This is a genomic window from Streptomyces sp. AHU1 (genome assembly GCF_045343905.1).
Classification (GTDB): domain Bacteria; phylum Actinomycetota; class Actinomycetes; order Streptomycetales; family Streptomycetaceae; genus Streptomyces; species Streptomyces triticiradicis.
The window spans coordinates 6,680,089-6,795,431 of the sequence record NZ_CP174283.1; the positions used below are offsets into that span (position 1 = coordinate 6,680,089).

A 115,343-nucleotide genomic window follows, 5' to 3' on the forward strand; every position below is an offset into this window, starting at 1 on the left:
CGGAACACGGGCTTCACCGGCCGTCCGACGAGCCAGGGGGTGGGATCGGCGGCGTCGAGCGCCTTGCGGTACTCCGCGCACGCCTGGGCCACCACGTCGACGGTGTGATCGATGTCGGCCTCGTCGAGCGCGCTGCTCACCACGAACGACGGGGCCAGCACCCCGCCCGCGAGGAGTCGGCGCAGGAACAGGGTGCGGTACTCCTGCGACGGCTGCCCGTTCTCGTCGAGGGTGGCGAAGACCAGGTTGCTGGCCCGGCCCCGGACGACGACGTGGTCGCCGACGCCCGCGTCGGCCGCGGCCGCGCGGACACCGGCGGCGAGCCGCTCGCCGAGGGCGTGCAGCCGCGCGGTGATGCCCTCCTCCGTATAGGTGGTGAGCACGGCCATCGCGGCCGCCAGCGAGTGCGTCTCCGCACCGTGCGTGGTGGACAGCAGGAACACCCGGTCGCCGGAGTGGCGCAGCCCGCCCAGCTCCATCAGCTCCCGGCGCCCGGCCAGCGCGGAGACGGCGAACCCGTTGCCCAGCGCCTTGCCGAAGGTGGAGAGGTCGGGGACGACGCCGTACAGGCCCTGGGCGCCCGCCTCGGACCAGCGCAGTCCGGTGATCATCTCGTCGAAGACCAGGACGCAGCCGTGCCGGTCGGCCAGCTCGCGCAGACCGGCGAGGTACCCGGGCGGCGGCTCGGTGTGGGTGGCGGGTTCGAGGATCAGACAGGCGATCTCGTCCTGGTACCGGGTGAGCAGTTCCTCCGTGGCGGCCAGGTCCCCGTAGGGGAACGTCACGGTGAGGTCGTTGGTCTCCGCCGGAATGCCCGCGGACATCGGTGTGGTGCCGATGAACCAGTCGTCGACGGAGAAGAACGGGTGGTCGGCGCAGAGGGCCACCCGCGGGCGCCCGGTGGCGGCGCGGGCCAGGCGCACCGCGGCGGTGGTGGCGTCGGAGCCGTTCTTCGCGAACTTGACCATCTCGGCGGTCGGCACCGTGGCCAGGAAGCGTTCCGCGGCCTCCACCTCCACGATGGAGGGCCGGACGAAGTTGCTGCCGCGGTCGAGTTCGCGCCGCACCGCCTCGACCACGCGCGGGTGGGCGTGGCCGAGGCTGACCGACCGCAGGCCGGATCCGTACTCGACGTAGCGGTTGCCGTCGACGTCCCACACGTGGGCACCGTTGCCGTGGCTGATGACCGGGGCCAGGTCCTCGGGGTACTGGTCGTCGCCCTTGGCGTAGGTGTGCGCACCCCCGGGGATCAACGCGTGCAGCCGCTCGTTGGCGGTGCGCGACAGGGGCAGGTGGAGCTCTTCGGTGTCCACGGGTACCTCAACTTTCTCTGTGCTTCAGGACCTCGGCGAGGCTCGGTGCCTCCCGGTCCCGTGGGGACATCGATGTGACCGGCAGCGGCCAGGGAACGGCGAGTTCCGGGTCGTCGAAGGCGATCGTCACGTCCTCGGCCGGATCGTGCGGGCGGTCGATCCGGTACGAGGTGTCGGCGGTCTCGGTCAGCGCCTGGAAGCCGTGCGCGCACCCCGCGGGGATGTACAGGGTCACCTGCGTGTCGCCGGACAGCTCGAAGGAGGCCACGTTGCGGTACGTCGGCGAGTCCGCCCGCAGGTCGACGACGACGTCGAAGATCTTTCCGTACGAGCACCGCACGAGCTTGGCCTCACCCGCGCCGGACCGCAGGTGCAGCCCGCGCAGCACGCCCCGGACCGAACGGGACACGCTGTCCTGGATGAAGGCGTCCGGGTCGAGGCCCACCGAGCGGACCACGTCGGCGTCGAAGGTGCGGCAGAAGAAGCCGCGCTCGTCGGCGTACGGCGTCGGCTCGAACAGGTACGCGCCGGCGATCGTCGGGACTTCGGTCGCTCTCATGGGGTCTCCCGGGGTGCGTGGGTGCGGTCGGTCGCCGGGAACAGGGCCGCGGTCAACTTGTCGAACTGGTCGTCCAGTTGCCGGACGGCGTCCTGATTGCGCTCGGCGAGGGTCAGCCGCAGCTCCGCCGACCGCTCCTCCAGCTCCCGGAACTGTCGGAGCAGCCGGTCGGCGTCGACCTCGCGGGCCGGGTGGCAGTAGGCGCCCAGCCCCATTTGCGCCATGAGCGCGTCGCTCTTCGCGGCGTAGCTGAGCGCGAGCGTCGGCGTGCCGGCCTTCAGCGCGCAGATCAGGTTGTGGTACCGGGTCGCCACCACACTGTCGGCGGCCGCCGTCTCCTTCATCACGTCGGCCAGCGAGGCCGGTTCGGCGACGGTGACCAGCGGTGAGTCCACCGCGTCGAGGATCGCGGAGACCACCGTCGCGTCGACGTCGTCACCGGTGATCAGCCGGACCGGCCTGCCCTCCTCGACCAGGGTCCGGACGAACCGGGTCGTGCCGTCGAGGTAGCGCCGGTGGATCTCCTCGGCCCGGGCGCGGTCGTCGTCGCTGCCGTGGAAGGCCATGACACCGACGACGACCGGGCCCGGCGGGTCCGAGGGCGCGCCCGCGGGCGGCGCCGGCAGGGAGAACGCGAGGTCCGGGTGGACCTCGTCGCGCGTGGTGTCCACGCCCATCGCCCGCATCGCGTCGCGGGACGGGGCGTCCCGGTACGACCGGTACGCGGCCAGCCGCGCCGACCAGCGCACCAGCGTCCGGGTGGCCCGGTTGCCGATCGGGGCGGCGCCGACACCGACCAGCGCGACCTTGGCGCCGGACAGCCGGCCGGCCGCGCAGAGCAGGAACAGCGCGTACGGGAAGCCCCACGGCCGCAGCGGCAGCGTGGCCTCCAGGACGCCCATGCCCGGGACGATCACCACGTCGTGCCGGCGCACCCAGCCGGCGGTGCGGAAGACGTCGACGAGTTTGCCCAGGCCCTTCCCCGCGACCGCGCCCGCGCGCGACGCGGTCCGGTACTCCCCGCGGTACCAGTGCAGCCGTGTCGCGGGGATCCCGTACCGGGCCGTCACGGCCTCGGGTCCGCCGCACAGCGCGTCCACGGCCGCCTCCGGGTGCCGGTCCCGCAGGTATCCGAGCACGGCCTCGAGCGATCCGTCGTTGCCGAGGTTGCCGGAGCCGAGCAGCCCGAACACCCCGACCCGCGCCGGGGTCCCCTTCGCGGGCGTCATGTCCGCCTCCCCTCGCGGCCCGCGACCAGGGCGTCGACGGAGACGTCGAGCCGGTCGGGGTCGACCGGGGCGCGGTCCTCGACCCGCTCGCCGGCGCCCGGCCGGACCCGGCTGGTCATCCACGCGGCCAGGTGCCGGAAGCAGGCGCGCCGGTCGGCCGCGGACAGCGGCGCCCGCCGGATCGCCGACGCGAAGCCCCAGACGTACTCGGCGAGCAGCCGGGGCGTCGGGTGCAGCGGGCCCGCCCGGCGCGGGTCCAGGTTGACGCACCGGGCGCGCTTGGACGGGTTGGCCCGCTCGGCGCGGGTGGGGTGGTCGCGGCGGAAGTACAGCAGCTCCGGCACCTGGTGGAAGGGGCCGTGCAGGGTGATCTCGGCGACGTACGTGCGGTCCGCGTGGTGGTAGCTGTCCATCGGCTTCACCCGGCGCAGCATGTCGGTCCGCATCACCCCGTAGAAGTCGTCGCCGCCCGGCTCGAACAGCAGGCTGCGGAAGCGCTCCGGGGCGTGCGGCGAGTCGGTGGCGAGCGTGTACTCGTAGGGGACCTTCACCTTGCCGTCGCCGTCGATGACCGCCTGGCCGGTGTGCGCGAGGATCAGCTCCGGCCGCTCGTCCAGCGCCTCCACGCAGACGCGCAGCAGGTCCCGGCCGTACAGGTCGTCGTGCGAGGCCCACTTGAACAGTTCGCCGCGGGACTCGGCGAGCACGTGGTTGTGGTTCGGCGTGGCGCCGATGTTCCGGGACAGCCGCAGGTACCGGATGCGCGAGTCCTTCGCCGCGTACCGGCGGCAGATGTCCTCGGTCCCGTCGGTCGAGGCGTTGTCGGAGACGACCAGCTCGAAGTCCTCGTAGGTCTGGCCGAGCAGGGCGTCGAGCGACTCGGCCAGGTACTCCTCGCCGTTGTACACGGGCAGGCCGATGCTCAGCCTGGGTTGCGCGGTCATGACGTCCTCACTTCGCGGATCGGTTCTTGAGCGTGCTCGCGCAGGGCGGAGCGCAGTTGCAGCCACCACACGGCCGAGCCGCTGACGGTCGCGGCGGCGACGCCCCAGGCCGAGCCGACCGCGCCGCCGGCGGCCGCGCCGCCGAGCCCGCCGCCGACGTAGCAGGCCGAGGCGAACAACTGGCAGCGCAGGCTGCGCCGGGCCGCGCCGAGCGCGCGCAGCCCGGCCGCCGCGCCGGTGCCGAGGCCCGCGCCGGCGACGCCGAGGCTGATCGCCACGATGAGCGGGGAGGCGGAGTGCCAGACGTCGCCGAGCACCGTCTCGCCGAGCCCGCCGGGTATCAGCAGCAGCGCCGCGCCCCAGAGCAGCGCGCCGACGGCCTGCCCCCCGCCGAGGAGCAGGCAGAATCTGCCCAGTCGGTGCGGGGCCTCCCGCAGTACCCGTGCCGCCTCCGGGACGGTGACGAGCGAGAGCCCCATCAGTACGGCGAGGAAGGGGCCCATGAGGAGCTCGGCGCCCCGCACGGCCCCCACCGCGCCCACCCCGACGATCACGCCGACCCCGTACGCCCGCAATTGGCTCGCGCCGCTGAGGCTGACGTTCTCGACCAGGTACCGGTAACCGAGGTCGCGCTGCTCGCGCAGCCACCCGCGCGCCTCGGTCATCCGGGGCCGGATGCCGGACTGCACGCAGCCGTACCCCGCCGCCACCGTGGCGGACGCGCCCCAGGCGAGCACGAAGGCGGCCACGGTGCCGACGCGGGCGGCCACCACCATGGCCGGGACCAGCGCGACACCCCAGGCGACGTCGTTGAGGAACGCCTTCCGCCCGGTGCCCGCGGCGAAGAACGAGTACCTCCAAGCGTCCTGGAGCAGCAGTCCCGGCAGCATGACACCGAGGGCGGCGAACGCGGGCCCCACGCGGCCGCCGAGGCCGAGGCCGGCGGCCAGGGAGACCACGCCGAGGACGGCGCCGACACCGAGCGCGGTACCCGTCGAGCGGGCCACCGCCCCGCGCCAGGCCGCGCCGGGCGGGCCGCTGAAGCGCACCGTGAGCGGATCGGTGGCCAGCCCGCGGGAGACGTTGAGCACCACGCCGTACGTCACCCAGGCGAGGCTGAACACGCCGAACGCGGTCACCCCCAGCGAGCGGGCCACGTAGATGCCCACCGCGAAGTTGCTCACGCTGGAGGCCGCCTGGTCGGCCAGCCCCCAGGACAGCCGGCCGACGAGGGCCCGCTTGGCGGACCCGGCCGGTGCCCTCGTCTTCTCCCCCTCGGTGGTCATCGGCGTCACGCCTTGATCAGTTCGGCGTCGCGCAGGGCGTCGGCCGCGGCGGCGACGGTGTCGAACGGCAGCCCGGAGCGCTCGGCGACGTCCAGCAGCGTGTGCCCGCCGTCGGCGAGGCTGAGCACCCACAGCATGGCCATCTGCGCCTGCTTCGCGTCGCTGCGGCCGCCGAGCGAGTCGTACAGTCCGCGCCGGCCCAACTGCGGTTCGCCGTAGGGGCTGAGGTTGACGTACCGCCGGTTGCGGTCCAGGACGGCGAACGCCTCGCGGCAGACGGCGAGGGTGTCCTCCATCGCCTCCGGGGAGACGAAGTCCGGGTCGTCCGCCGAGGTGTGGTACTCGGGGTAGCCCGCGTACGGGGTCCGGCTGAGCGAGCCCACGCCGAGATCGAACCCGGGGGAGCAGTACTGCCGCTCGTCGTAGCCGTACGGGGTGAACTCCCTGATCTCGTGCGGGCGTTCGGAGGCGGTCAGTACGTGCCGCAGCACCCGGTCGATCTCCGCGTCACCGCGCCTGCTCTGCTTGTACGTCAGGCTGCCCGAGTCGCCCGCGCAGGCCAGCACCAGCCCGTGCTTGACCCGGTCGATCCGCTCCGTGTTGCGGGCGAGCCAGGTGATCGCCCCGATGGTGCCGGGCGCGAAGACGAACCGGTAGGTGTAGTACGGGTTCTGCTCCGCCAGCGCCCGTGCCAGGTGGACCGCCACCGCGACGCCGGCCAGGTTGTCGTTGGCCAGCGACGGGTGACAGACGTGGCAGGAGACGATCACCTCATCGGCGACCTGCCCCGGGACCACGTGCTCGGCGTAGGTGAGGTGGCCGTCGGCGAGCGTGGAGTCGATGCGCACCTCGTACTCGCCGTCCGGCATCGCGTCCAGGGTCTCCTGGGCCAGGCAGAACCCCCACTCCGGCTTGTAGTAACTGGTGCGGTACGGCACCCAGGACGGGTGGTCCGGCAGGGTGTGCAGGTGTCCGCGCAGCTCGGACAGCGGCATGGTCGCCGACACCGGCACGCTGTAGCCGAGCACGTGCAGGCTGGACGCGGCGAAGTCGACGACCCGCCTGCCCGTGCCGTCGGCCACGTAGGCGTCCCTGATGTTCCACTCCTGGGGCACCGTCCAGTCGAGCACCTGGGTGCCGGTCGGCACCTCGTGCACCGTGAGCGGGACGTACTCGCCGACGATGTCCAGGGTGGCGCGCACCCCGTCGCCGGTGATGCTCCGGCACAGCGGGTACATCCGCCGCACCAGTTCGTGCATCTCCTCGCCGGCACCTCTTTTTGCGCCCGTGGTCACCGGCGCCACCGCAGGGTGTCGTCGACGGTGCCGGCGTCGGAGGCGGCGCGCAGCACGGCGAGCCGGGTGAAGCGCCGCTCGAAGTTCTCCCGGGTCAGACCGTGCTCGCGGTAGGCGTCGGCGAGTTCGAGCGCGCCGCGCTTGACGGTCCACTCGCAGTCGAAGCCGGGGATCGCCGTGCGGAACCGGGAGAAGTCCACCCGGTAGGACCGCGGATCGGCACCGTTCTCCCCGGTGATCACCACCTTCGCGCCGGACACCGCCTCGGCGACCTGCTCGGCGATCTCGGCGACGGTGACGTTGTTGAACTCGCTGCCGATGTTGAACGCCCGGTCGTGCACCGCCTCGCGCGGCGCGTCCAGCGCGGCCGTGAAGGCCCGCGCGATGTCGGCGGCGTGCACCAGCGGGCGCCAGGGGGTGCCGTCGGACAGGACGAGCACCTCGCCGGACAGCAGGGCGTGCCCCACCAGGTTGTTCAGCACGATGTCGGCGCGCAGTCGCGGCGAGAAGCCGAAGGCGGTGGCGTTGCGCATGTACACCGGGCTGAAGTCGCCGTCGGCCAGCTCGTGCAGGTCGTCCTCCACCCGCACCTTGGACTCCGCGTACGGCGTCACCGGCCGCAACGGCGCGTCCTCGGCCACGAGTTCGTCGCCGCCCGCGGCGCCGTAGACCGAGCACGTCGACGCGTACAGGAAGCGCCGCACCCCGGCCTCGCGGGCGAGCTTCGCCAGCTTCACGGACGCGTGGTGGTTGATGTCGTAGGTGAGTTCCGGCGCCAGCGACCCCAGCGGGTCGTTGGACAGCGCGGCCAGGTGGATCACGGCGTCCACCCCGGCCACGTGCTCGGCCGTGACGTCACGCAGGTCGACCTTCGTCCCCGGCGGGTCTGCGGGCGTCGGGCCGAGCACGCAGTCGGCGAACAGGCCGGAGTCCAGTCCGACGACCTCGTGTCCGGCGGCCGTGAGGACCGGGGCCATGACGGTGCCCAGGTAGCCCTGGTGCCCGGTCAGCAGTACGCGCAAGGTTCATTCCCCCAGGTCGAGAGTGAGTTTGGTGACCGCGAACGCCTCGGCGTAGCGCGTGTTGCTTTCGATGCCGCGGATCCGGGCGAGCCCGAGGAAGGCCTCCCGGTCGTACCAGGGCCGGTGCCGCTGCGAGGGGTAGTGCTCCGCCAGCAGCCGCACCTTCTCCTCGGCGGTCTCCGGCGACAGCGGCTGGTACGCCGAGGGACGGCCGAGGTCGCCGTCCCACTTGACGATCTCGTAGCCGAGCACGAGGTGGTCGCGGAACGCGGTGGTCATGAGCTTCGCCAGGCCGCGGTGGTCCTGGTGCGCGTCGTCGGTGCGCGGGGCGAGCACGAGGTCCGGCTCCGTCCGCGCGCGCAGTTCCTCGACCGCGCCCTTGGCCTCGTCCCAGTGCGCGGGCAGCCGGCCGTCGGGCAGCTTGTGCACGGTCAGGTCGAGGTCGGCGCCCGGGCAGAAGGCGGCGAGCGCGGCCCGCTCCTCCTGTTCCCGCTCGCCGCCACCGCCGGAGAGCACCAGCGCGTCGACGCGGACGCCCGGATGCGCGCGGCACAGCGCCAGCAGCGTGCCGCCCGCGCCGATGGCGATGTCGTCGCAGTGCGCGCCCACCGCGACGATGCCGTTCAGGCGCCCGGCCCCCAGCCGGATCACGCGGCGCCGGCCCGGCTCGCGGGCACCCGTGCCACGGTGCCGCCGTGCTCCCACACGGCCCACGGACGGTCGCCCCGGGTGTAGGCCTCGTCGAGCGCGGCCCGTTCCTTCACGGTGTCGGTCGGCTTCCAGAAGCCGCGGTGCTGGTGCGCCACCAGCCTTCCCTGCTTGGCCAGTTGGGCACAGCCGTCGGCCACCAGGTCGCCGTTCTCCGGTATGTGGTCGAAGACCTCCTGGCGGAGCACGAAGTAGCCGCCGTTCTCCCACAGCGGCATGTCGCTCACCGCGGTGATGCCGCCCACCAGTCCGTCCTCGCCCAACTCCACGCAGTGGAACGAGGACTGCGGCGGGACCACCATCATCGAGGCGCCCGCGTCGCGCCGGGCGAAGTTGTCGATCATCTGAGGCAGCGGGGCGTCGGTGAGCACGTCGGCGTAGTTGGCGAGGAACATCTCGTCGCCGTCCAGGTGGTGGCGCACCCGGCGCAGCCGCTCACCGATGGGCGACTCGATGCCGGTCTGCGCGAACGTGATCGTCCAGTCGGCGATGTCGGTCGACAGCAGCTCGGTCCTCCCGCCGCGCAGCACGAAGTCGTTGGACGTCGTCTCCTCGTAGTTGAGGAAGAAGTCCTTGATGTGGTGGGCCCCGTACCCGAGGCACAGGATGAACTCCTTGTGCCCGAAGTGCGCGTAGTAGCGCATGACGTGCCAGATCAGCGGGCGCGGGCCGACCATCGCCATCGGCTTGGGCACGTCGTCGGACGTGCCGTTGCGCATCCGCATCCCGTAACCGCCGCAGAACAGGACGACCTTCATCGCTTGACCTCGACAATGCTCAGTTCCGGAATGGGGAAGACCAGCCGGCCGCCCCAGTCGTGCACGAAGGACAGCTGCTCGGTCAGCTCGGCCCGCAGGTTCCACGGCAGGACGAGGACGTAGTCCGGCTTGTCGGCGGCGATCCGCTCGGGCGACAGGATCGGGATACGGGTGCCCGGGGTGAACCTGCCGTGCTTGTAGGGGTTGCGGTCGACCGTGTACGCGAGCAGGTCGGGCCGGATGCCGCAGTGGTTGAGCAGGGTGTTGCCCTTGCCGGGAGCGCCGTAGCCGACGACGCTCTCGCCGCGCTCGGCCGCGTCGATGAGGAACCGCAGCAGGTCCCGGCGCACCTTGGCCACCCGGGCGGAGAACTCGGTGTACCCGGACAGCTCCTGCAGCCCGGCCGCCTTCTCCCGGTCGAGGACCTCGGCCACGCGGGCGGAGGGTTCCCCGGCCACCTCGGAGGGGCGGGCCCACAGCCGGATCGAGCCGCCGTGCGTGGGCAGCAGCTCGACGTCCACCAGGGAGAGTCCGCCGCTCGCAAGGGCTCGGATCGCGGACGCGACCGTGTAGTACTGGAAGTGCTCGTGGTAGATCGTGTCGTACTGGTTCTCCTCGATCAGGGTCAGCAGGTGCTGCACCTCGATCGAGACCCAGCCGTCGTCGGCGACCAGGGCGCGCAGTCCCTGGGTGAACCCGACCACGTCCGGGATGTGCGCGTACACGTTGTTGGCCACGACCAGGTCCGCCGGACCGTGTTCGGCGCGGACGGCCGAGCCGGTGTCCGGGGACAGGAACGCGGTGAGCGTGGGCACGCCCGCGTCCCGCGCCGACGCGCCGACGTTCACCGAGGGCTCGACGCCGAGGCAGCGGATCCCGCGGTCCACCACGTGCTTCAGCAGGTACCCGTCGTTGCTCGCGACCTCGACGACGAAGGAGTCGCCGTCGAGGCCCAGCCGCGCCGCCGCGCCGTCGACGAACGTCCGCGCGTGCTCCACCCAGGACGTCGAGAAGGAGGAGAAGTACGCGTACTCGCTGAACGTCTCCTCCGGCGTGATCAGCGGCGGGATCTGCGCGAGCCAGCAGTCGGTGCAGACGCGCAGGTGGAGCGGGTACGCCGGCTCCGGCTGGTCCAGTTGGTCCGCGGCGAGGAAACTCTCGCACGGCGGGGTCGCCCCGAGATCGACGACGCTCGCGAGCGCCGCGGCGCCGCAGAGTCGGCAACGTGTCATCAATGTCCCCCATCCCGCTCGCGCGGGTGTACCCGCGACGAGCCCGTTCTTTCCCCTGTCGGCGGCGGGCCGTCCCCGTCGCCGTACCGCCCCGCGATCGCGGTGCGGTACCCCTCCACCAGGCGCTCCAGCCCGACGGCCGGGCTGAAGTCCTGCTCGTAACGGCGCCGGGCCGCCTGTCCCATCTCCCGGTTGCGGACCTGCCCGGCCGTGATCAGGCGCAGGCAGGACGCGAGCGAGCCGGGATCGCCCGGCTGGTGCCGCAGCCCGGACACCCCGTCCTCGACGAGTTCCACGAAGGCCCCGTGATCGGCGGCGACGGCCGGGACCCCCGCCGCCATCGCCTCCACGACCACCAGGCCGAACGCCTCCAGCCAGGTCGACGGAGCCACCACGGCGACCGATCGCGCGATCGCCTTCCGGCACTCCGCCGTGTCGCACAGACCGGCGTAGCGCACGTCGTCCCGCCCCGCCGCCCAGGCGGCCACCTCCCGCTCCAGCGGCCCGGTGCCGGCGATCACGAGCGGCACGCCGATCCCGCCGCCGGAGGCGATCTCGTCCCACGCGGCCATGAGCAGCCGTACGCCCTTGGCCTCCGCGAGCCGGCCGAGATAGAGCAGGTGCTCGCCGTCGCCCTCCCGGACCACGCCGGGCTCGGGCACGAAGTTGTGCTTCACCGCCAGGCGTTCGGCCGGCATCCCGGCCCCCACCAGGACCTCGCGCTGCGCCGCGGAGATGCAGAAGAACCGCTCCACGCCGGACCACCAGCGCCGCCGGTTGACCGACAGGCTGACCGCGAGCGGCACCGTCGCCAGCCGGGAGTTCCGGTAGCAGCCGTGCCGGACGGCGGGCAGCGGCGTCGACCCGACGCACTCGGTGCACGGCCGGCCGTCCCGCTGCAGCGTGCCGGGCGGGCAGACCTGGGTGTAGTTGTGCAACGTGGCGACGGCGGGCACGCCCGCGTCGGCGCAGGCGGCCAGCACCGCCGGCGACAGCAGCGGGAAGACGTTGTGGACGTGCACCACGTCCGGCCGTTCGGCGCGGAGCTTCGCCGCGAGCTCCCTGCGGACCGCCGGGTTCCACGGCACCCGCAACGGCAGCGCGGCCTTGGCCGGCAGGGACAGGGAGCCGATGTCGTCGCTGCGCCGCTCGAACAGCTCGACCTGGTGGCCGGCCCCGCGCAGCAGTTCCACCTCCTGGTCGACGACCTTGTTCTCACCGCTCGGCTGTGCCGAGGCGTAGCGGTTGTGCACCACGATGACGTGCATGCTCAGCCCACCTCCGTTCTCTGGGCCCAGCGCGGGACGCGCCGCCTTCGGGGGACTTCGGGTACCGGCGGGGGAGCGGCCGGGGCGGGCGTCGCCAGCAGCGAGGCGGCCACGGCCAGGTGCAGCAGGTACGGCGAGGCGTCGCCCAGTCCGGCCTCGGTGTACGACGCGATCGCGCAGTAGCTGATCAGGAAGATCGCGCAGGCCCTCGACAGCGACGGCGGACGCAGCAGCGCGACACCGCCCAGCACGGTGATGAACGCCGCCACCAGGCAGACGCCGATCATGCCCTGCTCGTTGTAGACGGCCAGCCAGCTGTTGTCGATCGGCAGCCCGTCGAACGACTTGTCGCCCAGACCGGCGCCGAACAGGTACTCCGTGGTGCTCCGGGGCGCCGCCAGCAGGGCGTGCCAGACCTTGGCCCGGCCGGTGAGGCTGGAGAAGTTCTCCTGGCTCTGCCCGCGCAGGAACCACGTCTGCAGCGCGGAGGCGAACCCCACCGCGGCCACCGCGGCGATCGCCACCGCCCAGGTGAAGAAGCGGCGGGCGGCGGCGCTGGTCAGCATGAGCGAGCCGATCGCCAGCGCCAGCCCGAGGAGCAGGCCGAGCGTGGCCGTGCGGGTGTGGGTCAGGGCGAGCAGGACGAGGGAGGGCACGATGACCACGGCCGCGCTGGTCCCGTCGGTCCGGCGGCCCATCAGGAGCAGCACGGTCAGCCCGATGATCACCGCGGCGTACTGTCCGATCTGCGGCGGGGTGAGCGGCCACAGCGCGCCGACCAGACGCCCGCCGTAGAGGTCGGGCAGGGCCGCGCCCGGTGAGGCGACCAGACCCGCGGCCACCGTCCCGAGCACCGCCAGGTACATCCGGATGTGGTGCCGGACGAAGGTCGTCCCGCCGTCCCACCAGCGGCTGAGCAGCCACAGCGTGCCGACGAAGAGGGCCAGCCGGAAGCAGCGGAACAGCGCGCCGAACCCGGACTCCAGGTGCACGCTGGAGATCACGCTCGACACCAGCAGCAGGGTGAGCAGCAACACGTAGGAACTGGCCCGTACGCGCAGCCGGACGTTGACCACGAGCGCCAGCGCGAACGCGGTGACCAGCGCGCCCATGGTGACCATCTGGATGAGGGAGCGGGGCAGAGGGACGATGGTCTTCGCCCCGGCGGAGCCGAGCGTGTTGAGGATCAGCAGTCCCCAGACCGTCCCGACGATCTTCGGAGTGCGGTCCGTGCCCATCTCAACCACCGTCCTGGGCGCGGAAGGTGCTGCCCGCGTCCTGCTGGTACGGCGTGCCCCGCCACTGCCCGGAGTCGAGTATCCGGCTCGGGTCGTGGGCGACGAACCTCCACGGTCCGACGTAGGTGTTGTCGTGCCAGCGGTTGTGCTGCTTGCCGGTGATCGCCTCGGCCACCCGGTCGCCCTGGTACGGCGACCAGTCCGGATAGGTGCCGTAGTTGGCCAGCACCGCCATGCGGTCGCACTTCACGGTGCAGCCGACGACGGACTTGTCCAGCACGAAGCGGTTGTTGTGGATGTCCACCCGCTGGGTTCTCCACCGGCAGTCGTCGTAGAGCGGTGCGGTGGCGATCGCCGGCCGCACGCAGCGCTTGGTGTTCTTCACCAGCAGCGTGCAGTCGCCGGACGAGGTGTTGGCCGGGCTGTTGCAGAACCGGTCGGCGTTCTCCCACAGGGTGATCCCGGACCAGTTGTCCTCCAGCAGGTTCCGGTCGATCTCGATCTTGTCGGTGCGGGCCCGGACCCGCGGTTCACCGCCGGACTCGGACAGGTAGACCGTCGCGAACGGGAAGCTGTCGCCGCGGTCGGCGTACTTGCGGCCCTCGACCCAGTTGTTCCGCCGGATCGTGTTCCCGCGGACGACCGCGTTGTAGCTGGTCTCGTAGATCAGCGCGGCACCGTCGTTGGCCTCGAGCACGTTGTCCTCGATGAGGAAGTCGTTGTTGTTGGTGTCCGCCCACAGCCCGGTTCCCCGGTTGTCGTGCACCCAGTTGCCGCGTACGTCGGCACCGTCGACGGCCCAGAACTTGACGCCTCCGGTGCAGCCGCAGCCCTCCTGCTTCCGCTCCCAGTCGTCGGTGTTGTTGCCCGTGATCTCGTTGCCCTCCAGGACCAGGCCGCTGAGGGGACCGTTGCCCTTGTACGCGTTCATGCCGTACTGCCCGTTGTCGCGCAGACAGCTGGCGCGGACCTGCTGACGGGCACCGGCCATCAGCCCGGCGCCGGAGTTGTCCTGGATCGTCGCGTGCTCGATCACCCAGCCGTCGGCCGAGTCGTGGTTGACCACGCCCTCGTTCTGCGGGGCGACGAAACCCCGCACGGTCAGGTAGCGGATGGTGACGTCGGGGGCGCCGCCGGAGAACGCGTACTGGTTGGTCCTCCGGCCGTCGAGCACCGCGCCCGGCGCGCCGAGGTAGACGTCCCCCTTCTTGGGGACCACCTGGGCGTAGCGGTCCTTGTCGAGCCTGTGCCTGCCCGGCCGGAGCCAGAACGTGGTGCCCGGGGGATGGCTCTTGGTCTTCGCGGCCAGGTCACCGGCCTTGGCGGGGTCGACCGTCACCGCGCCCGCCGGTGCCTTCGCCGGCCCGGACGCGGGCTCGGCGCACACCCGGGCCACGGTCGTGGCCGGCCCGGCGGTCGGCTTCAGCCGCGTGCTCGGCGCGCTGTCGCAACCGGTCGCCATCGGCAGGGCCAGCGCCAGCAGTGCCGCCGGCAGCGCCCAGTGCCGCCCCTTGATCCCCAAGCGCCCTTCCCCCCTAGCCCCGGAACCCGAGTACGGTCGTGAACTCCCGCGTGCCCTCGGCGAAGCCGGTGCCGACCAGCGTCGTGGCGGGTTCCTTGCGTCCGAAGCCGGCGGAGTACCAGCCCAGCGGCGGCTCGCTCTCGCCGCGGTGCGCCCGCCAGTCCAGCTCCCCGGGCAGGTCGAGCACCGCGGAGCGGTCCTCGCCGTCCCGGGTCCAGGTGAGCCGCGCCCGGTTCCCCTCCAGGTCCGCGGTGACCGCCGGGCCGAGGTGGAACGCGAGGCGCACGGCCCGGCGCGGGCCGCGCACCTCGTCGACCACCTTCAACTCCCGGCTCGCGGCCGTCAGTTCCACCCGGCGGCGGTGCACGGAGGGCTCGTAGCCGTCGTGCTCGGCGCACCAGCGGGCCACTGCCTCGCCGGACGTGTCCGCGACCAGGACGCGGCTGCGGGCGTGCCGGGTCCACAGGAACGGACCGCCGGAGCCGGACTGGTCGGTGCCGTCCAGCTCCAGGGTGTTGTGGCCGAGGGTGGAGCGGAAGTACCGCCGCCACTCGGGCTGCCCGTGGTAGCAGTACGTCCCCGGATCGGCGAGCACGTCGACGCCGTCGTGCCGGACCTCCACGGACAGCGCGTCCGCGTGGGCGTGCGCGGCGATGGACAGGAAACCGTGCGGACCGCCGTCGCAGCGGGCCCAGATCTCCTCCGGACCGCGCAGGATCGTCATGCCCGCGTCGGTGAAATGGGCCGGCCGGGCCGCCGGGCGGGTCACGGTCCCGTCCTTCGCGTACGGCCGGACGAGCGCGGCCAGCAGCGAGGTGCGCACATCGGTGCCGGTCACCTCCGGCCACCAGCCGAGCCGGCCGAACACGGCCTCCCCGGTGGCCAGCAGCGAACCCCAGCGGTCGGTGCCCGCGCCGTCCACGACCAGACCGTGTCCGTCGTCCGCGTCGCCCTGGCGCGGCGGCCGCAGCCGGTTGTCCACGACGGCCGCGAGCGCGTCCGTCATCCGCAGCAGCACCAGCCGGACCGTCGCCGGGACCGGTACGCCCGCGGCGTCCGCCTCGGCCAGCGCGGCCAGGCCCAGCTCCAGCACCAGCCCGTGGTACTCGGTGGCCAGCTCCCGGTTGAGGCCGGAGCCGAAGGTGTTGGCCCGCAGGTTCCGCTCCAGCGAACGCAGCGCGTCGGTCCGCCAGCGCGCCGAGGAGGGGAACCATCCGAACGCGCAGGACGCGGCGAGCTGCCCGGCGGCCTCGGCGATGACGTGGTTGTTCGCCGAGGAGCCCCGGCTGGGGAAGGCGGCCAGCCAGCGCTGGTGGTGCCAGATCTGCTCGCGCGCCTCCGGATTGTCCTCGAACAGCGCGGCCGCGCCCGGCCAGCCGTCGAGCAGCCGGCGGATCCACACCCAGGACAGCAGCCGGATCCCCAGCTCGATGCCGCTGGTCCACTGCACCCCGCGCAGCGGCGTGTTGACCGCCCACCACGACCGCAGGTGCGTGGCCACCCGTTCCGCGTACCGCTCGTCCCCGGTGACCGCGTAGGCGGCGGCGAGCACGGTGAGGTACTGGTGCCGGGACGGCTCCCAGATCTGCTTGATGTCCCCGACCGCCTCCTCGTCGCGGTACGGCACGTCGAAGGCGTACACCAGCGGGGCCCGGCGCCAGGTCTTCGGGTCGAACGACCAGTCCGGGGCGGCCATGTCGTGGCGCTCCACCCCGAAGAACTCGGCGTGCCCGTCCATCAGCCGGTCCGCCTCGGCGACGAGACGCTTCGCGGCGTCCGGCGGCACGGCGTCGACCGTCCCCGCGGGCAGTACCGCGGTGAACCGGGCGCCGCGCACGCTCGGGCAGACCGGCTGCGCCGACCGCCAGCGCCGTCTGCGCACCGTGTCGCCCACCCGGCCGCCGACCTCCCGCGGCCCCATCCGGGACAGCCGCCGCAGGTACCATCCCGTGCTCATGGTCATCGGGCGTCCGCCAGCGTCACGGGCGCGCCGCCGGCCAGGCCGGCCTGCACGGCGAGGGTGGCCGCCGTCGTGGCCACCAGCGACTCCAGCGGCACCGGCATCGGACCGCCGGTCCGGACGGCCCTGACGAACGCGGCCAGTTCGGCGGACTGGCCCTTGTCCCGGGCCTTGGGCAGCCGCGAACTGACCCACCGCTTGTGTCCGGACCCGCCGTCGAAGTACACCGAGGCACGGACGAAGTCGTCGAGCCGCAGCACCTTGCCGTCCGCGACCAGGTCCAGGGTCTCCTTGGGGAAGCCGGACGCGCCGGTGGTGACGTAGCTGATGGTGGCGGTGGATCCGTCCGGGTAGCGCAGCACGATCTGCAGGTCCTCGTTGCCGGACGGGGCGACCGCGTACACCGAGACCGGATCGGCGTCGAGCAGCCAGCTCGCGGTGTCGATGAAGTGCCCGCCCTCGCCGGCGAACCGCGAGCCCTCGGTGCCCTGCTGGAGGTACCAGCTGCCGTGGTCGAGGCGGCCCGCGTTGACCAGGTAGCGCAGGCTCGCCGGACCGGTCCTGGCACCGAACCGCTTCCTGGCCTCCTGCAGCAGCGGCGCGAAGCGGCGGTTGAAGCCCACCTGGATCCGGTCGTTGCCGGACTCCTCCACCGCGGCGAGCACACCGGCCAGTTCGTCCTCGGTGAGCGCCAGCGGCTTCTCCACGAACACCGTCTTGCCCGCCAGCAGCGCCTTGCGGGTCAGCTCGGCGTGCGAACTGTGCCGGGTGACCACGAACACCGCGTCGACGGACTTGTCGCCGAGCACGGCGTCGAGGTCGGTGGTCGCCTCGGCGAAGCCGAACTTGCGCTGCGCGTTGGCCGCGGACAGCGCCGTCGTGGTGACGACGGTGGACAGCTCGACGCCGTCGCGCTGGGTCAGGTGCGGCAGCAGCATCGACGTCGCGTAGTTGCCCGCGCCGACGAACGCGAGGCGCACCGGCGTCCTGACGGGCCGCACCGGGGCGGACCCCTTGCCCTCGGTCCGCTTCACCGCGGGCACGGTCACCGCGGGGGCCTCGGCCTCCACCGCCTGCTCGGGGTAGCGGAACAGCACGGCCACGGCCTTCAGTTCGCCGTCCTTCAGGCTCCGGTACGTCTCGACGGCGTCGTCGAAGTCGGCGATGTGGGAGATCAGCGGCTCCACGTCGACCTTGCCGCGGGCCACGAGGTCGAGGAAGCACGCCAGGTTGCGGCGCTCGGTCCAGCGCACGTAGCCGATCGGGTAGTCCCGGCCCTCCAGCTCGTACGCCGGGTCGTAGCGCCCGGGTCCGTAGCTGCGGGAGAACCGGACGTCGAGCTCCTTCTCGTAGTACGCGTTCCACGGCAGGTCGAGGCGGCACTTGCCGATGTCGACGACCCGGCCGCGGTCCCGGCAGAGCCGTGCCGCCAGCTCGACGGGCTGGTTGCTGCCGCCGCCGGCGGCCAGGTACACCTGGTCCACGCCGTGACCGTCGGTGAGTTCGGCGACGGAGTTCTCCACGGCCGCGGAGGAGGGATCGCCGCAGGCCGCCGCGCCCAGGCTCTCGGCGAGCTCGCAGCGCGCCGGGTCGGGGTCGACGCCGACGACCCGGACGCCCGAGGCGGTCAGCAGCTGCACCACCAGCTGCCCGATCAGCCCGAGGCCGATGACCAGCGCCACCTCGCCGAGCCCTGACTCGCCCTGGCGGACGCCCTGCATCGCGATCGACCCGACGGTGCCGAAGGCCGCGTGCCGCGGCGCGAGACCGTCCGGCACCGGCGCGTAGAGGTTCTTCGGCACCCAGTTCAGCTCGGCGTGCAGCGCGTGCTCGTTGCCGGCGCAGGCCACGAGGTCGCCGACCTTCACGTCGTCGATCCCGGCGCCGACCTGCTCGACCACCCCGCACAGCGAGTAGCCCAGCGGTGTGTAGGAGTCCAGCTTGCCCATCACCTTGCGGTAGGTGGCGGGCACCCCGTTGGTGGCGACGCTCTGCACGACCTTGGCCACCTGGTCCGGCCGGGAGCGGGCCTTGCCCAGCATCGACATGCCGGCCTCGGACACCTTCATGAGCTCGGTGCCGGTGGAGATCAGCGAGAAGGCGGTCCGCACCAGCACACCGCCGGGCTTGCACCCGGGGACCGGCACGTCGAGCAGCGCGAGCTCACCGCTCTTGTAGTTCTGTACGACCTGTTTCACAGAAGTCCTCTTGTCTCTGTTGTCTTATGCCGTCACGGCAGACTTCTGGCCGGCCTGGGAGGTTGCGCCGCGATACCAGTACTCGAGGGTCAGCACGTGCCACAGATGCTTGGAGAAGTCCCGCTGCCCGGCGGCGTCCTCGGCGACCATGCGCGCCAGGGCGTCCCGGCGCAGGAGCCCGGAGCGGACCAGTTCGCCGTCGTTCACCACCTCGCGCACCAGCGGTGCCAGGTCCCGGCTCATCCAGGCCCGCAGCGGTGCGCTGAACAGGCCCTTGGGCCGGTACACGATCTCCCGCGGCAGGACCGAGGTGGCCGCCTCCTTGAGGACGGCCTTGCTCTGCCGTTTGACGATCTTGCGGTCACCGGGGACGGCGAACGCCGCCCTGACCACCTCGACGTCCACGTACGGCACCCGCACCTCGGTGGAGGCGGCCATGCTCGACCGGTCCGTGTACGTGAGGTTCAGACCCGGCAGGAACATCCGGGCGTCGCCCAGGCACATGCGGTTGACGAAGTCGTCGAGGTCGTTGTCCTCGTAGACGTCCGCGTGCTCGGTCAGCACGTCCTCGACCGTCCCGGCGAGGTCCGGATCGATCAGGGCGAGCAGCTCGTCCTGGTCGTACATGGTGTAACTGCGCCGGAACGCGGTCTCCTCCGGCAGATCGGCGAAGGACAGGAACCGCTTGGCGAAGCGCACCGACCGGTACCCCCGGCGGGCCGAGGCGACCGGCAGCCGGTCCACGGCCGCGGACAGGCCGCGCCGCAGGGGCCGCGGGACGCGCTGGTAGCGCAGCGCGATCAGGTTGGCCAGGTGCTTGCGGTAACCGGCGAACAGTTCGTCGGCCCCCATTCCCGAGAGCATCACCTTGACCCCGGCCTCCCGGGCGGCCGAGCAGATCAGGAACGTGTTGATCGCGGCGGGGTCGCCGATCGGCTCGTCCAGGTGGTGCGTCATCCGCGGCAGCAGGTCGAGCACGTCCGGGGCGATCTCGATCTCGTGCAGGTCCACGCCGAACTCCGCGGCGACCTGCCGGGCGTAGCGCAGGTCGTCGGGCATCGCCTCGAACTTGGCGTCCTCGGCGCGGAACCCGATCGTGTAGGCGGAGATCCCGGGCCGGTCGCGGGCCGCCAGCGCGGTCAGATAGCTGGAGTCGAGACCGCCGGAGAGGAAGGTCGCCACGGGCACGTCGGAGAGCAGGTGGCGCCGGGTCGACTCCTCCACGACGGCGGCGATGTCCGGCAGTTCGCCGCTGCGGGCCCGCTCGCGCCCCTCGGCGGCGACGTCCCTCAGGTTCCAGTACCGGCCGCGCTCCACCCGGCCGTCGGGCCGGAACCGCATCCAGCTCCCCGGCGGCAGCTTCTCCGCCTCGCGGAACGCGCACCGTGAGTCCGGCACCCAGTAGTACAGCAGCGACGCCACCAGCGCGGCGTGGTCCACCTCCAGCGTGCCGCCGGTCACCGCGGCCAGCGCCTTGAGCTCGGAGGCGAACACCAGGCCCGGGCCGCGCCGCAGCAGGAACAGCGGCTTGATGCCCAACTGGTCGCGGGCGAGCACCAGTTCACCGGTGCGCTCGTCGAAGATGCCGAACGCGAACATGCCGCGCAGCCGCGGCAGGCAGTCGGTGCCCCAGCGCCGCCAGGCCTCCAGCAGCACCTCGGTGTCGGAGGTGCCGCGGAAGCGCACCCCGGCGGCCTCCAGCTCGGCGCGCAGCTCGGGCGCGTTGTACAGCTCGCCGTTGTACGTCAGGACCAGGCCGCCCGAGACCATCGGCTGGGCGCCGGTCTCGGACAGGTCGATGATGGCCAGTCGGCGGTGCCCGAGGTGCACCTCGCCGTCACCGGCGGGGTGGCTGTAGCGGCCCGCCCCGTCCGGACCGCGGTGGGCGAGGGTGTCGGTGAGCCGGTCGGCCACGGCCTTCCCGTCCGGCCACCGGTACGTGCCTGCGATGCCACACATGTACTACCGAGCCTCCTGGTCACTGTCCGGGACGCGGGCCGCCCACATCGGCAGCCGCTCCGTCCGCGGCCGGTCCTCCCCCACCGCCTGAACGGCGGGGGAGGTACCCCCACCGCCCTGCCGGGCCGGACGGTCGTTCTGGCCGCGCAGCGCGGTGAGCGGCCCGTCCCACAGCGTGCCGTCGGTCCGGTCACGCGGATCGGGGTCGATCAGCACCACACCGATCACCGCGACGCGCTGGTCCGCGAGCTGCCGCGCCACGGTGTGCAGCCACGCGGCGCTGCCGTGCCCGGCGCGCACGACGAGCACGGTCCGGGTGCCCAGGTACCGGAGGTCGGTCCACGCAGTGCCGGGCGCCACCGAACCGACGCCGATCCGGCGTTCCTGGTGCGGTACGTCCGCGGCGTCGGCACCACCGACCACGGCCGGGTCTCCCGGCTTCGGGCGCCGCCTGCTGAGCTGTGGGCCGGGCAGGCCGTCGACGACGACCACCGGTCCGTCCGCCGCCAGTGCCCTGGCGAGGTCCAGGGCGATCGCGCCCGCGTTGCGGGCACAGCCCAGTTCCAGCAGCGACACCGGTTCCGCGGAGCCGCGCGCGGCCCGGGCCAGGGACGTGGTGAGCCGTTCGCGTGCCGCCCGGTTCCGGCGCCGCCGCCACAACCTGGCCTTCCGGCGGGGCAGTTCCGTGATGACCGAGGCGCCGAGGTTCGACGCGATGTCCCGGCGCAGCACGGGGCGGTCCGCCACCACCGAGCCGACCGCGGCCACGGAGAGGCCGAGGACGAGGCCGAGGACCAGCCCGACCGCGCCGTTGGTGGCGGCGTTCTTCGGCAGGGAGGCCTGCATCGCGCTCGGGGTGTCCACGATCTGGGTGCCGGCGACGAGTTGGGGCGTGCCGATGCGCGCGTCCGCGGCGCGCTGGCTGAAATCGGTGATCCGCGAGGTGAGTTCGGCCCGGCGGGCGAAGAGCGACTCCAGGTCCGCCGACGCCGTCGGCCCGGTCTGCGTCGATCCGTCCCCGATCGCCTTGTTGACCTTGGCGAGTTCGCCCTGCATACGGTCACGCTGGTCGAGCAGGGCCTTCGCCTCGGCGGTCGCGGCATCCTTGATCCGCTTCACGTGGTCCGCGACGAACGCGTCGGCCAGCGCCTTGGCACGGGCCTCCGCGTCCGCGTTGCTGTCACCCGTCACCGTGATCTGCAGCAGGTTGTTGGTCAGGCCGGCACCCGAGTACTCCTTCATGAAGTCCTCCGGTTTTTCCGAGGACTTGAGGGACTTCAGGGCCTGGCCGGCGATCCGCGTGGTCTGCAGCAGCGCGACGTCGGTGCGGATCAGTGTTCCGGGGTCGTTCGGCTGGTCCTCCCGGTGCGCGACCAGCACCTTGGTCACCGCGGTCGGCGGCGCCGGCATCAGGATCGCCACCGCGGCGCCCGCCAGCAGTCCCAGCAGTCCCGTGGAGCACCAGAAGCGGCGCCGTCTGCGGACCGCCACCACCAGTGCCTGCAGGTCCACCAGCGGAGTGGCGGCCGACGACTCCGGCGTCGTACTCGTCGTCACCCTGCACTTCCCTTCACGTCATGGCCCACCGCGAGCACCGGCGTGGCGGCCTCCCGGGGACGGTCGGCGGCCCGCGCCGGAACGGTCCGGGCCGTTCCGGCCAGTACGACGCCGACGACCTCGTGCCGGGCGTCCGCGCACGCCTCGGCGATGCCGGCGAGTTCCCCGGCGGTCCAGTTGCCCGGGCTCAGCACGACCAGGGCCCCGGACTCGTCGCCGCGGTCGGGCACCATCGGCCGGGACACCGGGACCTCCACCAGCCGCAGCAGCGGATCGCCGCCCGCCTCGGCGACGAGTTCCACGGCGGCCCGGCGGGCGATCCAGTCGCCGTCCGGGACGACGACCAACAACCGCCGGGGGGCGGGCAGCCGGTCCCGGAGACGGGCGCACACCCGCCGGTAGTGGATCAGCCTGCCGGCCTCGTCGCCGTACACCTGCGGGGCCGGTACGTCCCAGCGGACGTCGACACCCAGCAGCCGGCGGATCCCGGCCCGCGGGCCACGCCCCTCCGGCCGGTGCGTGGGCCGGGACCCGGCCACGTCGACGGTGCCCAGCAACGTCGAACCCAGTGCCGCGGCGATCTCCGGCCGGGTGCGCAGCCGACGGCTCATCCGCGCCGCGGTGAGATGGCCGATGACCCCGAGCAGCAGGAACAGCAGCGCCCCGGCGGCGATGAGCTGCGTCCGCGTCGGCGGTGCCTCTCCGGTCGGCCGGGCCGCCGGGCCCATGACGACCATGTGGGCCTTGTTGGCGGCCGGATCGGACTGGTTCAGCTTGGTGATGGCTTCCTGCAGCGTCGTACGCAGCTTCTCCAGCTCCGTACGGGCCTGCACGCCCTCCACGGTCCTGCCCGGATCGGCCGCGTCGGCCAGCTGCGTGATGCGGCGGCTGGTCTGCGTCACCGTCTCCTGGAGCGCCTCGCGCTGCGCCGCCGCCTCGGGGTCGCTGTTGTCGTCCACGACCCGCGCGGCGAACGTGACGAACTGCTGGGCCACCGCGTCGGCGAGCTGCTGCGCGCGCTCCGGGGTCTCGGCCGTGCCCGAGATCTCGATGATGTTCCCGTCGGAGGTCTTGGCGCTCACCCGCTCGCGCAGCTCGCTCTTGGAGACCCCGGACCAGTGGAGCGTGCCGGCCGCCTGGTCGACCACGACCGAACTGGTCGCGATCTCCTCCTGGGTCAGCAGCTCGCGCTCCTCCCACGCCCCCGGCAGCAGCACCGACGCCGACGTCGTGTACTGCGCGGGGAACAGCAGGGAAGCGCCGTACCCGACGAGCGCGCCCGCGAGGGCGAGGGCGGCGAGGAGCCGCCAGCGCCGACGGATGATCCGCCCGACGGTGGCCAGGCGTATCGTGTCATCGTTCAACGGTGCGGCCTCCGCCCTGTGCACGGTCCGGGTCGCCCGCCGACGCCGGAGCGGCGTCACCGCAGGCGGCGGCGTAGGCGGCGAGCAGCGAGGCCTGCGAGTTGCGCCAGGAGAGCGGGCCGCTGATCCGCTCCTGGCCGATCTTGCCCATCAGGGCCCGCTTCTCCGGATCGTCCATGAGCCGCGCGACGAGCCGCGCGAACTCGGCCTCGTCGTTGGCGGGCGCGTAGACGGCGGCGTCACCGGCGGAGACGCGCGCCTCCCGGAGGTCGAACGAGACGAGCGGCCGGCCCATCACCATGTACTCGAGGACCTTGTTCATGGTCGACACGTCGTTGAGCGGATTGTGCGGGTCGGGGGAGAGGCAGACGTCCGCGGTGGACAGGTAGCGCACCAGATCGGCGTCCGGGATGCGCCCGGTGAACTGCACCTGATCCGAGAGCCCGAGCTGCCGGGACAGCTCCACCATCGCGTCGAAGGTGTCACCGCCGCCCACGAACACCGCGTGCCAGTCGCTCCGCCCGACCTCGTCGCGCAGCTTCGCCAGGGCCCGCAAGGCGTAGTCGACGCCGTCCTGCGGGCCCATCACGCCGAGGTAGCACAGCAGATGGGGCTTGCCGCGCTTCAGCTCCGGCTCCGGCGGCACGGGGTGGAAGCGGTCGATGTCGGGCGCGCTGCGCACCACGAAGACGTCCTCGGGCCGCTTGCCGCCACGGCTCACCGCGACGTCCCGGTAGCTCTCGTTCGTGGCGATCACGACGTCCGCGGTCCGGTACGTCATCCGCTCCAGCGCGCACACGCCCCGGTAGAGCAGGTCCTTGCCGCGGCCGAACCGGGAGAGGTACAGCTCGGGCACCAGGTCGTGCTGGTCGAAGACGAACCGCGCGCCGCGCCGCTTCAGCCACCGGGCCGGCAGGAACAGCAGGTCGGGCGGGTTGCAGGCGTGGACGACGTGCACCGGGCCGACCTTCCGGGCCAGCCGGAAGGTGTGCCACAGCGCCGACCCGTACTCCCGCAGGTAGCCGGCCGGTCCTCCGGTGGCCGCGCGCAACGGGTAGCGGTGGATCCGCACCCCGTCGATCACGGCCTCCGGCTCCGTGTCCCGCTTGCTGCCCTGCGGGCAGATGACGTGCACCGTCCAGCCCGCGTCGCGCAGTGTCGTGCACTCCTGCCACACCCGCCGGTCGAACGGCACCGACAGGTTCTCCACCAGGATCAGCGCGCGCCGGCCCGGCCGGGCGCCCCCGGTCTTTTCACCAAGCAAGGCCCATGTATCCCGGTTCGGCCCGGCGCGCGTCGGCGTCGGGAAGGTGGACGAGGTCGACGATGACGGGGCCGTCACCGTGGGGAAGCGCCGCCAGCACGGCCGGATCCTTGGTCCCGACGAGGCACACCTCGGCGTGCTCCAGCACCTCGTCGACGGAATCCGCGAGCAGCTGCGCGAGGTGCGGCAGCCGGGTCTCGATGTACTCGCGGTTCGCGCCGAGCAGCCGGGACAGGCTCACGTTGGCGTCGTGGATCCGCAGGTCGTAGCCCTTGCCGAAGAGCCGCTCCGCCAGCTCGACGAGCGGGCTCTCGCGCAGGTCGTCGGTGCCGGGCTTGAAGGACAGCCCGAACAGACCCACCCGGCGCTTGCCGGTGCGCTCGACCAGCTCCACCGCACGCTGCAGATGGTCGGCGTTGGAGGGCAGCACGTGGGACAGGATGGGCACCGACACGTCGGCCCGCTGCGCCGCGTGGACCAGGCTGCGCAGGTCCTTGGGCAGGCAGGAGCCGCCGAAGGCGAAGCCGGGCCGCAGATAGGCGGGGCTGATGTTCAGCTTGCGGTCGGCCAGGAACACGTCGATCACCTGGTGCGAGTCCACCCCGAGCGCCTGGCACACCGCGCCCAGCTCGTTCGCGAAGCCGATCTTGAGGCCGTGGAACGCGTTGTCCGCGTACTTGATCGCCTCGGCCACCGGGACCGGTACCCGGAACACGTCGCCGGGCAGGCCCGCGTACAGCTCCGCCACCACGTCGCCGCTCGCCGCGTCGAGTTCGCCGATGACGGTCTTGGGCGGGTCGAAGAAGTCCCGCACGCTGGTGCCCTCGCGCAGGAACTCCGGGTTGACCGCGACCCCGACGTCCACGCCGGCCGTGCCCCCGACGGCCTTCTCCAGGATCGGCACCAGCAGGTTCAGACAGGTGCCCGGGAGCATGGTGCTGCGGAACACGACGGTGTGCCGCCCGCCCCGCTCGGCCAGCGCGGTACCGATCTCCTCGGTGACCCGCTCCAAGTACGTGGTGCACAGACTGCCGTTGGGCTCCGACGGCGTGCCCACGCAGATCAGCGACACCTCGCTGTTCGCGATCGCCTCACGGACGTCGGTGGTGGCGCGTAAGGCGCCGCTCCCCACGACGTCGGCGACGAGTTCGCCGATCCCCTCCTCGACCACCGGGGCCTTGCCGTCGTTGACCAGGTCGACCTTCACCTGGTTCACGTCGACACCGACGACCTCGTGTCCCTGGCCGGCCAGGCACGCGGCCGACACGCAGCCCACGTAGCCGAGCCCGAAAACGCTGACCTTCATGACCCGTTCCTCCCCCCGGTCAGGCCCCTGCGGCCTGCCGTCCGCACCCCTGCCCGACGACGCCCAGCGCGCATCAGTAGGCCCCCTGCCCGTACAGCACCGCACGCAGCGTCTTCCACAGGATCACCGTGTCCAGGGCGAGCGACCAGTCCTCCACGTACCGCAGGTCCAGCCGCACCGCCTCCTCCCACGACAGGTCGCTGCGTCCGCTGATCTGCCACAGACCGGTGAGTCCGGGCTTGACCAGCAGCCGCCGCCGGATGTCCGGCCCGTACGCGGCGGACTCCTCCGGCAGCGGGGGCCGCGGACCGACGAGCGACATCGATCCGGCCAACACGTTGAAGAGCTGCGGGAGTTCGTCGATCGAGTACCGGCGCAGCACCGCGCCCACCCGGGTCACCCGCGGATCCCGGCGGACCTTGAACAACAGACCGGCGCCCTCGTCGAGGCCGGCCAGCTCGGCACGTGCCTTGTGGGCCCCGACGATCATGGTGCGGAACTTGAGGATCGTGAACTCGCGGCCGTTCTTGCCGACCCTGCGCTGGCGGTAGAACGCCCCGCCCCGGCTGTCCAGCACCACGAGCAGCGCGACGAGCAGCATCAGCGGCGCGAACAGCAGGATCAGGAGCGCCGCGCCCAGCCGGTCGACGACCACCTTGACCGCCCGGCGGCCCCCGGTGAAGGTCGGCATGCTGACCCGCAGCAGCGGGATCCCGAGCACCGCGTCGACGTGCAGCCGCGGGCCGGCCACCTCCATCAGCACGGGCGCCACGACCATCTCGGCATCGCTGCCCTCGAGGTTCCAGGCCAGCCGCTGCAGCTTGTCCGGCGACCAGTGCGGGTCCGGTGTGACGGCGACGACGCGGTAACCGTCGCGGTGGACGTGGTTCGCGACGTCCGCCAGCCGGCCGACGACCGGAACCCCGTCCAGCTGGTCACCGTCGAGCCCGTGACCGTCCGTCGTGCACACCGCCTCCACCCGCCAGCCCAGGTGCGGGAACTTGCGGGTCCGGGTGACCAGGTCGCGCACGGTGGCCGGGCTCCCGGCGGCGAGCACCGGCCGCAGGCAGCGCCCTTCCTTCCGCTGTTTGTGCAGCCACAGGCGCAGCAGATACCGCTCCGTCATGGTGACCAGCGCGATCGCGGGGATCGCGACGAAGATCCAGAGTTTGATGTTGCGCGAGGTGAGGGCGATCCCGCCGAGCGCCAGCACGACGGTCGCCGTGAACAGCGAGCGTCCGAGCCGACGGAATTCCTCGGCGCCCTGGCCTAATACGGCCGGTGCCCACGCCCGGCTCACCCAGAGCGACCCCAGCACCAGCAGTTCGGTGCCGAAGGCGAGAATCCCCCACTTCTCATGCCAGTTGGCCGCGTCCCGGGCCCCGAAGAAGTTGCCGATCGCCGCCACCACGCAGGCGGTGGCCACCGTGTCGCTGGTGATGACGGTACGGCGGTACCGCTGCTCCCAGTCGGTCGCAGGCTGGTTCATCGCCTCGTCCGTCAGACGCCCGCGTGCAGACGGAAACGGGCGTACTAGTCCCCCTTGCCGCACAGAACCCCCCAGGTTCCAGTGATTCGACGTGTTCGCCCAACACTGTTCCTCGCTCCGGGAGGCACCCCCGCCCCCCGTATCGCGCCGCGCCGTTCCTCCCCGGGAGGCCCCCGCCTCCCGCGCCGCGCTCTTTCCTCCCCCGGGAGGCCCGCCTCCCATGCACGACATCCCGAATGTTTCGGGATTGTTTGAACAACTGCCCCTGATGACAGTGGACTTGATCGCCCGTCGGACACCCGAGGTGGCCGGGAACCGTCGAAGCCCCGGGTGCTCCCCGCACCCGAGCCCTCTCGAGCCCGAGAACCGATCACCCCCAAGTCTGGTGCCGAGGAAGCCCATGCTGGCATCCCATGGCACCGGACCTATAGATCATTATTGGTCGGCTCGTGTCCGAACAGGTGAAGCACGGTCAATCTAGACCATCGGGGCCGTCAGGGAGAGGGGGATGTGTGGAATTTGTGCCCAAGTCTTGAGGTCGGATTCACGGATCGGCGACCACCCGCGGCTGCTCGGACGTCACCGAACGCTCCGGTGGCAGTGGCTGGTGGGCTTCAACGGGCCTTCCGTGGGGCCTGGTTCGGAAACGAGTTCGGTGACAGATCTTCCTCGGACGGCTGAGTCACCGTCACCCGTACCGCCGCCGTGCGGTCATCTGCCCCGTCTGCTGCGGGCGTTGGCTTCGGCGACCCGGGCGCTCAGCGACTCCGTCGGAGTGAGGGAGCGGAGGAGGCCGGGGTCGGCGTCCCATTCGAGACCCCCGGCGAGCGGGCGGAGCTGGACGTACGGGCCCACGTGATCCATGACCCGTCCCACACGGTCGCGGGCGGTGTCGTGGACGATCGCGCCGACGGGGTGGGGCGTCGTCGCGTGGTCAGGGTCTCGGGGTGTGGGGGGCATCGGCGTCCTCGTCGGTCCGGTCCCGCGGGGTGCGGGTGTCATGAGAATGCGGCCGGACGCGGACGGCCGTGCCGTGGAGGCGCCCGTGCTTCCCCACGGCGCGGAGGTCGTTCCACACCTTCCACGCGGGCGACGGGTCCTCGGAGGCGGTCCCGCTTCCGTGTGGACCTTTCCGGTTTCACGGTCGGGCCGGGCCGGGCGGATGTCACCTTGTGGTCGGGGTGTCGAGGGCCGACGGCTCGGAAGGAGGGACGGCCGTATGCCACAGCGGCGCGTTGTCACCGGCCGCAGCCAGGAGCCGCGGCGGCGGTTCGCCGAGGAGCTGCGGACGTTGCGGGCCGGGAGCGGAACGAGCCTGCGGGCACTCGGTGAACGGCTTGGCTGGGACTGGTCGCTGTTCGGCAAGATGGAGAACGGCGAGACGCTGGGGAGCCCGGAGGTCGTCCAGGCGCTCGACCAGCACTACGGGACACCGGGTCTGTTGCTCGCGCTGTGGGAGCTGGCCGCCGGGGACCAGACGCAGTTCCGGGAGCGGTACCGGCGGTACATGGCGCTGGAGGCGGAGGCGGTGAGCCTCTGGCACTTCGCGGTGAGCGTGCTGCCGGGGCTGCTGCAGACGCCGGGGTACGCGCGAGAGGTGCTGGCGGCGGGCGGGCTCAGGGGGAAGGAGCTCGAGCAGCAGGTCGAGGCTCGGATGGGGCGCCGGGAGTTGTTGGAGGGGGAGGACGCACCGCCGTTCCGGACGATCCTGTCGGAGGCGGTGCTGCGGACGCCGTTGCGGGATGCGGGGGAGTGGCGGGGGCAGCTGGAGTACGTGGCGGAATCGGCGGAGCGGCCCAACGTGACCTTGCAGGTGCTTCCGTTGAGTGCGGGCATGCATGGCCTGGACAGCACTGCGCTGATGTTCCTGCGGCTCCCGGGCAGTCTTACGGTTGCGTATACCGAGAACGCACACCGTGGCGAACTCATCGAAGCGGACGCACCGGTTGAGCGACTGCAGCGTGCGTACGATGCGATGCGTGACCTGGCGTTGTCCCCGGCCGAGTCGCGGAAGTTCGTCCTGGCCCTCCTGGAGGAAGTACCGTGCGAGGCATCGACCTGAAGGCCGTCAACTGGCGCAAGAGCTCGTACAGCAACTCCGATGGCGGCGAGTGCGTCGAGGTCTCCGACGACTTCGCCGGTGTCGTCCCGGTGCGGGACAGCAAGGTTCCGCACGGCCCGGTCCTCGTGTTCCCGGCCGCCGGCTGGACTTCCTTCGTCTCGGCGGTCCGGAGCGGGCGGCTGGGCGACTGAGCCGACGTACCCGGAGGCGAATTCACGCCCTTTCGTAGTCCGGGAAGGCCGCACGGGATAAGAGGTGCGCCCGGAACATCCATGGGCATACCGGAAGCCGTGAGCGGGGAGATTCGAAAGCCCCATGTGTGCGAATAATGCGATTCCGGCGGCATCTCGCCTTTGCCGTGCCGGTGGAGCGCGGTCCCCGCGAGTGCCGTCATGGAAATGACCGCCCCCCGGTGTCCATTTCGACATGTAATGGGTCCACAGGTCCTCCGTCGCCTTGGCCGGCAGTTGTGATGCACGCCGGTCGAGGGAACCTCCCGGCCTGTGATGCCGTCAGACATGGAGGGACGTCGAGCGATATGAACAGACGAAGAGTCTGACTCGCCGTCCCCGTTCTCGGCGTGACGTTCGTGCCGCGTGCGGGAAGCTGTGAATCGGCGCGTAATGTAAGGCGCCGGAAATCCTTTTCGGGGACGCCCGTTGTGCGGCGATCCCCGGATTTCCCCATTCCCACCTCGAGGTGTCACCGGTTCGGCCGTCCGGCGAACAGGTGACCCCTTCCCGTTCCTCCTGGAGTACGGAAGCACGTGAAGACGAAGAGAACGGCGGACGGCGCTGCCCGGAAGCGCGTGTCACGCCACCGGCTGGCCGGTTTAGCGGCGGCGGGCGCGCTGACCGCGGGAACCCTGGCCGCTCTGGTGCCGACGGCCGCGCAGGCCGGAACCGCCGACCGGGCCGGAACCACCGCCCCGGCCGGATCGAGCGCACGACAGCGGGACTTCACGGCCGCCGCCGCCAAGTACCACGTCCCCGTAGGGGTGTTGCTGGCCGTGGCGTACCAGGAGTCGGCGTGGGACGCCCACTCGGGCGAGATGAGCACCAGCGGCGGCTACGGTCCGATGCACCTCACCGACGTCACCCCCGCGATGCTGGCCGGCGGTCCGGCCGGAGCGGTGGGGCGGGCGGACCTCGCGGCCAGGGCGAAGGACCCCGCCCTGCACACGCTGCAGGCCGCGGCGAAGCTCACCGGTCTGACCCCCGCCGAACTGCGCGACGACCCCGCCGCCAACATCGCGGGCGGTGCCGCGCTCCTGGCCTCCTACCAGCAGGCCGTCTCCGGCGGCCGGCCCTCGGACGCGGGCCGGTGGTACGGGGCGGTGGCCCGCTACAGCGGCTCGTCGCAGAAGCGCAGCGCCACCGCGTTCGCCGACCGCGTCTTCGCCACCGTCAGGAACGGGGCCACGCGCGTCACCCAGGACGGCCAGCGGGTGACCCTGGGCGCCGACAGCGGGGTCCGTGCCGACAAGGGGCAGTTGGACAGGCTCTCCCTGGCCGGCGTCGCGACGGCGGCGGCGACCGAGTGTCCGGCGGAGGTCTCGTGCACCTTCGTACCGGCGGCCTCGTCCAACGGCCAGGTCTCCAACCGTCCGGCCAACGGCATCAGGATCGACACGATCGTCATCCACGACACCGAGTCGTCGTACGAGTCGGCCATCGCGACGTTCCAGAAAGCGGGCGGCGCTTCCGCGCACTACGTGATGCGGGCCTCGGACGGCGCGGTGACGCAGATGGTGCCGACCAAGGACGTCGCCTACCACGCCGGCAACTACTCGACGAACCTGCACTCCATCGGCATCGAGCACGAGGGCTACGCCGCGCACGGGGGCACCTGGTACACCGAGGCGCAGTACGAGGCCACGGCGTCCCTGGTGCGCTACCTCGCGGACCGCTTCGGCATCCCGCTGGACCGTGAGCACATCATCGGCCACGACAACGTCGCCGGTCCGAACTCCAGTCTCGTCGCGGGCATGCACTGGGACCCGGGCGCGTCCTGGGACTGGGAGCACCTGATGAGCCTGGTCGGCGCTCCGGTGACGGGCGAGCACGGGGTCGGCCCGGTCGGCTCGGCGGTGACGATCACTCCCGGCTTCACCGAGAACCAGCAGACCGTGCAGGTCTGTCCCATCGACGATCCCACCGGTGCCACTCCTTCGTGCACCGAGCGGCAGCAGTCCTCCAACTTCGTCTTCCTGCGCACCGCTCCCAGTGACACGGCCCCGCTCTTCGGCGATCAGGCCATCCACAAGGGCGCGGCGGGCACCGACCAGATCAGCGACTGGGGGTCCACCGCCCAGGCGGGGCAGCAGTTCGTCGTGGCGGGTGTCGAAGGTGACTGGACCGCCATCTGGTACAGCGGCTCCATGGTCTGGTTCCACAACCCGGGCGGCGTCAACACCACTCCCGCGCACGACGTGACGCTGGTCTCCGCCGCGGGCACCACGCCGGTGGCGGTCTACGGCTCCGGCTACCCCGACCGGGCGGAGTACCCCGCGGGGCTGTCCCCGTCGACGCAGGCGCCGATCAGCTGGTACACGGTTCCCGTCGGTCAGGCGTACGTCGCCACCCGGCCGCCGGCCAACACCGTCGACTACTTCACGTCCGGAGCGGTCGTCACCGGCGCCAAGCAGATGTACACCATCCAGTACAACCACCGTGTCGCGCTGGTCTACTCGTCGGACGTGACGGCGACCGGCGTCTGACCCCCGGCTCCGGCCCGTCACGCCCACCCGCCCGACGGGCGGCGCGCGTGGCCGGGCCGGCCGGGGCCCTCGGGGGCGCGTGCCCCGCGTACCCCGCGTACCCCGGCCACTCCGCCCCGACCTGCCGGGTTCTTTTCCGAGACCTTCGTATGCTGGGTGCGTGAGGCGGACTTCTTTTGCGAACTGGCCCTGTTCCATCGCGCGCACGATGGACCTGCTCGGCGACTGGTGGACACCGCTGGTGCTGCGCGAGGCGTTCTACGGGATCAAGCGCTTCGACGCGTTCCAGCAGGAGCTCGGCATCGCGCGCAACACCCTGACCGACCGGCTCCGCCGGCTGGTCGACGAGGGGCTCATGGAGAAGCGGGCCTATCAGACGGACCCGGTGCGGTACGACTACGTGCTCACCGAGATGGGCCGGGACTTCTTCGGGGTGCTGGCCGCCATGAACAGCTGGGGCAACCGCTGGCTCGGCGGTGAGCGGGGGGCGCCGGTCGTCTTCCACCACGACCGCTGCGGGCACGAGGCCGAGGCCGCGGTGGTGTGCGCCGACTGCGGCGAACCGATGACGGCCGAGGACACCCGTCCGCGGATCGGCCCCGGCTACCCGCCCCACCTCGCCGAACGGCCGGACATCCAGAGGCGTTTCAGCGCCTGAGCGGGATCCGGCCTCCCGGTCCGTCCTCGCTCCGGTCTCTCCTGCGGGTTCCTCCCGCAAGTTCCTCCCACCGGTTTCCCGCCGGTTTCCCTCCGGTTCTCGCGACCGCTCCCGCTTCCGGCCCCGCGCCGGGAGCGGTTTTCCTTGACATGACAGTCTATCTACGCAACTCTCAAGGTCAGAGGCCTGGGGCGGGTGGGATCCTGGGGGACGAGAGGAAGGCCGGAGACTCATGGAGTGGACGGGCGCGCGCTACGCGGACCAGCCGACCGTCGAGGTGCGGACACGGATCGACGCTCCACCGCGACGGGTGTGGGACCTCGTCTCCGACATCCGTCTGATGCCGGACCTGAGCGCGGAGCTCCAGTCGGTCGAGTGGCTCGACGGCGTGACGGCGCCGCGCGTCGGAGCCCGTTTCACGGGGCGCAGCAGACACGAGTCGCTGGGGGAGTGGGAGACCACCTCGTACGTGGTGGAGTGCGAGCCGTGCCGGGTGTTCTCCTGGGCCGTCGGGGACCCCGGACACCCCAGCGCCCTCTGGCGGTTCGGCCTGGAGGAGGCGGACGGCGGCACGGAGCTGACCCAGTGGATGCGGATGGGGCCGGGCCGCTCCGGGCTCTCCTTCGCGATCGACCGGATGCCGGAGAAGGAGCAGAAGATCGTGTTCGTGCGGCTGCGGGAGTTCGAGCGGAGCATGAAGGACACCGTCGCGGCGATCGGGAAGCTGGCCGAGGGCGTGGAAGGGGCGGACGCCTGATGCGTACCTCCACGACGATCGAGGCATCGGCGGGCGACTGGCGGGAGACCGTCGACTTCGTGGTCGAGGCCGAGAAGCTCGGGATGGACATCTGCTGGGTCGCGGAGGCCTGGGGCTCCGAAGCCCCTTCCCCGCTGGGCTACCTGGCGGCGCGGACCGACCGGCTGCTGCTCGGCTCCGGGATCATCCAGCTCGGGACCCGCACCCCGGCGGCCATCGCCCGTGCCGCGATCACGCTCTCCAACATCTCCGACGGGCGCTTCCTCCTCGGCCTCGGCCCCTCCGGCCCGCAGGTGATCGAGGGGCTGCACGGCGTGCCGTTCGCGCGTCCGCTGTCCCGGATGCGGGAAACCGTGGAGATCGTCCGGCAGGCGGTCGCCGGGGAAAAACTCTCGTATGAGGGAAGGGAGTTCACGATCCCGCTGCCGGGTGGTGAGGCACGGCCCATGCGGATGTCCATGCGTGCCGAGCACGACCTGCCTGTCTATCTCGCCACGCTCTCGCCGAGGATGCTGCACCTGACGGGCGAGATCGCCGACGGCTGGCTGGGCACCAGCTTCGTGCCCGAGGGCGCCAAGGAGGCGTACTTCGACCACCTGGACGCGGGCCTCGCGGCGGCGGGCCGCGTCCGTGCCGACCTCGACGTCTGCCAGGGCGCCGAAGTGGCCTTCGCGGAGGACGAGGACGCGCTGCGCGCCATGGTCGCGGGCCGGAAGAAGGAACTCGCCTTCAGCCTGGGCGGAATGGGCTCCGCCACCACCAACTTCTACAACGCCGCGTACAGCAGGCAGGGCTGGGCGGACGTCGCCGCCGAGATCCGTGAGCGCTGGCAGGCCGGGGACCGGGACGGCGCCGCCGGGCTCGTGAGCGACGAGATGGTCCTCGGGACCACCCTGATCGGCACCGAGGACATGGTCCGTGAACGGCTGCGCGTCTGGCGCGCCGCGGGTGTCGACACCGTCCGCCTCTACCCCGCCGGCGCCACCCTGGACGAGCGGCTCACGACGCTGGGACGCGCGCTGGACCTCGTGTCCGAGGAGGATCCGCCGACCGCCGGGTGATCCCCGACGCCGGGAAGCCGCCGGCCGTCACCCGGCCGGCGGAACTCCCGTGGCGGGGCAGGCGCGGCGGGCGGACGCTCGAATTCCCCGGTGCTTCCGGCCCGGGGACGGCCGGCGGCCGACAGCGCAGCGAGGTGGTCGAGCATGAGCCAGGATTCTTCGAGGCCTCCGGGACCCCCGCCCGGTGGCGGCACGGGATCCCAGCCCAGTGGCGGAGACATGCCGCTGTGGGGGGACCAGTGGTCCGGAGCCGGCCCCGCCGCGGGAGGCATGGGGCCGCCGCCCTCGGGCGGCAGCGGCTGGGCGGCGGGCGGAGTGACCTTCGCGGGCGTCCTCCTGCTGGTGAACGGCGGCCTCAACATCCTCCAGGGCATCTCCGCGATAGCCAAGGACGACGTCTACGCGCGCGTGAACGACTACGTCTACCGCATCAACCTCACCGGCTGGGGCTGGATCCTGCTGATCCTTGGCGCGGTCGCCGTCGTCACCGGCTGGGGGATCCTCAAGGACGCCGGGTGGGCCCGGGTCACCGGCATCGTGCTGGCCTCGCTGAGCATGCTCTTCCAGTTCATGTTCCTGCCGTACGCGCCGATCTGGTCGGTCATCCTGCTGGCCATCGACGTCTTCGTCATCTGGGCCCTGGCCACGTACCGGCCCGCCGCCCCACCACGCTGACACCCCCTGTCCGGCCCGCCCGCGGGCGGGCGCCGGGAAGGGGCCGCCGCAGTGCCGTCGCACCCACGAACCGGACCGAGCGGAAACCGAGCGGAACGAGACACGCCATGGATGACGTGACCGACCCGACGCGGGCGGCCCTGCCCGCGCGCGCCGTCGCGGGCACCGCCGACGATCCGGAGACGACGTGAGCACCGGAGACGTGGGCGGCGGCGCCGCGAGCGGCGGTGGTACGGGCGGCGGTGACGCGCGGGAGATCGCCGAACTGCGGGCCCGCGTCGCCGAACTGGAGCAGAGCCGGCCGAGGCGCGAGCACCACCGCGTCCGGTCGACCTTCGCGGTCGTGCTGGTCCTCCTCGCCGCCCTGCTCACCCCGCTGAGCGCCGTGGCGGCCTGGTCGAGCGATCTGATCGGGAACACCGACCGGTACGTGCAGACCATGGAACCGCTCGCCTCCGACCCGGACATCCAGAACGCCGTCGCCAACCGGGTGACCGACGCGGTGATGCAGCACGTCGACGTCGAGACGCTGCTCCAGTCGGTCGCACCCGCCGACCGGCCCCGGCTGGCCCAGGCCCTCGGGCCGATCAGCGGTGCGATCACCAGCGGCGTCAAGGACTTCGTGCACACCGTGGCGCTGAAGTTCGTCAGCAGCGACGCGTTCGCCACCCTGTGGACCAATCTGAACCGCAGAGCGCATGCCGCCGTCGACAAGGCGCTGACCGGAAAGGGCGGCGGCGCGGTGAAGCTCACCAACGACGCCGTCGTCATCGACCTCGCCCCCGTCATCGACCAGGTCAAGCAGGACCTCGTGGACCAGGGACTCGGCGTCGCCGCGAAGATCCCCCAGATCCACACCAACTTCACGGTGCTGACGTCCGACTCCATCGGCAAGGCCAAGAGGCTCTACCGGCTGCTCGAACTGGTCGGGTTCTGGCTGCCGGTCCTGACCCTGCTGCTGGCGGCCGGCGGTGTGCTGCTCGCCGTGCGCAGGCGCCGCGCCCTGATCACGGCGGCGCTCCTGGTGGCGGCCGGGGCCGCCGTCCTCGGCATCGCCCTGTGGATCTTCCGGGAGATCTATCTCGACGGTCTCCCGGCGCAGGTCTCCCAGCCCGCCGCCGCGTCGGTCTTCGACACCCTGGTGCGCTACCTGCGGACGTCGGTACGCCTGATCATCACCCTCGGCATCATCGTGGCGCTGGCCGCGTGGCTGACCGGCAGGGGCCGGGCGGCCCGGCGGGTCAACGCCGCCTGGACCGGCGGCATCGGTGCCGTGCGGACCGCGACCGGGGCCGAACTCGGCGCGGTCGGCGCGTGGGTGCACCGGACCAAGAAGTGGCTGAACTGGACCGTCGTCGCGGTCGCCGCCGCCATCCTGCTCGTCTGGAACTACCCCACGGCCGCCGTCACCATCTGGATCGCCGTCCTGGCACTGCTGGCCCTGGCGATCGTCGAGTTCCTCGACGACGACGGCACCCCGCATCTGATCGGCCCCGGCGACGGACCCGTGGCGGGACCCCCCGAGGCCAAGAGCCCGGCCTGATCCGTCCGCGTACGAAAGCACCTGACAGATCGTCGGTGCCGGGTTACGCTCCCCACGATGATGACTTCCTCCGCAATCAGATTGGGGGACCCGTCCGCACGAAGTGAGTGCTGATGCTCACTTCGACCGCGTACGAGGATTCCCTCCTCTCCTTCTGGCCGCGCGTGCGTGACTTCGCCGTGCCGCCCACCATGATCGAGACCGCGACCGTCCGCCGCCGTCGCGGGGACTGGGCGGGGGCATGCGCCGCCGCGGGCTTCGACATCGACTTCGATCTGCGTTCGCTGACGCGCACGCACGGCCGTGAGCTGGTGTCCCGGGTCCGCAGCGATCTGCGCCACCTGGCTCCCGACCTGCTGCGCTGGCACATGCCGAGAGTCGCCCCCGACGGGCTGCTGCGTCCCGGCCTCACCGTCACGCTGGCCCGGTACGACCGTGCCGGGCGTGACGGCGTCCATCCCGTGCACCTCGTGGCCCGTACCCCACCGGCCTGGGCGGACGGCGGTCAGCGGATCGGCCTCGCGCTCTGGGACGGAGCGCCCGGCGCGTTCCGCGACCGGTTCTCCTTCGACACCGGGGCCCGCCGCCATCCGCACCCCCGGCCCAGCCGGTGGTACCGCTTCGACCTGCACCGCCACCTGTGGGACACCCGCAGGACCGGTGAGCTGCGGGTCCGCTGCGGGGCCGACCTGCCGACGGGCGGCGCCCGTCCGGGGAGCGCGGACCCACCGGGGCCGGTGCCCGGGGACCTCGACTGCGCCGTCGGCCGGTGGGCGGACGAGGCGGGGATCCTGCTGCGCGACGAGGGCCGCACGGCCGGCACCGTCACCGTGCGGCTCGGGGCCCGCCGACGGCTGCTCCTGGAGCTGGCCGCGGACCCGGCGGGCGCCGGGCCGCCCGTCCTGCGGACCGTCACCGCGCCCGCCGGGGGCGGCGACGGCCTCACGGTGCCGGCCCTGCCCGACGCCGCGACCTGGGTGCTGCCCGACCTGGCGCTGATCCGCGCCGGCGTCATCGGGGCCGAGCGGCTGCATCCGCTGGTCGCCCCGGCGCTGGTACCGGGACACACCCCCGCCGGACCCGAGGGGAACGCGGACCCGGCGGGAGTGCCGCGCCTCGTGGAATGCCGGGGAGCCGACCACCGGATCGGCCTGGTCGACGGCGTCCTCGTACCGCTCGACCACGATCCGGCCGAGATCCGCCGGGAAGAACTGCTGGTCGCGCTGACCGGCACACCGCTTCCCTGCCTCCGGGCCATCGACGAGGCGCACCGGCGGCCGCACTGCCTGCCGGGGGTCCGCGAACGGCTGCGCCACGGCGACACCGCCGGTGCGCTGGCCGTCGTCGAGGGACTGCTGGGCCCCGACGCGGTACTGCGCGACGGCGCCCTGCGGGACGAACTCCAGGAGGCCGCCCTGCGGCGCGTCACCTACGGACTGTTCCGGGCGGGCCTGACCGGCCCCGCTCCCGACCGCGTCCGCCCGGGGCAGGCCCGGCCCCGGGACCACCGCTCCCACCCGCGTGAGACGACCCGACGCTGACCGCTCGTCCACCGCTCTCCGAAAGCCGTCCGACCGCCCCCGGGGCCCAGCCCCGCGCCCGGGCGGTCCGTCCACGAACCCAAAGGTGATCAGACATGCCCACAGACACCCCGCACACCGAGACCGAGATGCCCGGCCCCACCCGGCTCGACGTGGCCGACGCCCTGTCGGCGCTCCTCCGCGACACCGGCACGGAACCGCGTTCCGACAGCCAGTTGGAGGCGCTGACCCTCGCCGTCGCCGCCGATCTGCCCGTCCTCCTGTGGGGCGAGCCGGGGATCGGCAAGACTGCGGCCCTGACCCAGCTCGCCGAGACCCTGGACCTGCCCCTGACCACGGTGATCGCCAGCGTCCACGAGCCGTCGGACTTCTCGGGTCTGCCCGTCCTCGGCGACGACCCCGCCGAGCAGGGCGTGCCCATGGCCCCGCCGGACTGGGCGGTGCGGCTCGTACGGGCCGGCCGCGGACTGCTGTTCCTGGACGAACTGTCCACCGCGCCCCCGGCGGTCCAGGCCGCCCTGCTCCGGCTGGTCCTGGAGCGGCGCGTCGGAACCCTCCGACTGCCGCCCGGGGTACGGATCGTGGCCGCCGCGAACCCGCGCTCCTCGGCGGCCGACGGCTGGGAACTGAGTCCGCCGCTGGCCAACCGGTTCGTCCACCTCCAGTGGGCGCACGACCACGAGGTCGTCGTCCGCGGGCTCGGCGGCACCTGGCCGCGCGCGACCCTGCCCCGGCTCGACCCGGACCGGCTCCACGAGGCCGTGGACTTCGCCCGGCGCGCGGTGTGCGGACTCCTCGCCGCCCGCCCCGCACTCGTCCACCGGCTGCCCAGCGGCGAGACCCGCCGGGGCGGCGCCTGGCCCTCACCCCGGAGCTGGGAGACCACCCTGAGGCTCATCGCCTTCGCGCACGCCGCCGGCTCCTCACGGGAAGTGCTCTCTCTGCTGGTCAGAGGCTCCGTGGGCGACGGTCCGGGGCTGGAACTGCTGGCGAGCGTGGACCGCATGGACCTGCCCGACCCCGAGACCCTGCTCGCCGACCCGGCGGGCGCCGTCCTGCCCGAGCGGGGCGATCTGCGCCAGGCCGTCCTCGACGGGGTGGTGGCCGCGGTCCGCGAGCGGCCCGACAAGGCCCGCTGGGACGCCGCCTGGGCACTGCTCGTACGGGCGCTGGACACCGGGGCCCCGGACCTGGTGGTCGTTCCCGCGACCACGCTCGCGACGCTGCGCCGGGAGGACTGGGACGTCCCGGAGTCCATCGAGCGGCTGGCCGGAGCCGTGACCCTCTCCCGGCGCGCGGACGAGGCGGCGGCCCGCGTCGCGGTCGCCGCCGGGGCGCGCCGATGACGGCGGGGGCACCGGGGGCGCTGGACCTGGAGAAGCTCTACGCCGCCCGGCTGCACGCGGCGCGGGCCCGGCCCTATCTGGCGACGGCGCTGTTCGCCCTGCACACCGTGGAGTCGCGCTGGGTGCCGACGATGGCCGTCGACCGGTACTGGCGGTGCTACGTGTCGCCGGGGTTCGTGGACCGCACGCCCGTGGAGGACCTGGCCGGCGTCTGGGTGCACGAGGTCTCGCACCTGCTGCGCGACCACCACGGGCGCAGCGACCGGTTCGCCCGCGAACACGGACTCACCGGTCCCGCGGAGCGGCTGCGGATGAACATCGCCGCCGACTGCGAGATCAACGACGACGCGTTCGGCGAGGGGCTGGCCCGGCCCGAGGGCGCCGTCACCCCGGAGTTCCTGAACCTGCCTTCGGGCGAGCTGATGGAGGACTACCTCCGTCAGTTCCGGCTCGGGCCGCACACCCAGGGCCTGGCCTGGCTGGACTGCGGCAGCGGCGCCGACGGACGCGCACGGGAGTGGGACCTCGGGCCGGACGGCGCGCACGGCCTCAGCGCGCAGGAACGCGACGCGGTCCGGTTCCGGGTCGCGCAGGGCATCAAGGCCCGCCCCGGGAAGAACCCGGCGGGATGGCAGCGGTGGGCGGAGGAGGCCTTCCACCCGCCGCAGCCCTGGCGGGAGTTGCTGGGGGCCGCGGTCCGCTCCGCGGCCTCGGGGCCCGGCGCGGGGGAGGACTACACCTACGGCCGGCCCTCCCGGCGCTCCGCCTCGGTGCCCGGTGCCGTCCTGCCCAGCCTGCGCCGCAGACCGCCGCGGGTCTCGGTGGTCATCGACACCTCCGGGTCGGTCAGCGACGCGGAGCTGGGCAGTGCCCTGCTGGAGGTCTCCGCGATCTCCCGTGCCGTGGGCGGCCGCCGCGACCTGGTCACCGTGGTCCCGTGCGACGCGGCGGCCAGGGTCGCGCACCCCCTGTGCCGGGCCGAGGGCATTCCGCTCCTGGGCGGCGGCGGTACGGACCTGCGCTCGGGATTCACCGCGGCGCTCCGGGCACGGCCGTGCCCCGACGTCGTCGTGGTCCTGACCGACGGGCAGACCCCCTGGCCGGAGGAACGGCCCCCGTGCCGGACGGTCGTCGGTCTCTTCCCGCGCGGGGACGACTCCTGGGACGAGGACGATCCCGACTACGTCCCCGACGAGCCGCCCGCCTGGGCACGCGTGGTCGAGATCGGCTAGAAGCCCGTCCGGCCCGACGGGTCCGGCAAGGCGTGACCGGTCGGACGGGTCCGGCGAGGCGTGGGTCCGGGGAGGAGCGGATCCGGTGTCCTCCTCACACGCTGTACCCGCCGTCCACCCCCAGCGCCTGCCCGGTGATGAAGCCCGCGCGGTCCGACGCCAGGAACGCGACGGCCTCGGCGACGTCCCGCGCGGTGCCGAAGCGACGCAGTGGGGTGTTGCGGCGGGTGATCTCCAGTGCCGCGTCGTCGAGTTCGCCGGACCCGATCAGACGGGCGGCGATGCCGTCGGTCAGCATGCCGGGTCCGACGCAGTTCACCCGGACGCCGTAGCGGCCCTCCTCGGCGGCCAGGGCCCGGGCGACCGCCTCGACCGCCCCCTTCGGCCCCGAGGAGAGCCCGTCGCGCACCGGGAACCGGCGGGTGGCCACGGTGGTGACGGCGACGACGCTGCCCCCGCTCTCCCGCAGCAGCGGCAGCGCGGGGTGCACCAGGTTGAAGAACGCGCCCGCGTCGGCATCGAGTTGGGTCCGGAACTCGCTCGGTGTCACTCTGCTCAGGTGCACCATCGGCACGTGCGGGCCCGCCGCGTGGACGAGGGTGTGCAGTCCGCCGAACGCGGCGGCCGTCCCGGTCACGGCCTCGGCGACGGACCGCTCCTCGCCCAGGTCGAGCCGCAGGGGCGTGACACGGCGGCCCCGCTCCGCGAACTCCTCCGCCGTCCGCGCCGCGAGCGCGTCGGCGGCCTCCCGGCTGGAGCGATAGGTGAACACCACGTCACTGCCCCGCTCGGCGAGGATCCGCACGATCGCCGCGCCGATGCCTCCGGTGCCGCCCGACACGAACGCGACGCCCGTGCGGTGCGAGAAGTCCGACGTCCTCGTCATCGACATCACAGTCCCGGTGGTTCGGCGATGGTGACCTTCACGACCTCGCCGGTCCGGCATGGATCCGGGTGCGGATCCGGACGGCGCGCGTCCGCGTGCAGCCGGGCGACGGGACATTCCAGCACGCGCCGGTGCCCGGCGAACAGCCGTGCGCACCGATCCGCCGTCGGGGGAGGACGCGCGGCACGGTGCTCAGGGCCGCTCCGCCGACAGCTGGAGGTCCGTGCTCGACAGGGTCATCGGCGCCGCCGAGACGGCCTGCAGACGCACGCGTGCACCGGCCCGCGGGAGCGCGAAACCGCCCTCCGGGGGCCGGAGTTCGTAGCGGCCGGAGGAGTGTCCGGCCAGGGTGGAGGGGCCGGACGCCACCGTCCAGTAGGGGCTCGTGCCCTGGCCCGTGGCCAGCAGGAAGTGCGGACTCAGGGCCGCGGCACCGAGGTTGGTGACCCCGACCGTGATGCCGGTCAGCGCCCGGGCGGTGCGGCGCGCCTCGGTGACCCGCATGCGCAGCGGCGGTGACCCGGTGGCCGCCACGCCCACCGCGGCCGCCGACGGGGCCAGCAGCAGGACGACCGCGGCCACCCGGGCCCCGCGCCGGCGCGGACCGCGCAGGAAGGCGGGGCGGGGCTGCCACGCGGTCCTGAAGGACTGCCAGGGCGCGGTGACCGCGGCGGCCACCCACAACGGCGTCATCAGCAGGTAGTAGCCGTCCTGCGAACGGGTCGCCACGTAGAAGGCGCACCAGGGCAGCACCGTCGCCGCCGGTCCCAGCCGCCGTACGAACAGCACGAACAGCGCCAGCAGACCCGCCGCGAGCAGCAGGCTCGCGTGCGCGTACCAGACGAGGCGGTCGCTGCCGTCGGTGAAGTACAGCGAGATGTCGACCAGGCCCTGCCCGTGGACGTTCGCGTCCTGGGTGAGGGGCAGCGCGATCCCGGAGAGCCAGGAGCGCGGCTCGCTCACGACGAAGTACGCGTTGATCAGCAGCCAGGTGGTGGCGACGACGCCGACGAAGCGGCCCACCGCGACCGCCGCCGCCCGCGCGCCGAGGTCGCCGCGGCGCAGCGCGTACACCCCGGCCAGCAGGAACGGCGCGAGGAACCAGGGGAGTTGCTGCGCCGCGCAGGCCGCCCCGAGGCAGGCAGCCCGTACGAGGTCGCCCCGGCCCCCGCCGCCGGTCCGCGGCCATCCCACGACCACGGGGACGAGTAGGGCGCAGGCGAGGACCGCCGGATAGCCGAGCCGCGCGTACGTCGGCAGCAGGCCGAGACCGAGACAGGTGATCGTCGCGGCCGACCGCCACGGCACCGGCAGCATCCGCCACATGGTGACCGCGCCCGCGATCAGGGCCCCGGTGCTGACCGCCGTCGCGGCGGCCGAACCGTGTCCGACCCACAGCAGCGGCGCGGTGAGCATCAGCGCGAGCGGCGGATAGCCGTACGTGTAGTCGTAGCCGCCGTTCATCGTCGCGGTGAGGGCGACGCCGTGGTCGAAGAGCCAGGGCCACGGACGCCCGTAGACCTGATGGCCGGCGACGAGCTCGCGGGCGGCCTGGGTGGTCAGGACCGACTCGTCGCTGCCCCGGTGGCTCATGACCAGTCCGCACACGACGAGCGTCACCGCGGTGACCAGGACGACGAGGTCGAGCCGCGCCAGCGAGCGGCCCCGGCGCACCACGAGGGTCAGGACGCCCGTCGCCAGGATCGAGGCGTAGCAGAGCGAGACGACCGCCGCCACGACGAGCCGGTGACCGACGGCCTGCGCCCACAGGGGGCGCGTACCGATGAACAGGCTGATGTCGGCCAGGAGCGTCAGGAGGCGGTGCCACTGCGCGGGCGCCTCGTCCGGGTCCCGTCGTGCGGCCGGCCCGCCGGGGGAGACCGCCGAAGGGGCCTGCCGGTGGGCGGGCGCCGGCTTGATTTCTGCCGAATACACGGCCCCGTACGCTAATTCTCGCTGGTGAGCGGTGTGCGACGGGACGTGAAGAGTCCGGTGTGAGGCGAGTAAGAGCACACCCGCCGGCCGTCGGACACGTCAGCCGCCGGACAGCGACACCTCGGTGGACTTGATGAGCGCGACGACCTCGGTACCCTCCGAGAGCCCCAGTTCCGCGACCGCGTCCCGGGTGATCGCGGAGGTCAGTTCGGCCCCCGCGATCCGGACCTTGACGCGGGCCATGGCGCCGCCGGAGGTGACGTCGGTGACCGTGCCGGGCAGCCGGTTGCGGATGCTCAGCCCGTCCACCGGACCGGTCGCGAGGGAGACCTCCGTGGACTTGACCAGGGCCCGCACGGGGGAACCGGCCGCCAGGCCGAGCTCCCGCACGGCCTCCAGGGTGACGGCCGCGGTGATCTCCTGTCCGGCGTCGAGCCGGACCTTCACCGTCGCCATCACCTCACCGGGGGTGACGGAGACGACGGTGCCGGGGAGCTGATTGCGGATGCTCAGACTCATGGGGAGGCCTCGTTCGCCGTACTGTGCGATGGATACGTGGGCATATGCGTAGTTTGCCGTACGGGCCGGTTCCCGGTCCGGGTCGCCTACCGTGTCGTTGTTGGGCCGAACGGGTGACCATGCGTAAGAATTGCCCGGTGCAGACAACGAGTGCGAGCCAGGACGGGGTGGATCGATGAACGGCCACGACGTCACCGATGAACAGTGGGAAGGGCTCGCCCAGGTCGTTCCGTTGCGCGGCCGGGACGCCTGGCCGTCGGCGGTGCGTCACCGGTCGATCCCCGAGGCCGAGACCGAGACGCGGCGCCGCTTCGTGGTCCTGCGGGTCAACGTCTTCGCGGACGCCCGCGACGTCGCCGAGACGCTCATGTCGGGCATCCCCGTGCTCCTCGACCTGACCGGCGCGGAGACCGAGGTCGCCAAGCGGGTCCTGGACTTCAGTACGGGCGTGGTCTTCGGCCTCGCCAGCGGCATGCACCGGGTCGACCGGAACGTGTTCCTGCTGACGCCCCCGGGGACCGAGGTCCGCGGTCTGATGGAGGGGGTCGGGGTTCCCGGCCTCTGACGACGTCGAGCCTCTGACGGCGTCCGGCCTCTGACGGCGTCCGGCTTCCGGCGGCGTCCGGCCTCGATCGGGAGCCCGTCCCCCGATCGTAGGAAGGTCCCCCGGGCGTAACGGTTCGCCTTGCCGTGGAGGCCTACCGTCCGCATATGACCCTGTCCTCGCCGGAGGCTCCCGCGGCGGTGGAGGCGCGCCCGGTCCGTCCGGGCGTCACCGAGCTGCGGCTCGCCGCCTTCGCCGCCCATCGCCGCGTCCGGCTCCCGCTCGGGCCGTTCACCCTCGTCGTGGGTCCCAGCGGCAGCGGCAAGACGACCGCGCTGCGGGCCTACGAGGCGCTGGCGCGGCTCGGCGCCGGTGCCGGGCTCCAGGAGGTGTTCCCGGACCCGGCCGCCTGCGTGCCCGAGCGGTCCCGGCCCGACGCCCAGCACCGCCGGGGTTTCCGCATCGGCTGCACGGTCGACGGACCCGAGGGCCCGGTCCGGCTCGATGTCGCCGTCCAGGCCGAACCCGGACTGCGCGTCGTGGGCGAGCGGTTGTCGGCGGGAGGGCGGACCCTGCTGGAGACGGCGCTGCGCGACCCGGGCCGTCCCTTCGTCCAGGCCGCCTGGCACACCGGCGGCTCCTCCTCGGTGACACGGGTCCCGCTCCCCGACGACCGCCTCGGCACCGCTCTGCTGCCCCTGCGCGTCGCGGGCCGCACCGCGGGGGAGCGGCAGGTCCTGGCCGCGGCGGAGCAGATGGTGCTCGCGCTGCGGTCCGTCTACGTCTGCGATCCCGACCCGGACTCCGTGCGCGCCCCCGTTCCGCTCGGCTCGGGGCGGCTGCTGCGCGGCTGCGGCAATCTCGCCGAAGTGCTGTGGCGCACGAGGTCGGAGTGCGGTCACCGGTACGCCCACCTGGTCACGGCGGTCCGCGCCGGATGCGCCGGTCCGGTCACGGACGTCCTGGCCGAGGTGCTCGGTGACGGCACCGTCCGTGCCCTCCTCGACCGCGGCGACGGAGTCCGCACGCCGCTCGGGCTGCTCGGGGACGGCGAGTTGAGGTATCTCGCGCTGGCCCTCGTGCTGCTCACCGGGCCCGGTGTCCTGGAGGCCGACCCGGCGGGTGAGGTCCCGGCCGCGTTCCAGTCGCTGACGGTCCTGGCCGACGGCCTCGACCGCGGACTGGACGCCCGGCAGACCGGTGAACTGGTGCGGCTGGCGGCGCGGATGTGCGAGCGGGGGCACGTCCGGCTGCTGGGCGCGGTGAGCGACGGGGCCCACGTGTCCGGGACGGCCGGGGTCACGGTGGCGGACCTGGCGCCGTGAGCGGACCGGGCCAGGAGTGGTGGACCTGGCGCCGTGAGCGGACCGGGCCAGGAGTGGTGGACCTGGCGCCGTGAGCGGACCGGGCCAGGAGTGGTGGACCTGACGCCGTGAGCGGACCGGGCCAGGAGTGGTGGACCTGGCGCCGTGAGCGGACCGGGCCAGGAGTGGTGGACCTGGCGCCGTGAGCGGACCGGGCCAGGAGTGATACACCTGACGCCGTGAGTGGACTGGACGTAGCGACGCTGCAGCGCAGACTGGCCGAGTTCGCGGCCGCGCGGAACTGGCAGCCGTACCACACCCCCAAGAACCTGGTCGCCGCCCTGAGTGTGGAGGCGTCCGAACTCCTGGAGATTTTCCAGTGGTTGACGCCGGAGGAGTCGGCCCACGTGATGCGGGACGCGGACACCGCGCACCGCGTCACCGACGAGGTCGCGGACGTCCTCGCGTATCTGCTCCAGCTCTGCGAGGTGCTGGGCATCGACCCGCTCGCGGCGCTCGAGGCGAAGATCGACCGGAACGAGCGGAGGTTCCCGGTGCCGGAGAACCCCTGACGGGGCGCCCGCCACCCGGCACGCAAAAACGGAATTCAATACTCCCTGTAATCGGTGAGCCGCTCCGATGCGATTCCGTGTCCACAGATTTCGGGCTTCCTCTGGCTTTCTGTCTCAAGCACCCTCACTCTGGGTAGTGAACAAGGGAGTTCGGCTGGACGTGCGAGAGCGCGTCGGACAGACGGGGGCAGCGCATGGAAGCGGTGCGGCTCATCGCGGCGAGCAGACGTGCCCTGGCGGAGAGCGGCGAGACTGCGGAGGTGATGGCGGAGGCGTGGCAGGCGCATTCCCTGGCGCAGGCGATCGGCAGCCGCCTCGCCGTGTCCGGACCCCCCGAACTCCGGGGTGAGGCCCTGGGGCTGACCGAACTGGCGGGCCGCGGCTGCGGAATCCTGGGCGACCACGCCCTGGAGGTCGGCGCCTTACGGGCCGCCCGGCTCACGGAGCTGGGCGACGCGCGCGAGGCCCTGCTCTGCCTGGGCGGCCTCCTCGCCGAGGTCGGCATGGCCCTGGTCGGCATCGCCTGCGCGGCGGACGACGAGGGGACCTACTGGCAGTGCATGGAGGCGATCGACGCGGCGGACGAGTCCCGGGACCGCGTCCTGGAAATGCTGAGACGTCTCGCGGTGCGGGACGAGAAACGCGTGGTGGAACGGGACTCGGCCGCGGGATAGAAGACCACGCCCCCGCGCACCCGTGAACCGCGCGCCACCGCCCGCATGCCCGAGCCGCGCGCCGGCCCCCGCGCCGCCCGGCCGGTCGGCCGAGCGGCGGTGCCACCTCGGAGGCGGTCGGCCGAGCGGCGTCGCGGCCTCGGAGGCGGTCGGCCGAGCGGCGTCGCGGCCTCGGAGGCGGTCGGCCGAGCGGCGTCGCGGCCTCGGAGGCGGTCGGTCGAGCTGTGGTGCCACCTCGGAGGTGGTCAGTCGAGCTGTGGTGCCACCTCGGAGGCGATCAGGTCCAGGTGGTCCAGATCGGCCAGGTCGAGCATCTGGAGGTACATCCGCTGCGAACCGACCGCCTGGTACCGGGCGATCCGTTCGACGACCTCCGCCGGAGAGCCCGCGAGTCCGTTGGCCTTCAGTTCGTCGACATCGCGGCCGATGGCGTCCGCCCGCCGCCTCACCTCGGCGTCGGTCCGACCGACACAGGCCACCAGGGCGTTGGAATAGACGAGTTCGTCGGCCTTGCGCATGGTCCGCCGCAAAGCCGCGCGGACCCGGCCGAACTGCTGCTCCGTGTCCGCGACCGAGGCGAAAGGGATGTTGAACTCATCGGCGAAGCGCGCCGCGAGCGCCGGGGTCCGCCGGGCGCCGTGGCCGCCGATCAGGATGGGCACCTTCGACTGCGCGGGCTTGGGCAGCGCGGGCGAGTCCTTGAGCTGGTAGTACGTCCCGTCGAAGGTGAACCGTTCGCCGACCGGAGTGCCCCACAGCCCGGTGACGACGGCGAGTTGCTCCTCCAGCCTGCCGAACTTCTCCTTCGGGAACGGGATGCCGTACGCCGTGTGCTCGGCCTCGTACCACCCGGCGCCCAGGCCGAGTTCGACGCGGCCGCCCGACATCTGGTCGACCTGGGCGACCTGGATGGCGAGGACGCCGGGGAGGCGAAAGGTTCCGGCGGTCATCAAGGTGCCCAGGCGGATGCGGCTCGTCTCGCGGGCGATGCCGGCCAGGGTGATCCACGCGTCGGTGGGGCCCGGGAGCCCGTCGACGGATCCCATGTGCACATAGTGATCAGAGCGGAAGAAGGCTCCGTAATGCAGGTCTTCGGCGGCCTTGGCGACACGGAGCAGCGTGTCGTAGGTCGCGCCTTGCTGCGGTTCTGTGAAGACTCGAAGATCCATGTGCACATCCTGCACCGGTTCCAACAGGCGTCCCGCGGCGAACCGCTGGCGCTTCTTCCCCCCGTTACAAAGCGTTTTCGAAGGCGAAGCCGGCCGCGGGCTACCGCCCCACGGCGAGCTGGGGGTACAGGTCGCTCAGTTCGCCCGAGAGGCCGGCCTTGACCTGGCGGGTGAGCGCGTCCGCGAGGACCTCGTGGGCGTTCGTCTCGATCCCGTCGAGGGCCTGCGCGGCGACGCTGTGCGCGGTGACCTTGGGGACGTCGAGGCTCGCGGTCAGGTCCGTGTCGACGTAGCCGACGTGCAGCCCGGTGACCTGGATGCCGCGCGGCTGGAGCTCCAGCCGCAGGGCGTTGCTCTGGGACCACAGGGCGGCCTTGGCGGCGCTGTAGCCGTCGGCGCCGGGCACCGTGACCCACGACAGCACCGAGTGGACGGTGAGGATGTGCCCGCCGCCGTTGCGCTCCAGGACCGGGACGAAGGCCCGGGTGGTGAGGAGCGGCCCGAAGAAGTTGACGTCGAACTCGCGCCGCACGTCCTCGACGGGGGAGTTCAGGAACGACGTGGGGGCCGTCGCGCCCGCGTTGTTGATCAGCACGGTGACGTCCTGGGCCTGCGCGGCGGCCGCCGCGACCGACGCGTGGTCGGTGACCTCCAGGGCCAGCGGCACCGCGTCGGGGTGCGTGACGGTCCGCGGGTCGCGGGCGGTCGCGTAGACCTTCCGGGCGCCGCGCTCGTAGAGGGCGTCCACGAAGGCGCTGCCAATACCGCGGCTGCCGCCCGTCACGAGCGCCACCGAGCCTTCGATGCTGGTCATGAGCTTTCTCCTCTTGCGGGTCGCCGGGGGTGGGAGGGAACGGGCGGAACGGGGGAGCGGAGGCCGGTGATGCGGCCCGCCGCGCCGGACACATCGTAAACCGATCGGTTTTCTGCGTCGTCCGCACTGTAAACCGATCGGTTTCCGGGAGGCAAGCGGAGAACGTAAGGTGGGCTCATGACACAGGTGACCTCGACCGAGACCGCCGGTTCACCGACCCGTGACCGACTGCTCGACGCCGCGGCGGAGCTCTTCTACCGCGAGGGCGTGGGCGTCGGCGTCGAGGCGCTGTGCCGGGTGGCCGGAGTGTCCAAGCGCTCGATGTACCAGCTGTTCGACAGCAAGGACGGCGTGCTGGCGGCGAGCCTGGAGCGCAGGGCGCCCGCCTATCTGGCGTTCCTGCTGCCCCCCGACGACGACCGGCCGCCGCGGGAGCGCGTCCTGCACGTCTTCGAACGCCTGGAGGAGATGGCCGCGCGCCCCGACTTCCGGGGCTGCCCCTTCGTGGCCGTGACCGCCGAGCTGAAGGCGCCGGACCACCCCGCGAGCCTGGTGGCCCGCCGCTGCAAGGACGCGCTGACCGCGTTCTTCCGGCAGGAGGCGGAGCGCGGCGGAGCGGCGGACCCCGAGCTCCTCGCGCGCCAACTGACCGTCGCCTTCGACGGATCCGGCGTCCGGGCCGTCATGCAGGGCCGGGGCCTCGACGGTCTCGCCCTCGCGACCGCCGCCGCCCTGCTCGCCGGCGCGGGCGTGAGCGCCGGGGACGGCGCCGAGCGCCGCGGGCCGGAGACCTCCGGCTGATCTCCGGCTGGCCTCCGGCCGGTCCCGGCCGCACCGTCCGCACGCGGCGAAAAACCACGGGTCCACCTGGGGCGTTCGCTGTACGTTGTGGGGGCGCGCCGAGGACAGGCGTCGCCCCTGCGGTCGGCCGCGGCGCGGCGTGGCCACGGGCTACGGGGGCCGGGGCGGAGCCGGGAGCGGCGACCGCCGAGGCACGCTCGCCCACGCTGTGGTCCACGGGCGTCCGGCGGCCGCGCACCGCGCGCCGGCCGGGCGGCTCACCGGGCCCCGCAGCCCAGAAGACGTTTCGAGGCAGATGCACCGTGTTCCTGACGATCAGTACCACCGGTACCCCAGAGCGGCCCGCGACCGAACTCGGCTTTCTGCTGCACAAGCATCCGGACAGGGCGCAGACGTTCTCGACCTCGTACGGCACGGCGCACGTGCTGTACCCCGAGGCGACCGCCGAGCGGTGCACGGCCGCCCTGCTGCTCGAGGTCGACCCGGTGGCGCTGGTCCGGCGGGGCAAGGGCAAGGGGCGCGGCGGCGCCCCCGACGCGGCCCTCGCGCAGTACGTCAACGACCGCCCGTACGCCGCTTCCTCGCTGCTCGCCGTGGCGATCGGCTCCGTCTTCTCCAGCGCGATGAAGGGCCAGTGCAACGCCCGGCCCGAGCTGCCGGCCGAGACCAGGCCGCTGCGCGTCGAGGTGCCCGCGCTGCCCGCGCGCGGTGGCCCTGGCCTGGTCCGGGGGCTCTTCGAACCGCTGGGCTGGACGGTGACGGCCGAGGCGGTGTCGCTCGACGAGCGCTTCCCGGAGTGGGGCGACTCCCGCTACGTACGCCTGGAACTCGTGGCGGAGGGGCTGACGGTCGCCGAAGCCCTGCGCCACCTCTACGTGCTGCTCCCCGTCCTCGACGACGCCAAGCACTACTGGGTGGCGTCCGACGAGGTCGACAAGCTGCTGCGGGCCGGTGAGGGCTGGCTGCAGGACCACCCGGAGCAGAAGCTGATCACCAGTCGCTATCTCTCCCGGCGCTGGTCGCTGACCCGGGAGGCCCTGGAACGGCTCGAACTCGCCCGGCTCGCCGAGACCGACGACATCGCGGTCGAGGAGATCGACAACGCGGTCGACGAGGAGACCGACACCGAGGAGAAGCCGGTGCCGCTCGCCGTGCTGCGCCGGGACGCGATCCTCGCCGCGCTGCACGCCTCCGGCGCGAGCCGGGTCCTCGACCTCGGCTGCGGACAGGGCCAGCTGGTGCAGGCGCTGCTCAAGGACACCCGGTTCACCGAGATCGTCGGGGTCGACGTGTCCATACGCGCGCTCACCATCGCCTCGCGCCGCCTCAAGCTGGACCGCATGGGCGAGCGGCAGGCCGCGCGCGTCCGGCTCGTCCAGGGCTCGCTCGCCTACACCGACCGCCGTCTCAAGGGGTACGACGCCGCCGTGCTCAGCGAGGTGATCGAACACCTCGACCTGCCCCGGCTGCCCGCCCTGGAGTACGCGGTGTTCGGCTCCGCCCGCCCGCGGACCGTCCTCGTGACGACCCCGAACGTCGAGTACAACGTCCGCTGGGAGAGCCTGCCCGCCGGACACTCCCGGCACGGCGACCACCGGTTCGAGTGGACCCGTGAGGAGTTCCGCTCCTGGGCCCGCGAGGTGGCCGGACGGCACGGCTACGACGTGGAGTTCACCCCCGTCGGCCTCGACGACCCCGAGGTCGGTCCGCCCACCCAGATGGCCGTCTTCACCCTGGCCACCGGCACGACCGGCACGACCGGCACGACCGGCACCACCGGCACGACCGGCACCCCGAACGCGAAGGAGGAGAAGGCCGCATGAGCGAGCAGAACGACAAGGGGCGCGTGCTGCCCGTCACCGACCTCTCCCTCGTGGTGCTGATCGGCGCCTCGGGTTCCGGCAAGTCGACCTTCGCCCGGCGGAACTTCAAGCCGACGGAGGTCATCTCCAGCGACTTCTGCCGGGGCCTGGTCGCCGACGACGAGAACGACCAGAGCGCCAGCGGCGACGCCTTCGACGTCCTGCACTACATCGCCGGCAAGCGGCTCGCGGCCGGCCGCCGGACCGTCGTCGACGCCACCAGCGTCCAGCAGGACAGCCGCCGCCAGTTGATCGAACTGGCCAGGAAGTACGACGTGCTGCCCATCGCCATCGTGCTCGACGTGCCCGAGGACGTCTGCGCCGAGCGCAACGCGTCGCGCACCGACCGCGCCGAGATGCCGCGCCGCGTGATCCAGCGCCACACCCGCGAACTGCGGCGCTCGCTGCGCCACCTGGAGCGCGAGGGATTCCGCAAGGTGCACGTCCTGCGCGGGGTGGCGGACGTCGAGAACGCGTCGGTGGTCACCGAGAAGCGGTTCAACGACCTGACCCACCTCACCGGGCCGTTCGACATCGTCGGCGACATCCACGGCTGCGCCTCGGAACTGGAGACCCTGCTCGGCAAGCTCGGTTACGTCGACGGCGTGCACCCCGAGGGCCGTACGGCCGTCTTCGTGGGCGACCTCGTCGACCGCGGCCCGGACTCGCCCGGCGTGCTGCGCCGCGTGATGTCCATGGTCGCCTCGGGCGACGCCCTGTGCGTGCCCGGCAACCACGAGAACAAGCTCGGCCGCCACCTCAAGGGCCGCCAGGTCCAGCACACGCACGGACTCGCCGAGACGATCGAGCAGCTGGGCGAGGAGAGCGAGGAGTTCCGCGCCACGGTACGGGAGTTCATCGACGGACTGGTCAGCCACTACGTCCTCGACGGCGGACGCCTCGTCGTCTGCCACGCCGGCCTGCCCGAGAAGTACCACGGCCGCACCTCGGGCCGGGTGCGCTCGCACGCCCTGTACGGCGACACGACGGGGGAGACCGACGAGTTCGGCCTGCCCGTGCGCTACCCGTGGGCGGAGGACTACCGGGGCCGCGCCGCGGTGGTGTACGGACACACCCCCGTCCCCAACGCCACCTGGCTCAACAACACCATCTGCCTGGACACCGGCGCGGTGTTCGGCGGCAAGCTCAGCGCCCTGCGCTGGCCGGAGCGCGAACTCGTCGACGTACCCGCCGAGCGGGTCTGGTACGAGCCGGCCAAGCCGCTGGCCACCGAGGCGCCGGGCGGTCACGAGGGCCGTCCGCTGGACCTCGCGGACGTGCAGGGCCGCAGGGCCGTCGAGACCCGGCACGCCGGGCGGGTGGCCGTCCGCGAGGAGAACGCGGCGGCGGCCCTGGAGGTCATGAGCCGCTTCGCGGTGGACCCCAGGTTGCTGCCGTACCTGCCTCCGACCATGGCCCCCACCGCCACCTCGCACGTCGAGGGCTACCTGGAGCACCCCGCCGAGGCCTTCGCCCAGTACCAGGAGGACGGGGTCGCGCGGGTCGTGTGCGAGGAGAAGCACATGGGGTCGCGGGCGGTGGCCCTGGTCTGCCGGGACGCGGACGCCGCGCGCGCCCGGTTCGGCGTCGACGGTCCCACCGGCTCGCTGTACACCCGCACCGGCCGCCCCTTCTTCGACGACGCCGCCGTCACCGAGGAGATCCTCGGCCGGGTGCGGGCCGCCGCGACCGAGGCCGGGCTGTGGGAGGAGCTGAACACCGACTGGGTGCTGCTGGACGCCGAGTTGATGCCGTGGTCGCTGAAGGCGTCCGGACTGCTGCGCAGTCAGTACGCCGCTGTCGGCGCCGCGTCCGGTGCGGTGTTCCCCGGTGCGCTCGCCGCGCTCGAAGGGGCGGCGGCGCGGGGCGTCGACGTCACGGACCTGCTCGCACGCCAGCGTGAACGGGCCTCGGACGCACAGGCGTTCACGGACGCGTACCGCCGCTACTGCTGGACCACGGACGGTCTCGAAGGCGTCCGCCTGGCACCGTTCCAGATCCTGGCCGTCCAGGGCCGGAGCCTCGCCGGGCTGCCGCACGACGAGCAACTGGCCCTGATCGACCGGCTCGTGGAGAACGACGGGAGCGGACTGCTGCACACCACCCGGCGGCTCTTCGTCGACACCGGTGACCCGGAGTCGGTGCGGGCCGGTGTCGACTGGTGGCTGGAGATGACCGGCCGCGGCGGCGAGGGCATGGTCGTGAAGCCGGTCGGCGCGGTGGTGCGCGGCGAGAACGGGCGCCTGGTGCAGCCCGGCATCAAGTGCCGGGGCCGCGAGTACCTGCGGATCATCTACGGCCCGGAGTACACCCGCCCCGAGAACCTCGCCCGGCTGCGCGGCCGCTTCCTCAACCACAAGCGGTCCCTGGCCCTCCGCGAGTACGCACTCGGCCTGGAGGCCCTGGACCGCCTGGCCGAGGGCGAGCCCCTCTGGCGCGTCCACGAGGCGGTCTTCGGAGTCCTCTCCCTGGAATCCGAACCGGTGGACCCCCGCCTGTAGCGGGTACACCTTCCTGCCCCGGCCGGGGGAGCCCCGTCAGGGGCGCGGGGAACGGCGCGCCCGGCCCCCACCGGCCGGCCGAACCCCGCACCCCCGGGCGGGGCGCTGTGTTCCGGTCGGGGGTGCCCCGCCAGGGGCGCGGGGAACTGCGCGCCCGGCCCCCACCGGACTGACACCTATGAGCGTCGCCGGAGCCCCGCCAGGGGCGCGGGGAACGGCGCGATCGGCCCCCACCGGGCGGACAGCCGAACTTGCCCCCCACCAGGCGGCCAGCCGAACCTCGCACCCCCCGGGCGGACAGCCGAACCCGCCCCCACCGGGGGCACACGACCGACCCCGGCCGGGGAAAAGCCCGGTCCGGGGCGGCGGGGCCCGGCGGGGTTCGGCACGGCCGGTCGGCGAGGGAGCGAAGCGAACCTAACCGACCAGGCGGAGCCGAACCCCGGCCACACCCACGTGCACCGTCTGGCCCCAGACGAGCTCCACCGCATCCCCCTCCATCCCGTCCCCGAACACGATGAGCCGGTCCGACTCCACCGTGAGGGACAGCTTCCCCGAGGCGGTGAGCTCCCCGGCCACGAGCGAGGTGCCCGTGGCCGGCGACGGCCAGGCCTCGCGGACGAACCAGAGCAGCCGTTCGTCCGTGGGCCCCGGCAGGGGCAGCGCCCCGCCCCGCTCCTGCCACACCGACCGGAGCCAGCCGGTGGCCCCGGTCCCGGTTCCCACCAGCACCCCGGAGGACGCCTGGGACTCGACGGCACCCCCGTACTCGTCGAGCCCCAGCCGATAGCGGGCCGTCTGATGGCCCGCGGCTCCCAGATAGATCTCGTTGAGCGCGACCAGCCGCTGGGTGTCGTCCGCGACCGCCTCGACCATGGTCAGCTCGTCGGCGCCGCCCCCGTGCGCCGAGGCCAGCAGCGCGCCCGCGTCCCCGGGCCGGTGCCGCACCAGCACGCCGGGATTGCGCCCGGGGTCGGCGTCGATCCCCACCACCGGCTGGCCTTCCAGGTACTTGGCGACGTTCGCGACCAGCCCGTCCTGCCCGACCACGACCACCACGTCCTCCGGCGCGAACAGGAAGCGGTCCAGGTCGGAACGCTCCACGCGGGCCTGACGCCAGGTCAGCGGAACGGCCGCGACCACGGCGGCGAGCGCCTCGCGGGAGCGTCGGTGCCGTTCGGCCACCTCCGCGATGTCCCGGCCGCGCGAGGCCAGGAAGAACGCCGCCTGCCCGTGCGTACCGTGACGGGCCGTCAACTCCTCGTACTCGGTCGTCCGGTGGACGAGGACGACCCGGGGGGCGAGACTCACGCCCGGTCCTCGGCGGCCCCGTTGCCCAGCTTGGAGAGCAGCCCGGTGAGGACGTCGGGCGAGACGGTGAGGTTCTCGATCCGCGGCAGGTTCTCCGCGAGCCGGCTCCCGGTCAGGGCGTGCAGCGTGGCGACGTCGACGTCGCCGTGGACCCGCAGCCAGGCCGCCTGCGCCTCGGCCCGCGCCGCGCCGACCTCGCGCTCCGCCTGCGCCTCGGCCCCCGCGAGCCGTACCTTGCGCGTGGCCTCCGCCTCGGCGAGCCGCAGCGACCGGGTGGCCTCGGCCTCCGCGAGCCGGACCGTGCGGGCCGCCTCCGCCCCGGTGCGCACCGCGTCCGCCGCCGCGCGCTCCTCGGCCTCGCGCCGCGCGTTCGTACCCTTCTGCTCGACCAACTGCTCCTCGCGCCGGGCGAGTTCGATCTGGCTGGCGAGTTCGTTCTCGGCGATGGCGCGTTCCCGTTCGACGGCGACCGCCCGGCGTTCGTACGTGGCCTTGTCCGCGTCCTGCTGGATCTGCTCGCGGGCGGGGGTGCGCAGTGCCCGCTCCACCTCGGGCTCCGGGCGCAGCGCGACGACCCGCACCGCGACCACCTCGATGCCGGTGGCGGGCAGCCGGGGTTCAGCGGCGAGGCCCTCCGCGATCCGTTCCCGTACCGCCGCGACACCGTCGACCAGGGCGGACGCCAGTGACGTGCGGGCCAGCACGGCGAGCGCGTGCTGCTGGGCCGTCTCGGTCAGCAGCGACCCCAGCTGCTCCAGCGGGGTGCCGCGCCAGGCGCCGGAGTCGGGGTCTATGGAGAAGTCGATGCGGGAGGCCGCGACCGCGGGGTCGCTGATCCGGTAGGTGACGGTCGCCTGCACGGCGATGTCCTGGAAGTCGGACGTGCGGGCGTGGAAGGTCATCGCCAGCTCACGGTCGTCGACCGGGACCTCGGAGAGGGCCGCGGTCAGCGAGCGGTACCAGAAGCTGAGTCCGGGGCCGTCGTGGACCAGTTGTCCCGACTTGTGGTGCCGGATGTGGGCGGTGGGCGCCCCGCGCAGATGGCGCCAGCCGAGGCGTCGTGTGATGTCGGCCATGAGTACCCCCTCGGCGCCGGGCGGTCCCGGCGGCTCCACGTCCTTCGTTGTCGTCATGGAGACGATAATGAAGAGCGCGCTTATCGTCAAGGGGACGAAATGAATCCGGTGCGATGGAGGGGGCGCTCCCGCCCGAAGAGCCGGGGGGAGCGTGCGCGGAGTCGTGGGGCGGACGGGAATTGTCGGGCGGACCCTGGCGATCCACGGGTGAACACGCGTCCGGATGGTCAGGATGGGGGCATGGGATTCCACGTCGACTCCGAGGCCGGGCGGCTGCGCCGCGTCATCCTGCACCGGCCCGATCTAGAGCTCAAAAGGCTCACCCCCAGCAACAAGGACGCGCTCCTCTTCGACGACGTGCTGTGGGTGCGCCGGGCGCGCGCGGAGCACGACGGGTTCGCCGACGTGCTGCGCGAGCGCGGAGTCGCCGTCCACCTCTTCGGCGACCTGCTCGCCGAGACCCTGGCGATCGGGGCGGCCAGGGCGCTCGTCCTGGACCGGGTCTTCGACGAGAAGGAGTACGGACCGCTCGCCACCGACCACCTCCGGGCCGCCTTCGAGGCCATGCCCGCCACGGAACTGGCGTCCGCTCTGGTCGGCGGCATGACCAAGCGCGAGTTCCTGGACGCGCACGCGGAACCGACCTCCGTGCGCTTCCACGTCATGGACCTCGACGACTTCCTCCTGCGGCCGCTGCCCAATCACCTCTTCACCCGTGACACCTCGGCCTGGATCTACGACGGGGTCTCCATCAACGCCATGCGCTGGCCGGCCCGGCAGCGCGAGACCGTGCACTTCGAGGCGATCTACCGGCACCACCCGCTCTTCCGCGGGGAGGACTTCAACCTCTGGTCGGAGGGGCAGGCGGACTACCCGTCCACCATCGAGGGCGGTGACGTCCTCGTCATCGGCAATGGAGCGGTGCTCATCGGCATGAGCGAGCGGACGACGCCCCAGGCCGTCGAGATGCTCGCCCACAAGCTGTTCGCGGCCGGCTCGGCGCGCACCATCGTGGCGCTCGACATGCCCAAGCGGCGGGCGCTCATGCACCTCGACACCGTGATGACGATGGTCGACGGCGACATCTTCACCCAGTACGCGGGGCTCGGCATGCTCCGCTCGTACACCATCGAGCCGGGCGTGGGCGACAAGGAGCTGAAGGTCACCGACCATCCTCCGGAGCACATGCACCGCGCCATCGCCGCGGCGCTCGGCCTGAACGAGATCCGGGTGCTGACCGCCACGCAGGACGTGCACGCGGCCGAGCGGGAGCAGTGGGACGACGGCTGCAACGTCCTCGCCGTCGAGCCGGGCGTCGTCGTCGCCTACGAGCGCAACGCCACCACCAACACCCATCTGCGCAAGCAGGGCATCGAGGTGATCGAGATCCCGGGCAGCGAGCTGGGCCGGGGCAGGGGCGGCCCGCGCTGCATGAGCTGCCCCGTCGAGCGCGACCCCGTGTAGGGGCCGCGCCGGAGTTCTCGCCGGAGTCACGTCCGGGCTCCGGGGGGTGCTTCGTGCCGGGCCGCCCGTGGAAACGATGGGGGAGCCGACGCGTGGAGCGGACGCATGGAGCCGACGCGCGAGTCGAACAACTGGCCGCATATAAATGCTGGGCGTCGTATAGAATTCCAGGAGTTCGGTCCCGTCCTCATCCCCGTCATCCCTGGAGCGCCCCATGGCGACAGTCCCGACCGCCCTCGCCGGCCGTCACTTCCTCAAGGAGCTGGACTTCACGGAGGAGGAGTTCCTCGGCCTGGTCGAGCTGGCCGCCGGGCTCAAGGCGGCCAAGAGGGCCGGGGCGGAGACCCGGTATCTGCAGGGCAGGAGCATCGCGCTGATCTTCGAGAAGACCTCGACGCGCACCCGCTGCGCCTTCGAGGTCGCGGCCGCGGACCAGGGCGCCTCGACGACGTACCTGGACCCGTCCGGTTCCCAGATCGGCCACAAGGAGTCGGTGAAGGACACCGCCCGCGTGCTCGGCCGCATGTTCGACGCCATCGAGTACCGCGGCGACAGCCAGGCCGCGGTGGAGGAACTGGCCGCCCACGCCGGAGTGCCGGTCTACAACGGCCTCACGGACGACTGGCACCCCACCCAGATGCTGGCCGACGTCCTCACGATGACCGAGCACTGCGCCAGGCCGGTCGGCGAGATCGCCTTCGCCTACCTGGGTGACGCCCGCTTCAACATGGGCAACTCGTACCTGATCACCGGCGCCCTGCTCGGCATGGACGTGCGGATCGTGGCCCCGAAGGCCTACTGGCCGGCCGACGAGATCGTCGAGCGGGCCCGCGAACTCGCCGGGAGGAACGGCGGCCGCGTCACCCTCACCGAGCAGGTGGACGAGGGGGTGGAGGGGGCCGACTTCGTGGCCACCGACGTCTGGGTCTCCATGGGGGAGCCCAAGGAGGTGTGGGCCGAGCGCATCGCGGCCCTCGTCCCGTACGCCGTGACCATGGACGTGCTGCGTGCCACCGGGAACCCGGACGTGAAGTTCCTGCACTGCCTGCCGGCCTTCCACGACCTCGGCACCCGGGTCGGCCGTGAGCTGTACGAGGTGCACGGACTCGACTCGCTCGAGGTCACCGACGAGGTCTTCGAGTCGGCGCACTCCGTCGTCTTCGACCAGGCCGAGAACCGGCTGCACACCATCAAGGCGGTCATGGTCGCCACGCTGGCCTGACCGCGCCGGACGTCCGGACGGGCCGCTACAGCACCGGCTGCCGCTGGCCGGGAATCACCGGCAGCCGGAACCAGACCGCCTTGCCCGAGTCGGTGGGGCGGTGCCCGCAGGCCGAGCTGAGGGCCCGGAGCAGCAGCAGGCCGCGCCCGTGCTCCTGCCAGGGGTCCGGCGGCTCGCCGGGCGGGTGCGGCAGGGCGAGGTCCAGGGGCGGCGCCGGGTCCGGGTCGTGCACCTCGACCCGGCAGCCGGTCGGCATCAGTTCCACGACCAGCTCTATCGGTCCGTCGCCCGCGGTGTGCTCGACGGCGTTGGCGACCAGCTCCGCGGTGAGCAGCTCGGCGGTGTCGCTGTCGGCCGCGTGCTCGCGTTCCGCGAGCGCCCTGCGGACCAGGGCGCGGGCCACCGGCACGGCCGCGAAGGTGTGCGGCAGCGCGATGCGCCAGAAGGCGGGTGCTGGGGTGTCGTGCAAGGCGGATCCGTTCATGGAGCAGGGCGTCCTGCTTACAACCTTAGGAATGGTACGGCGCTGTCCGGGGAACGCGCGCGGTGGGCTTTCTCTGGACATCGGCCGATGTGTCCCGGGGCGGCCGAGGCCTCTTTCCGGGACGTTCGGTCCGATACGGGCTGTGTACCCGGACGAACGGTCCCCCTCCCGCGTCCGCTCCCGCTGTTACACGGCTGTCGACGACCGGTGACGCGGTGACGGACCGCGTCTCGCCCGCGGCCGCCCCTTCACTTTCTGTGGCCGCACCCTCACCGCACGCGCCCGCCGCTTCACGACTCACAGCCATCGCGTCGCTCCGTGTCACCTCGCGCCGCGTCGCGCCCCGCCGCCCCGGGAAGCGGCTCGATCGCCGACGCCAGGACGGCGCGATCGCCCTATCGCGCACTCGTGACGACAGTCACGAATCGGTGATAACTTGGTGAGACAGCCGCATCGCGTCGCCCCCGTGCTAGGAGGCCGCCCGCCATGAGTCCCTTCACCGGCTCCGCCGGCCGCACCCCCGACTGGCAGCATCTGAGGTACGAGCTCACCGACGGCGTCGCCACGGTCACCCTGACCCGTCCCGAGAAGCTCAACGCGCTCACCTTCGGCGCCTACGCCGACCTGCGCGACCTGCTCGCCGAGCTGTCCCGCGAGCGGTCCGTGCGAGCCCTGGTGCTCGCCGGCGAGGGCCGCGGATTCTGCTCCGGCGGCGACGTCGACGAGATCATCGGCGCGACCCTCTCCCTGGACACCGCCCAGCTCCTCGACTTCAACCGGATGACCGGGCAGGTCGTCAGGGCGGTACGGGAATGCCCGTTCCCGGTGATCGCGGCGGTGCACGGGGTGGCGGCGGGCGCCGGAGCCGTGCTGGCGCTGGCCGCGGACTTCCGGGTGGCCGACCCGAGCGCCCGCTTCGCCTTCCTCTTCACCCGGGTCGGGCTGTCCGGCGGCGACATGGGCGCGGCCTACCTGCTGCCCCGCGTGGTCGGGCTCGGCCACGCGACCCGGCTGCTGATGCTCGGCGAACCGGTGCGCGCGCCCGAGGCCGAGCGCATCGGACTGATCAGCGAACTCACCGACGAGGGGCACGCCGACGAGGGCGCCCAGGCGCTGGCCCGCCGTCTCGCCGACGGCCCGGCCCTGGCGTACGCCCAGACCAAGGCGCTGCTCACCGCCGAACTGGACATGCCGCTCGCGGCCGCCGTCGAACTGGACGCCGCGACCCAGGCCCTGCTCATGAACGGCGAGGACTACACGGAGTTCCACGCGGCCTTCACGGAGAAGCGGGCCCCGAAGTGGCGGGGGAGGTGAGCCCGGGATGCGCGTGAACGCCGGCGCGAGGCGGGTCGCGGTGATCGGCGGGGGCCCCGGAGGCCTCTACGCCGCCGCCCTCCTCAAGCGCCTGGACCCGGAGCGCGAGATCACCGTCTGGGAACGCAACGCGCCCGACGACACCTTCGGCTTCGGCGTCGTCCTGTCCGACGAGACCCTGGGCGGCATCGAGCACGCCGACCCGGTCGTGTACGCGGCGCTCCAGGCCGAGTTCGTCCGCTGGGACGACATCGACATCGTGCACCGCGGAGTGCGGCACACCTCCGGCGGCCACGGCTTCGCCGCGCTCGGACGGCGCCGGCTCCTGGAGATCCTGCACGAACGCTGCCGCTCGCTCGGCGTCGACCTGCGCTTCACGGCCGAGGCCCCGCCCGTGGACGAACTGACGGCGGCGTACGACCTCGTGGTCGCCGCCGACGGCGTGCACAGCCTCACCCGCGCGGCCCGCGCGGAGGTGTTCCGGCCGTCCGTCGAGGAGCACCGCTGCCGCTACATCTGGCTCGCCGCCGACTTCGCCTTCGACGCCTTCCGCTTCGAGATCGCCGAGACCGAACACGGCGTGATGCAGCTGCACGGCTATCCGTACGCGGCCGACGCCTCCACCGTCATCATCGAGATGCGCGAAGAGGTGTGGCGCGCCTCTGGGTTCGCGGACCTCGACGAGGCGGAGTCCGTCGAGCGGTGCGGCAAGATCTTCACGGACGCGCTCGGCGGACGCCCGCTGCGCTCCAACCGATCGGCGTGGACGACGTTCCGGACGATCGTCAACGACCGCTGGTCGCACGGCAATCTGGTGCTGCTCGGCGACGCGGCGCACACCGCCCACTTCTCCATCGGCTCCGGCACCAAGCTCGCCGTCGAGGACGCGCTCGCACTGGCCGCCTGCCTGGAGGAACGGCCCACCCTGGAGGAGGCGCTGGCCGCGTACGAGGAGGAGCGGCGCCCGGTCGTCGCCTCCACCCAGCGGGCCGCCCGCGCCAGCCTCGACTGGTTCGAGGACCTCGGCCGCTATCTCGGCCAGCCCACACGGCAGTTCGCGTTCAACCTGCTCACCCGCAGCCGCCGCGTCACCCACGACAACCTGCGGCTGCGCGACCCGCGTTTCGTGGCCGCGGTCGAGCGCGAGTTCCGCTGCCCGCCCGGCACCCCGCCCATGTTCACCCCGTTCCGGCTGCGCGGCCTGACCCTGCGCAACCGGGTCGTCGTCTCACCGATGGACATGTACTCGGCCGTGGACGGCGTGCCCGGCGACTTCCACCTCGTCCACCTGGGCGCACGGGCCCTGGGCGGCGCGGGACTGGTGATGACCGAGATGGTGTGCGTCAGCGCGGAGGGCCGCATCACGCCCGGCTGCGCGGGCCTCTACACCGCCCGTCAGGCCGAGTCCTGGCGGCGGATCGTGGATTTCACGCACCGTCAGGCACCGGGCGCCGCGATCGGCCTCCAGCTCGGCCACTCCGGCCGCAAGGGGTCCACGCGGCTGATGTGGGAGGGCATCGACGAACCCCTGCCGGACGGCAACTGGCCCCTCGTGGCCGCCTCCCCGCTCCCGTACAAGCCGGGCAGCCAGACCCCCCGCGAGCTCTCGCGCGCCCAGCTCACCGATCTGCGCGAGCAGTTCACCGCGGCCGCCTGCCGCGGGGCCCGCTGCGGTTTCGACCTCCTAGAACTGCACTGCGCCCACGGCTACCTGCTCTCCGGCTTCCTCTCCCCGTTGACCAACCGGCGCACCGACGCCTACGGCGGATCGCTGGAGAAGCGGCTGCGCTTCCCGCTCGAGGTGTTCGACGCGGTACGGGCGGTGTGGCCCGCCGAGCGGCCGATGACCGTCCGCATCTCCGCCACCGACTGGGCCGAGGGCGGCACCACCGGGGACGACGCGGTCGCGATCGCGCGGGCCTTCGCCGCGCACGGCGCCGACGCGGTGGACGTGTCGACCGGCCAGGTGGTGGCGGACGAGCGGCCCGAGTACGGCCGCTCCTACCAGACGCCGTACGCGGACCGGATCCGGCACGAGACCGGACTCCCGGTGATCGCCGTCGGCGCGATCTCCTCCTGGGACGACGTCAACTCCCTGATCCTGGCCGGGCGCACCGACCTGTGCGCGCTCGCCAGACCGCATCTGTACGACCCGAACTGGACCCTGCACGCGGCGGCCGAACAGGGCTACGAGGGACCGGGCGCCGACTGGCCGATGCCCTACCGCGCGGGCAGCCGCCGCCCGCAGACCGGTCGCACCGACGCACCCAAACCCCGCCTCACGCTGGGAACTTGAGCGGGTCCGGGGTCAGGACCAGGCGGGCACCCCGGCGAACTCCGCGCCCGCGTCGCGCAGTCGCTCGTGGAGCGCCCGGAAGACGGTGGCCGAGCGGGCGCCGGGCCAGTTCCCGGGGAGCAGGGCCGCGGGCAACCCCGGGTCGGTGTAGGGGAGATGGCGCCAGGAGTCGAGAGCGAGCAGATAGTCGCGGTAGGCCTCCTCCGGCGGGGTGTCCGTCCGCTCCTCCCAGGCGTGCAGCACCCGCGCGTGCCGGCCGAGGAACGCCTCGTGCTCCCCGGCGATCGCGGTCAGGTCCCACCAGCGCGCCACCGCGTCGACGGTCGCGGCGAACCCCAGGTGCTCGCCGCGGAACAGCTCCACGTACGTGTCGAGCCGCAGCCGTTCCAGGGTGTGCCGGGTCTCCTCGTACAGCCGTGCCGGGGCGATCCACACGCCGGGAGCGGCCGTGCCGAAGCCGAGACCGGCCAGCCGGGAGCGCAGGACGTGCCGCTTCTGCCGCTCCGACTCGGGCACGGAGAAGACGGCGAGCACCCAGCCCTCGTCCTTCGGGGGCGTCGTCGCGTACACCCTGCGGTCGCCGTCGTCGAGCAACTGCCGGGCGTCCGGCGACAACGCGTATCCGGCCGCGCCCGCCGGCGTGCGCGCCGGCTCCAGCAGTCCGCGGCGCTTGAGCCGGGACACGGAGGAACGCACCGAGGGCGCGTCGACGCCGACCGCGGCGAGGAGCCGGATCAGTTCGGCCACCGGCACCGGGCCGGGCGTGAAGCGGCCGTAGGCGCCGTAGAAGGTGACGATGAGGGACCGGGGGGTGTGGTGCTCTGACACGTTGATCACTCTAGTGCGCCAAGATCACTTGGGATCGCCGCTCGCGGGCGAGCCGTCCCCGGGAGCGAGGGCCGGCTCCTCGGACACGGAGGCAGGCTCCTCGGGCACGGGGGCCGGCGGAGCGGCGGTGCCGCCGCCGGAAGGGGGCTCCTCCCGCAGTCTGAACCGCTGGAGCTTGCCCGTGGCGGTCCGTGGCAGCGCGTCCAGGAAGACGATCTCGCGGGGGCACTTGTACGGCGCCAGCTCGGACTTGAGGAAGGCGCGCAGCGCCTCCGCGTCCCGCCGGGCGCCCTCCTTGAGCACGGTGTAGGCCACCGCGATCTGCCCGCGCGCCTCGTCGGCCCGCCCCACGACGGCCGTCTCCAGGACGTCCGGGTGCCGCAGCAGCGCGTCCTCGACCTCGGGGCCCGCGATGTTGTACCCCGCAGAGATGATCATGTCGTCGGCGCGGGCCACGTAGCGGAAGTAGCCGTCGGGGTCGCGCACATAGGTGTCGCCGGTGATGTTCCAGCCGCCGCGCACGTACTCCCGCTGCCGGGGGTCGGCGAGGTACCGGCAGCCGACCGGACCGCGCACGGCGAGCAGACCGGGCTCGCCGTCCGGCACCGGCGTCCCCCCTGCGTCGACCACCCGCGCCTGCCAGCCCGGCACGGGCACGCCCGTCGCGCCCGGGCGGATGTCGTCGTCGGCGGCGGAGATGAAGATGTGCAGCAGCTCGGTGGCGCCGATGCCGTTGATGATGCCGAGCCCGGTGCGCTCCCGCCAGTCCCGCCAGGTCGCGGCGGGCAGGTTCTCGCCCGCGGACACGCAGCGCCGCAGCGACCCGATGTCGTGCCCGGACTCCGCGAGTTCCGCGAGCATCGCCCGGTAGGCGGTCGGCGCGGTGAACAGCACGGAGACCCGGTGCTCGGCGATCGCGGGCAGCATCTGCCGGGGCCCCGCCTGTTCGAGCAGCAGGGAGCAGGCGCCGGCGCGCAGCGGGAAGACCACGAGACCGCCGAGCCCGAAGGTGAACCCCAGGGGAGGACTGCCCGCGAAGACGTCGTCCTCGTGGGGCCGCAGCACGTGCTCGGAGAAGGTGTCCGCGATCGCCAGCACGTCACGGTGGAAGTGCATGCAGCCCTTGGGCCGGCCGGTGGTGCCCGAGGTGAACGCGATCAGCGCCACGTCGTCGGCGGCCGTGTCCACCGCCTCGAAGGGCTCGTCGGGGGCGCCGGTGATCCGCAGCAGCAGATCGCCGGGCCCGTCACCGCCGTACGTCGTGACGCGCAGCCCGGGGACCTCCGCCTTGACCAGGTCGTCGACCGAGCGGACGTCGCACAGCGCGTGCGTCACCCGCGCGATCGAGCACATCGTGCCCAGCTCGTGCGGCCGCTGCTGCGCGAGCACCGTGACGGCGACCGCGCCCGCCTTCAGCACCGCCAGCCAGCAGGCCGCCAGCCAGGGGGTCGTCGGACCGCGCAGCAGCACCCGGTTGCCCGGGACGACACCCAGCTCGCCGGTCAGCACATGGGCGATCCGGTCGACCCGGGCGCGCAGCTGCCCGTACGTCCACGGCGGGCCGGAGGGGGTGCGGAACACCGGACGTCCGGCGTCGGTGCCCGCGAGGAGCTCGGCGGCGCAGTTGAGCCGGGCGGGGTAGCGCAGCCCGGGCAGGTCGAAACGGAGCTCGGGCCACTGGTCGGGAGGCGGGAGGTGGTCGCGCGCGAAGGTGTCGACGTGGGCCGAGCGGGCCGGCTCCGGGGTGTCTTCGGGATCCAGGGGATCCACAAGGTCCATGGCGTCTCGCCCCCTTGCCTTGGTGGGCCGCCCGGTGGGCGTCGTGGTGGGCTCGCACAAGGAGCGTATCGTGTTGGTGACGACAGTCAACGGTTCGCGATAACGTGGGTGGCGTCCGATGGGGAGAGGGGACGGGCAATGACCGCATTCTCGCTCGATCCGGGGCAGACCGCCTGGTGTGCCGAGCTGCGCGCGCTGGCCGCGCGGCAGCTGCGCCCCCTGGCCGACAAGGGCGAGCCGGGCCACGTCAACCGCCCGCTCGTCGCCGCACTCGGCCGGCTCGGCCTGCTCTCCCGCCTGTTCTCCTCGGGCGCCCTCGACCTCTGCCTGATGCGCGAGTCCCTGGCCCAGGTCTGCACCGAGGCCGAGACGGCGCTGGCCCTCCAGGGACTCGGCGCCCACCCCGTCCACGCGTACGGCACCGCGGCCCAGCGCGCGCACTGGCTGCCCCGGGTCACGGACGGCGACGCGGTGGCCGCCTTCGCGCTGAGCGAGCCCGGCGCGGGCTCGGACGCCACCGCGCTGGAGCTGCGGGCGGACGAGGACGGCACCGGCGGCTGGCGGCTCACCGGCGAGAAGTGCTGGATCTCCAACGCCCCCGGGGCCGACCTCTACACCGTCTTCGCGCGCACCACGCCCGGCGCCGGAGCCCGCGGGGTCACCGCCTTCCTCGTCCCCGCCGACCGCCCCGGCCTCACCGGCACCCCCCTCGACATGCTCTCCCCGCACCCCATCGGCGCCCTCGCCTTCGACGCCGTACCCGTCACGGCGGACGACGTCCTCGGCGAGCGGGGCCACGGCTTCCGGGTCGCCATGGACACCCTCAACCTCTTCCGGCCGAGCGTGGGCGCCTTCGCCGTCGGCATGGCACAGGCCGCACTGGACGCCACCCTCGCGCACACGGCCCGGCGCGAGGCGTTCGGCGGCCCGCTGAAGGACCTGCAGACCGTGGCCCACCAGGTCGCCGAGATGGCGCTGCGCACCGAGGCGGCCCGCCTGATGGTGTACGCGGCCGCGGCGGCGTACGACGAGGGGGCGCAGGACGTGCCCCGGCGGGCGGCGATGGCGAAGCTGCTCGCGACCGAGACCGCCCAGTACGTCGTCGACGCGGCCGTCCAGCTGCACGGCGCCCGCGCCCTGCGCCGGGGCCACCTGCTCGAACACCTCTACCGCGAGGTGCGCGCGCCGCGTATCTACGAGGGCGCCAGCGAGGTCCAACGGGCCATCATCGCCAAGGAGTCGTACCGGTCGGCCGAGCGCCGGGAAGGCAAGGTGTCCCTGTGACCGCCGAGCGCGTCAACCCGCCGGAGCTCTCCCCGGCGGCCGGCTTCTCCCACGCCGTCGTCGCCACCGGCTCCCGGGTCGTCTTCCTGGCCGGACAGACCGCGCTGGACGTGGACGGGAAGGTGGTGGGCGAGACCCTGCCCCAGCAGTTCGAGCGGGCGCTGGCCAATCTGCTGACCGCGCTGCGCGCGGCGGGCGGCACTCCCGCGGACCTCGCCCGGGTCACGGTCTACGCCACGGACGTCGCCGACTACCGCGCCCACGCCGCCGAACTGGGCCGCATCTGGCGCCGGTCGGCGGGCCGCGACTACCCCGCGATGGCCGTCATCGGCGCCGTGCGCCTGTGGGACGAACAGGCGCTGGTCGAACTCGACGGCTTCGCCGTGCTGGCGTAGGACCGCGGGGCGGGCGGAGTTCAGGAAGCCGCGGGCCGGGCCGGGTTCAGGCCGCGACGGCCAGCCGGTCGGCGAACACCCGGTGCGGAGCGATCACGCTGCCGTCGGGGAGCAGTTCCCCGCTGTCGTCGAAGACGATCGCGCCGTTGCACAGGAGGTTCCAGCCCTGCTCGGGGTGGGCCGAGACGATGTGCGCGGCGGTGTCCGCGGACGGGCACGAAGACCGGTGTGAACACATGGTGCACCTCCACCTGGGATGCGAAGAGTGTCGGCGGCGCTGTCGTCGCCCTCGCATGTACAGAAGATGCGCCCACGGAGAACCGAACGGAACACCCGGCCGGGAAGCGTGACAACACGAGGACAACTCTCGGACGCCCCCGGGACGGACGGTTTCGACCGGCCGCGAGGGAGAGGTGACAAATCGCCACCAAAGGGGTGATGGTCACCGTTCTCGGGACCTTGGACCGGTACCTGTTGAGCACCCTTTGCAGATCCCCGCTCCAGGAGGTACCCCATGTCGTTCCGCCAGGCCGCCGGCGCGGCCGCCGCCGGCGCCGCGCTGCTCCTGCTCCTCGCCCCGTCCGCCGCCGCCCTGTCCGCCCCGTCCGGCGAGATCACCGTCGACCCCACCGTCACGGTCGCCGCCGACGGCACCATCACCCTTTCCGGCACCTACCGCTGCACGGACGCCGCCGGACCCGTGTTCGTGTCCTCCACGGTGACCCAGGGCGATCCCTCGGTCAGCCACCCCATCGGCGGCTCCTCGGCGGTCTGCGACGGCGCGGAGCACCGCTGGAGCAACGCGGAGAAGAACGCGCCCCACACCCTCGTCCCGGGCCCGGCGCAGGTCGAGGCCACGGTGTTCGACCTCAGCGCCACCGGCCTCCCCCTGCCCACGATCCACGCCACCCGGAAGCAGGACATCACCGTCGTACAGAACTGAACGAACGCGAGGAGGGGCCGCCGACGACACGAACCGGCGGCCCCTCCTCGCGCCGGTCCGCCCTACGAGTGACCCGGGCATCCCGAAAGCCCTCGATGCTCGACCGGAGACAGGGACGAAGACTCACAGGACGCACTCCGCCCGCACCGTCTTTCCGGGCCCCTTCGTACGTGGCACGGTGCCCCACCGGTCGGCCACCGCGGCCACGACCATCAGCCCGCGACCGGACTCGGTGTCGCCGGAAGGCTCGCGCGGGGACAGCGGGGGCACGCGCTCCGCACGGGAGTCGGAGACCTCCAGGCGCACCAGCCCAGCCGTGGCGACGAGCCGCACCTCGAAGTCGCGGCCCGGTACGCGTCCATGGCGCACCGCGTTGGTGACGAGCTCGGCCGCGACGAGGGTCAGGGCCTCGTTGGCGGGTGAGTCGTAGGCGTACCCCCAGACGTCGAGCCGGTGCGACACCAGGCGCCGGGCGAGACGCGCCCCGCGCGGTGTGGAGCTGAAGCGCATCACGAACTCACGTGAGCCGGTGGGGATCTCCGGGAGGCCCGAGGCCGGGAGTGCCGTCCCGGTCGGCGAGGACTCGCTGTTCATGACTCCCACGCTGCCGTGGCCACCGCACCGGCGCACAGGTCCGACGCGCCTACAGCGGCGGGGTGTGGGCGGGGCCGCGTCTCCTGTACGCGGCGTACGCGGCGCGGCCCGTGACGGCCGGGGCGCTCATCCGGCATCCGGCCACCCCGGGACGACCGCGCACGTCGGCACCGGGACGCGGGGTCCCGCGACCCGGTGGCGCGCGACGCCTTTCAAAGCCCTCGGGGAAATACCGACCCACCGAACCCGACCTGCTAGCCCGCGAGTTGGGCGGCCACTCGTTCGAGTGACGAGGGCCTCGTTCGACCGGTTCGGTGAGGTACGGTCGCGGCAACACGACCACAGACAGAGAACGGCCCCCGGCAGGACGGCAATCCCGACGAGGGCCTGACCACTCAGGAAGAAGAGAGCTTCCCTATGGCTGTCCCGCAGTGTAACGCGGCCCTGCCCGCGTACCAGTTGCCCGACCACTCGCCGCCCGCGCCCCCAGAACTCCCGCCGGACGCACCCCGCGCCGGAGTCCTCCACGTACGGCACCGCCACACCGAGCGGTACACCGTCGTCGGCAACCACCTCGCCCAGCACCCCCGCCTCTCCGCCGCGGCGATCGGCATCGGCGTCCACATCCAGTCCCTCCCGGACGGCGCCCTCGTCACCGTCAAGGCACTCACCCTGCGCTTCCCGGAGGGCGAGGTGACGATCGGCAGGGCGCTGCGCGAACTGGAAGCAGCCGGGTACCTCGTCCGCCGTCGGGTACCGCTCGGAGGCGGCCGCATCGCCACGCGTACGTTCTTCCTCGACTGCCCGGCCTCGGCCGTACGAGCCCCTGCGCGAGGCAAGGGCAGCGCCGGTGGTGGCGGCGGTGATGCGGCAACGGCCGGTCCTGTCCCGCCCGTCGCCGAGATCGAGCCCGAACCTCGTTCTGTTTCGGGGCCGTTGGCTGCTCAACGGTCGGTGGAAGGCCCGCGCCCCGACTCGCCGACGGCTCCCGTACGTACGAGGCGCGCCATCCCCGACCCCGTTCCGACGCCCACCGGACCGGCGGCCGACCTGCTCGGGCGCCTGCGTCTCGCGGACCCCCGACTGCTGCTGTCCGAACGGGACGTCCGGCGACTCGCGCCCGCCGTCGAGGCCTGGCTCGCCCGCGCCGCGACGCCGGACCAGATCACCCGCACCCTCACCGCGGGCCTTCCGTCCGAGGCCGACCCCATCCGCCATCCGGCGGGTTTCGTCGAATACCGCCTGACGGCCTTCCTCCCGCCGCCGTTGCCGGTGGGGCTCCCACCTACGGCGAGTGTGCCGACCGCGCCGCAATCGCGACCGCTGCCGCTGGTCACCTGTGACGGCTGCGAACGCGCCTTCCGCACGCACGATCCGAGCGCCCGCTGCCGGGATTGCCGCTCTGCTGCCTGAGTCGCGATCGACGGTGAGCACTTGTACGGGTGAACTTCACGGGTTCGGCGATCTCGTGGACGCGTGCTTCCTAGCGTGGACGTCGGTCGGCGCGGGCGGTCGAGGGGAGTGGGCGGGTGAGTGACCTGGGGCGGGAGCCGGACGGAGCCGTGGCCGCGGACGCCGGGACGGAGGCACCGGCCCCGTCCGAACCCGGCTCGGGCATGCTGCGGGTGTTCGGACGCCAGTTGAAACGGTTCCGGCTGCGGGCGGGGCTGGAACGGGCGGAGTTCGGCTCGAGGACCGGTTACTCGGCCTCCACGATCGCGGCGTTCGAGCAGGGCAGGCGCGTGCCGCCGCCACGGTTCATCGACGCGGCGGACGAACTGCTGGACGCGGGCGGCGTCTTGCAGGAGATGAAGGAGGAGGTCGCGCGGGCGCAGTTCCCGGCGTTCTTCCGGGACGCGGCCAGGTTGGAGGCGGAGGCGGTCGAGCTGCATGTGTACGACACGCACTTGATCAACGGGCTTCTGCAGACAGAGGGTTACGCGCGGGCCGTGTTCTCGATGCGCCGACCGCTTTTGGGCGAGGAGACCATCGAGCAGAGGGTGGCTGCCCGGATGCTCAGGCAAGAGATCTTCTCGCGATGGCCTGATCCGTTGATGAGCTTCGTCATCGAGGAGGCGGTATTGCGCCGCCCCATCGGGGGTGTTGAGGTTCATCGCGAGCAACTTGAGCAGATCCTGCTCACCGGGCAGAACCGCAACGTCGAGATCCAGGTCATGCCCCTGCAACGGGAGGATCACGCGGGACTCGCAGGCCCGTTCACTTTGATCGAGACCAAGGCGGGACAGCGGATCGCGTATGCCGAGGTTCAGAAAAGCAGCTGCCTCTACACCGAGCGGGCATCCGTCCGGGAGCTCGAGTCGCAGTATGGGATTATCCGGGCCCAGGCGCTCACTCCACGAGAGTCGACGGCCTTCATCGAGGGACTGCTGGGAGAGCTATGCAGGGCGCAACGGAGTTGACCTGGGTCAAGAGCACCTACAGCAGCGGTGAGGGTGGCCAGTGCGTCGAGGTGGCTGCCTGTTCTCGGGCTGTATGCGTACGGGACTCCAAGGACACCGCCCGTCCTGGACTGACCGTCGGCGCGGATGCCTGGGCGATGTTCATCGATCACATGGGCAACGAACTCGGCTGAGTCGTTCAAGTCGACACGGCATCCCACCGGCTTCCGCCTACCGGCTTACTCGCCCGGTGGAACTACGAAGCGTGGACTCAGGACAGGTCGTTCATGGCGCCGATCAGAAGGATGAGGATCAGCGCCCCGTAGAAGACGATTCCGACAGTCGCCGAGATCTTGATCCCCTTGCTCAGCCGCCCGCCGCGCCGGGTGACGGCCGAGCACGACAGCCACAGCCCCAGCACCGGTGAGACCAGGAGCCCGATTCCCGGGACCCATTTGGTGCTCTCCTGGCTGTCGATCTGCGAAATCATCAACCCCATGAGGGGGAGGAGCGCAAGGGCGAGGACCAGTCGGCAGACCCGGGACACCGGGCCCCGGGGGGCCTTGTTCCCCGGGGCCCGAGGTGGTTGCGGCGGCACGAAGGTGGTCTGCTGCGATGGACCGAACGTGATCTGCTGCGACGGGCCGAAGGCGGTCTGCGGTGGGCCGAAAGCGGATTGTTGCGGTGGCCCGAAGGTAGGACGTTGCGGTGGCCCGAAGGCGGGCTGCGGCGGCAGCGGTGCCGGAGCCGGTTCCCGCAGTGCCGCGCGCATCGACTCCGCGTCCGGGTGGCGCAGGGCCGGTTCCTTCGCCAGTGCGGCCTCCACCACCGGGCCCGCCGCGACACCCAGGGAGGCGAGGGTGGGCGGCGGGGCGGTCAGGTGCAGGTAGCCGATCGAGTAGCCGGAGTCCGCCTCGAAGGGGAGGCGGCCGGTGAGCATCTGGAACAGCATCACGCCGACCGAGTAGAGGTCGGAGCGGTGGTCGATGCCGGGACGGCCGAGCACCTGCTCGGGCGACATGAAGTGCGGGGTGCCGATCATCAGGCCGGTCTGCGTGAGGACGGTCCCGGCCCCCTCGGCGGCCCGCGCGATGCCGAAGTCCGCGACCTTCGCGGTGCCGTCCGCCGCCAGCAGTACGTTCCCCGGCTTGATGTCGCGGTGGACCAGTCCGTGCGCGTGGGCCGCGGCGAGCCCGGCCAGCACCTGCGAGGCGAGATCGAGGGCCTGGGGCACCGGCAGACGGCGCCGCGCGGTCAGCAGATCGGCGAGGCTGCGGCCCTCGACGAGTTCCATCACGATGTACGGGACGGGTTCGTCCCCCATGTCGTGCACCGCCACCACCTGGGGATGGCTGAGGGCGGCCATGGCCTGGGCCTCACGCCGGAACCGGGCCGGATACCCGTCGTCCAGCGACAGGTCGGCCGACATCACCTTGAGCGCGACCGCACGGGCCAGCTTCGTGTCGTAGGCCCGGAAGACCTCGGCCATGCCGCCGCTGCCGAGTTTCGCGTCGATCCGGTAGCGGCCACCGGCCAGCACCGTTCCAGGTCCCCATGCATCCCCCACGGCGGCGATCATGGCACCGGTCGCCCATCCCCAGGAGAAATTGATCAATTGTTCCGACAGGGTCCCGGAAATGGCCGGACCGGACATCGGATGACTTCCGTTGGCTTCCGTTGACTTACGTGTGCCAAGTCGATGACCGGCTTACGGGGGGGGGAGGAGGCGGCCCCGCAGGACCGGCCCGCGCCGTGCTCACCCTTTCAGCCGCCCGCGCATGCGCCCCCCGCCCGTCGATGGTGCCCTGAGGTGAAGTCTGCCGAGAGGAGCGGCCGTGTCCGCGACGAAGGCCGAAGGCGCCGGAGGGATGGACGGCGCGGCCAGCGACCTGCTGCTGCGTACCGGGCGGTTCTTCCGGCGGGGTGAGACCTCCGCCGATCTGCGCACCCTCTCCAAGGAGGGCGGGCGGAGCGGTGACGTCTTCTACCGGGACCGGTGGAGCCACGACAAGGTCGTGCGCTCCACGCACGGGGTCAACTGCACCGGATCCTGCCGGTGGAAGGTGTACGTCAAGGACGGCATCATCACCTGGGAGACCCAGGAGACGGACTACCCGAGCGTCGGCCCGGACCGCCCCGAGTACGAGCCGCGCGGCTGCCCGCGCGGGGCGGCCTTCTCCTGGTACACGTACTCACCGACCCGGGTGCGCTACCCGTACGTCCGCGGCGTGCTCCTGGAGATGTACCGGGAGGCCAAGGCGCGCACCGGGGACCCGGTCACCGCGTGGGCCGACGTCCAGGCCGACCCCGAGCGCCGCCGCCGCTACCAGCGGGCCCGCGGCAAGGGCGGTCTGGTGCGGGCGAGTTGGGACGAGGCGGTGGAGCTGGCCGCCGCCGCGCACGTCCACACCATCAAGACGTACGGGCCCGACCGCATCGCGGGCTTCTCGCCGATCCCCGCGATGTCCATGGTCTCGCACGCCGCCGGGGCCCGGTTCCACTCGCTCATCGGCGCCCCCATGCTGTCGTTCTACGACTGGTACGCCGATCTGCCGGTCGCCTCCCCGCAGGTCTTCGGCGACCAGACGGACGTCCCCGAGTCGGGGGACTGGTGGGACGCGGCGTACCTGATGATGTGGGGCAGCAACGTCCCGGTCACCCGTACGCCGGACGCGCACTGGATGGCCGAGGCGCGCTACCGCGGCCAGAAGGTCGTCGTGGTCTCCCCGGACTACGCCGACAGCACCAAGTTCGCCGACGAGTGGCTGCACCCCCACCCCGGCACCGACGGAGCGCTGGCCCTCGCGATGGGGCACGTCGTGCTCAAGGAGTTCTTCGTCGACCGGCAGGTGCCGTTCTTCACGGACTACGTACGACGGTTCACCGACCTGCCGTTCCTCGTCACCCTGCGGGAGCGCGACGGCGGGCACGTCCCGGACAAGTTCCTGCGCGCCTCCGATCTCGGCGACACAGCGGAGGGCGCGGAGTGGAAGACGGTCGTCCTCGACGACGGCACCGGCCGGCCGGAGGTCCCCGGAGGGTCGCTCGGCTTCCGCTGGACCGAGTCGGGCGAGGGGCGGTGGAACCTCGAACTGGGTGATCTGACGCCCCGGCTCTCCCTGTACGAGCGCGACGGAGCCGTTCCCACCGAGGTGCTGCTGCCCCGCTTCGACACCGACGGCGGACCGCACGGCCAGGGCAGCGGGGCGGTCCGTACCGCCGGTGTCCCCGCCGTCCGCGTCGGCGATCACCTGGTGACGACCGTCTACGACCTGCTGCTCGCCCAGTACGGCGTCGGCCGCGCCGGACTGCCCGGCACCTGGCCGAAGGGGTACGAGGACGCGTCCGTCCCCTGCACACCCGCCTGGCAGGAGGTCCACACCTCCGTCCCGGCCGCGGCGGCCGTCCGTACCGCGCGGGAGTTCGCGGACACCGCCGAGCGGTCCCGGGGCCGCTGCATGATCCTCATGGGCGCCGGCACGAACCACTGGTTCCACTCCGAGACGATCTACCGGGGCTTCCTCGCCCTCCTCCAGCTCACCGGCTGCCAGGGCCGCAACGGCGGCGGCTGGGCGCACTACGTCGGCCAGGAGAAGTGCCGCCCGGCGACCGGCTGGGCCACCCTCGCCGCCGCGTCCGACTGGTCGCGCCCGCCGCGGCAGGCCATCGGCACCGCCTACTGGTTCCTCAACACCGACCAGTGGCGCTACGACCACTACCGCGCCGACGTCCTCGCCTCCCCGCTCGGCAGCGGGGCCTTCGCCGGGATGACGGCGGCCGACTGCCTGGCCCAGGCGACCCGTTCGGGATGGATGCCCTCCTACCCGACGTTCGACCGCAACCCGCTCGACCTGTGCGACGAGGCCGGCGACGAGGACCCGGCCGCGTACGCGGTGAACCAACTCCGCGAAGGGAAGCTGGGATTCGCCGGAGAGGACCCGGACGCTCCCGCCAACTGGCCCCGGATCGTGACCCTCTGGCGGGCCAACCTCCTCGGCTCGTCGGCGAAGGGCACCGAGTACTTCCAGAAGCACCTGCTCGGCACCTCCTCCTCGCTCGGCGCCGAGGAGGCCGGGCCCGACGAGCGGCCGCGCGATGTCCGCTGGCACGAGAAGGCGCCCGAGGGGAAGCTCGACCTGCTGCTGTCACTGGACTTCCGCATGACGTCCTCCACCCTCATGTCGGACGTCGTCCTCCCCGCCGCGACCTGGTACGAGAAGCACGACCTGTCCAGCACGGACATGCACCCCTACGTGCACTCCTTCACCCCGGCCGTCGACCCGCCCTGGCAGGCCCGTACCGACTTCGCCGCCTTCCACGCCCTCGCCCAGGCCTTCTCCGCGATGGCGGCGAGACACCTGGGCGTGCGCCGCGACCTCGTTGCCACCGCCCTCCAGCACGACACCCCCGGCGAGACCGCACAGCCCGGGGGCGTCGCCCTGGACTGGCGCAAGGGCGAGTGCGAGCCCGTACCGGGAAAGACCATGCCCCGACTGACCGTCGTGGAGCGGGACTACGGCGCGATCGGCGAGAAGATGGCCACCCTCGGACCACTGGCGGAGAAGCTCGGCCTGCCCGTGAAGGGCATCGCCTTCGACGTGGCGGGGGAGGTGCGGCTGCTCGCCGAGCGGCACGGCGTCCGGCTGGCCGGACCGGCGGTGGGACGGCCGCTCCTCGACACCGCCGTCAAGGCGGCGAACACGATCCTCGCCCTGTCCGGCACCACCAACGGCCACCTCGCCACCCAGGGCTTCCACACCCTGGAGCGCCGCACCGGACAGCCGATGGCCCACCTCGCCGCCGAACACGAGGGCAAGCGCGTCACGTACGCCGACACCCAGGCGGCCCCGGTGCCGGTCATCACCTCCCCGGAGTGGTCGGGCAGCGAGTCGGGCGGGCGCCGCTACACCGCCTTCACCCTCAACACCGAGCACGCCAAGCCCTGGCACACCCTCACCGGACGCCAGCACTTCTTCCTCGACCACGACTGGATCCACGAACTCGGCGAGGCCCTGCCCGTCTACCGGCCGCCCCTGGACATGCGGCGGCTCTTCGGCGACAGGGTCTCCACCGGGGACGACGGCCAGGCGGAGGTGACCGTCCGCTACCTCACCCCGCACAGCAAGTGGTCCATCCACTCCGAGTACCAGGACAACCTCCTCATGCTGTCGCTCTCGCGCGGCGGCCAGAACATCTGGATGTCCCCGCAGGACGCCGAGACGATCGGCGTGCGGGACAACGAATGGATCGAGGCGGTCAACCGCAACGGCGTCGTCGCGGCCCGCGCGGTCGTCAGCCACCGCATGCCGCAGGGCACGGTGTACATGCACCACGCCCAGGACCGGGTGGTCGCCACCCCCAAGACGCAGACGACGGGCAAGCGCGGCGGGACCCACAACTCCCTCACCCGGCTGCTGCTCAAGCCGTCCCATCTCATCGGCGGGTACGCCCAGTTGAGCTGGGCGTTCAATTACCTGGGGCCGACGGGCAACCAGCGCGACGAGATCACGGTCATCCGGCGCCGCACCGAACCGGTGGAGTACTGACATGCGCGTCATGGCACAGATCGCGATGGTGATGAACCTCGACAAGTGCATCGGCTGCCACACCTGTTCCGTCACCTGCAAACAGGCGTGGACCAACCGCGGCGGCGTGGAGTACGTCTGGTTCAACAACGTCGAGACCCGCCCCGGGCAGGGATATCCGCGTCGCTACGAGGACCAGGAGACCTGGAAGGGCGGCTGGGAGCTCAACAAACGGGGCCGGCTGAAGCTGAAGGGCGGCGGCCGCTTCTCCAAGCTCGCCAACATCTTCTCCAACCCCAAACTGCCCACCATCGGCGACTACTACGAGCCGTGGACGTACGAGTACGCCAACCTCGTCGACGCCCCCCTCGGCGACGACATCCCCGTCGCCGCGCCGCGCTCGCTCCTCAGCGGAAAGCCCTACAAGATCGAGTGGAGCGCCAACTGGGACGACAACCTCGGTGGCGTCAGCGAACACGGCGCACTCGACCCGATGGTGGCCAAGGTCCGTGAACAGGCGTCGGAGAAGGTGAGGTTCGCGTTCGAGCAGACCTTCATGTTCTACCTGCCGCGGATCTGCGAGCACTGCCTGAACCCGTCCTGCGTCGCCTCGTGCCCGTCCGGCGCGATGTACAAGCGGCAGGAGGACGGCATCGTCCTGGTCGACCAGGACCAGTGCCGCGGCTGGCGCATGTGCGTCACCGGCTGCCCGTACAAGAAGGTCTACTTCAACCACCGCACCGGCAAGGCCGAGAAGTGCACGCTGTGCTACCCGCGCCTCGAAGTCGGCCTGCCCACCGTGTGTTCCGAGACCTGCGTCGGACGGCTGCGCTACCTGGGCGTCATGCTCTACGACGCCGACAAGGTCCTCCAGGCGGCCTCCGCCCCCGACGACACCGACCTCTACGAGGCCCAACTGGGCGTGTTCCTGGACCCCGAGGACCCCGTCGTACGCCGGGAGGCGGAACGCGCGGGCATCGCCCAGGACTGGATCGACGCGGCCCGCCGTTCTCCCGTCCACGCCCTCATCAGCAAGTACAAGGTGGCGCTGCCGCTCCATCCGGAGTACCGCACGATGCCGATGGTCTGGTACATCCCGCCGCTCTCCCCGGTCGTCGAGGCGCTCACCGAGACCGGGTTCGACGGCGAGGACGCCGGCAACCTCTTCGGCGCGATCGACACCCTGCGCATCCCCCTGGAGTACCTCGCCGGACTGTTCACCGCGGGCGACACCGCCCCCGTACGGGCCTCCCTGGAGAAACTCGCCGCCATGCGCGCCGCGATGCGCCCCGGGCTGCTGGCCGGCGACGCCTCGGGACCGGCACCGGTCGACGAGGACGTCGCCCGCGCGGTCGGCATGTCCGCCGACGACATGTACGCGATGTACCGGCTGCTGGCCCTCGCCAAGTACGACGAGCGGTACGTGATCCCCACCGCCGCCGTCGGTGACGCGCGCCGTCTGGAGGAGTCCGTCCTGCCCGACGAGTGCAGCCTCGACTACGAGGGCGGGCCCGGCATGGGCGGCTCCGGCCCGTACGGCGAAGGGTCCGGCGGGCCGCCGCCGGTGTCCGTGGAGAACTTCCACGTCCTGCGCGACCGCCAGAGCGCCGACGCGCCCGCCGACCCCGCCCACAGTCGCGTCAACCTCCTCAACTGGGACGGCCGGGGCCACCCCGCCGGACTGTTCCCAGGAAAGCCCGGAAGGCCAGAAGAGCCGGGAGGGCCAGGAACACCCGGCGGGTCCGGCACCGCCCCGCGCCCGCCCGAGAACGACGACGAGGAGGAGAGATGACCGTCCCGCACGCCGTCGTCCACGCCGCGGCCGCCCGCTGTCTGGTCTACCCCGACGACGAGTTCCACGCCGGCCTCGGTGTCCTGCGCGCGGCCCTCGACGAACGGCCCGGACCGGGGAGAGGGGAGTTGCGGACCTTCCTCGACCACGCCGTCGCCGTCGACGCCGACCGGCTCCGGCAGGAGTACGTCCGGACGTTCGACTTCACCGGCCGTCGCTGTCTCTACCTCACCTGGTGGACCGACGGCGACACCCGCCGCCGCGGCCGGTCCCTGGTGCGCTTCAAGGAGATCTACCGGGAGCACGGGTGGGAGTACGCGGACACCGGCGAACTCCCCGACTTCCTCCCGACCGTCTGCGAGTTCTGCGCCCTCACCGGCACCGACACCCTCCTGCGCGAGAACCGCCCGGCCCTGGAACTGCTGCGCCTCGCCCTCGTCGACGCCGGCTCGCCCTGGGCCGGCGTCCTCCAGGCCCTCGTCGCGACCCTGCCCGGCGCCTCACCCCGCGACCGCGCCGCCGCCCAGGCGATGGCACGCAACGGACCACCCCGCGAGGACGTGGGCCTCGCCCCCTTCGGCACCCCGCTGCTGGAGGTGGTCACCCGATGAGCCTCGCCGACAGCCTCCTGTGGACGGCGATGCCGTACATCACGATCGTCCTGCTCGTCGGCGGGATCATCTGGCGCTACCGCTACGACAAGTTCGGCTGGACGACCCGCTCCTCGCAGCTCTACGAGTCCAGGCTGCTGCGGATCGCCTCCCCGGTGTTCCACTACGGCATCCTCTTCGTCCTCGTCGGCCACCTCGTCGGACTGTTCGTCCCGGACTCCTGGACCAGCGCACTGGGGATCAGCGAGTCCACGTACCACTACCTCTCCCTCTACAGCGGCACGCTCGCGGGCCTCGCCACCGTCGCCGGCATCGCGCTGCTGATCTACCGCCGCCGCACCAACGGGCCGGTCTTCCTCGCCACCACCCGCAACGACAAGCTCATGTACGTCGTGCTGCTCGCCGCGATCCTGATGGGCATGATCGCCAAGCTCACGCACGCGGGCGGCCACGGCTACGACTACCGCACCACGATCGCCCCCTGGCTGCGCAGCGTCTTCACCCTGCACCCCGACTACGCGCGGATGAACGGCGTGCCGGTCACCTACCAGATCCACGTCGTCATCGGGTGCGTGCTCATCGCCCTCGTCCCCTACACCCGGCTGATCCACATGTTCAGCGCCCCCGTGCAGTACCTCTTCCGTCCCTACATCGTCTACCGCAGCCGGGAGCGCGGTCAGCTCGGTACCCGTTCCGAGCGGCCCGGATGGGAGCGCGTGCAGTGACCGCCCAGACCGCCCGGAGCGCACCGAGCCCCACGGCGGTGTCCGGCGCCGCCTACCGCAACCTGGTCGTCGCCACGATCGGCTTCGCCATCACCTTCTGGGCCTGGAACCTCATCGCGCCGATCGCCACCCCCCTGGGCGAGAAGCTCTCGCTGAGTTCCTTCGAGCAGTCGCTGATGGTCGCGGTCCCCGTGCTCGTGGGCTCGCTCGGCCGGGTGCCCGTCGGCGCGCTCACCGACCGCTTCGGCGCGAAGATCATGTTCCCCCTCGTCACCGCGCTGACCATCGTGCCCGTCCTGCTGCTGACGGTCGTGAAGGACTCCTACGGAGGCCTCCTCGTCGTCGGATTCTTCCTCGGTATGGGCGGCACGACCTTCGCGATCGGCGTCCCCCTCGTCAACTCCTGGTTCCCGCCCGAGCGCCGCGGTTTCGCCGTCGGCGTCTTCGGCGCGGGCATGGGCGGCGTGGCCCTCTCCGGCTACTTCACCCCCCGCATCTACAAGCACGGCGAGAACCTGCCGTTCGTGGTGCTGGCCATCGCCCTGGCCGTCATGGCCGTCGTGGAGTACTTCCTCCTCGCCGACCGTCCCGACCGCGTGGTCCCCACCACCTCGCTGGGCACGCGGCTGGCCGACGCCGGGCGGCTGCGGGTCACGTGGGAGCTCGCGGCCCTGTACGCGATCGGATTCGGCGGCATCGTCGCGTTCGGCGTCTACCTGCCGACGTACCTCAAGACCTGGTACGACCTGTCGCCCACCGACGCCGGTACACGGGCGGCCGGTTTCGCGCTCGTCACCGTGATCTTCCGCCCGATCGGCGGCTGGCTCTCCGACCGTGTCCACCCCGCCGTCGTCACCTCCTGGGCCCTCGGCATCGTCGGGATCATGGCGGTGTGCCAGGCGTTCGAACCCCACCTCGTCCCGGGCGGAACGGTCTTCCTCCTGGTGATGGCGGCCGGTCTCGGCACCTCCAGCGGCAGCGTCTTCGCGATGGTCGCCCGGGTCACGCCGCCGCCGAAGGTCGGCAGCGTCACCGGAATCGTCGGCGCGATGGGCGGACTCGGCGGCTTCGTCCCGCCCCTCGTCATGGGCGCCGTCTACAGCGCCAAGAGCTCCTACGCCATCGGCTTCATGCTGCTCTCCGACCTCGCCCTGGCCGGCTGCGTCTACTCCTTCGGACGCATGCGCGACGTGGGCCGGGAACGCGCCGCGTGACGGACGGACCGGCCCGCACCGCGTGACGGACGGACCGGACCGCGTCCGGCAGGTCAGCCGGCCGGGCGGTCCAGCGGGTTCGCCCGGACGCGCTCGGCGAGGCCGCCCCGGACCGACGCGGCCGGTGAGCTCTGCGGCTTGCGGGCGGCCTGGTCCTGGAAGCAGGCCAGGAACTCGTCCGAGAGCCCCGCGCGCGGGTACCGGGCCAGCACCTCCGCCTGGAACCCGGCCGTGAAATCGTCCAGGTGCCGCCCCGAGATGTCCACGCCGGTCGCCCGCTCCAGCAGATGCCCCTCCGGATCCTCCCGCACGTCCACCGCGTCCCACATGTGCCGGACGATGACCTCCGAAAGCCGCTGCCGGCGTTCCGCCGGCCATCCGGCACCCGCCGCGAACACCCAGGCCACGTGCCCGCCGGCCACGTCGAAGTCGACCGTGTGACTGTCGAACTCCGCCACCAGACCGATGTCGTGGAGCAGCGCGGACACGTACAGCAGCTCGGCGTCGTGCTCGATACCGCGCTGCGCGGCGTACGCGGAGGCCCACACGTAGGAGCGCACCGAATGGTTGAGCAGGGCGGGGGAGCAGTAGGCGGTGGCGACCTCCAGGGCGGCGGCGCAGGCGGCCGTGCCGGGGGCGGCGGGTACGGTCGGGGTTCCGGGAGCGCTGTGAACGGTCATGCCGCCGAGTATGCCTCCCCGCCCCGGTCACCCTCCGGCTGCCCGAGGTCTCAACTTCCTTGAAAGGAAAGGACGTTGCGCAGCCGCAGCCGCAGCCGCAGCCGCAGCCGCAGCCGCAGCCCGCTGCCCATCGTCCACGGCCTGCCGTCGGGGAGCGACCCGCCTCCGTCCCGGGAGTCCCGGAGAGCCCCAGGACGGCGTCGGCCCCCTCCCGGGCCCGCGTCGAAGCGAACCGGAAGGGGGCCGACCCCGTCGGGCCGTCAGATGTCCCGGAAGATCTCGATCTGGGCGCCGATCGAGTTCAGGCGTTCGGCGAGGTCCTCGTAACCACGGTTGATGACGTACACGTTCCGCAGCACCGAGGTGCCCTCGGCCGCCATCATCGCGAGCAGGACGACCACGGCGGGGCGCAGCGCGGGCGGGCACATCATCTCGGCGGCGCGCCAGCGGGTCGGGCCCTCGACGAGCACCCGGTGCGGGTCGAGCAGCTGCAGCCGGCCGCCGAGGCGGTTGAGGTCCGTCAGGTAGATCGCCCGGTTGTCGTAGACCCAGTCGTGGATCAGCGTCTGGCCCTGCGCGGTGGCCGCGATGGCCGCGAAGAACGGGACGTTGTCGATGTTCAGGCCCGGGAACGGCATCGGGTGGATCTTGTCGATGGGCGCCTCCAGCTTGGAGGGCCGCACAGTCAGGTCGATCAGCCGCGTACGGCCGTTGTCCGCGAAGTACTCGGGCGTGCGGTCGTGGTCGAGGCCCATCTCCTCCAGGACCGCGAGCTCGATCTCCAGGAACTCGATCGGCACCCGGCGCACCGTCAGCTCCGACTCGGTGACCACGGCGGCGGCGAGCAGGCTCATCGCCTCGACCGGGTCCTCGGAGGGCGAGTAGTCCACGTCGACGTCGATGTCCGGCACGCCGTGCACGGTGAGCGTCGTGGTGCCGATGCCCTCCACCCGTACGCCCAGGGCCTCCAGGAAGAAGCACAGGTCCTGGACCATGTAGTTCGAGGAGGCGTTGCGGATGACCGTGACACCGTCGTGGCGGGCGGCGGCGAGCAGCGCGTTCTCGGTGACCGTGTCCCCGCGCTCGGTCAGCACGATCGGCCGTCCGGGGGTGACGGACCGGTCGACCTGCGCGTGGTAAAGACCCTCGGTCGCGGCGATGTCGAGGCCGAACCGGCGCAGCGCGATCATGTGCGGCTCGATGGTGCGGGTGCCGAGGTCGCAACCGCCCGCGTAGGGCAGCTTGAAGGCGTCCAGGCGGTGCAGCAGCGGGCCGAGGAACATGATGATGGACCGCGTGCGGATGGCGGCCTCGGCGTCGATCGACTCCATGTGCAGCTCGCTCGGCGGCACGATCTCCAGGTCGACGCCGTCGTTGATCCAGCGGGTGCGGACGCCGATCGAGTTGAGGACCTCCAGCAGACGGTAGACCTCTTCGATGCGGGCCACCCGGCGCAGCACCGTGCGCCCCTTGTTCAGGAGCGTCGCGCACAGCAGCGCGACACAGGCGTTCTTACTGGTCTTGACGTCGATCGAGCCGGACAGGCGACGCCCGCCGACCACTCGAAGGTGCATCGGACCCGCATATCCGAGCGAGACGATCTCGCTGTCCAGCGCCTCGCCGATCCGGGCGATCATCTCAAGGCTGATGTTCTGGTTGCCGCGCTCGATGCGATTGACGGCGCTCTGGCTGGTGCCCAGTGCCTCGGCGAGCTGCGACTGCGTCCAGCCCCGGTGTTGCCGGGCGTCACGGATGAGCTTGCCGATACGTACGAGGTAGTCGTCTGCCATGGCGCGACCGTATATCGGATGTGAGATAAAAAGAAATGGAGCGGGGCCTTCCGGGTGGCGGGGGTCACCAGGTGGTGTTCGAGGGGCAGTTCGGGTGCCCCGCACCGGCGCGGCGGCGGCGCCCGCGGTGGGCCGAGCGGCCCGGCGGGCCCGCGCCGCCGCCGGTGAGCGCCATGAAGGAGTACCCCCGTGACGGTTCGTCGGATATAAGTGGTTCGCCCCTATTGGGTCACTTTGCCTTGCGCGTGGTCTTGCGCCACCCGAACGGCCCCGGCAGGTCCATCGACGTCGTCCTGCGTCCGGTGCTGCTGTGCGTGTGCCTCGGCCCGTGGGCTCCGCCCGTGGTGATGGACCACGACTTGCGGTTGATGTTGAGCCGCACCCCGGGGAGGATGCGGAAGCTCTTGCGGAAGGTGAGCGGCATGGTGCCCCCTGTGTCGTTCGCGCCGGGACGTTCCCGGTGGACACCGGATACCCCCGAACGGCCGAGGTGTGCCCGCTGCGGGCTTCGGGGTGTCAAGTTCCTTGCGTGCGGGGCGCGGGTGCGGCCCCGCGGGGGGCGGTGCCGGACGATGCGGGCATTCTCCCTTTCGTGGGATAAGTGGAACGGCCCGGACATGCAGGCGTGCGGACATGACCTGTCCGCCCCCATGCACTAGAGTTATCTCGACATCGAGATATCTGCCGAGGCGTACCGCAGCCGCACGCCGTCATCGGGTCAGGCGGTAAGGGTTACCTAACTTAGCCTTACCTTAGCGGATCGGCCATGACGTCGTGGCGGCAGGATGCGGTGGGAACGCGCACATCAATGAAGGAGACTGTCGTGTCGGCGAACAGCTTCGACGCCCGCAGCACGCTGCAGGTGGGCGACGAGTCGTACGAGATCTTCCGGCTGGACAAGGTGGAAGGCTCGGCTCGCCTTCCGTACAGCCTGAAGGTGCTGCTGGAGAACCTGCTCCGCACGGAGGACGGCGCGAACATCACCGCCGACCACATCCGGGCGCTCGGCGGCTGGGACTCGCAGGCCCAGCCCAGCCAGGAGATCCAGTTCACGCCCGCCCGCGTGATCATGCAGGACTTCACCGGCGTGCCCTGTGTCGTCGACCTCGCCACCATGCGTGAGGCCGTCAAGGAGCTCGGCGGCGACCCGGCCAAGGTCAACCCGCTCTCCCCGGCCGAGCTGGTCATCGACCACTCCGTCATCGCCGACAAGTTCGGCACGAAGGACGCCTTCGGCCAGAACGTCGAGCTGGAGTACGGCCGCAACAAGGAGCGCTACCAGTTCCTGCGCTGGGGCCAGACCGCGTTCGACGACTTCAAGGTCGTCCCGCCGGGCACCGGCATCGTCCACCAGGTGAACATCGAGCACCTGGCCCGTACGGTCATGGTCCGAGGCGGCCAGGCGTACCCCGACACCCTCGTCGGCACCGACTCGCACACCACGATGGTCAACGGCCTCGGCGTGCTCGGCTGGGGCGTCGGCGGCATCGAGGCCGAGGCCGCGATGCTCGGCCAGCCGGTCTCCATGCTGATCCCGCGCGTCGTCGGCTTCAAGCTGACCGGCGAGCTGCCGACCGGCACCACCGCCACCGACCTCGTGCTGACCATCACCGAGATGCTGCGCAAGCACGGTGTCGTCGGCAAGTTCGTCGAGTTCTACGGCGAGGGCGTGGCCGCCACGTCGCTGGCCAACCGCGCCACCATCGGCAACATGTCGCCGGAGTTCGGCTCCACCGCCGCGATCTTCCCGATCGACGGCGAGACCCTGAACTACCTCAAGCTCACCGGCCGCTCCGAGCAGCAGGTCGCGCTCGTCGAGGCGTACGCCAAGGAGCAGGGCCTCTGGCTCGACCCGGCCGCCGAGCCCGACTTCTCCGAGAAGCTGGAGCTCGACCTCTCCACGGTCGTCCCCTCGATCGCCGGCCCGAAGCGCCCGCAGGACCGCATCGTCCTCGCGAACGCCGCCGAGCAGTTCAAGACCGACGTCCTGAACTACGTCTCCACCGCCGACGAGGCGGGCGAGGAGTCCTTCCCGGCCTCCGACGCCCCGGCCGCCACGAACGGCGTGCCGTCCAACCCGGTCCAGGTCACCGCCCCCGACGGCACGACCTACACGATCGACCACGGTGCGGTGACGGTCGCGGCCATCACCTCCTGCACCAACACCTCGAACCCGTACGTCATGGTCGCCGCCGCGCTCGTCGCGAAGAAGGCCGTGGAGAAGGGCCTGACCCGCAAGCCGTGGGTCAAGACCACCCTCGCCCCGGGCTCCAAGGTCGTCACCGACTACTTCGACAAGGCGGGGCTCACCCCCTACCTCGACAAGGTCGGCTTCAACCTGGTCGGTTACGGCTGCACCACCTGCATCGGCAACTCCGGCCCGCTGCCGGACGAGGTCTCCAAGGCCGTCAACGACCACGACCTCGCGGTCACCTCGGTCCTCTCCGGCAACCGGAACTTCGAGGGCCGCATCAACCCCGACGTCAAGATGAACTACCTGGCCTCCCCGCCGCTGGTCGTCGCGTACGCCATCGCGGGCTCCATGAAGGTGGACATCACCCGCGACGCGCTCGGCACCGACACCGAGGGCAAGCCGGTCTACCTGGCCGACATCTGGCCCTCCGAGGCCGAGGTCAACGACGTCGTGGCGAACGCCATCGGCGAGGACATGTTCAGCAAGTCCTACCAGGACGTCTTCGCGGGCGACGCCCAGTGGCAGGCGCTGCCGATCCCCGAGGGCAACACCTTCGAGTGGGACCCGCAGTCGACGTACGTCCGCAAGCCCCCTTACTTCGAGGGCATGACGATGGAGACCACCCCGGTCTCGGACATCGCCGGCGCGCGCGTCCTCGCCAAGCTCGGCGACTCGGTCACCACCGACCACATCTCCCCGGCCGGTGCGATCAAGGCCGACACCCCCGGAGGCAAGTACCTCACGGAGCACGGTGTCGAGCGCCGTGACTTCAACAGCTACGGCTCGCGCCGCGGCAACCACGAGGTCATGATCCGCGGTACGTTCGCCAACATCCGCCTGCGCAACCAGATCGCGCCGGGCACCGAGGGCGGCTACACCCGCGACTTCACCGTCGAGGGCGCGCCCGTCGCGTTCATCTACGACGCCTCGCGCAACTACATCGAGCAGGGCATCCCGCTGGTCATCCTGGCCGGCAAGGAGTACGGCTCCGGCTCGTCCCGTGACTGGGCCGCCAAGGGCACCGCGCTCCTCGGCGTCAAGGCCGTCGTCGCCGAGTCGTACGAGCGCATCCACCGCTCGAACCTCATCGGCATGGGCGTCCTGCCGCTGCAGTTCCCGGAGGGCGCGAACGCCGAGTCCCTCGGTCTGACCGGCGAGGAGACCTTCTCCATCACCGGTGTCGAGGAGCTCAACGCCGGCACCACCCCGCGCACGGTGAAGGTCACCACCGACACCGGCGTCGAGTTCGACGCGGTCGTCCGCATCGACACCCCCGGCGAGGCGGACTACTACCGCAACGGCGGCATCATGCAGTACGTGCTGCGCAACCTGATCCGCAACTGAGTGGTCCGGTGAAGCGGCCGTAGGGCAGCTCCGCGCAAGCCGAGGGCCGCATCCCCGTTCGACGGGGGTGCGGCCCTTCGCCGTGCACGGCTTCCGGCCGTGCGGCGGACCGTGCCCCGCCGCGGCCCCGACGGCGACGGGTGCGGTGCGCGCGATGCGCCAGACGTTTACAGGGGTGCCCGGGCGCGCTACTTTCCGCATGAGGTGGGAGCGCTCCCATGTGCGGACCGGAACCCGCTCCGGAACCGCTCCCGCCTCGCTCCCGGTCCCGCACGCCCCCACGGAGGATGCATTGTCATGCACTTAACAAGCTTGTCCGGTCCGGCGGGAGCGCGACGGCCGCTCTCCCGGACACGGTTCCCCGGCCGCCGCCCGTCCCCCTTCCTCGTGCTCCTGGCCCTGCTGGCCGTGCTCCCGGCCCTCGCCCTGATCGTCACGACCGGCGGCCGGGCGGAGGCGCACGGCACCCCCATGAAGCCGGGCAGCCGTACGTTCCTGTGCTGGCGGGACGGGCTGACCGACACCGGTGAGATCAAACCGGTGAACCCGGCCTGCAAGGCGGCCCAACAGGTCAGCGGCACCACGCCGTTCTACAACTGGTTCTCGGTGCTGCGCTCGGACGGCGCCGGGCGCACCCGCGGCTTCGTCCCCGACGGCTCGCTGTGCAGCGGCGGCAACCCCAACTTCTCGGGGTTCGACCTGCCGCGCTCGGACTGGCCGTTGACCCATCTCACCGCGGGCGCGACCGTCGACTTCGCCTACAACGCCTGGGCGGCGCACCCCGGTTGGTTCTACGTCTACATCACCAAGGACGGCTTCGACCCGACCAGGGCCCTCACCTGGGACGCCATGGAGGACCAGCCGTTCCTCAGCGTCGACCATCCGCCGCTCAACGGCACCCCGGGCACGGTCGATGCCAACTACTCCTGGAGCGGCAGGCTGCCGGCGGGCAAGACCGGCCGCCACATCGTCTACATGGTCTGGCAGCGCTCGGACAGCGCGGAGACCTTCTACTCCTGCTCCGACGTCGTCTTCGACGGAGGGAACGGCGAGGTCACCGGCATCCACGATCCGGGCGACCCGACCGAACCCCCGCCCGGCGCGTGCACGGCGGCCCGGCGCACCACCGGCAGCTGGCCGGGCGGCTACCAGTCCGAGGTGACCGTCACCAACACCGGCACGGTCCCGATGCTCGGCTGGATGGTCGACTGGACGCTGCCGGGCGGCCAGTCGGTCGCCAGCCTGTGGAACGGCAACGCGACCTACGGCGGGCAGGACGTGATGGTGCACAACGCCGACTGGAACGGCTCGCTGAGTCCGGGCGGCAGCACCACGTTCGGGTACGTCGTCCAGGGCTCGGGCGGCGATCCGTCGACGGCCCTGCCCTGTCGGGTCGGCTGAACGGACGATGCTCGGGGCGGACCGGGCGGGTGGGTTCGCACCCGCCCGGTCCGCGAGCCCGGACGCGGCGGGGGAGGCCCTGCCCGGGATGGTGCGGCTTGTGGCGACCGCGGTGCACGACAACGTTGTCGATCGGTCTGCGCACGACTCTATCGCCTCAACGGACAACGATGTCAAGAAGGTTGACGGCCCACCTCGGCCCGTTCGTGCCCGTGGGGGCCGGAGGCGGCGGGGCGGAGGCGGGGGCGTCCGTGCGGCCGCCGGTCCCGGCACGTCACCGGCGGACCGGAAGGGCGCCCGCCCGGCGCGCCACCCGTGACGCCATCGGAGTGTCCGCGAGGCGCGCCCCCGGCGGCGCAGGCGGTCTTCCGTGGTACCCGTGACGCACGTTACTGTCCCTGCGGCTTGTGCGACCCCCGGTGCGCGACCCGTCCGAAGGAGGAGGGGCCGCGTCATGCGTTTCCGTCCGTCATCGTTACTGCTGGCCGTCGCCCTGACGGTCGCCGGCGCCGCCCCGGCGCTCGCCGCACCTCCGTCGGGGCCACCGGAACTCGTCAAGGACCCCACCGCGTACGTCGACCCGCTCATCGGCACCAGGAACGGAGGCAACGTCTTCCCGGGCGCCGTCACGCCCTTCGGCATGCTCTCCTGGAGCCCGGAGAACACCCGCGGCGACGCCACCCGCACGGCCGCGCCCGGCGGCTACCAGTACGACGCCACGCGCATCCGGGGCTTCAGCCTCACCCACATGTCCGGAACGGGATGCGCGGGCGGCAGCGGCGACATCCCGTTCTTCCCGTACGCCGGTGAGGTCACCTCGTCCCCGGCGGCCGACACCAAGGACGCCGTCTACGCCTCCGGGTTCGCGCACACCGACGAGGTGGCCGAGCCCGGCCACTACGAGGTGGGGCTCGCCTCCGGCGTGACCGCCGACCTCACGGCGACCGCGCGCACCGGTTCGGGCCGCTTCGCCTTCCCCGCCGACAAGCCCGCCTCGATGCTGATCCGCACCGCCAACTCCGAGGTCGGGTCGACGGATTCGACCGTGCGGATCGACCCGGCGACCAGGACCGTCTCGGGCTCCGTCACCTCCGGCAACTTCTGCGGCTACCTCGATCCCGAGGGCCGGCGCTCCTACTACACCCTGTACTTCACCGCGCGCTTCGACCGCGCCTTCAAGACCACCGGCACCTGGCAGGACGACCGGCTGAACCCGGGGGCCACCGAGGCGAGCGGCGGCACCGGAGGATTCGAGCAGGGCGGCCGTCCCCTCGCGGGCAAGGGGGCGGGCGGCTACGTGGAGTTCGAGCCCGGCACCGACCCGGTGAACGTCAAGGTCGGCATCTCCTACGTCAGCCAGGAGGGCGCCACCGCCAACCTGGACGACGAGAACCCGCCGTCCCGCTCCTTCGCCTCCGTCCAGCGCGCAGCCCACCGCGCCTGGCGCGAGAGGCTCGGCGCGATCGGCGTCGGCGGCGGCACCGACGGCGACCGCACCACCTTCTACACCGCGCTCTACCACTCCCTCCTGCACCCGAACGTCATCAGCGACGCCGACCGCAGATACCGGGGCCCCGACGACAAGGTGCACACCGTCGGCCGGGGCCACGAGGCGCAGTACGGCACCTTCTCCGGCTGGGACGTCTACCGCTCGCAGGTCCAGCTGCTGACCCTGCTCGACCCGGACACCGGCTCCGACATCGCGCAGTCGCTCCTCGAACTCGCCCGGCAGAACGGGGGAGTCTGGGACCGCTGGCTGCACGGCGCGAGCGGCACGCACGTCATGAACGGCGACCCGTCGGCGCCCGCCCTCGCGGGCATCCGCGCCTTCGGTGGCACCGACTTCGACCTGCGCGGCGCCCTCGCCTCCCTGGTGAAGGCGGCGACCGTGCCGACCGAGGCGGACCTGTCGGCGGCGGGCAAACCGGTGCTCTCGGTGGGCCAGCGCCCCTCGCTCGACAAGTACCTCGAACACCACTACATGCCGTCCGTGTCCAACGCCTGGGGCGGCGCCGCCGAGACCCTGGAGATGTCCGGCGCGGACTTCGCGATCTCCCAACTGGCGAAGGCGGCGGGGAAGAAGAAGACCGCCGCCGAGTTCGCCGAGCGCTCGCAGTGGTGGCAGAACAACTTCAACATCGCGGCCGACCCGAGCGGCGGCTACATCGCCAACCGCAAGGCCGACGGGAGCTGGGTCACCGGCTTCACCCCGGCGACCGGCAACGGTTTCGTGGAGGGCACTGCGGCCCAGTACACCTGGATGGTGCAGCACGACCCGGCGGGCCTCTTCGCCGCCATGGGCGGCCGCGCCAAGGCCCTCGACCGCCTCGACACGTTCTTCCACAACACGGACGGGAGCTGGGCGTTCAGCGGCAGCGGCGGTGACAAGTCCGAGCTGGACAACGAGCCGTCGGTCAACGTGCCCTACCTGTACGACTACGCGGGCGCGCCCTACAAGACGCAGGAGACCGTCCGCGCGGCGATGACCCGGCTGTGGTCGACGAAGCCCGAGGGCATCCCCGGCAACGACGACCTCGGCGAGATGTCGTCCTGGTACGTCTTCTCCGCGCTCGGCATGTATCCCCAGGTGCCCTCCCGCGCCGAACTCGTCCTGGCCTCGCCGCTGTTCCCGAGGATCGAGATCGACCGTCCGGGCGGCGCCGACATCGAGATCCGGGCCCGGGGCGCGGCCGCGGACAGCCCCTACGTCCAGTCGCTGCGGGTCGACGGCCGTACCGGCACCAAGCCCTGGCTGCCGGCCTCCTTCGTCCGCGACGGCGGCACCCTCGACTACACGCTGTCCACGACACCCGACAAGGACTGGGGCACCGCCGAGTCCGCCGCGCCGCCCTCCTTCCGCACGGGCGAGCAGCCGTACCAGATCGGTGTGGGCCCGACCGCGGCGACGCTCGCGCCCGGCGGCAGCACCGCGCTCGACATCCGCGCCCTCGCCCTCGGCGGGGGAGCCGGGCCCGAGGTCCGCTTCCACGTGGACGTGCCGGCGGGGGTGAAGGCGACCCCCGCCGAGGGCACGGTGAGCGACGGCGCCCAGCGGATCTCCCTCACCGCCGCCGCCGACGCCGACCAGGGGTTCTACGACGCCAAGGTCACCGTGACCTCCGGCGGCACCTCGTACACGCAGCCGGTGGCGCTCACCGTCGCGGCCCCGGGCTCCCTCCTCGCGGCCTACGACAACACCGGAGTCTCGGACGACACCGGCGACCACTCCGAGGCCGACTACGACGGCGGTGGCTGGAGCTACTCCCGCCAGGCCCTCGCCGACGCGGGCCTGACCCCCGGCGGCCGGGGGACGGTGGACGGTCTCGCCTTCACCTGGCCGAAGTCCCCGGCGGGCCGCCCCGACAACGCCTCCGGCAGCTCGCAGACCATCGAACTGAGCGACCCGGCGAGCCGGTTGTCCTTCATCGGCAGCGCCGTGAACGGCAACCAGAAGACCACGGCGACCGTCACCTACACCGACGGCGGCACCGACTCCGTCGACCTGTCCTTCACCGACTGGACCGTCGGCGGCGGGGGCGGCACCGTCCAGTACGGCAACGTGACGGTCGCGAAGAGCGCCTACCGCAACGTCGCCGGCGCCGACAAGGACCCGGTGGCCACCTACGTCTTCGCCACCAAGCCGTTCACGGCGCCGGAGGGGAGGACGATCAAGAGCGTCCGGCTCCCGGACAACGCGGACCTGCACGTGTTCACCCTCGCGGTGAGCTGACTCTTACACGGACGAGGGGCGGGCCCGGAGTCTCCTCCGGGCCCGCCCCCTTTTCCGTCGGGCGCGGCTCAGGCCAGCAGCTCCACCTCCGCGAGGGTCGACTCGCCGTCGAGGACGAGACGGTAGTGGGCGTACGGGCCGGGGTCCGCGACCGTGAACGCCCGGGTCTGCCGGTCCCAGGGGAAGGACTCACCGGAGCGCTTGTCGAGGTCCGTCCAGGTCGTGCCGTCCGAGGAACCCTGGAGCGTCCACCCGGTCGGCGCCTTCGTGTGATCCCCGGAGGTCAGCGTGTACTGGACCCCCTCGGTGCCGGCACCGGTCGGCAGGTCCACCGAGGTGACGGTGGCGCCCGTCGCCGAGGTGTTGTCGAAGAGGGCGCCGTCCCCCTTGAGGGTGTCCGCGCGCGGCGAGGGCACCTTGTCGTCCTCGGTGACCGACACCGGCGCCGCGTCCTTGCCGGTGCCCCACGAGGACGGCTCGGCGCCCATGTCGAACTCCAGCACTCCGCCACGGGTGATCAGCGAGTGGGGGAGCGAGGTCGAGTTCCAGCGCTTGCCGTTGAACCGGACGCCCTGCACGTACACGTTCTTCGCGCTGTTGCGCGGGGCCCTGATCACCAGGTCGTGGCCGTTCTCCAGGTGGACCGTGGCCTTGGTGAACAGCGGGGAGCCGATGGCGTACTCACCACTGCCCATCACCAGCGGGTAGAAGCCGAGCGAGGAGAAGAGGAACCAGGCCGACTGCTCGCCGTTGTCCTCGTCGCCGTGGTAGCCCTGCCCGATCTCGCTGCCGGCGTAGAGGCGGGAGAGGACCTCGCGGACGTTCTTCTGGGCCTTCCAGGGCTGTCCGGCCGCGTCGTACATGTAGTTCACGTGATGGGCCACCTGGTTGGAGTGCCCGTACTGGCCCATCCGCACGTCCCGGGCCTCGGTCATCTCGTGGATGACACCGCCGTAGGAGCCGACGATGTCGGGCGAGGCCGTCTCGGGGGTGGAGAAGTACGTGTCGAGCTTCTCCGCGAGCGCGGCGCGCCCGCCGTACAGGTTGGCGAGGCCGCGCGAGTCCTGCGGCGCGGTGAACGCGTACCCCCAGCCGTTGGTCTCCGTGTAGTCGTAACCCCACACGCGCGGGTCGTACTTGGCGGAGTCGACCCGCCAGTCGCCCTTGGCGTCGCGGCCCTGGAAGAAGCCGGCCTTGGAGTCGAAGAGGTTCACGTAGTCCCGGGAGCGGTTGAGGAAGTAGTCCGACTCCTCCTTGTAGCGCTTCTCGCCGGTCTTCTTGTAGAGCGCCTTGCCCATTTGGGCGATGCCGTAGTCGTTGACGTAGCCCTCCATGGCCCAGGACAGGCCCTCGCCCGTGGAGGTGCTCGTGTAGCCGAGGAAGGGGGAGGTGGCCATGCCCTTGCGGCCCACGCCGGAGGTCGGCGGGACGACGGTGGCGTTCTTCAGGGCCGCCTCGTACGCCGCCTTCGCGTCGAAGCCGACGCCCTTGACGTACGCGTCCGCGAACGCCACGTCCGAGGAGGTGCCGGTCATCAGGTCCGCGTAGCCGGGCGAGGACCAGCGCGAGGTCCAGCCGCCGTCCTTGTACTGCTGCACGAACCCGTCGACCATCTCGCCCGCCTGACCCGGTGTCAGGAAGGAGTACGCGGGCCAGGTCGTCCGGTAGGTGTCCCAGAAGCCGTTGTTGACGTACACCTTGCCGTCGACGATCTTCGCCCCGGTGTGGGTCGGGGTGTCCGGACCCGGCATCGGGGAGAACGGCGAGGCGTACTGGTACTTCGAACCGACCTTCTCGAAGCCGGAGTTCGGGTAGAGGTAGAGCCGGTACATGCTGGAGTACAGCGTGGTCAGCTGGTCCGGCGTGGCGCCCTGCACCTCGATCCGGCCGAACAGCCGGTCCCACTGCCGGCGCGCGTCCTTCTTGACGGCGTCGAACGAGGTGCCGTCCGGGATCTCCTGGCCCAGGTTGTCCTTGGCCTGGTCGACGCTGATGAGCGAGGTGGCCAGGCGCAGGGTGACGGTGTGGTCGGAGCCGGCCTTGAACCTCAGGTAGCCCTTGACGCCACTGGAGGAGCCCTCGGTCACGGGCGCGTCGAAGACGCCGTAGACGAAGAGCCGGGTGGCACCGGTCGACAGGCCGGACTTCACGTCCGAGTAGCCGGTGACCACGCCCGCCGAGGTGTCCAGCGTCAGGCCCGCCTGCTCGGTGACGTTGTCGAAGACCACGCTCGCGTCGTCACCGGGATAGGTGAAGCGCAGGGCGGCGGCGTGATCGGTCGGCGCCATCTCCGCCTTGAGGCCGTTCTCGAACGTCACGCCGTAGTAGTACGGCCGCGCGGTCTCGTTCTCGTGCCGGAAGGCCAGCTCACGGGCCTCCCGGCCGGTGTCCGGGGTGCCGGAGGCGGCCGACGGCATCACCTGGAAGGTCTGCCGGTCGCCCATCCAGGGGCTCGGCTCGTGGCTCGCGCTGAACGCCTGGACGGTGGGCAGGTTGTCCGCGTTGTTGGCGCGGGCGTAGTCGTACAGCCAGCTCAGCGAGCCCGCGTTGGTCACCGGCGTCCAGAAGTTGAAGCCGTGCGGCACGGCGGTCGCCGGGAAGTTGTTGCCGCGCGAGAACCCGCCGCTGGAGTTGGTGCCGCGGGTCGTGAGCGCGTAGTCGGCCAGGTGCGCCGGGGGCTTCTGCCGGGCGGCCGTGCGCAGCGAGACGTCGTCGAGCCAGCCGCGGAACTTCGCGGGGCCCTTCGGCGAGTCGTACGCGAGGAGGATCCGGTCGACGGTCTTCCCGGCCGCGACGGAACCGATCCGCGAGGAGACGTTGTTCCACTGGTTGACGTACAGCACCTTGGCGGCGCCCTGGCCCTGCGGCGTCAGCGCGAATCCGTGCTGGTCCACGGCGTTCAGGCCGCTGAGCGAGGTGCCGTCGGTGAAGACCAGGTCCACGGCCACGTTCGTGGCGTCGTAGTCCCGGTCACCGTCGGCCATCGAGGGGAAGATCCGGTACGACAGTTCGGTGCCGCGCCCGACGGCGACGTTCACGTCGAACACCTTGTTGTACGAGTACGCCCGGCCCTCACCCTTGTGGGTGCCGGCGTAGCGCAGGGCCCGCTTGCCCGTGAAGCCCGCGCCCGCCTTCGCGGTCGGCGAGCCGCTCGGCCCCCGGTCCACGAGCGAGAGCATGTCCTTGGGGGTCGGGTCGTCGCTCTGTCCCGTGGAGAACTGGACGTCGGCGATCTGGAGGATGCCGCCGCCGTTGTTCTTCGTGACGTCGAGCCGGAAGTGCCGGTACTCGACGGGGCTCTGGATGTCGTACGTCTTCGTCTGGAACCGCTCCCCGAAGGATTCCCCGGAGCGGGTGTCGAGGGTCTTCCAGTCCTTGCCGTCGGTGGAGCCCTGCAGGGTCCAGTCCTTCGGGTCGCGCTCGTCGTGGTCGTTTGCGGATGTGAGCGCGTACGTGACCGCCTTGACGGGCGCGTCCAGGTCGAACTCCGCCCAGCCGGTGGGTTCGAAGGTGAGCCACTTGCTGCTCGGCTCGCCGTCGGCGAGGTTCTCCTTGACCTCGCCCGCGCCGGTGTTCTCGCCGCTGGCCCGCACGTCGGTGACGTGGTCGGTCACATTGCCGGGGATGCCGGTGCTGTAGCCGCCGTCGACACCGGAGGACCGCTTCGTCCCGTCGGCGGCGGTGTCCACCGTGTTGAGCCAGTCCGGGGCCGGATCGTCCGATTCGAACGAGGAGCTGAACTCCCGGTCGGGCTTGGCGGCTTGGGCGGGCAGGGCGACCGCGACGCCCTGGGAGGCCGCTAACAGGGAGAGGGCCGCCACCCCCAGTGCACCCGAGGAACGCCATCCCCTCCGCCGCGTGGAACTCTGTCTGTACCGAGCTCTGTGCTGCATGCGCGAGCACCCTCCCTGCACGTGGACAACGTTGTCAATTTTGCTGCGCAAGGACCATTTGGGCGTCAAGTTGACAGGGATGTCAAGGGTGTTGGGTGTGGCATCCGGGGTGAATACCGTGTGACGAACCGTGCATTGCGTTCATTGCGGGAGGCCGGCGTCCTGTGGATCTTCGCCGGGGTGGTCCTGGGGTGCCCCATATTTCCGTGAGGTCTCAACTCGGAAAAGACCAGCGGCCAAACCTGCATTCGATCTTGCTCCGTTGGCGGGAAGTGGACTATACCTGTCGCGTCCGGCCGGTCGAGCGACCGGCCCTGGACAGGCAGGACCCATGGGGGAATTCCGCAGGACGCTGGAACGTGGTCCGTACACGTAATGCCGGTCCGTCCCGCTGAATCCCCCACGCACGACCCCAGCTTGAACTGACCGCGGTGCCGGGGAGGATCCGGTTCACCGCCTGAGTCCTGGAGAAGGCGAGGACTTGAGCATGGGATCCACTTCCGCCGAGAACAGCAGCCCCGAGGGTGTCGGCCGCCGCGACCTCATCAAGAGGTCGGCCGCACTTGGCTTGATCACTGTCCCCACGATGAGCTTCCTGTCCGCGTGTGCGAGCGGGGGCGGTGACGACAAGTCCGACGACAAGGGCACCGGCAAGACCAGCAAGGACAACCCCTTCGGTGTGAAGAAGGGCGGCGGCAAGCTCGACGTCGTCGTCTTCAAGGGCGGCTACGGCGACGACTACGCCAAGGCGTGGGAAGCGGCGTTCGACAAGAAGTGGGGCACCAAGAGCGCCCACACCGGCACCCAGGAGATCACCGGCAAGCTCCAGCCGCGCTTCAACGGCGGCAACCCGCCGGACATCGTCGACGACTCGGGTGCCCAGCAGATCAAGCTGGACGTGCTCTACAAGAACGGTCAGCTCCTCGACCTGGCCGCGGTCCTCGACGCCCCGTCCATCGACGACCCCTCGAAGAAGGTCCGCGACACGCTGATCCCGGGCACCCTCGACCCGGGTCTGCAGGGCGGCAAGGTCGTGGCCCTCAACTACATCTACACGGTGTGGGGGTTGTGGTACTCCGGCAAGCTCTTCAAGGAGAAGGGCTGGGAGGTGCCCAAGACCTGGGACGACTTCCTCGCCATCTGCAAGGACGCCAAGTCGCAGGGCATCGGCGGCCTCGCCCACCAGGGCAAGTACCCGTACTACATCAACATCGCCATCATGGACCTGATCGCCAAGCACGGCGGTCTGGACGCCATGAAGGCGATCGACAACCTCGACCCGAAGGCGTTCGTCGGCTCCGACGCCGCCAAGGCGGCCATCGAGGCGATCTACGAGGTCGTGGAGAAGGGCTACTTGCTGGCCGGCACCAACGGCCTGACCCACACCGAGTCGCAGACGCGGTGGAACCAGTACAAGGCCGCGTTCATCACCTGCGGTTCCTGGCTGGAGAACGAGCAGCTCAAGCAGACCCCGCCGGACTTCGACATGAAGTTCATGCCGATGCCGAGCCTGCCGGGCGACAAGCTGCCGTTCGAGGCGATCCGGGCCGGCTCGGGCGAGCCGTTCATCATCCCCGCGAAGGCCGCGAACCTGCCCGAGGCACAGGAGTTCATGCGCTCCATGCTCTCCAAGGAGTGGTCGACGCTCTTCGCCCAGAAGGCCAACTCGCTCACCATCCTCAAGGACGGCGTGTCCGACGGCGTCCAGCTCCGGCCCGGTACGCAGTCGACGGTCGAGGCGTCCAAGGCCGCGGGCGACAACACCTTCAACTACCTGTACATCAACTGGTACAGCGAGATGGACGTGGCGATCCAGAACGCGTCCAACGAGCTGATGTCCAAGCGCATCCAGCCGAAGGAATGGCTGAAGCGGGCCCAGGCGGCGGTCGACAAGGCGGCCAAGGACCCCGCCTCCAAGAAGAACCACCGCGACTGATCACTCAAACCCGGAACACCAGGGGCAGGATGCCATGCGAAAAGGGCAGTACCGGTTCGTCGCGGGGTTTCTCCTCGCACCTTTGGCGCTGTATCTGATCTTCGTGATCTGGCCTTACCTACAGACCATCGGTTACTCCTTCACCGACTGGCAGGGTCAGTCGCAGACGTTCGGATTCGTCGGCCTGGACAATTACAAGGCGTTGTTCCAGGACGACGTATTCCTCCAGGCGATCTGGCACAACATCCTGTTCCTGGTGTTCATTCCGGTGATCACCATCCTGCTCGCCCTCTTCTTCGCCTTCATGGTGAACGCGGGCGGGCGGGGCGGCGCCGGCGGCGTCCAGGGCGTCGCGGGCTCGCGCTTCTACAAGATCGTGTACTTCTTCCCGCAGGTGCTGTCGCTCGCGATCCTCGCGGTGCTCTTCGGAGCCGTCTACCGCAGTGACGGCGGCGGTCTGCTCAACGGCCTGCTGATCAAGCTCCACCTGGTCGACGGCGACAGCCCCATCGAGTGGATGAACGAGCCGAACATGGTGCTCTGGTGCCTGATGGCGGTCGTCGTCTGGCACGGCGTCGGCTTCTACCTGGTGCTGTTCTCCGCCGCCATGCAGTCCATCCCGAAGGACATCTACGAGGCCGCGCTGCTGGACGGCGCGAGCCGCTCCCACACCTTCTTCCGGGTCACCCTGCCCCTGCTGTGGGACACGGTGCAGACCGCCTGGGTCTATCTGGGCATCATCGCGATGGACATGTTCGTCCTCGTCTCGACCATGACCCAGGGCACCGGCTACGGCGGCGGGCCCGACCACCACAGCGAGGTCATGGCGAACGTCATGATGCGCAACTTCCTCTATTTCGGAAAGAGCGGCTACGCCTGCGCGATGGGCGTCGTCATGCTCCTCCTCACCCTCGTCCTGTCCGTGGTCACGCTGCGCGCCACCCGCCGCGAGCGCATCGAGTTCTGAGCGGGAGACACGACTATGAGCGCACCCATGACGGAGCCGGCGAAGGTCGACGGCGCCGCAGTACCCCCGCAGCGAAGTGCCCGGAAGGCACCGCCCCGGCCGGGCGACAAGCGGACCGAGGGCATGGCCCTCAACGTCTTCTCGCACGGCTTCCTCGCCCTCTGGGCGGTCCTCATCATCCTGCCGCTGCTCTGGCTGGTCCTGAGCTCCTTCAAGACCGACGCGCAGATCGGCGGGTCGGCCCTCAGCTGGCCCTCGAACTGGCAGCTCGACGTCTTCGGCCGGGCCTGGAACAAGGGCATCGGCGACTACTTCGCCAACACCCTGATCGTCCTGGTGTTCTCGGTCCCGCTGACCATGCTGTTCGGCGCGATGGCGGCGTACGTACTGGCCCGCTACGAGTTCCCGGGCAACCGGATCATCTACTACTTCTTCGTCGGCGGGGCCATGTTCCCCGTCTTCCTGGCCCTGGTGCCGCTGTTCTTCATGGTCAAGCGCCTCGACATGCTGAACACCTACCAAGGCCTGGTCCTGGTGTACGTGGCCTACTCGCTGCCGTTCACCGTGTTCTTCATGCACGCCTTCTTCCGGACGCTGCCCACCGCGGTCTTCGAGGCGGCGGTGCTCGACGGGGCCTCGCACACCCGGGCGTTCTTCCAGGTCATGCTGCCCATGGCCAAGCCCGGACTGCTCAGCGTCGGCATCTTCAACGTGCTGGGCCAGTGGAACCAGTACATCCTGCCCTCGGTGCTGATGCAGCCGCAGAGCAGCTCGGACCCGGAGCGCTACCTCCTGACCCAGGGCCTCATCCAGCTCCAGCAGCAGCAGGGGTACGCCACCGACCTGCCCGTCCTGTTCGCCGGCGTCACGATCTCCATGGTCCCCATGCTGATCGTCTACCTGTCCTTCCAGCGCCAGGTCCAGGCGGGTCTCACTTCGGCGACTCTCAAGTAACGAATCGTCCCGTCCGTCACATGCGCCACCTCCGTCCCGGAGGTGGCGCATGTGTGTCCGGGTCAGGTCACGAATCGAACATGACTGGGCGGGCCCGATTTCCGTCAAGGACTTGACTGCGGTAACCCGTTCAGCGGAGCTTGGAGTTCACAACTTGTAAGTGACCGGGGTCCCGTTGACGTGACCCAGATCACACGGGCGGCATCGGGGCCGCCCGGCTATGGGCAGGAGTGGATGAGTCGATGGAGACTCCGGGGTCGCAGTCGTCGCTGCACCGAGCCAATCTGGAGCGCGTCGTGCGAGCGGTGCGGCTGGCCGGTTCGCTCACGCAGGCGGAGATCGCGAGGACGACGGGCCTGTCGGCCGCGACCGTTTCCAATATCGTTCGTGAACTCAAGGACGGCGGGACGGTCGAGGTCACGCCCACTTCGGCCGGCGGCCGCAGGGCGCGCAGCGTGTCCTTGAGCGGGGACGCGGGCATTGTCATCGGCGTCGACTTCGGGCACACCCATTTGCGCGTCGCTGTCGGGAATCTGGCCCATCAGGTGCTGGCGGAGGAGTCCGAGCCGCTGGACGTGGACGCCTCCGCGGCGCAGGGCTTCGACCGGGCCGAGGAGCTGGTCGGCCGCCTGATCGAGGCGACGGGTGTGGACCGTTCCAAGATCGCTGGTGTGGGGCTCGGCGTGCCGGGCCCCATCGACGTGGAATCGGGCACCCTGGGCTCCACCTCGATCCTTCCGGGCTGGACCGGCGCCAGGCCCGCCGAGGAGCTGCGGGGGCGGCTCGGCGTGCCGGTGCACGTGGACAACGACGCCAATCTGGGCGCGCTCGGCGAGATGGTCTGGGGCAGCGGGCGCGGGGTCCGGGATCTCGCGTACATCAAGGTCGCCAGCGGTGTCGGGGCGGGCCTGGTCATAGAGGGCAAGATCTACCGCGGTCCGGGTGGCACAGCGGGAGAAATCGGGCATATTACACTTGATGAATCCGGCCCCGTCTGTCGTTGCGGCAACCGTGGGTGTCTGGAGACCTTCGCGGCGGCGCGCTACGTGCTGCCGCTCCTCCAGTCCAGTCATGGTACCGATCTGACCATGGAGGGCGTGGTCAGGCTGGCGCGGGACGGAGATCCGGGCTGCCGTCGGGTGATCGCCGACGTCGGCCGTCACATCGGCAGTGGAGTCGCGAATCTCTGCAATTTGCTGAACCCGAGCCGGGTGGTCCTCGGCGGCGATCTCGCCGAGGCCGGAGAGCTCGTCCTCGGGCCCATAAGGGAGTCTGTCGGCCGTTATGCGATCCCCAGCGCCGCCCGCCAACTCTCGGTGTTGCCAGGAGCGCTCGGGGGCCGTGCGGAGGTGCTCGGAGCACTCGCTCTCGCACTCAGCGAGATGGGCGATTCGACCCTTCTGGACGGTTCTCTGTCGGCCGCAACTCCTGCCTTCACTTAGAGAACGCATGGCACCGTTGCCATCTCGTTAAGTATTTACTTCTTGACGTCGCACGTGTGGCCGAGTTGACTCCAGTCCACCTCGGCCGCAACGACGCGGCCTCGTCAGGGAGGTTTGAGAATGAACACGCAGATGCGTCGTGCCGCCGTTGCCGTTGCCGCCGGTGCAATGGCTGTCTCGCTGGCCGCTTGTGGCAGCGCCAAGGAGTCCAAGGGCAGCGACAGCTCCGCCAGCTCCGAGAAGAAGGGCGACGCGATCAAGGTCGGTCTGCTCCTTCCGGAGAACCAGACGGCCCGCTACGAGAGCTTCGACAAGCCGCTGATCGAGAAGAAGGTCGCGGAGCTCACGAACAACAAGGGCACGGTCGTCTACGCCAACGCCAAGCAGGACGCGAGCACCCAGAGCCAGCAGGTCGACACCATGATCACCAACAAGGTGGACGTGCTGATCGTCGACGCCGTGGACTCCGCCGCGATCAAGAACTCGGTCCAGAAGGCCAAGGACGCCGGCATCCCGGTCGTGGCCTACGACCGCCTCGCGCAGGGCCCCATCTCGGCCTACACCTCGTTCGACAACAAGACCGTCGGCAAGACGCAGGGTGAGGCGCTCCTCGGCGCGCTCGGCTCCAAGGCCAAGTCCGGCAAGATCGTCATGATGAACGGTTCGGTCACCGACCCGAACGCCGCTCAGTTCAAGGCCGGCGCCCACGAGGTGCTCGACGGCAAGGTGAACGTGGGCAAGGAGTACGACACCAAGGAGTGGAAGCCGGAGAACGCCAACGCCAACATGGAGGCGGCGATCTCGGCCCTCGGCAAGAAGAACATCATCGGTGTCTACTCCGCGAACGACGGCATGGCCGGCGGTATCATCACCGCGCTGAAGGCCGCCGGCATCAAGGTCCCGGTCACGGGCCAGGACGCCGAGCTCGCCGGTGTGCAGCGCATCCTCGCGGGTGAGCAGTTCATGAGCGTCTACAAGCCGTACGCCCCGGAGGCCGACGCGGCCGCCGAGCTGGCCGTGGCGCTCGCCCAGGGCAAGTCGCTCGACTCCGTCGCCAAGGACAAGGTCGACAGCCCGACCGACAAGCAGATCCCGTCCCTCCTGGTCCCGGTCACCTCGCTGACCAAGGACAACATCAAGGACACCGTCGTCAAGGACGGCCTGTACAAGGTCGAGGACATCTGCACCCCGGCCTACGCCGCGGCCTGCAAGAAGGCCGGCCTGCAGTAAGCAGCCGCGAGTCGTCCACGCGTACGGGAATTCGCAGCCGCTGAATTCCCGTACGTGACTCGTATATCCAAAACTCCTCCGGTGCCCCGCATCCAACAGCCCCGCAAGCTAAGCGGGGCACCGGAAGGAACCCCCACCGCAAACTTCTGCACAACCTCCCGCCGGGTCAGGCGGCGAAGGAGATGGTTCACGTGTCCGCTACGCCTGTTCTGGCGTTGCGCGGGGTCTCCAAGCGATTCGGTGCCGTCCAGGCGCTCACCGACGTAGAGCTTGAAGTCCACGCAGGTGAAGTGGTCGCCCTGGTGGGCGACAACGGCGCCGGAAAGTCCACGCTGGTCAAGACGATCGCCGGCGTGCACCCCATCGATGAGGGCTCCATCGAGTGGGACGGCAAGGCCGTTCAGATCAACCGCCCGCACGACGCCCAGAACCTGGGCATCGCGACGGTCTACCAGGACCTCGCGCTCTGCGACAACATCGACGTCGTCGGGAACCTCTACCTGGGACGCGAGCTCAAGAAGCGCGGCGTCCTGGACGAGGTCGAGATGGAGCGCCGCTCCCGCGAGCTGCTGGACACGCTGTCCATCCGCATCCCCAGCGTCCGCATCCCGATCGCCTCGCTCTCCGGCGGTCAGCGCCAGACCGTGGCGATCGCCCGTTCGATGCTCGGTGACCCCAAGCTCGTCATCCTCGACGAGCCCACCGCGGCCCTCGGCGTCGAGCAGACCGCCCAGGTCCTCGACCTGGTCGAGCGCCTGCGCGAGCGGGGCCACGCGGTCATCCTCATCAGCCACAACATGGCTGACGTGAAGGCCGTGGCCGACAAGGTCGCCGTCCTGCGCCTCGGGCGCAACAACGGCGTCTTCGAGGTCAAGTCGACCTCGCAGGAAGAGATCATTTCCGCCATCACGGGCGCCACGGAGAACGCCGTGACCCGTCGTGCGGCGCGCACCAGCGGGGAGGCTCAGAAGTGAGCATCGACAAGACTTCTGAGACCGCCTCCCACGAGGTGGAGAACAAGGAAGCCGCCGCCAAGGCGGTCACCGCCGTCGACCCGCGACTGCTCGTCCGCGAGCAGGGCCTCGCCGGTTACGTCGGCGAGTTCAAGCGCAAGATGAAGTCCGGCGACCTGGGTTCCATCCCGGTCGTCATCGGCCTGATCGTCATCTGGGCGATCTTCGCGAGCCTGAACTCGAACTTCCTCACCGCGGGCAACATCTCCGACATCTCCGTCGCCATGGTCGGCACGGGCATGATCGCGGTCGGCATCGTCTTCGTGCTGCTGCTCGGTGAGATCGACCTGTCGGTCGGTTCGCTCTCCGGTGTCGCTGGCGCCACGTTCGCGGTGCTCAGCGTCACCCACGGCATGAACGAGTGGCTCGCGTTCGTCCTGGCCATCCTCACCGGCACGGTCGCCGGTGCGATCCAGGGCTTCTTCTTCGCGCGCATCGGTGTGCCGGCCTTCGCCGTCACCCTGGCGGGTCTGCTGTTCTGGAACGGCCTCATGCTCCAGATCCTCGGCAGCAACGGCACCATCAACCTGGACAGCGAGGGCGTCGTCGCCAAGCTGACCAGCTACTACTTCACGGATGTCGCCGCCGCCTACGCGCTCGCGGCCGTCGTGACCGTCGGGTTCTTCCTCAGCTCCTACCTCGGCAACAAGCGTCGCGAGGCGGCCGGCGTGCCGTCCCGCCCGGTGGGCGAGACCATCGCCCGCACGGCGCTGCTGGGCATCCTCAGCTTCGGCGTGGCGATCATGTACAACCAGTACAAGGGCCTGCCGCTCGCCGTGGTGATCTTCCTCGCGGTCCTGCTGGTCACGGACTTCGTGCTGCGCCGCACCGCCTTCGGCCGGAAGATCTTCGCGCTCGGTGGCAGCGTCGAGGCCTCCCGCCGTGCCGGTATCAGCGTCGAGATGATCCGGATCTCGGTCTTCTCGATCTCCGGTACCTTCGCCGCCATCGGCGGTCTGTTCATCGCCTCGAAGATCGCCTCCGCCAACCAGGGCGCGGGCGGCGGTGACCTCCTGATGAACGCCATCGCGGCGGCCGTCATCGGTGGCACCAGCCTCTTCGGTGGCCGTGGCCGCACCTGGAACGCCCTGCTGGGTGTCCTGGTGATCGTCTCGATCCAGTACGGTCTGGCCCTGCAGGGCATCGCCTCGCCGGTCCAGTACATGATCACCGGTGGCGTCCTGCTCGCCACGGTCGTCATCGACGCCGTCACCCGCAAGACCCAGAAGTCCGCGGGTCGCGCGTAAGGGTTATCACCCACCTGAGCCTGTGCCCGGCGCCAATGGCGGTGCCGGGCACAGTCACGTCCGGACAGGAACGCTTGTTCCTGTCCGGATGGGCCGTTCGTGTGGCGTGGATCGCCGGACCCGGCCCGCGCCCGAAATGGCGGAACATTAGACTCGACGAACCCGGCAACAGCTCGATCACTGCAAGGAGGCACGGGTGGCGCTGCTGACCCGCATCACGGGACCGCGCGATCTGGACCGGCTGACCCTGGAGCAGCTCGACCAGCTGGCCGGGGAGATCCGGACCTTCCTCGTCGACGCGGTCTCCAAGACCGGGGGCCACCTCGGCCCCAACCTCGGTGTCGTGGAGCTGACCATCGCCCTGCACCGCGTCTTCGAATCACCGAAGGACAGAGTGCTGTGGGACACGGGCCACCAGTCCTACGTCCACAAGCTGCTCACCGGCCGGCAGGACTTCTCCCGGCTGAAGATGAAGGGCGGCCTGTCCGGCTACCCCTCGCAGGCGGAGTCCGAGCACGACGTCATCGAGAACTCGCACGCCTCCACGGTCCTCGGCTGGGCCGACGGACTGGCGAAGGCCAACGAGGTCCTCGGCAGGAACGACCACGTGGTCGCCGTCATCGGTGACGGCGCGCTCACCGGCGGCATGGCCTGGGAGGCGCTGAACAACATCGCCGACGCCAAGGACCGCCCGCTGGTCATCGTCGTCAACGACAACGAGCGTTCGTACGCGCCGACCATCGGCGGCCTCGCGAACCACCTGGCGACCCTGCGCACCACCGACGGCTACGAGCGCTTCCTGGCCCGCGGCAAGGACCTCCTGGAGCGCACCCCGGTCGTGGGCAAGCCGCTCTACGAGACCCTGCACGGCGCGAAGAAGGGCCTGAAGGACTTCATCGCCCCGCAGGGCATGTTCGAGGACCTCGGCCTGAAGTACGTCGGCCCGATCGACGGCCACGACATCGAGGCGCTGGAGTCGGCCCTGACCCGCGCCAAGCGCTTCGGCGGCCCGGTCATCGTGCACTGCCTCACCGAGAAGGGCCGCGGCTACCAGCCGGCCCTCCAGGACGAGGCGGACCGCTTCCACGCCGTCGGCAAGATCCACCCGGACACGGGCCTGCCGATCGCCTCCTCCGGCGCCGACTGGACCTCCGTCTTCGGTGACGAGATGGTCGAGCTCGGCAAGGAGCGCGAGGACATCGTCGCGATCACCGCCGCGATGCTCCAGCCGGTCGGCCTCGACCGGTTCGCCAAGGTGTTCCCCGAGCGGGTCTTCGACGTCGGTATCGCCGAGCAGCACGCCGCCGTCTCCGCGGCGGGCCTCGCCACCGGCGGACTGCACCCCGTCTTCGCCGTCTACGCGACCTTCCTGAACCGCGCCTTCGACCAGGTCCTCATGGACGTGGCCCTGCACAAGTGCGGCGTCACCTTCGTGCTGGACCGCGCGGGCGTCACCGGCACCGACGGCGCCTCGCACAACGGCATGTGGGACATGTCCATCCTCCAGGTCGTCCCGGGCCTCAGGCTCGCCGCGCCGCGTGACGCCGACCAGGTCCGCGCCCAGCTGCGCGAGGCCGTCGAGGTGAAGGACGCGCCGACCGTGGTGCGCTTCTCCAAGGGCGCGGTCGGCCCGGCCGTCCCCGCCGTGGGCCGGATCGGCGGCATGGACGTCCTGCGGGAGCCCGGCACCGACACGCCCGACGTGCTGCTGGTCTCCGTCGGCGCGCTCGCCCCGATGTGCCTGGAGATCGCCTCCCTGCTGGACCGGCAGGGCATCTCCACCACCGTCGTCGACCCCCGCTGGGTCAAGCCGGTGGACGAGGCCATGGCGCCGCTCGCCGAGCAGCACCGCGTGGTCGTCACCGTCGAGGACAACTCCCGGGTCGGCGGTGTCGGCTCGGCCGTCGCGCAGGCCCTGCGCGACGCGGGCGTCGACGTCCCGCTGCGCGACTTCGGCATCCCGCCGCGCTTCCTCGACCACGCCTCCCGCGCCGAGGTCATGGCCGAGATCGGGCTGACCGCGCCGGACATCGCCCGGCAGGTCACCGGCCTCGTCGCCAAGCTCGACGGCCGTTTCGACGGCAGCGCCGCGCAGGCCGTGGACGCGGTACAGCCCGCGTGCGACTGACGCATCCGCAACACGGCCGACGGGCCGGTTCCAGCACCCTGTACGGGTGGCGGAACCGGCCCGTCTGCGTGGTGCGGGCCATGCCGGGGCATACGTGCTACCTGCGCCCTCTCGATACATGTCGAGGACGACAAGCGTGGGAGGTACGTCCGTGAGCAACACCCTCTTCAGGACGAAGAAGGTCGAACAGTCGATCCTGGACACCGAGGAGCCGGAGCACGCACTCAAGAAGTCGCTGTCCGCTCTGGACCTCACCGTGTTCGGTGTCGGCGTCATCATCGGCACCGGCATCTTCGTCCTCACCGGCAAGGTGGCCAAGGAGAACGCGGGCCCCGGCGTCTCGCTGGCCTTCGTCGCCGCGGGTGTCGCCTGCGGGCTGGCGGCCCTGTGCTACGCGGAGTTCGCCTCCACGGTCCCGGTCGCGGGGTCCGCGTACACGTTCTCGTACGCCTCCCTCGGTGAACTGCCCGCCTGGATCATCGGCTGGGACCTGGTCCTGGAGTTCGCGCTCGGCACGGCGGTGGTGGCCGTCGGCTGGTCCGGCTACGTGCGCTCGCTGATGGACAACGCGGGCTGGCACCTTCCCGACTCGCTCGGCGGGCGCGACGGGGCCACCGGCTTCGGCTTCGACATCCTCGCCGCGGCGCTGGTCCTGGTGCTCACCGCCATCCTCGTCGTCGGCGTGAAGCTCTCCGCCCGGATCACCACGCTGGTCGTCGCGATCAAGGTCACCGTCGTCCTGATCGTGATCATCGCGGGCGCCTTCTTCATCGAGAGCAAGAACTACTCGCCGTTCATCCCGCCCGCCCAGAACGTGGAGGCGGGCAGCGGCATCAAGTCGCCGCTGATCCAGATCATGTTCGGCTGGGCGCCGACCAACTTCGGCGTGATGGGCATCTTCACCGCGGCCTCCGTCGTGTTCTTCGCCTTCATCGGCTTCGACGTGGTCGCGACGGCCGCGGAGGAGACCAAGAACCCGCAGCGGGACATGCCGCGCGGCATCCTCGGTTCGCTCTTCATCTGCACCGCGCTCTACGTCCTGGTGTCGATCGTGGTCACCGGCATGCAGAAGTACACCGAACTGTCCATCGACGCACCGCTCGCCGACGCGTTCAAGGCGACCGGACACCCCTGGTTCGCGGGCGTCATCAGCTTCGGCGCCGCCGTCGGACTGACCACGGTCTGCATGATCCTGCTGCTCGGCCAGACCCGTGTCTTCTTCGCGATGAGCCGCGACGGACTGCTGCCGCGGTTCTTCTCCCGCGTCCACCCGAGGTTCCGCACCCCGCACCGGCCGACCATCCTGCTCGGTGTGGTCATCGCGATCGTCGCGGGCTTCACCAGCCTCAGCGAGCTGGCCGAACTGGTCAACATCGGCACGCTCTTCGCCTTCGTCGTGGTCGCCATCGGCGTCATCATCCTCCGCCACACCCGCCCCGACCTGCACCGCGCCTTCCGCACCCCGCTGGTGCCGTGGGTGCCGATCCTGTCGGTACTGGCGTCGCTGTGGCTGATGCTGAACCTGCCGGCGGAGACCTGGCTGCGGTTCGGGATCTGGATGGTGATCGGCTTCGTCGTCTACTTCCTGTACGGGCGCACGCACAGCCGTCTGGGGCGTCAGCCGGAGTCGGCCGCGGGCGGCCCCCAGGACCCGCCCGGCGGCACGGTCCGGTAGCCGACCGGGGCGTCCGCTCCCTCCGGGACGTCCGCTCTCGCCGGAGGGCCCGCTCTCCGGAGAGAGCGGGTTGGAGGATCCGCCCCGCCGGCCGCCGTCAGGGCCGGGGACGTACGGTGCGCGGCCCCACGACCCCGGCGCCCAGTTCGCCGACCCGCCGCCGCAGTTCGCGGTCGGCCGTGACCACGAGACAGGGGCGGTCCCCGGCCCCGGCCACCAGCTCCACGATCCGGTCGTCGCCGCTGCCGGGTGCCTCGTCCACCCGGACCCCGGGAACGGAGCCGACCCCGCGCGCCGCGCCCTCGACCACCAGGACGATCTCCAGCGGACCGGGCCGGCCGGGAAGACCGGGCCCGGCGAGGTCCGCCAGCCGGTCCCTGAGCCGCTCGGCGGCACCGCGGCGGTCCCGCCACCAGCCGTCCGGTACGGACCCCACCACGTTGGCGCCGTCCACGACGAGCAGGGTCGGCATGTCCTGCGGATCCGTCATGCCCCCACCCTGCCAGAAGACCGTCCGGCCCGGCGCCGGGCGACGACGGGGACCGTCGGACAGGCTCTAAGGTGAAGCGGTGAACGTCGACTGGCTCATACGCGGTCGCGACGGCAGGCTCAGCGCGTACCTGCTGTCGGAGGCCACCGTCCGCTGCCGGGCGGAGCACGGATCCGGCGGCTCCTGGGATCCTCCCCGCACGGTGGGGGGCGACCAGCGCCTGCACTCCGTACTGGCCCTGGGCCAGGGGCCCGACCGGTACACCCACTTGGTCTCCTGGCGCCCGACGGTCGAGGGCGAGTCGGGCCTCGTCCACTCGACCCACTTCCGGCCGGACCTCGCCGCCCTCGACTGGAACCCCATCGGCCACCCCGACCGCACCGGGGACCGCACGGGCAACCCCGCCGTCGCGGTCGACGCGCAGGGGCGCGCCCATGTCTTCGTGCGCAACAAGGGCGGCGGGGTCAGCATGATCGCCCAGAAGGAGAAGGGCGGCTGGGGTCCCTGGCGCGACCTCAAAGGGCACGACGTCCACGGGGACCTCGCGGCCGTCACCGGGACGTCCGGCCGCGTCGAGCTGTACGCGGCCGTTCCGGGCGGTGTCCTGCACTGGAGCCAGGAGGAGGCGGGCGCGGTCCCCGCACTGGACGAGGCGCTGGAGGCGTCCGTCCGCCCGGACACCCTGCAGGCCCTCGCGACCTCCGCGGAGTTCACCACTCTCTTCTTCACCGACGACTCGGGCGATGTGTGCGCCTGGCGTCCCGGCACCCGGCCCGTGACCCTGCTGGCCTCGGCCGGCCCGGGTCCCGTCCGGGTCATCCGCTGCGAACTCGACGGCCACGACTGCACGTTGCTCGCCCAGCGCGCGGCGAGCGGCCGGGTGGCCTTCGCCGCCTATCCGACCGAGGAGGAGTCGGCGGGCGCGTGGTGGACGGAGTCCGGGCCGGAACTCCCCGCCGACGCCCTGCTGGCGCTCGCGGAGGACGAGGAGGGCCGGGTGGTCGCCGCGACGCTCTCCCCGGCGACCGATGAACTCCGTGTCACCCGGCGCAAGGACGAGCCGGGGATCGCCCTGGAGGCCTGGCGGGCGGTCTGACGCCGGGGCCCTGACCGGGCCCGCCCATCAGTTGACCCGCATGGTGAGAGCACGCGGTGGGAGCGCGCGGTGGGACCGCGAGGTGGGAGCGCGTCTCCCGCCCTCCGTGTCAGGAACTCCCGCCGGTGGCGGGCGACTTCTTCGCCGACTCCGGGATCGCGGAGTCGGAGCGCAGCGCCTTCCACAGCGTCGACGCCTGCGGTTCGGCCGCCACCACCCGGTTCGGGTCGACCTTGTCGTACGCCACCGGGAGCATGATGGTCTCCATGGTGGACGGGTCGACGCCGTTCATGCTCCGGCCGAACTCGGCCAGCGCCTTGAGCGAGGCGAGGTCGGAGTCGGTGGTGAGCGCCTGGGTCAGACTGTCGGCGATCCCGTACGTCTTCGCGGGGCTGCCCAGCAGGTCCTGCTTCTTGATCTCGGAGAGCAGCGCGGTCATGAACTGCTGCTGCAGGCCGATGCGTCCGAGGTCGCTGCCGTCGCCGACACCGTGCCGGGTCCGTACGAACTCCAGGGACTGCGTGCCGTTCAGCCGGTGCGTCCCGGCGGTGAGGTCGAGGCCGCTGGAGGTGTCGTGGATGTCCTTGTCGACGGTGACGGTCACGCCGCCTATCGCGTCGACCAGGCCCTTGAAGCCGGCGAAGTCGATCTCCATGTAGTGGTCCATGCGGATCCCGGAGATCTGCTCCACGGTCTTCACCACACAGGCCGAACCGACCTGTGAGTAGATCGAGTTGAACATGACGCGCTGGGCGGAGGGGACCGTGGGACCGTCCGCCTTGGTGCACTCGGGGCGGGTCACGAGGGTGTCGCGCGGGATGCTGACCGCGACGGCCTTCTCGCGGCCCTCGGGTATGTGCATCACCAGTGCGGTGTCGGAACGCGCCCCGGAGACGTTGCCCGTCTTGAGGGCGGCGTTGGCGCCGGCGCGCGAGTCGGAACCGAGGACCAGGATGTTCTGCCCGGAGGTGGGCAGCTTCTCGGGCCGGTCGTCGCCGAGCGCCTTGTCGAGGTCGACGTCCTTGATGTTGCCGTCGAGGTCGCTGTAGAGCCAGTAGCCGGTGCCGCTGGCAGCGATGACGAGGACGGCCAGACCCAACAGGATCTTCCTGCCGATCCGACGGCCGCCGGTGCGCTCGCGCTCGGCTCCTCGCCGTCCGCCACCGCTCTTCGGCGGTGCGTCGGTCTCGGTGGGCGGGGGCGTCGGGACGTGGCTCATCCTGGTCCGGGTCCTAGCTGGTCGTGCCCTGGTACGGGCGGATGTCGATGGCTCGAGGACTCGGGTGGGGGAGGAGCCGGTCCGTGCGTTGCCGGGCTGACCTGCACTATAGACACGCGTTCGAACGTTCGTGGACGCCGGATGTGCGCGACGAAGGGCTCCGGGGGAGACGCAAACCGGACTTAGTCCCCTACTGGGGTGAAAGTCAAGTGAAGCGCGTCTCAAGATGTGTACCTCAGGGGCGAAAAATGGACAACGGGTGGCTGAGATGTGAAGATTCCGCGACGTGATCTTCTTGGTTCGGGGCCAGGTGCTCACGCCTGTGTGGGCATTTTGGGTGTGAGGGGGGAGCCTCAGCCCTTTTCTGGAAGAAGCTGAGGAGTCGCGGTGGCTTCGGGTAACCCCGAAAGCAGTGCCCTGGTATCGACATATCGATCCCTGGTGCCTGTGCAGGCGCGTCGGCGTATCGTCCGCCGGGTGCCGCGCCCGCTGCGGACCGCCGTCATCCGTGAACTCGCGGCCCTCGACGCGTTCCGCTCGGCCCTGGCGAAGGCCGTGCTGAGCGGACGGAGCGGTCCGGCCATGCGCGACAGCGGTCTCCTGATGCGCGTCGTCCAGTTCAAGGGCCGCCACCTCCTCGCCGCGGTCGTCCCCGGAGCCACCGAGTGGGCCGCGCGGGCCAGGAACCTCCACCTGCTCGTCGCGGTGCTGGAGGACGCCGGGATCGACTACTTCGCCGTACGCGGCACGGCCAGGGCCGTGCCCTGCGTGGCCGTTCCGGCGGAGTTCCGTGCCGACGTGGAGGAAGTGCTCCAGCTCGTCTTCGACCACAACCCGGGCTACGTCTGCGCGGTGCCGGAGGGAACGCCGCTGACCGGACGGTCGGCGAAGACCTGGCGCAAGCTCCGCTCCCAGCAGGTGCTCCGGCTGTCCTGGAACGTCTGCGACCCGACGGAGAACCTCGTCTTCGCCCACGAGTCGGGATGCGACCTGGAGTTCTGGGACGAGATCGACGGTGAACTGGTCGCGCCGCGCCCCAACGCGGTGGTCACGAGCGCGCCGCCGCGCGCCGAACGCCGTCGGGCCGAGCAGAGCCTCTTCAGCCCCGTCCCGTCCCTGTACCGCACGGGACGGACCAGCACGCTGCCCGAGTTCACCGCTTCGCTGATCAGCGATCACCTCTACCCGATCGACGTCGTCTACACCTGGGTCGACGACGCGGACCCGGTGTGGCGCGCGGGCAAGGACGCGGCCGAGCGGAGGCTGGCCCGCGTCCGGACGCCGCTGCACGAGCAGGCGACGAACGACGCGCGCTACACGAGCCGGGACGAACTCCGTTACTCCCTGCGCTCGATCCACCAGTACGCGCCGTGGGTCCGCAACATCTTCCTGGTGACCGCGGGACAGGTGCCCGGCTGGCTCGACACCGACTACCCGGGTCTGAAGGTGATCGACCACCGGGAGATCTTCAGCGATCCGACGGCCCTGCCGACCTTCAACTCGCACGCGATCGAAAGCCAGCTCCACAACATCCCGGGGCTCGCGGAGCACTTCCTGTACCTGAACGACGACGTCTTCTTCGGACGGCCGGTGCGGCCGGACCGGTTCTTCCACCCGAACGGGCTGTCCAAGTTCTTCATGTCCAAGGCGCTGATCCCGTCCGGTCAGATCGACCCGCAGGACCTGCCCGTGGACGCCGCGGGCAAGAACAGCCGCGGCCTCATCGCCCAGCAGTTCGGCACCGTGATCTCCCAGAAGATGAAGCACACCCCGCACGCCCTCAGGCGCAGCGTCCTCGCCGAGATCGAGGAGGTCTACGCGCGGGCGCACTGGGTGACCCAGCACTCACGGTTCCGTTCCCCGAGCGACATCCCCGTCGCGTCGTCGCTGCACCACTACTACGCCTACAACTCCGCCCGCGCCACGGCGGGCGACCTGCGTTACGTCTACATCGACATCGGCGACAGCAAGGCGGAGCAGCGGATGAACCAGCTGCTCGCCAGACGAGACTTCGACACGTTCTGCATCAACGACACCGTGGTGCCAGAAGACAGAGAGGCACAGGCGCGGATGGTGACCCGCTTCCTCGACTCGTATTTTCCCGTCCCGAGCCCGTACGAACTGGAACAGGCGGAGACGGCGCCGACGCGACGCCTGTCGCAGCTGGGGCGAGGTGTCGGATGAGGCAGGGACAGAGAATGCGTACCGTGCGCCGACGGGCCGTCCGGCGCCTTGCGGGATACCGCGCGTCGCTGATGACCGGGTTCTTCCTTCCCCGGCGCCTCGGGCGTACAGCCCTGCTGCGCTATGCCGCGGTGCTCGACGGGCAGACCGTGAACCTGCATGCCGAACTGCCGGCGTCCGTGACCGAGGCGGAGGCCGCCGAGATCGTCATACGGCGAGGGCTGCGGCGGCACCGTCGCCCGGCGCGGGTGTACCCCGACCCCGAAGGGCCGTGGCTCATGGACGCCGCGGTACTGCTCGGCGCCGAAGCGGGTGGTGTACCGATCGGTCCGGGCCGCTGGAAGCTCAGACTCGAAGTGCGCTCGGGACGCCGGAGCGTGCGACTGCCGCTCACGCTGGCCGAGCCGACCACGCCGCGCAAGGGTGCCACGGGTCCCATGGCCCGGTCGCCGCTCACCGCGCAGCGCTTCCGACTCGGGCGTACGGTGCGCGGTGACGCGCGCGTCGTGTACGCCAAGGCCAGACCCGCGGCGGAAGTGGCCGCGGTGCACATCCAGCACGCGCGCATCGATGTCGATCTGCGGGTGCTCGGAGTCCGGGCGACCGAGCCCTGGGCCGAGGTCGTGGCCGCGGAACGGCGGGTGAGGTGCCCGCTCGCCGAGGTGCAGCCCGGTGTCTGGCGGCTGGAGGTGCCGCTCGCGGAGATGGTTCCGGCCGGCGGCGGGCGCGAGCACTGGGACGTCCTGGTGCACCCCGGCAGGGGTGCGCCCCTCCGGCTCGCAAGACGGCTTCACGACATACAGGCACCGGGGCGGGTGTTCACGATGC

Annotated in this window: 89 protein-coding genes (2 of these 89 only partly in view); 48 read left to right on the forward strand and 41 right to left on the reverse strand. The window is 71.5% G+C overall.

Translation table 11 applies throughout. The annotated features are described in order from the left end of the window. The 22 genes from ACICHK_RS29740 to ACICHK_RS29845 all read right to left on the reverse strand — a co-directional run. Positions 1-1,313, reverse strand: partial view of a glutamate-1-semialdehyde 2,1-aminomutase gene (locus tag ACICHK_RS29740; RefSeq protein ID WP_406839255.1) — the 5' portion only. 13 nt of this gene lie to the left of the window's left edge; 1,313 of the gene's 1,326 nt are visible here — the first part of the coding sequence; it begins with the start codon at positions 1,311-1,313; its stop codon lies beyond the left edge, outside the window. Between the two features lie 7 nt (positions 1,314-1,320). Continuing rightward, positions 1,321-1,872 (reverse strand): dTDP-4-dehydrorhamnose 3,5-epimerase, encoded by a 552-nt coding sequence (gene rfbC / locus ACICHK_RS29745; RefSeq protein ID WP_151468696.1) that lies wholly within the window; start codon positions 1,870-1,872, stop codon positions 1,321-1,323. Continuing rightward, the gene (locus ACICHK_RS29750) at positions 1,869-3,101 is read right to left on the reverse strand and encodes a polysaccharide pyruvyl transferase family protein (protein ID WP_406839256.1); all 1,233 of its coding nucleotides are present in this window, start codon (positions 3,099-3,101) and stop codon (positions 1,869-1,871) included. Before ACICHK_RS29750 ends, rfbC begins: the two co-directional genes overlap by 4 nt. Next, positions 3,098-4,045: a glycosyltransferase family A protein gene (locus tag ACICHK_RS29755; protein WP_151468694.1), complete on the reverse strand. Its 948-nt coding sequence runs from the start codon at positions 4,043-4,045 to the stop codon at positions 3,098-3,100. The genes ACICHK_RS29750 and ACICHK_RS29755 overlap by 4 nt, the downstream gene beginning before the upstream one ends. Continuing rightward, on the reverse strand, positions 4,042-5,331 hold the full coding sequence (locus ACICHK_RS29760) for a hypothetical protein (RefSeq protein ID WP_406839257.1): 1,290 nt from the start codon (positions 5,329-5,331) through the stop codon (positions 4,042-4,044). The genes ACICHK_RS29755 and ACICHK_RS29760 overlap by 4 nt, the downstream gene beginning before the upstream one ends. Positions 5,332-5,336: 5 nt before the next feature. Beyond that, on the reverse strand, positions 5,337-6,590 hold the full coding sequence (locus ACICHK_RS29765) for a DUF4910 domain-containing protein (protein ID WP_406841349.1): 1,254 nt from the start codon (positions 6,588-6,590) through the stop codon (positions 5,337-5,339). Positions 6,591-6,622: 32 nt separating this feature from the next. Then, on the reverse strand, positions 6,623-7,648 hold the full coding sequence (locus ACICHK_RS29770) for an NAD-dependent epimerase/dehydratase family protein (protein ID WP_406839258.1): 1,026 nt from the start codon (positions 7,646-7,648) through the stop codon (positions 6,623-6,625). Positions 7,649-7,651: 3 nt separating this feature from the next. Next, a complete protein-coding gene (locus ACICHK_RS29775) occupies positions 7,652-8,299 on the reverse strand; it encodes a PIG-L deacetylase family protein (RefSeq protein WP_151468691.1) in 648 nt (215 codons plus the stop codon). Continuing rightward, complete coding sequence (locus tag ACICHK_RS29780; protein WP_406839259.1) at positions 8,296-9,114, reverse strand: sugar phosphate nucleotidyltransferase; 819 nt, start codon at positions 9,112-9,114, stop codon at positions 8,296-8,298. Before ACICHK_RS29780 ends, ACICHK_RS29775 begins: the two co-directional genes overlap by 4 nt. Beyond that, a complete protein-coding gene (locus ACICHK_RS29785; protein ID WP_406839260.1) occupies positions 9,111-10,346 on the reverse strand; it encodes a methyltransferase domain-containing protein in 1,236 nt (411 codons plus the stop codon). The genes ACICHK_RS29780 and ACICHK_RS29785 overlap by 4 nt, the downstream gene beginning before the upstream one ends. Continuing rightward, on the reverse strand, positions 10,346-11,614 hold the full coding sequence (locus ACICHK_RS29790) for a glycosyltransferase (protein WP_406839261.1): 1,269 nt from the start codon (positions 11,612-11,614) through the stop codon (positions 10,346-10,348). The genes ACICHK_RS29785 and ACICHK_RS29790 overlap by 1 nt, the downstream gene beginning before the upstream one ends. Positions 11,615-11,616: 2 nt before the next feature. Beyond that, on the reverse strand, positions 11,617-12,852 hold the full coding sequence (locus ACICHK_RS29795; protein ID WP_406839262.1) for an O-antigen ligase domain-containing protein: 1,236 nt from the start codon (positions 12,850-12,852) through the stop codon (positions 11,617-11,619). 1 nt (position 12,853) lies between these two features. Then, positions 12,854-14,374: a right-handed parallel beta-helix repeat-containing protein gene (locus ACICHK_RS29800; RefSeq protein ID WP_406839263.1), complete on the reverse strand. Its 1,521-nt coding sequence runs from the start codon at positions 14,372-14,374 to the stop codon at positions 12,854-12,856. 13 nt (positions 14,375-14,387) lie between these two features. After that, on the reverse strand, positions 14,388-16,337 hold the full coding sequence (locus ACICHK_RS29805) for an alginate lyase family protein (protein WP_406839264.1): 1,950 nt from the start codon (positions 16,335-16,337) through the stop codon (positions 14,388-14,390). Beyond that, complete coding sequence (locus ACICHK_RS29810) at positions 16,334-18,532, reverse strand: bi-domain-containing oxidoreductase (RefSeq protein ID WP_406839265.1); 2,199 nt, start codon at positions 18,530-18,532, stop codon at positions 16,334-16,336. The genes ACICHK_RS29805 and ACICHK_RS29810 overlap by 4 nt, the downstream gene beginning before the upstream one ends. A 24-nt stretch (positions 18,533-18,556) precedes the next feature. Next, positions 18,557-20,491: an asparagine synthase (glutamine-hydrolyzing) gene (gene asnB / locus ACICHK_RS29815; RefSeq protein WP_151468683.1), complete on the reverse strand. Its 1,935-nt coding sequence runs from the start codon at positions 20,489-20,491 to the stop codon at positions 18,557-18,559. A gap of 3 nt (positions 20,492-20,494) precedes the next feature. After that, positions 20,495-22,048 (reverse strand): Wzz/FepE/Etk N-terminal domain-containing protein, encoded by a 1,554-nt coding sequence (locus tag ACICHK_RS29820; protein WP_406839266.1) that lies wholly within the window; start codon positions 22,046-22,048, stop codon positions 20,495-20,497. Then, a complete protein-coding gene (locus tag ACICHK_RS29825; RefSeq protein ID WP_406839267.1) occupies positions 22,045-23,412 on the reverse strand; it encodes a polysaccharide biosynthesis protein in 1,368 nt (455 codons plus the stop codon). Before ACICHK_RS29825 ends, ACICHK_RS29820 begins: the two co-directional genes overlap by 4 nt. After that, complete coding sequence (locus ACICHK_RS29830; RefSeq protein ID WP_406839268.1) at positions 23,402-24,676, reverse strand: glycosyltransferase family 4 protein; 1,275 nt, start codon at positions 24,674-24,676, stop codon at positions 23,402-23,404. Before ACICHK_RS29830 ends, ACICHK_RS29825 begins: the two co-directional genes overlap by 11 nt. Further along, positions 24,666-25,982 carry a nucleotide sugar dehydrogenase gene (locus ACICHK_RS29835; protein WP_406839269.1) on the reverse strand — a complete coding sequence of 439 codons (1,317 nt, stop codon included), beginning with the start codon at positions 25,980-25,982 and terminating at the stop codon, positions 24,666-24,668. Before ACICHK_RS29835 ends, ACICHK_RS29830 begins: the two co-directional genes overlap by 11 nt. Positions 25,983-26,055: 73 nt before the next feature. Next, positions 26,056-27,534, reverse strand: coding sequence for a sugar transferase (locus ACICHK_RS29840; RefSeq protein WP_151468678.1), 1,479 nt, complete (start codon positions 27,532-27,534; stop codon positions 26,056-26,058). 648 nt (positions 27,535-28,182) lie between these two features. After that, complete coding sequence (locus ACICHK_RS29845; RefSeq protein WP_151468677.1) at positions 28,183-28,431, reverse strand: hypothetical protein; 249 nt, start codon at positions 28,429-28,431, stop codon at positions 28,183-28,185. A gap of 259 nt (positions 28,432-28,690) precedes the next feature. On the opposite strand from ACICHK_RS29845, the gene ACICHK_RS29850 reads away from it, so the two are divergent. From ACICHK_RS29850 to ACICHK_RS29900, 11 genes are all read left to right on the forward strand, one after another. Beyond that, a complete protein-coding gene (locus ACICHK_RS29850) occupies positions 28,691-29,533 on the forward strand; it encodes a helix-turn-helix domain-containing protein (RefSeq protein WP_406839270.1) in 843 nt (280 codons plus the stop codon). After that, positions 29,515-29,724, forward strand: a complete 210-nt coding sequence (locus ACICHK_RS29855) for a DUF397 domain-containing protein (RefSeq protein WP_406839271.1) — start codon at positions 29,515-29,517, stop codon at positions 29,722-29,724. The genes ACICHK_RS29850 and ACICHK_RS29855 overlap by 19 nt, the downstream gene beginning before the upstream one ends. 575 nt (positions 29,725-30,299) lie before the next feature. After that, the gene (locus ACICHK_RS29860) at positions 30,300-32,252 is read left to right on the forward strand and encodes an N-acetylmuramoyl-L-alanine amidase (protein WP_406839272.1); all 1,953 of its coding nucleotides are present in this window, start codon (positions 30,300-30,302) and stop codon (positions 32,250-32,252) included. 160 nt (positions 32,253-32,412) lie between these two features. Continuing rightward, positions 32,413-32,910 (forward strand): winged helix-turn-helix transcriptional regulator, encoded by a 498-nt coding sequence (locus tag ACICHK_RS29865; RefSeq protein WP_406839273.1) that lies wholly within the window; start codon positions 32,413-32,415, stop codon positions 32,908-32,910. A gap of 232 nt (positions 32,911-33,142) precedes the next feature. Further along, the gene (locus tag ACICHK_RS29870; protein ID WP_406839274.1) at positions 33,143-33,667 is read left to right on the forward strand and encodes an SRPBCC family protein; all 525 of its coding nucleotides are present in this window, start codon (positions 33,143-33,145) and stop codon (positions 33,665-33,667) included. After that, entirely contained in the window at positions 33,667-34,728 is a 1,062-nt protein-coding gene (locus ACICHK_RS29875) for an LLM class flavin-dependent oxidoreductase (RefSeq protein WP_406839275.1), read from the forward strand. The genes ACICHK_RS29870 and ACICHK_RS29875 overlap by 1 nt, the downstream gene beginning before the upstream one ends. Positions 34,729-34,872: 144 nt before the next feature. Further along, a complete protein-coding gene (locus ACICHK_RS29880; protein ID WP_406839276.1) occupies positions 34,873-35,403 on the forward strand; it encodes a hypothetical protein in 531 nt (176 codons plus the stop codon). 187 nt (positions 35,404-35,590) lie between these two features. Next, on the forward strand, positions 35,591-36,946 hold the full coding sequence (locus tag ACICHK_RS29885; RefSeq protein ID WP_406839277.1) for a hypothetical protein: 1,356 nt from the start codon (positions 35,591-35,593) through the stop codon (positions 36,944-36,946). 113 nt (positions 36,947-37,059) lie between these two features. Continuing rightward, the gene (locus ACICHK_RS29890) at positions 37,060-38,487 is read left to right on the forward strand and encodes a hypothetical protein (RefSeq protein WP_406839278.1); all 1,428 of its coding nucleotides are present in this window, start codon (positions 37,060-37,062) and stop codon (positions 38,485-38,487) included. Between the two features lie 95 nt (positions 38,488-38,582). Next, a complete protein-coding gene (locus tag ACICHK_RS29895; protein ID WP_406839279.1) occupies positions 38,583-39,833 on the forward strand; it encodes an AAA family ATPase in 1,251 nt (416 codons plus the stop codon). Next, positions 39,830-41,065 (forward strand): DUF2201 family putative metallopeptidase, encoded by a 1,236-nt coding sequence (locus ACICHK_RS29900; RefSeq protein WP_406839280.1) that lies wholly within the window; start codon positions 39,830-39,832, stop codon positions 41,063-41,065. Before ACICHK_RS29895 ends, ACICHK_RS29900 begins: the two co-directional genes overlap by 4 nt. Positions 41,066-41,159: 94 nt before the next feature. Here ACICHK_RS29900 and ACICHK_RS29905 read toward each other — a convergent pair whose 3' ends face one another. The 3 genes from ACICHK_RS29905 to ACICHK_RS29915 form a co-directional block, all read right to left on the reverse strand. Next, complete coding sequence (locus tag ACICHK_RS29905) at positions 41,160-41,951, reverse strand: SDR family NAD(P)-dependent oxidoreductase (RefSeq protein WP_406839281.1); 792 nt, start codon at positions 41,949-41,951, stop codon at positions 41,160-41,162. A 192-nt stretch (positions 41,952-42,143) separates the two neighbouring features. Next, the gene (locus ACICHK_RS29910) at positions 42,144-43,766 is read right to left on the reverse strand and encodes a hypothetical protein (RefSeq protein WP_406841350.1); all 1,623 of its coding nucleotides are present in this window, start codon (positions 43,764-43,766) and stop codon (positions 42,144-42,146) included. A 219-nt stretch (positions 43,767-43,985) separates the two neighbouring features. Continuing rightward, positions 43,986-44,405 (reverse strand): molybdopterin-binding protein, encoded by a 420-nt coding sequence (locus tag ACICHK_RS29915; RefSeq protein WP_406839282.1) that lies wholly within the window; start codon positions 44,403-44,405, stop codon positions 43,986-43,988. 175 nt (positions 44,406-44,580) lie between these two features. Between ACICHK_RS29915 and ACICHK_RS29920 the strand changes: the two genes are divergently transcribed. From ACICHK_RS29920 to ACICHK_RS29935, 4 genes are all read left to right on the forward strand, one after another. Then, positions 44,581-44,970: a cell division protein SepF gene (locus ACICHK_RS29920; RefSeq protein WP_103548191.1), complete on the forward strand. Its 390-nt coding sequence runs from the start codon at positions 44,581-44,583 to the stop codon at positions 44,968-44,970. 146 nt (positions 44,971-45,116) lie between these two features. Then, on the forward strand, positions 45,117-46,274 hold the full coding sequence (locus tag ACICHK_RS29925) for an AAA family ATPase (protein ID WP_406839283.1): 1,158 nt from the start codon (positions 45,117-45,119) through the stop codon (positions 46,272-46,274). Positions 46,275-46,492: 218 nt separating this feature from the next. Then, on the forward strand, positions 46,493-46,825 hold the full coding sequence (locus tag ACICHK_RS29930) for a nucleotide pyrophosphohydrolase (protein ID WP_406839284.1): 333 nt from the start codon (positions 46,493-46,495) through the stop codon (positions 46,823-46,825). Between the two features lie 194 nt (positions 46,826-47,019). Beyond that, entirely contained in the window at positions 47,020-47,499 is a 480-nt protein-coding gene (locus ACICHK_RS29935) for a DUF6099 family protein (RefSeq protein ID WP_151468664.1), read from the forward strand. 245 nt (positions 47,500-47,744) lie between these two features. On the opposite strand, the gene ACICHK_RS29940 is transcribed toward ACICHK_RS29935, so the two are convergent. Both ACICHK_RS29940 and ACICHK_RS29945 read right to left on the reverse strand, forming a co-directional pair. After that, entirely contained in the window at positions 47,745-48,668 is a 924-nt protein-coding gene (locus ACICHK_RS29940; protein WP_406839285.1) for an LLM class F420-dependent oxidoreductase, read from the reverse strand. A gap of 100 nt (positions 48,669-48,768) precedes the next feature. After that, the gene (locus tag ACICHK_RS29945; RefSeq protein ID WP_406839286.1) at positions 48,769-49,482 is read right to left on the reverse strand and encodes an SDR family oxidoreductase; all 714 of its coding nucleotides are present in this window, start codon (positions 49,480-49,482) and stop codon (positions 48,769-48,771) included. Positions 49,483-49,659: 177 nt separating this feature from the next. Between ACICHK_RS29945 and ACICHK_RS29950 the strand changes: the two genes are divergently transcribed. The 3 genes from ACICHK_RS29950 (at position 49,660) to ACICHK_RS29960 (ending at position 54,646) form a co-directional block, all read left to right on the forward strand. Beyond that, a complete protein-coding gene (locus tag ACICHK_RS29950; protein ID WP_406839287.1) occupies positions 49,660-50,283 on the forward strand; it encodes a TetR/AcrR family transcriptional regulator in 624 nt (207 codons plus the stop codon). Positions 50,284-50,585: 302 nt separating this feature from the next. Next, complete coding sequence (locus ACICHK_RS29955; protein WP_406839288.1) at positions 50,586-52,106, forward strand: 3' terminal RNA ribose 2'-O-methyltransferase Hen1; 1,521 nt, start codon at positions 50,586-50,588, stop codon at positions 52,104-52,106. Beyond that, entirely contained in the window at positions 52,103-54,646 is a 2,544-nt protein-coding gene (locus ACICHK_RS29960; protein WP_406839289.1) for a polynucleotide kinase-phosphatase, read from the forward strand. The genes ACICHK_RS29955 and ACICHK_RS29960 overlap by 4 nt, the downstream gene beginning before the upstream one ends. A 417-nt stretch (positions 54,647-55,063) precedes the next feature. Here ACICHK_RS29960 and ACICHK_RS29965 read toward each other — a convergent pair whose 3' ends face one another. Together ACICHK_RS29965 and ACICHK_RS29970 are read right to left on the reverse strand one after the other, a co-directional pair. Further along, on the reverse strand, positions 55,064-55,957 hold the full coding sequence (locus tag ACICHK_RS29965) for a hypothetical protein (RefSeq protein ID WP_151468658.1): 894 nt from the start codon (positions 55,955-55,957) through the stop codon (positions 55,064-55,066). Further along, the gene (locus ACICHK_RS29970) at positions 55,954-57,033 is read right to left on the reverse strand and encodes an SPFH domain-containing protein (RefSeq protein WP_406841351.1); all 1,080 of its coding nucleotides are present in this window, start codon (positions 57,031-57,033) and stop codon (positions 55,954-55,956) included. The genes ACICHK_RS29965 and ACICHK_RS29970 overlap by 4 nt, the downstream gene beginning before the upstream one ends. A gap of 240 nt (positions 57,034-57,273) precedes the next feature. Between ACICHK_RS29970 and ACICHK_RS29975 the strand changes: the two genes are divergently transcribed. Together ACICHK_RS29975 and argF are read left to right on the forward strand one after the other, a co-directional pair. After that, entirely contained in the window at positions 57,274-58,497 is a 1,224-nt protein-coding gene (locus ACICHK_RS29975; RefSeq protein WP_192582332.1) for an arginine deiminase, read from the forward strand. 214 nt (positions 58,498-58,711) lie between these two features. Beyond that, on the forward strand, positions 58,712-59,719 hold the full coding sequence (gene argF / locus ACICHK_RS29980) for an ornithine carbamoyltransferase (RefSeq protein WP_406839290.1): 1,008 nt from the start codon (positions 58,712-58,714) through the stop codon (positions 59,717-59,719). Positions 59,720-59,744: 25 nt separating this feature from the next. On the opposite strand, the gene ACICHK_RS29985 is transcribed toward argF, so the two are convergent. After that, complete coding sequence (locus ACICHK_RS29985; protein ID WP_151468655.1) at positions 59,745-60,203, reverse strand: ATP-binding protein; 459 nt, start codon at positions 60,201-60,203, stop codon at positions 59,745-59,747. A gap of 486 nt (positions 60,204-60,689) precedes the next feature. Between ACICHK_RS29985 and ACICHK_RS29990 the strand changes: the two genes are divergently transcribed. Both ACICHK_RS29990 and ACICHK_RS29995 read left to right on the forward strand, forming a co-directional pair. Then, complete coding sequence (locus tag ACICHK_RS29990; RefSeq protein WP_151468654.1) at positions 60,690-61,517, forward strand: enoyl-CoA hydratase family protein; 828 nt, start codon at positions 60,690-60,692, stop codon at positions 61,515-61,517. Between the two features lie 7 nt (positions 61,518-61,524). Next, on the forward strand, positions 61,525-63,813 hold the full coding sequence (locus tag ACICHK_RS29995) for a bifunctional salicylyl-CoA 5-hydroxylase/oxidoreductase (RefSeq protein ID WP_406839291.1): 2,289 nt from the start codon (positions 61,525-61,527) through the stop codon (positions 63,811-63,813). Positions 63,814-63,825: 12 nt separating this feature from the next. On the opposite strand, the gene ACICHK_RS30000 is transcribed toward ACICHK_RS29995, so the two are convergent. Next, entirely contained in the window at positions 63,826-64,650 is an 825-nt protein-coding gene (locus ACICHK_RS30000) for a PaaX family transcriptional regulator C-terminal domain-containing protein (RefSeq protein WP_406839292.1), read from the reverse strand. Positions 64,651-64,665: 15 nt separating this feature from the next. Next, complete coding sequence (locus tag ACICHK_RS30005) at positions 64,666-66,420, reverse strand: AMP-binding protein (RefSeq protein ID WP_406839293.1); 1,755 nt, start codon at positions 66,418-66,420, stop codon at positions 64,666-64,668. Positions 66,421-66,558: 138 nt separating this feature from the next. Here ACICHK_RS30005 and ACICHK_RS30010 point away from each other — a divergent pair, with 138 nt between their 5' ends. Both ACICHK_RS30010 and ACICHK_RS30015 read left to right on the forward strand, forming a co-directional pair. Continuing rightward, entirely contained in the window at positions 66,559-67,704 is a 1,146-nt protein-coding gene (locus ACICHK_RS30010) for an acyl-CoA dehydrogenase family protein (RefSeq protein WP_406839294.1), read from the forward strand. Continuing rightward, the gene (locus ACICHK_RS30015) at positions 67,701-68,099 is read left to right on the forward strand and encodes a RidA family protein (protein WP_151468649.1); all 399 of its coding nucleotides are present in this window, start codon (positions 67,701-67,703) and stop codon (positions 68,097-68,099) included. The genes ACICHK_RS30010 and ACICHK_RS30015 overlap by 4 nt, the downstream gene beginning before the upstream one ends. Positions 68,100-68,145: 46 nt before the next feature. On the opposite strand, the gene ACICHK_RS30020 is transcribed toward ACICHK_RS30015, so the two are convergent. Further along, on the reverse strand, positions 68,146-68,337 hold the full coding sequence (locus ACICHK_RS30020; RefSeq protein WP_406839295.1) for a DUF5999 family protein: 192 nt from the start codon (positions 68,335-68,337) through the stop codon (positions 68,146-68,148). A gap of 276 nt (positions 68,338-68,613) precedes the next feature. On the opposite strand from ACICHK_RS30020, the gene ACICHK_RS30025 reads away from it, so the two are divergent. Beyond that, the gene (locus ACICHK_RS30025; RefSeq protein WP_406839296.1) at positions 68,614-69,042 is read left to right on the forward strand and encodes a DUF6299 family protein; all 429 of its coding nucleotides are present in this window, start codon (positions 68,614-68,616) and stop codon (positions 69,040-69,042) included. Between the two features lie 123 nt (positions 69,043-69,165). Here the strand turns inward: ACICHK_RS30025 and ACICHK_RS30030 are convergent, their stop codons facing one another. Continuing rightward, positions 69,166-69,636, reverse strand: a complete 471-nt coding sequence (locus ACICHK_RS30030) for an ATP-binding protein (RefSeq protein ID WP_406839297.1) — start codon at positions 69,634-69,636, stop codon at positions 69,166-69,168. 417 nt (positions 69,637-70,053) lie between these two features. On the opposite strand from ACICHK_RS30030, the gene ACICHK_RS30035 reads away from it, so the two are divergent. The 3 genes from ACICHK_RS30035 to ACICHK_RS30045 all read left to right on the forward strand — a co-directional run bounded on the left by ACICHK_RS30035 (position 70,054) and on the right by ACICHK_RS30045 (position 72,229). Further along, on the forward strand, positions 70,054-71,049 hold the full coding sequence (locus ACICHK_RS30035; protein ID WP_406839298.1) for a hypothetical protein: 996 nt from the start codon (positions 70,054-70,056) through the stop codon (positions 71,047-71,049). Between the two features lie 203 nt (positions 71,050-71,252). Next, positions 71,253-72,056: a helix-turn-helix domain-containing protein gene (locus ACICHK_RS30040; RefSeq protein WP_406841352.1), complete on the forward strand. Its 804-nt coding sequence runs from the start codon at positions 71,253-71,255 to the stop codon at positions 72,054-72,056. Further along, positions 72,035-72,229, forward strand: a complete 195-nt coding sequence (locus ACICHK_RS30045; protein ID WP_406839299.1) for a DUF397 domain-containing protein — start codon at positions 72,035-72,037, stop codon at positions 72,227-72,229. The genes ACICHK_RS30040 and ACICHK_RS30045 overlap by 22 nt, the downstream gene beginning before the upstream one ends. Positions 72,230-72,306: 77 nt before the next feature. On the opposite strand, the gene ACICHK_RS30050 is transcribed toward ACICHK_RS30045, so the two are convergent. Further along, a complete protein-coding gene (locus ACICHK_RS30050; RefSeq protein ID WP_406839300.1) occupies positions 72,307-73,602 on the reverse strand; it encodes a protein kinase domain-containing protein in 1,296 nt (431 codons plus the stop codon). Between the two features lie 301 nt (positions 73,603-73,903). Here ACICHK_RS30050 and ACICHK_RS30055 point away from each other — a divergent pair, with 301 nt between their 5' ends. The 5 genes from ACICHK_RS30055 to ACICHK_RS30075 are packed head-to-tail and all read left to right on the forward strand — an operon-like array spanning position 73,904 to position 81,902. Then, on the forward strand, positions 73,904-77,581 hold the full coding sequence (locus ACICHK_RS30055; RefSeq protein ID WP_406841353.1) for a nitrate reductase subunit alpha: 3,678 nt from the start codon (positions 73,904-73,906) through the stop codon (positions 77,579-77,581). A 1-nt stretch (position 77,582) separates the two neighbouring features. Next, positions 77,583-79,352 (forward strand): nitrate reductase subunit beta, encoded by a 1,770-nt coding sequence (gene narH, locus ACICHK_RS30060; protein ID WP_406839301.1) that lies wholly within the window; start codon positions 77,583-77,585, stop codon positions 79,350-79,352. Then, positions 79,349-79,963: a nitrate reductase molybdenum cofactor assembly chaperone gene (narJ, locus tag ACICHK_RS30065; RefSeq protein WP_406839302.1), complete on the forward strand. Its 615-nt coding sequence runs from the start codon at positions 79,349-79,351 to the stop codon at positions 79,961-79,963. The genes narH and narJ overlap by 4 nt, the downstream gene beginning before the upstream one ends. Next, positions 79,960-80,688, forward strand: a complete 729-nt coding sequence (gene narI / locus ACICHK_RS30070) for a respiratory nitrate reductase subunit gamma (protein ID WP_151468635.1) — start codon at positions 79,960-79,962, stop codon at positions 80,686-80,688. The genes narJ and narI overlap by 4 nt, the downstream gene beginning before the upstream one ends. Further along, on the forward strand, positions 80,670-81,902 hold the full coding sequence (locus ACICHK_RS30075; protein ID WP_406839303.1) for a nitrate/nitrite transporter: 1,233 nt from the start codon (positions 80,670-80,672) through the stop codon (positions 81,900-81,902). The genes narI and ACICHK_RS30075 overlap by 19 nt, the downstream gene beginning before the upstream one ends. Before the next feature lie 53 nt (positions 81,903-81,955). Here ACICHK_RS30075 and ACICHK_RS30080 read toward each other — a convergent pair whose 3' ends face one another. The 3 genes from ACICHK_RS30080 to ACICHK_RS30090 form a co-directional block, all read right to left on the reverse strand. Next, entirely contained in the window at positions 81,956-82,582 is a 627-nt protein-coding gene (locus ACICHK_RS30080) for an HD domain-containing protein (protein ID WP_406839304.1), read from the reverse strand. 260 nt (positions 82,583-82,842) lie between these two features. Then, positions 82,843-84,372 carry a helix-turn-helix domain-containing protein gene (locus tag ACICHK_RS30085; protein WP_406839305.1) on the reverse strand — a complete coding sequence of 510 codons (1,530 nt, stop codon included), beginning with the start codon at positions 84,370-84,372 and terminating at the stop codon, positions 82,843-82,845. 229 nt (positions 84,373-84,601) lie between these two features. Then, positions 84,602-84,796 carry a DUF4236 domain-containing protein gene (locus tag ACICHK_RS30090; RefSeq protein ID WP_151468628.1) on the reverse strand — a complete coding sequence of 65 codons (195 nt, stop codon included), beginning with the start codon at positions 84,794-84,796 and terminating at the stop codon, positions 84,602-84,604. A 399-nt stretch (positions 84,797-85,195) separates the two neighbouring features. Between ACICHK_RS30090 and acnA the strand changes: the two genes are divergently transcribed. From acnA to ACICHK_RS30105, 3 genes are all read left to right on the forward strand, one after another. Continuing rightward, on the forward strand, positions 85,196-87,910 hold the full coding sequence (acnA, locus tag ACICHK_RS30095) for an aconitate hydratase AcnA (protein ID WP_406839306.1): 2,715 nt from the start codon (positions 85,196-85,198) through the stop codon (positions 87,908-87,910). A 297-nt stretch (positions 87,911-88,207) separates the two neighbouring features. Continuing rightward, positions 88,208-89,311: a lytic polysaccharide monooxygenase gene (locus tag ACICHK_RS30100; RefSeq protein ID WP_406839307.1), complete on the forward strand. Its 1,104-nt coding sequence runs from the start codon at positions 88,208-88,210 to the stop codon at positions 89,309-89,311. A 454-nt stretch (positions 89,312-89,765) separates the two neighbouring features. Continuing rightward, positions 89,766-93,041 carry a GH92 family glycosyl hydrolase gene (locus ACICHK_RS30105; RefSeq protein WP_406839308.1) on the forward strand — a complete coding sequence of 1,092 codons (3,276 nt, stop codon included), beginning with the start codon at positions 89,766-89,768 and terminating at the stop codon, positions 93,039-93,041. 68 nt (positions 93,042-93,109) lie between these two features. On the opposite strand, the gene ACICHK_RS30110 is transcribed toward ACICHK_RS30105, so the two are convergent. Beyond that, positions 93,110-96,934, reverse strand: a complete 3,825-nt coding sequence (locus ACICHK_RS30110) for a GH92 family glycosyl hydrolase (protein WP_406839309.1) — start codon at positions 96,932-96,934, stop codon at positions 93,110-93,112. Between the two features lie 487 nt (positions 96,935-97,421). Here ACICHK_RS30110 and ngcE point away from each other — a divergent pair, with 487 nt between their 5' ends. From ngcE to ACICHK_RS30155, 9 genes are all read left to right on the forward strand, one after another. After that, positions 97,422-98,870, forward strand: coding sequence for an N-acetylglucosamine/diacetylchitobiose ABC transporter substrate-binding protein (gene ngcE / locus ACICHK_RS30115; RefSeq protein ID WP_406839310.1), 1,449 nt, complete (start codon positions 97,422-97,424; stop codon positions 98,868-98,870). Positions 98,871-98,904: 34 nt separating this feature from the next. Beyond that, entirely contained in the window at positions 98,905-99,837 is a 933-nt protein-coding gene (locus ACICHK_RS30120) for a carbohydrate ABC transporter permease (RefSeq protein ID WP_151468623.1), read from the forward strand. 15 nt (positions 99,838-99,852) lie between these two features. Then, on the forward strand, positions 99,853-100,791 hold the full coding sequence (locus ACICHK_RS30125) for a carbohydrate ABC transporter permease (RefSeq protein ID WP_151468622.1): 939 nt from the start codon (positions 99,853-99,855) through the stop codon (positions 100,789-100,791). A 242-nt stretch (positions 100,792-101,033) separates the two neighbouring features. Beyond that, positions 101,034-102,233 (forward strand): ROK family transcriptional regulator, encoded by a 1,200-nt coding sequence (locus tag ACICHK_RS30130; RefSeq protein WP_151468621.1) that lies wholly within the window; start codon positions 101,034-101,036, stop codon positions 102,231-102,233. 132 nt (positions 102,234-102,365) lie between these two features. Beyond that, positions 102,366-103,463: a substrate-binding domain-containing protein gene (locus ACICHK_RS30135; RefSeq protein ID WP_406841354.1), complete on the forward strand. Its 1,098-nt coding sequence runs from the start codon at positions 102,366-102,368 to the stop codon at positions 103,461-103,463. 182 nt (positions 103,464-103,645) lie between these two features. Next, positions 103,646-104,437 (forward strand): ATP-binding cassette domain-containing protein, encoded by a 792-nt coding sequence (locus ACICHK_RS30140; RefSeq protein ID WP_192582329.1) that lies wholly within the window; start codon positions 103,646-103,648, stop codon positions 104,435-104,437. Continuing rightward, positions 104,434-105,723, forward strand: coding sequence for a sugar ABC transporter permease (locus tag ACICHK_RS30145; protein WP_406839312.1), 1,290 nt, complete (start codon positions 104,434-104,436; stop codon positions 105,721-105,723). Before ACICHK_RS30140 ends, ACICHK_RS30145 begins: the two co-directional genes overlap by 4 nt. A gap of 196 nt (positions 105,724-105,919) precedes the next feature. Then, positions 105,920-107,851, forward strand: coding sequence for a 1-deoxy-D-xylulose-5-phosphate synthase (gene dxs / locus ACICHK_RS30150; protein ID WP_406839313.1), 1,932 nt, complete (start codon positions 105,920-105,922; stop codon positions 107,849-107,851). 151 nt (positions 107,852-108,002) lie between these two features. Continuing rightward, positions 108,003-109,526, forward strand: coding sequence for an amino acid permease (locus ACICHK_RS30155; RefSeq protein ID WP_406839314.1), 1,524 nt, complete (start codon positions 108,003-108,005; stop codon positions 109,524-109,526). Between the two features lie 97 nt (positions 109,527-109,623). Here the strand turns inward: ACICHK_RS30155 and ACICHK_RS30160 are convergent, their stop codons facing one another. Then, positions 109,624-110,016, reverse strand: coding sequence for an NTP pyrophosphohydrolase (locus ACICHK_RS30160; protein WP_406839315.1), 393 nt, complete (start codon positions 110,014-110,016; stop codon positions 109,624-109,626). A 79-nt stretch (positions 110,017-110,095) separates the two neighbouring features. On the opposite strand from ACICHK_RS30160, the gene ACICHK_RS30165 reads away from it, so the two are divergent. Further along, a complete protein-coding gene (locus tag ACICHK_RS30165; RefSeq protein WP_406839316.1) occupies positions 110,096-111,112 on the forward strand; it encodes a hypothetical protein in 1,017 nt (338 codons plus the stop codon). A 109-nt stretch (positions 111,113-111,221) separates the two neighbouring features. Here the strand turns inward: ACICHK_RS30165 and ACICHK_RS30170 are convergent, their stop codons facing one another. Further along, positions 111,222-112,331, reverse strand: a complete 1,110-nt coding sequence (locus tag ACICHK_RS30170) for an LCP family protein (protein WP_406839317.1) — start codon at positions 112,329-112,331, stop codon at positions 111,222-111,224. A 477-nt stretch (positions 112,332-112,808) separates the two neighbouring features. On the opposite strand from ACICHK_RS30170, the gene ACICHK_RS30175 reads away from it, so the two are divergent. Together ACICHK_RS30175 and ACICHK_RS30180 are read left to right on the forward strand one after the other, a co-directional pair. Next, positions 112,809-114,515, forward strand: a complete 1,707-nt coding sequence (locus tag ACICHK_RS30175; protein WP_406839318.1) for a stealth family protein — start codon at positions 112,809-112,811, stop codon at positions 114,513-114,515. 14 nt (positions 114,516-114,529) lie between these two features. Beyond that, positions 114,530-115,343: the 5' portion of a hypothetical protein gene (locus ACICHK_RS30180; RefSeq protein ID WP_406839319.1), read on the forward strand. It continues 110 nt past the right edge of the window; 814 of the gene's 924 nt are visible here — the first part of the coding sequence; its start codon is at positions 114,530-114,532; its stop codon lies beyond the right edge, outside the window.

What these genes read in the sequence shown, in the direction of transcription:
- ACICHK_RS30160 (WP_406839315.1), bottom strand. Translation starts at nt 110,016, where the DNA reads ATGACGGATCCGCAGGACATGCCGACCCTGCTCGTCGTGGACGGCGCC.
- ACICHK_RS30045 (WP_406839299.1), top strand. Translation starts at nt 72,035, where the DNA reads ATGCAGGGCGCAACGGAGTTGACCTGGGTCAAGAGCACCTACAGCAGC.
- ACICHK_RS29760 (WP_406839257.1), bottom strand. Translation starts at nt 5,331, where the DNA reads ATGACCACCGAGGGGGAGAAGACGAGGGCACCGGCCGGGTCCGCCAAG.
- ACICHK_RS30030 (WP_406839297.1), bottom strand. Translation starts at nt 69,636, where the DNA reads ATGAACAGCGAGTCCTCGCCGACCGGGACGGCACTCCCGGCCTCGGGC.
- ACICHK_RS29870 (WP_406839274.1), top strand. Translation starts at nt 33,143, where the DNA reads ATGGAGTGGACGGGCGCGCGCTACGCGGACCAGCCGACCGTCGAGGTG.
- ACICHK_RS29990 (WP_151468654.1), top strand. Translation starts at nt 60,690, where the DNA reads ATGAGTCCCTTCACCGGCTCCGCCGGCCGCACCCCCGACTGGCAGCAT.
- argF (WP_406839290.1), top strand. Translation starts at nt 58,712, where the DNA reads ATGGCGACAGTCCCGACCGCCCTCGCCGGCCGTCACTTCCTCAAGGAG.
- ACICHK_RS29835 (WP_406839269.1), bottom strand. Translation starts at nt 25,982, where the DNA reads ATGAAGGTCAGCGTTTTCGGGCTCGGCTACGTGGGCTGCGTGTCGGCC.
- ACICHK_RS29750 (WP_406839256.1), bottom strand. Translation starts at nt 3,101, where the DNA reads ATGACGCCCGCGAAGGGGACCCCGGCGCGGGTCGGGGTGTTCGGGCTG.
- ACICHK_RS30055 (WP_406841353.1), top strand. Translation starts at nt 73,904, where the DNA reads ATGGACGGCGCGGCCAGCGACCTGCTGCTGCGTACCGGGCGGTTCTTC.
- ACICHK_RS30100 (WP_406839307.1), top strand. Translation starts at nt 88,208, where the DNA reads ATGCACTTAACAAGCTTGTCCGGTCCGGCGGGAGCGCGACGGCCGCTC.
- ACICHK_RS29790 (WP_406839261.1), bottom strand. Translation starts at nt 11,614, where the DNA reads ATGCACGTCATCGTGGTGCACAACCGCTACGCCTCGGCACAGCCGAGC.
- narI (WP_151468635.1), top strand. Translation starts at nt 79,960, where the DNA reads ATGAGCCTCGCCGACAGCCTCCTGTGGACGGCGATGCCGTACATCACG.
- ACICHK_RS30110 (WP_406839309.1), bottom strand. Translation starts at nt 96,934, where the DNA reads ATGCAGCACAGAGCTCGGTACAGACAGAGTTCCACGCGGCGGAGGGGA.
- ACICHK_RS30085 (WP_406839305.1), bottom strand. Translation starts at nt 84,372, where the DNA reads ATGGCAGACGACTACCTCGTACGTATCGGCAAGCTCATCCGTGACGCC.
- ACICHK_RS29925 (WP_406839283.1), top strand. Translation starts at nt 45,117, where the DNA reads ATGACCCTGTCCTCGCCGGAGGCTCCCGCGGCGGTGGAGGCGCGCCCG.
- asnB (WP_151468683.1), bottom strand. Translation starts at nt 20,491, where the DNA reads ATGTGTGGCATCGCAGGCACGTACCGGTGGCCGGACGGGAAGGCCGTG.
- ACICHK_RS29765 (WP_406841349.1), bottom strand. Translation starts at nt 6,590, where the DNA reads ATGCACGAACTGGTGCGGCGGATGTACCCGCTGTGCCGGAGCATCACC.
- ACICHK_RS29915 (WP_406839282.1), bottom strand. Translation starts at nt 44,405, where the DNA reads ATGAGTCTGAGCATCCGCAATCAGCTCCCCGGCACCGTCGTCTCCGTC.
- ACICHK_RS30130 (WP_151468621.1), top strand. Translation starts at nt 101,034, where the DNA reads ATGGAGACTCCGGGGTCGCAGTCGTCGCTGCACCGAGCCAATCTGGAG.
- ACICHK_RS29900 (WP_406839280.1), top strand. Translation starts at nt 39,830, where the DNA reads ATGACGGCGGGGGCACCGGGGGCGCTGGACCTGGAGAAGCTCTACGCC.
- ACICHK_RS29950 (WP_406839287.1), top strand. Translation starts at nt 49,660, where the DNA reads ATGACACAGGTGACCTCGACCGAGACCGCCGGTTCACCGACCCGTGAC.
- narJ (WP_406839302.1), top strand. Translation starts at nt 79,349, where the DNA reads ATGACCGTCCCGCACGCCGTCGTCCACGCCGCGGCCGCCCGCTGTCTG.
- ngcE (WP_406839310.1), top strand. Translation starts at nt 97,422, where the DNA reads ATGGGATCCACTTCCGCCGAGAACAGCAGCCCCGAGGGTGTCGGCCGC.
- ACICHK_RS29895 (WP_406839279.1), top strand. Translation starts at nt 38,583, where the DNA reads ATGCCCACAGACACCCCGCACACCGAGACCGAGATGCCCGGCCCCACC.
- ACICHK_RS29780 (WP_406839259.1), bottom strand. Translation starts at nt 9,114, where the DNA reads ATGAAGGTCGTCCTGTTCTGCGGCGGTTACGGGATGCGGATGCGCAAC.
- ACICHK_RS29945 (WP_406839286.1), bottom strand. Translation starts at nt 49,482, where the DNA reads ATGACCAGCATCGAAGGCTCGGTGGCGCTCGTGACGGGCGGCAGCCGC.
- ACICHK_RS29880 (WP_406839276.1), top strand. Translation starts at nt 34,873, where the DNA reads ATGAGCCAGGATTCTTCGAGGCCTCCGGGACCCCCGCCCGGTGGCGGC.
- ACICHK_RS29935 (WP_151468664.1), top strand. Translation starts at nt 47,020, where the DNA reads ATGGAAGCGGTGCGGCTCATCGCGGCGAGCAGACGTGCCCTGGCGGAG.
- ACICHK_RS30010 (WP_406839294.1), top strand. Translation starts at nt 66,559, where the DNA reads ATGACCGCATTCTCGCTCGATCCGGGGCAGACCGCCTGGTGTGCCGAG.
- ACICHK_RS29975 (WP_192582332.1), top strand. Translation starts at nt 57,274, where the DNA reads ATGGGATTCCACGTCGACTCCGAGGCCGGGCGGCTGCGCCGCGTCATC.
- ACICHK_RS29850 (WP_406839270.1), top strand. Translation starts at nt 28,691, where the DNA reads ATGCCACAGCGGCGCGTTGTCACCGGCCGCAGCCAGGAGCCGCGGCGG.
- ACICHK_RS29960 (WP_406839289.1), top strand. Translation starts at nt 52,103, where the DNA reads ATGAGCGAGCAGAACGACAAGGGGCGCGTGCTGCCCGTCACCGACCTC.
- ACICHK_RS30075 (WP_406839303.1), top strand. Translation starts at nt 80,670, where the DNA reads ATGGGAGCGCGTGCAGTGACCGCCCAGACCGCCCGGAGCGCACCGAGC.
- ACICHK_RS30120 (WP_151468623.1), top strand. Translation starts at nt 98,905, where the DNA reads ATGCGAAAAGGGCAGTACCGGTTCGTCGCGGGGTTTCTCCTCGCACCT.
- ACICHK_RS29985 (WP_151468655.1), bottom strand. Translation starts at nt 60,203, where the DNA reads ATGAACGGATCCGCCTTGCACGACACCCCAGCACCCGCCTTCTGGCGC.
- ACICHK_RS30020 (WP_406839295.1), bottom strand. Translation starts at nt 68,337, where the DNA reads ATGTGTTCACACCGGTCTTCGTGCCCGTCCGCGGACACCGCCGCGCAC.
- ACICHK_RS29890 (WP_406839278.1), top strand. Translation starts at nt 37,060, where the DNA reads ATGCTCACTTCGACCGCGTACGAGGATTCCCTCCTCTCCTTCTGGCCG.
- ACICHK_RS30170 (WP_406839317.1), bottom strand. Translation starts at nt 112,331, where the DNA reads ATGAGCCACGTCCCGACGCCCCCGCCCACCGAGACCGACGCACCGCCG.
- ACICHK_RS30105 (WP_406839308.1), top strand. Translation starts at nt 89,766, where the DNA reads ATGCGTTTCCGTCCGTCATCGTTACTGCTGGCCGTCGCCCTGACGGTC.
- ACICHK_RS29905 (WP_406839281.1), bottom strand. Translation starts at nt 41,951, where the DNA reads ATGACGAGGACGTCGGACTTCTCGCACCGCACGGGCGTCGCGTTCGTG.
- rfbC (WP_151468696.1), bottom strand. Translation starts at nt 1,872, where the DNA reads ATGAGAGCGACCGAAGTCCCGACGATCGCCGGCGCGTACCTGTTCGAG.
- ACICHK_RS29845 (WP_151468677.1), bottom strand. Translation starts at nt 28,431, where the DNA reads ATGCCCCCCACACCCCGAGACCCTGACCACGCGACGACGCCCCACCCC.
- ACICHK_RS29970 (WP_406841351.1), bottom strand. Translation starts at nt 57,033, where the DNA reads ATGGCCGACATCACACGACGCCTCGGCTGGCGCCATCTGCGCGGGGCG.
- ACICHK_RS30040 (WP_406841352.1), top strand. Translation starts at nt 71,253, where the DNA reads ATGCTGCGGGTGTTCGGACGCCAGTTGAAACGGTTCCGGCTGCGGGCG.
- ACICHK_RS30080 (WP_406839304.1), bottom strand. Translation starts at nt 82,582, where the DNA reads ATGACCGTTCACAGCGCTCCCGGAACCCCGACCGTACCCGCCGCCCCC.
- narH (WP_406839301.1), top strand. Translation starts at nt 77,583, where the DNA reads ATGCGCGTCATGGCACAGATCGCGATGGTGATGAACCTCGACAAGTGC.
- ACICHK_RS29940 (WP_406839285.1), bottom strand. Translation starts at nt 48,668, where the DNA reads ATGGATCTTCGAGTCTTCACAGAACCGCAGCAAGGCGCGACCTACGAC.
- ACICHK_RS30025 (WP_406839296.1), top strand. Translation starts at nt 68,614, where the DNA reads ATGTCGTTCCGCCAGGCCGCCGGCGCGGCCGCCGCCGGCGCCGCGCTG.
- ACICHK_RS29785 (WP_406839260.1), bottom strand. Translation starts at nt 10,346, where the DNA reads ATGACACGTTGCCGACTCTGCGGCGCCGCGGCGCTCGCGAGCGTCGTC.
- ACICHK_RS29795 (WP_406839262.1), bottom strand. Translation starts at nt 12,852, where the DNA reads ATGGGCACGGACCGCACTCCGAAGATCGTCGGGACGGTCTGGGGACTG.
- ACICHK_RS29875 (WP_406839275.1), top strand. Translation starts at nt 33,667, where the DNA reads ATGCGTACCTCCACGACGATCGAGGCATCGGCGGGCGACTGGCGGGAG.
- ACICHK_RS29755 (WP_151468694.1), bottom strand. Translation starts at nt 4,045, where the DNA reads ATGACCGCGCAACCCAGGCTGAGCATCGGCCTGCCCGTGTACAACGGC.
- ACICHK_RS30125 (WP_151468622.1), top strand. Translation starts at nt 99,853, where the DNA reads ATGAGCGCACCCATGACGGAGCCGGCGAAGGTCGACGGCGCCGCAGTA.
- ACICHK_RS29805 (WP_406839264.1), bottom strand. Translation starts at nt 16,337, where the DNA reads ATGACCATGAGCACGGGATGGTACCTGCGGCGGCTGTCCCGGATGGGG.
- ACICHK_RS29920 (WP_103548191.1), top strand. Translation starts at nt 44,581, where the DNA reads ATGAACGGCCACGACGTCACCGATGAACAGTGGGAAGGGCTCGCCCAG.
- ACICHK_RS29995 (WP_406839291.1), top strand. Translation starts at nt 61,525, where the DNA reads ATGCGCGTGAACGCCGGCGCGAGGCGGGTCGCGGTGATCGGCGGGGGC.
- ACICHK_RS30005 (WP_406839293.1), bottom strand. Translation starts at nt 66,420, where the DNA reads ATGGACCTTGTGGATCCCCTGGATCCCGAAGACACCCCGGAGCCGGCC.
- ACICHK_RS30135 (WP_406841354.1), top strand. Translation starts at nt 102,366, where the DNA reads ATGCGTCGTGCCGCCGTTGCCGTTGCCGCCGGTGCAATGGCTGTCTCG.
- ACICHK_RS30035 (WP_406839298.1), top strand. Translation starts at nt 70,054, where the DNA reads ATGGCTGTCCCGCAGTGTAACGCGGCCCTGCCCGCGTACCAGTTGCCC.
- ACICHK_RS30090 (WP_151468628.1), bottom strand. Translation starts at nt 84,796, where the DNA reads ATGCCGCTCACCTTCCGCAAGAGCTTCCGCATCCTCCCCGGGGTGCGG.
- ACICHK_RS30140 (WP_192582329.1), top strand. Translation starts at nt 103,646, where the DNA reads ATGGTTCACGTGTCCGCTACGCCTGTTCTGGCGTTGCGCGGGGTCTCC.